This is a genomic window from Exiguobacterium profundum, from assembly GCF_001909285.1.
GTDB lineage: Bacteria > Bacillota > Bacilli > Exiguobacteriales > Exiguobacteriaceae > Exiguobacterium > Exiguobacterium profundum.
This window is the reverse complement of record NZ_MRSV01000001.1, coordinates 1,767,049-1,878,217: the sequence shown is the minus strand read 5'-3', so window position 1 is coordinate 1,878,217 and position 111,169 is coordinate 1,767,049. Positions and strand designations below refer to the sequence as shown.

General features: G+C 47.7%; 114 protein-coding genes, 1 other RNA gene, 2 pseudogenes and 4 riboswitches (1 of these 121 cut by a window edge). Of the genes and pseudogenes, 53 read left to right on the top strand and 64 right to left on the bottom strand.

Annotated features, from left to right (window positions below; genetic code table 11):
* From BBB58_RS15450 to BBB58_RS09710, 3 genes are all read right to left on the bottom strand, one after another.
* On the bottom strand, positions 1-464 hold a 464-nt coding region (locus BBB58_RS15450), incomplete at its 3' end, for an RNA-guided endonuclease InsQ/TnpB family protein (RefSeq protein WP_244150780.1).
* A gap of 346 nt (positions 465-810) precedes the next feature.
* Positions 811-4,197 (bottom strand): dynamin family protein, encoded by a 3,387-nt coding sequence (locus BBB58_RS09715; RefSeq protein WP_074037033.1) that lies wholly within the window; start codon positions 4,195-4,197, stop codon positions 811-813.
* A 16-nt stretch (positions 4,198-4,213) separates the two neighbouring features.
* Positions 4,214-4,834, bottom strand: a complete 621-nt coding sequence (locus tag BBB58_RS09710; protein ID WP_074037032.1) for an NAD(P)-dependent oxidoreductase — start codon at positions 4,832-4,834, stop codon at positions 4,214-4,216.
* A gap of 175 nt (positions 4,835-5,009) precedes the next feature.
* Between BBB58_RS09710 and BBB58_RS09705 the strand changes: the two genes are divergently transcribed.
* The 14 genes from BBB58_RS09705 (at position 5,010) to BBB58_RS09645 (ending at position 17,081) form a co-directional block, all read left to right on the top strand.
* Positions 5,010-6,101 (top strand): FUSC family protein, encoded by a 1,092-nt coding sequence (locus BBB58_RS09705; RefSeq protein ID WP_074037031.1) that lies wholly within the window; start codon positions 5,010-5,012, stop codon positions 6,099-6,101.
* Positions 6,102-6,353: 252 nt separating this feature from the next.
* Complete coding sequence (locus tag BBB58_RS09700; RefSeq protein ID WP_074037030.1) at positions 6,354-6,821, top strand: hypothetical protein; 468 nt, start codon at positions 6,354-6,356, stop codon at positions 6,819-6,821.
* 143 nt (positions 6,822-6,964) lie between these two features.
* Positions 6,965-7,639, top strand: coding sequence for a WGR domain-containing protein (locus tag BBB58_RS09695; protein WP_074037029.1), 675 nt, complete (start codon positions 6,965-6,967; stop codon positions 7,637-7,639).
* 65 nt (positions 7,640-7,704) lie between these two features.
* Positions 7,705-8,232, top strand: coding sequence for a PH domain-containing protein (locus tag BBB58_RS09690; protein WP_074037028.1), 528 nt, complete (start codon positions 7,705-7,707; stop codon positions 8,230-8,232).
* Positions 8,229-9,707 (top strand): PH domain-containing protein, encoded by a 1,479-nt coding sequence (locus tag BBB58_RS09685; protein WP_074037027.1) that lies wholly within the window; start codon positions 8,229-8,231, stop codon positions 9,705-9,707. The genes BBB58_RS09690 and BBB58_RS09685 overlap by 4 nt, the downstream gene beginning before the upstream one ends.
* Positions 9,708-9,920: 213 nt before the next feature.
* Entirely contained in the window at positions 9,921-10,457 is a 537-nt protein-coding gene (locus BBB58_RS09680; RefSeq protein WP_074037026.1) for an Ltp family lipoprotein, read from the top strand.
* Between the two features lie 648 nt (positions 10,458-11,105).
* A complete protein-coding gene (locus BBB58_RS09675; protein WP_074037025.1) occupies positions 11,106-12,368 on the top strand; it encodes an NCS2 family permease in 1,263 nt (420 codons plus the stop codon).
* Positions 12,369-12,474: 106 nt separating this feature from the next.
* A complete protein-coding gene (locus BBB58_RS09670; RefSeq protein ID WP_074037024.1) occupies positions 12,475-12,942 on the top strand; it encodes a DinB family protein in 468 nt (155 codons plus the stop codon).
* Positions 12,939-13,430, top strand: a complete 492-nt coding sequence (locus BBB58_RS09665) for a DUF3916 domain-containing protein (RefSeq protein ID WP_084543078.1) — start codon at positions 12,939-12,941, stop codon at positions 13,428-13,430. The genes BBB58_RS09670 and BBB58_RS09665 overlap by 4 nt, the downstream gene beginning before the upstream one ends.
* Positions 13,431-13,579: 149 nt before the next feature.
* The gene (locus tag BBB58_RS15445) at positions 13,580-13,984 is read left to right on the top strand and encodes a hypothetical protein (RefSeq protein WP_244150725.1); all 405 of its coding nucleotides are present in this window, start codon (positions 13,580-13,582) and stop codon (positions 13,982-13,984) included.
* A gap of 75 nt (positions 13,985-14,059) precedes the next feature.
* A complete protein-coding gene (locus tag BBB58_RS15440) occupies positions 14,060-14,350 on the top strand; it encodes a hypothetical protein (RefSeq protein WP_244150724.1) in 291 nt (96 codons plus the stop codon).
* Positions 14,347-15,270, top strand: coding sequence for an AAA family ATPase (locus BBB58_RS09655; RefSeq protein WP_074037022.1), 924 nt, complete (start codon positions 14,347-14,349; stop codon positions 15,268-15,270). Before BBB58_RS15440 ends, BBB58_RS09655 begins: the two co-directional genes overlap by 4 nt.
* A 2-nt stretch (positions 15,271-15,272) precedes the next feature.
* On the top strand, positions 15,273-16,334 hold the full coding sequence (locus BBB58_RS09650; RefSeq protein WP_074037021.1) for a DUF58 domain-containing protein: 1,062 nt from the start codon (positions 15,273-15,275) through the stop codon (positions 16,332-16,334).
* A 15-nt stretch (positions 16,335-16,349) separates the two neighbouring features.
* Complete coding sequence (locus tag BBB58_RS09645) at positions 16,350-17,081, top strand: hypothetical protein (RefSeq protein ID WP_074037020.1); 732 nt, start codon at positions 16,350-16,352, stop codon at positions 17,079-17,081.
* A gap of 36 nt (positions 17,082-17,117) precedes the next feature.
* On the opposite strand, the gene BBB58_RS09640 is transcribed toward BBB58_RS09645, so the two are convergent.
* Positions 17,118-17,828 (bottom strand): GntR family transcriptional regulator, encoded by a 711-nt coding sequence (locus BBB58_RS09640; RefSeq protein WP_074037019.1) that lies wholly within the window; start codon positions 17,826-17,828, stop codon positions 17,118-17,120.
* 136 nt (positions 17,829-17,964) lie between these two features.
* Between BBB58_RS09640 and bglA the strand changes: the two genes are divergently transcribed.
* The 7 genes and pseudogenes from bglA (at position 17,965) to BBB58_RS09605 (ending at position 23,604) form a co-directional block, all read left to right on the top strand.
* On the top strand, positions 17,965-19,401 hold the full coding sequence (gene bglA / locus BBB58_RS09635) for a 6-phospho-beta-glucosidase BglA (RefSeq protein WP_074037018.1): 1,437 nt from the start codon (positions 17,965-17,967) through the stop codon (positions 19,399-19,401).
* An 89-nt stretch (positions 19,402-19,490) separates the two neighbouring features.
* Positions 19,491-20,300, top strand: a complete 810-nt coding sequence (locus BBB58_RS09630; RefSeq protein WP_244150723.1) for an MBL fold metallo-hydrolase — start codon at positions 19,491-19,493, stop codon at positions 20,298-20,300.
* Between the two features lie 69 nt (positions 20,301-20,369).
* A complete protein-coding gene (locus BBB58_RS09625) occupies positions 20,370-20,693 on the top strand; it encodes an ArsR/SmtB family transcription factor (protein WP_074037016.1) in 324 nt (107 codons plus the stop codon).
* Between the two features lie 87 nt (positions 20,694-20,780).
* Entirely contained in the window at positions 20,781-21,605 is an 825-nt protein-coding gene (locus tag BBB58_RS09620) for an SDR family oxidoreductase (protein WP_074037015.1), read from the top strand.
* Positions 21,606-21,719: 114 nt separating this feature from the next.
* Positions 21,720-21,983: pseudogene (locus tag BBB58_RS09615) on the top strand (excalibur calcium-binding domain-containing protein).
* A 120-nt stretch (positions 21,984-22,103) separates the two neighbouring features.
* A complete protein-coding gene (locus BBB58_RS09610; protein ID WP_031423702.1) occupies positions 22,104-22,658 on the top strand; it encodes a helix-turn-helix domain-containing protein in 555 nt (184 codons plus the stop codon).
* The gene (locus tag BBB58_RS09605) at positions 22,651-23,604 is read left to right on the top strand and encodes an alpha/beta hydrolase (protein WP_074037926.1); all 954 of its coding nucleotides are present in this window, start codon (positions 22,651-22,653) and stop codon (positions 23,602-23,604) included. The genes BBB58_RS09610 and BBB58_RS09605 overlap by 8 nt, the downstream gene beginning before the upstream one ends.
* Before the next feature lie 36 nt (positions 23,605-23,640).
* On the opposite strand, the gene BBB58_RS09600 is transcribed toward BBB58_RS09605, so the two are convergent.
* On the bottom strand, positions 23,641-24,477 hold the full coding sequence (locus tag BBB58_RS09600; RefSeq protein ID WP_074037014.1) for an alpha/beta hydrolase: 837 nt from the start codon (positions 24,475-24,477) through the stop codon (positions 23,641-23,643).
* Positions 24,478-24,662: 185 nt separating this feature from the next.
* Here BBB58_RS09600 and BBB58_RS09595 point away from each other — a divergent pair, with 185 nt between their 5' ends.
* A complete protein-coding gene (locus BBB58_RS09595; protein WP_074037013.1) occupies positions 24,663-25,421 on the top strand; it encodes a glucose 1-dehydrogenase in 759 nt (252 codons plus the stop codon).
* Positions 25,422-25,435: 14 nt separating this feature from the next.
* On the opposite strand, the gene BBB58_RS09590 is transcribed toward BBB58_RS09595, so the two are convergent.
* Both BBB58_RS09590 and BBB58_RS09585 read right to left on the bottom strand, forming a co-directional pair.
* Entirely contained in the window at positions 25,436-26,065 is a 630-nt protein-coding gene (locus BBB58_RS09590) for a helix-turn-helix transcriptional regulator (RefSeq protein WP_074037012.1), read from the bottom strand.
* 317 nt (positions 26,066-26,382) lie between these two features.
* Positions 26,383-26,643, bottom strand: a complete 261-nt coding sequence (locus tag BBB58_RS09585) for a DUF1294 domain-containing protein (RefSeq protein ID WP_074037011.1) — start codon at positions 26,641-26,643, stop codon at positions 26,383-26,385.
* Positions 26,644-26,851: 208 nt separating this feature from the next.
* On the opposite strand from BBB58_RS09585, the pseudogene BBB58_RS15665 reads away from it, so the two are divergent.
* Positions 26,852-27,640, top strand: a pseudogene (locus BBB58_RS15665) (3D domain-containing protein).
* On the opposite strand, the gene BBB58_RS09575 reads toward BBB58_RS15665, so the two are convergent.
* Positions 27,637-28,908, bottom strand: a complete 1,272-nt coding sequence (locus tag BBB58_RS09575; protein WP_074037010.1) for a cation:proton antiporter — start codon at positions 28,906-28,908, stop codon at positions 27,637-27,639. The pseudogene BBB58_RS15665 and the gene BBB58_RS09575 overlap by 4 nt on opposite strands.
* Positions 28,909-29,018: 110 nt before the next feature.
* Between BBB58_RS09575 and cls the strand changes: the two genes are divergently transcribed.
* Positions 29,019-30,485, top strand: a complete 1,467-nt coding sequence (gene cls / locus BBB58_RS09570; RefSeq protein ID WP_074037009.1) for a cardiolipin synthase — start codon at positions 29,019-29,021, stop codon at positions 30,483-30,485.
* A gap of 43 nt (positions 30,486-30,528) precedes the next feature.
* Here cls and BBB58_RS09565 read toward each other — a convergent pair whose 3' ends face one another.
* The 5 genes from BBB58_RS09565 to BBB58_RS09545 form a co-directional block, all read right to left on the bottom strand.
* Positions 30,529-31,506: a hypothetical protein gene (locus BBB58_RS09565; protein ID WP_074037008.1), complete on the bottom strand. Its 978-nt coding sequence runs from the start codon at positions 31,504-31,506 to the stop codon at positions 30,529-30,531.
* Positions 31,503-32,531: a DUF58 domain-containing protein gene (locus BBB58_RS09560; RefSeq protein WP_012726320.1), complete on the bottom strand. Its 1,029-nt coding sequence runs from the start codon at positions 32,529-32,531 to the stop codon at positions 31,503-31,505. The genes BBB58_RS09565 and BBB58_RS09560 overlap by 4 nt, the downstream gene beginning before the upstream one ends.
* Position 32,532: 1 nt before the next feature.
* Positions 32,533-33,441, bottom strand: coding sequence for an AAA family ATPase (locus BBB58_RS09555; protein WP_012726321.1), 909 nt, complete (start codon positions 33,439-33,441; stop codon positions 32,533-32,535).
* Between the two features lie 113 nt (positions 33,442-33,554).
* On the bottom strand, positions 33,555-34,253 hold the full coding sequence (locus BBB58_RS09550; protein WP_074037007.1) for an amino acid ABC transporter permease: 699 nt from the start codon (positions 34,251-34,253) through the stop codon (positions 33,555-33,557).
* A 7-nt stretch (positions 34,254-34,260) separates the two neighbouring features.
* A complete protein-coding gene (locus BBB58_RS09545; RefSeq protein WP_074037006.1) occupies positions 34,261-35,109 on the bottom strand; it encodes a transporter substrate-binding domain-containing protein in 849 nt (282 codons plus the stop codon).
* A gap of 264 nt (positions 35,110-35,373) precedes the next feature.
* On the opposite strand from BBB58_RS09545, the gene BBB58_RS09540 reads away from it, so the two are divergent.
* Positions 35,374-35,913 carry a GNAT family N-acetyltransferase gene (locus BBB58_RS09540; RefSeq protein WP_074037005.1) on the top strand — a complete coding sequence of 180 codons (540 nt, stop codon included), beginning with the start codon at positions 35,374-35,376 and terminating at the stop codon, positions 35,911-35,913.
* A 125-nt stretch (positions 35,914-36,038) separates the two neighbouring features.
* On the opposite strand, the gene BBB58_RS09535 is transcribed toward BBB58_RS09540, so the two are convergent.
* From BBB58_RS09535 to BBB58_RS09525, 3 genes are read right to left on the bottom strand one after another with little or no spacing between them, the layout of a single operon-like run.
* Complete coding sequence (locus tag BBB58_RS09535; protein ID WP_012726325.1) at positions 36,039-36,491, bottom strand: GNAT family N-acetyltransferase; 453 nt, start codon at positions 36,489-36,491, stop codon at positions 36,039-36,041.
* Positions 36,492-36,506: 15 nt separating this feature from the next.
* Positions 36,507-37,220 (bottom strand): MBL fold metallo-hydrolase, encoded by a 714-nt coding sequence (locus BBB58_RS09530; protein ID WP_074037004.1) that lies wholly within the window; start codon positions 37,218-37,220, stop codon positions 36,507-36,509.
* Positions 37,221-37,231: 11 nt separating this feature from the next.
* Entirely contained in the window at positions 37,232-37,849 is a 618-nt protein-coding gene (locus tag BBB58_RS09525) for an NUDIX hydrolase (protein WP_074037003.1), read from the bottom strand.
* 124 nt (positions 37,850-37,973) lie between these two features.
* On the opposite strand from BBB58_RS09525, the gene BBB58_RS09520 reads away from it, so the two are divergent.
* Complete coding sequence (locus tag BBB58_RS09520) at positions 37,974-38,486, top strand: DinB family protein (RefSeq protein WP_047795306.1); 513 nt, start codon at positions 37,974-37,976, stop codon at positions 38,484-38,486.
* A gap of 32 nt (positions 38,487-38,518) precedes the next feature.
* Here the strand turns inward: BBB58_RS09520 and parC are convergent, their stop codons facing one another.
* From parC to BBB58_RS09505, 3 genes are all read right to left on the bottom strand, one after another.
* Entirely contained in the window at positions 38,519-40,924 is a 2,406-nt protein-coding gene (gene parC / locus BBB58_RS09515; protein WP_074037002.1) for a DNA topoisomerase IV subunit A, read from the bottom strand.
* A gap of 2 nt (positions 40,925-40,926) precedes the next feature.
* Positions 40,927-42,894 carry a DNA topoisomerase IV subunit B gene (gene parE, locus BBB58_RS09510; protein ID WP_074037925.1) on the bottom strand — a complete coding sequence of 656 codons (1,968 nt, stop codon included), beginning with the start codon at positions 42,892-42,894 and terminating at the stop codon, positions 40,927-40,929.
* Between the two features lie 126 nt (positions 42,895-43,020).
* On the bottom strand, positions 43,021-43,425 hold the full coding sequence (locus tag BBB58_RS09505; RefSeq protein WP_074037001.1) for a CoA-binding protein: 405 nt from the start codon (positions 43,423-43,425) through the stop codon (positions 43,021-43,023).
* Positions 43,426-43,765: 340 nt separating this feature from the next.
* On the opposite strand from BBB58_RS09505, the gene BBB58_RS09500 reads away from it, so the two are divergent.
* Complete coding sequence (locus BBB58_RS09500) at positions 43,766-44,809, top strand: GGDEF domain-containing protein (protein WP_074037000.1); 1,044 nt, start codon at positions 43,766-43,768, stop codon at positions 44,807-44,809.
* 15 nt (positions 44,810-44,824) lie between these two features.
* Positions 44,825-45,838: a tyrosine-type recombinase/integrase gene (locus BBB58_RS09495; protein ID WP_074036999.1), complete on the top strand. Its 1,014-nt coding sequence runs from the start codon at positions 44,825-44,827 to the stop codon at positions 45,836-45,838.
* A 62-nt stretch (positions 45,839-45,900) separates the two neighbouring features.
* Here the strand turns inward: BBB58_RS09495 and BBB58_RS15435 are convergent, their stop codons facing one another.
* Genes BBB58_RS15435 through BBB58_RS09480 form a run of 4 tightly spaced genes read right to left on the bottom strand, consistent with a single transcriptional unit; the run spans position 45,901 to position 49,476 of the window.
* Complete coding sequence (locus BBB58_RS15435; protein ID WP_244150722.1) at positions 45,901-46,629, bottom strand: hypothetical protein; 729 nt, start codon at positions 46,627-46,629, stop codon at positions 45,901-45,903.
* A 30-nt stretch (positions 46,630-46,659) separates the two neighbouring features.
* Complete coding sequence (locus BBB58_RS15430; protein WP_244150721.1) at positions 46,660-47,040, bottom strand: hypothetical protein; 381 nt, start codon at positions 47,038-47,040, stop codon at positions 46,660-46,662.
* Positions 47,037-48,248 carry a hypothetical protein gene (locus BBB58_RS09485; RefSeq protein WP_074036998.1) on the bottom strand — a complete coding sequence of 404 codons (1,212 nt, stop codon included), beginning with the start codon at positions 48,246-48,248 and terminating at the stop codon, positions 47,037-47,039. Before BBB58_RS09485 ends, BBB58_RS15430 begins: the two co-directional genes overlap by 4 nt.
* Before the next feature lie 55 nt (positions 48,249-48,303).
* Positions 48,304-49,476: a MalY/PatB family protein gene (locus BBB58_RS09480; protein ID WP_074036997.1), complete on the bottom strand. Its 1,173-nt coding sequence runs from the start codon at positions 49,474-49,476 to the stop codon at positions 48,304-48,306.
* Positions 49,477-49,592: 116 nt separating this feature from the next.
* Here BBB58_RS09480 and BBB58_RS09475 point away from each other — a divergent pair, with 116 nt between their 5' ends.
* Entirely contained in the window at positions 49,593-50,246 is a 654-nt protein-coding gene (locus BBB58_RS09475) for a M48 family metallopeptidase (RefSeq protein ID WP_074036996.1), read from the top strand.
* Between the two features lie 21 nt (positions 50,247-50,267).
* Here the strand turns inward: BBB58_RS09475 and BBB58_RS15580 are convergent, their stop codons facing one another.
* The 5 genes from BBB58_RS15580 to BBB58_RS09450 form a co-directional block, all read right to left on the bottom strand.
* A complete protein-coding gene (locus BBB58_RS15580; protein WP_074036995.1) occupies positions 50,268-51,173 on the bottom strand; it encodes a methyl-accepting chemotaxis protein in 906 nt (301 codons plus the stop codon).
* 266 nt (positions 51,174-51,439) lie between these two features.
* Positions 51,440-52,633: a hypothetical protein gene (locus tag BBB58_RS09465; protein WP_074036994.1), complete on the bottom strand. Its 1,194-nt coding sequence runs from the start codon at positions 52,631-52,633 to the stop codon at positions 51,440-51,442.
* Positions 52,630-53,886: a hypothetical protein gene (locus tag BBB58_RS09460; RefSeq protein ID WP_074036993.1), complete on the bottom strand. Its 1,257-nt coding sequence runs from the start codon at positions 53,884-53,886 to the stop codon at positions 52,630-52,632. Before BBB58_RS09460 ends, BBB58_RS09465 begins: the two co-directional genes overlap by 4 nt.
* Positions 53,883-55,181: a hypothetical protein gene (locus BBB58_RS09455; RefSeq protein WP_074036992.1), complete on the bottom strand. Its 1,299-nt coding sequence runs from the start codon at positions 55,179-55,181 to the stop codon at positions 53,883-53,885. Before BBB58_RS09455 ends, BBB58_RS09460 begins: the two co-directional genes overlap by 4 nt.
* Positions 55,182-55,280: 99 nt before the next feature.
* Positions 55,281-55,664, bottom strand: coding sequence for a DUF302 domain-containing protein (locus BBB58_RS09450; RefSeq protein WP_074036991.1), 384 nt, complete (start codon positions 55,662-55,664; stop codon positions 55,281-55,283).
* Positions 55,665-55,825: 161 nt separating this feature from the next.
* Here BBB58_RS09450 and BBB58_RS09445 point away from each other — a divergent pair, with 161 nt between their 5' ends.
* Positions 55,826-56,221 carry a Spx/MgsR family RNA polymerase-binding regulatory protein gene (locus BBB58_RS09445; RefSeq protein ID WP_074036990.1) on the top strand — a complete coding sequence of 132 codons (396 nt, stop codon included), beginning with the start codon at positions 55,826-55,828 and terminating at the stop codon, positions 56,219-56,221.
* Between the two features lie 29 nt (positions 56,222-56,250).
* Here BBB58_RS09445 and BBB58_RS09440 read toward each other — a convergent pair whose 3' ends face one another.
* The 5 genes from BBB58_RS09440 to BBB58_RS09420 form a co-directional block, all read right to left on the bottom strand.
* Complete coding sequence (locus BBB58_RS09440) at positions 56,251-56,913, bottom strand: methionine ABC transporter permease (RefSeq protein WP_012726344.1); 663 nt, start codon at positions 56,911-56,913, stop codon at positions 56,251-56,253.
* A complete protein-coding gene (locus tag BBB58_RS09435; protein WP_074036989.1) occupies positions 56,885-57,919 on the bottom strand; it encodes a methionine ABC transporter ATP-binding protein in 1,035 nt (344 codons plus the stop codon). Before BBB58_RS09435 ends, BBB58_RS09440 begins: the two co-directional genes overlap by 29 nt.
* Positions 57,920-57,930: 11 nt before the next feature.
* Entirely contained in the window at positions 57,931-58,752 is an 822-nt protein-coding gene (locus BBB58_RS09430) for a MetQ/NlpA family ABC transporter substrate-binding protein (protein ID WP_084543076.1), read from the bottom strand.
* A 73-nt stretch (positions 58,753-58,825) separates the two neighbouring features.
* Positions 58,826-58,930, bottom strand: a riboswitch (SAM riboswitch).
* A 41-nt stretch (positions 58,931-58,971) separates the two neighbouring features.
* Entirely contained in the window at positions 58,972-59,988 is a 1,017-nt protein-coding gene (locus BBB58_RS09425) for an iron-containing alcohol dehydrogenase (protein WP_074036988.1), read from the bottom strand.
* Entirely contained in the window at positions 59,985-61,160 is a 1,176-nt protein-coding gene (locus BBB58_RS09420) for an aminotransferase class I/II-fold pyridoxal phosphate-dependent enzyme (protein ID WP_074036987.1), read from the bottom strand. Before BBB58_RS09420 ends, BBB58_RS09425 begins: the two co-directional genes overlap by 4 nt.
* 78 nt (positions 61,161-61,238) lie before the next feature.
* Positions 61,239-61,338: riboswitch (SAM riboswitch) on the bottom strand.
* 158 nt (positions 61,339-61,496) lie between these two features.
* On the opposite strand from BBB58_RS09420, the gene BBB58_RS09415 reads away from it, so the two are divergent.
* From BBB58_RS09415 to BBB58_RS09405, 3 genes are all read left to right on the top strand, one after another.
* On the top strand, positions 61,497-62,597 hold the full coding sequence (locus BBB58_RS09415) for an AI-2E family transporter (protein WP_074036986.1): 1,101 nt from the start codon (positions 61,497-61,499) through the stop codon (positions 62,595-62,597).
* A gap of 268 nt (positions 62,598-62,865) precedes the next feature.
* Positions 62,866-64,110, top strand: a complete 1,245-nt coding sequence (locus tag BBB58_RS09410; RefSeq protein ID WP_031423648.1) for an MDR family MFS transporter — start codon at positions 62,866-62,868, stop codon at positions 64,108-64,110.
* Positions 64,111-64,253: 143 nt separating this feature from the next.
* Positions 64,254-65,747, top strand: a complete 1,494-nt coding sequence (locus BBB58_RS09405) for a peptide MFS transporter (RefSeq protein WP_074036985.1) — start codon at positions 64,254-64,256, stop codon at positions 65,745-65,747.
* Between the two features lie 42 nt (positions 65,748-65,789).
* On the opposite strand, the gene BBB58_RS09400 is transcribed toward BBB58_RS09405, so the two are convergent.
* The gene (locus BBB58_RS09400) at positions 65,790-67,085 is read right to left on the bottom strand and encodes a glutamine synthetase family protein (protein ID WP_074036984.1); all 1,296 of its coding nucleotides are present in this window, start codon (positions 67,083-67,085) and stop codon (positions 65,790-65,792) included.
* Positions 67,086-67,274: 189 nt separating this feature from the next.
* On the opposite strand from BBB58_RS09400, the gene BBB58_RS09395 reads away from it, so the two are divergent.
* The gene (locus tag BBB58_RS09395) at positions 67,275-68,312 is read left to right on the top strand and encodes an SDR family oxidoreductase (protein ID WP_074036983.1); all 1,038 of its coding nucleotides are present in this window, start codon (positions 67,275-67,277) and stop codon (positions 68,310-68,312) included.
* 29 nt (positions 68,313-68,341) lie between these two features.
* Here BBB58_RS09395 and BBB58_RS09390 read toward each other — a convergent pair whose 3' ends face one another.
* Both BBB58_RS09390 and BBB58_RS09385 read right to left on the bottom strand, forming a co-directional pair.
* A complete protein-coding gene (locus BBB58_RS09390; RefSeq protein ID WP_031423645.1) occupies positions 68,342-68,662 on the bottom strand; it encodes a YflT domain-containing protein in 321 nt (106 codons plus the stop codon).
* Positions 68,663-68,741: 79 nt separating this feature from the next.
* A complete protein-coding gene (locus BBB58_RS09385; RefSeq protein WP_074036982.1) occupies positions 68,742-68,966 on the bottom strand; it encodes a hypothetical protein in 225 nt (74 codons plus the stop codon).
* Between the two features lie 96 nt (positions 68,967-69,062).
* Here BBB58_RS09385 and BBB58_RS09380 point away from each other — a divergent pair, with 96 nt between their 5' ends.
* Positions 69,063-70,121, top strand: coding sequence for a GTP pyrophosphokinase (locus BBB58_RS09380; RefSeq protein WP_240499823.1), 1,059 nt, complete (start codon positions 69,063-69,065; stop codon positions 70,119-70,121).
* Positions 70,122-70,209: 88 nt separating this feature from the next.
* Positions 70,210-70,647, top strand: coding sequence for a MarR family winged helix-turn-helix transcriptional regulator (locus BBB58_RS09375; protein ID WP_074036981.1), 438 nt, complete (start codon positions 70,210-70,212; stop codon positions 70,645-70,647).
* Between the two features lie 87 nt (positions 70,648-70,734).
* Here BBB58_RS09375 and BBB58_RS09370 read toward each other — a convergent pair whose 3' ends face one another.
* The 5 genes from BBB58_RS09370 to BBB58_RS09350 form a co-directional block, all read right to left on the bottom strand.
* Complete coding sequence (locus BBB58_RS09370; protein ID WP_244150720.1) at positions 70,735-71,379, bottom strand: class F sortase; 645 nt, start codon at positions 71,377-71,379, stop codon at positions 70,735-70,737.
* Positions 71,324-72,121 (bottom strand): DUF4397 domain-containing protein, encoded by a 798-nt coding sequence (locus BBB58_RS09365; RefSeq protein ID WP_012726359.1) that lies wholly within the window; start codon positions 72,119-72,121, stop codon positions 71,324-71,326. Before BBB58_RS09365 ends, BBB58_RS09370 begins: the two co-directional genes overlap by 56 nt.
* Before the next feature lie 249 nt (positions 72,122-72,370).
* Positions 72,371-73,078 carry a glycerophosphodiester phosphodiesterase gene (locus BBB58_RS09360; RefSeq protein WP_074036980.1) on the bottom strand — a complete coding sequence of 236 codons (708 nt, stop codon included), beginning with the start codon at positions 73,076-73,078 and terminating at the stop codon, positions 72,371-72,373.
* The gene (locus tag BBB58_RS09355; RefSeq protein ID WP_074036979.1) at positions 73,075-74,547 is read right to left on the bottom strand and encodes a carboxypeptidase M32; all 1,473 of its coding nucleotides are present in this window, start codon (positions 74,545-74,547) and stop codon (positions 73,075-73,077) included. Before BBB58_RS09355 ends, BBB58_RS09360 begins: the two co-directional genes overlap by 4 nt.
* A 74-nt stretch (positions 74,548-74,621) precedes the next feature.
* On the bottom strand, positions 74,622-76,154 hold the full coding sequence (locus tag BBB58_RS09350; protein WP_074036978.1) for an FAD-dependent oxidoreductase: 1,533 nt from the start codon (positions 76,152-76,154) through the stop codon (positions 74,622-74,624).
* 199 nt (positions 76,155-76,353) lie between these two features.
* On the opposite strand from BBB58_RS09350, the gene BBB58_RS09345 reads away from it, so the two are divergent.
* Positions 76,354-77,325: a D-alanyl-D-alanine carboxypeptidase family protein gene (locus BBB58_RS09345; protein WP_074036977.1), complete on the top strand. Its 972-nt coding sequence runs from the start codon at positions 76,354-76,356 to the stop codon at positions 77,323-77,325.
* A 345-nt stretch (positions 77,326-77,670) separates the two neighbouring features.
* Complete coding sequence (gene putP, locus BBB58_RS09340; protein ID WP_074036976.1) at positions 77,671-79,152, top strand: sodium/proline symporter PutP; 1,482 nt, start codon at positions 77,671-77,673, stop codon at positions 79,150-79,152.
* Positions 79,153-79,202: 50 nt separating this feature from the next.
* Here the strand turns inward: putP and BBB58_RS09335 are convergent, their stop codons facing one another.
* The 8 genes from BBB58_RS09335 to rnpB all read right to left on the bottom strand — a co-directional run bounded on the left by BBB58_RS09335 (position 79,203) and on the right by rnpB (position 85,478).
* A complete protein-coding gene (locus tag BBB58_RS09335) occupies positions 79,203-79,508 on the bottom strand; it encodes a hypothetical protein (protein WP_074036975.1) in 306 nt (101 codons plus the stop codon).
* 15 nt (positions 79,509-79,523) lie between these two features.
* A complete protein-coding gene (locus BBB58_RS09330; protein WP_074036974.1) occupies positions 79,524-80,078 on the bottom strand; it encodes a hypothetical protein in 555 nt (184 codons plus the stop codon).
* A gap of 79 nt (positions 80,079-80,157) precedes the next feature.
* Positions 80,158-80,979: a YihY/virulence factor BrkB family protein gene (locus BBB58_RS09325; protein WP_074036973.1), complete on the bottom strand. Its 822-nt coding sequence runs from the start codon at positions 80,977-80,979 to the stop codon at positions 80,158-80,160.
* Positions 80,980-81,088: 109 nt separating this feature from the next.
* Positions 81,089-82,507 carry an alanine/glycine:cation symporter family protein gene (locus BBB58_RS09320; RefSeq protein ID WP_208606708.1) on the bottom strand — a complete coding sequence of 473 codons (1,419 nt, stop codon included), beginning with the start codon at positions 82,505-82,507 and terminating at the stop codon, positions 81,089-81,091.
* A 59-nt stretch (positions 82,508-82,566) separates the two neighbouring features.
* Entirely contained in the window at positions 82,567-83,469 is a 903-nt protein-coding gene (locus tag BBB58_RS09315) for a Gfo/Idh/MocA family protein (protein WP_074036972.1), read from the bottom strand.
* 51 nt (positions 83,470-83,520) lie between these two features.
* Positions 83,521-83,703, bottom strand: coding sequence for a hypothetical protein (locus BBB58_RS09310; protein WP_230872813.1), 183 nt, complete (start codon positions 83,701-83,703; stop codon positions 83,521-83,523).
* A 119-nt stretch (positions 83,704-83,822) separates the two neighbouring features.
* Complete coding sequence (locus tag BBB58_RS09305; protein ID WP_074036970.1) at positions 83,823-84,986, bottom strand: THUMP domain-containing class I SAM-dependent RNA methyltransferase; 1,164 nt, start codon at positions 84,984-84,986, stop codon at positions 83,823-83,825.
* A 124-nt stretch (positions 84,987-85,110) separates the two neighbouring features.
* Positions 85,111-85,478, bottom strand: an RNA gene (gene rnpB / locus BBB58_RS09300) — RNase P RNA component class B.
* A gap of 120 nt (positions 85,479-85,598) precedes the next feature.
* Between rnpB and BBB58_RS09295 the strand changes: the two genes are divergently transcribed.
* Positions 85,599-86,003, top strand: a complete 405-nt coding sequence (locus BBB58_RS09295) for a hypothetical protein (protein WP_074036969.1) — start codon at positions 85,599-85,601, stop codon at positions 86,001-86,003.
* Between the two features lie 44 nt (positions 86,004-86,047).
* On the opposite strand, the gene BBB58_RS09290 is transcribed toward BBB58_RS09295, so the two are convergent.
* A complete protein-coding gene (locus BBB58_RS09290) occupies positions 86,048-87,496 on the bottom strand; it encodes a S8 family peptidase (protein ID WP_074036968.1) in 1,449 nt (482 codons plus the stop codon).
* A 94-nt stretch (positions 87,497-87,590) separates the two neighbouring features.
* The gene (locus BBB58_RS09285) at positions 87,591-87,998 is read right to left on the bottom strand and encodes a hypothetical protein (RefSeq protein ID WP_074036967.1); all 408 of its coding nucleotides are present in this window, start codon (positions 87,996-87,998) and stop codon (positions 87,591-87,593) included.
* A gap of 170 nt (positions 87,999-88,168) precedes the next feature.
* On the opposite strand from BBB58_RS09285, the gene BBB58_RS09280 reads away from it, so the two are divergent.
* From BBB58_RS09280 to BBB58_RS09260, 5 genes are all read left to right on the top strand, one after another.
* Positions 88,169-89,056, top strand: a complete 888-nt coding sequence (locus BBB58_RS09280) for a hypothetical protein (RefSeq protein ID WP_074036966.1) — start codon at positions 88,169-88,171, stop codon at positions 89,054-89,056.
* 77 nt (positions 89,057-89,133) lie between these two features.
* On the top strand, positions 89,134-89,799 hold the full coding sequence (locus BBB58_RS09275; protein ID WP_074036965.1) for a response regulator transcription factor: 666 nt from the start codon (positions 89,134-89,136) through the stop codon (positions 89,797-89,799).
* Positions 89,796-91,142 carry a sensor histidine kinase gene (locus tag BBB58_RS09270; protein ID WP_074036964.1) on the top strand — a complete coding sequence of 449 codons (1,347 nt, stop codon included), beginning with the start codon at positions 89,796-89,798 and terminating at the stop codon, positions 91,140-91,142. Before BBB58_RS09275 ends, BBB58_RS09270 begins: the two co-directional genes overlap by 4 nt.
* A gap of 89 nt (positions 91,143-91,231) precedes the next feature.
* Complete coding sequence (locus BBB58_RS09265; RefSeq protein ID WP_074036963.1) at positions 91,232-92,224, top strand: ABC transporter permease; 993 nt, start codon at positions 91,232-91,234, stop codon at positions 92,222-92,224.
* Positions 92,221-92,898 (top strand): ABC transporter ATP-binding protein, encoded by a 678-nt coding sequence (locus BBB58_RS09260; RefSeq protein ID WP_074036962.1) that lies wholly within the window; start codon positions 92,221-92,223, stop codon positions 92,896-92,898. Before BBB58_RS09265 ends, BBB58_RS09260 begins: the two co-directional genes overlap by 4 nt.
* On the opposite strand, the gene BBB58_RS09255 is transcribed toward BBB58_RS09260, so the two are convergent.
* Positions 92,849-93,256, bottom strand: coding sequence for a hypothetical protein (locus BBB58_RS09255; protein WP_074036961.1), 408 nt, complete (start codon positions 93,254-93,256; stop codon positions 92,849-92,851). The two genes, BBB58_RS09260 and BBB58_RS09255, sit on opposite strands and share 50 nt — an antisense overlap.
* A 180-nt stretch (positions 93,257-93,436) precedes the next feature.
* On the opposite strand from BBB58_RS09255, the gene BBB58_RS09250 reads away from it, so the two are divergent.
* On the top strand, positions 93,437-94,360 hold the full coding sequence (locus BBB58_RS09250; protein ID WP_074036960.1) for an alpha/beta hydrolase: 924 nt from the start codon (positions 93,437-93,439) through the stop codon (positions 94,358-94,360).
* On the opposite strand, the gene BBB58_RS09245 is transcribed toward BBB58_RS09250, so the two are convergent.
* Positions 94,293-94,988: a CPBP family intramembrane glutamic endopeptidase gene (locus tag BBB58_RS09245; protein ID WP_074036959.1), complete on the bottom strand. Its 696-nt coding sequence runs from the start codon at positions 94,986-94,988 to the stop codon at positions 94,293-94,295. The genes BBB58_RS09250 and BBB58_RS09245 overlap by 68 nt on opposite strands.
* Positions 94,989-95,074: 86 nt before the next feature.
* Here BBB58_RS09245 and BBB58_RS09240 point away from each other — a divergent pair, with 86 nt between their 5' ends.
* Positions 95,075-95,758, top strand: a complete 684-nt coding sequence (locus tag BBB58_RS09240; protein WP_074037920.1) for a lytic transglycosylase domain-containing protein — start codon at positions 95,075-95,077, stop codon at positions 95,756-95,758.
* 28 nt (positions 95,759-95,786) lie between these two features.
* On the top strand, positions 95,787-96,374 hold the full coding sequence (locus BBB58_RS09235) for a DUF1643 domain-containing protein (RefSeq protein ID WP_012726384.1): 588 nt from the start codon (positions 95,787-95,789) through the stop codon (positions 96,372-96,374).
* A 9-nt stretch (positions 96,375-96,383) separates the two neighbouring features.
* On the opposite strand, the gene BBB58_RS09230 is transcribed toward BBB58_RS09235, so the two are convergent.
* From BBB58_RS09230 to BBB58_RS09200, 7 genes are all read right to left on the bottom strand, one after another.
* A complete protein-coding gene (locus tag BBB58_RS09230; protein ID WP_074036958.1) occupies positions 96,384-97,118 on the bottom strand; it encodes an energy-coupling factor transporter transmembrane component T family protein in 735 nt (244 codons plus the stop codon).
* Complete coding sequence (locus BBB58_RS09225; protein ID WP_084543072.1) at positions 97,100-98,470, bottom strand: ABC transporter ATP-binding protein; 1,371 nt, start codon at positions 98,468-98,470, stop codon at positions 97,100-97,102. Before BBB58_RS09225 ends, BBB58_RS09230 begins: the two co-directional genes overlap by 19 nt.
* Entirely contained in the window at positions 98,436-99,011 is a 576-nt protein-coding gene (locus tag BBB58_RS09220) for an ECF transporter S component (protein WP_074036956.1), read from the bottom strand. The genes BBB58_RS09225 and BBB58_RS09220 overlap by 35 nt, the downstream gene beginning before the upstream one ends.
* Positions 99,004-99,594, bottom strand: a complete 591-nt coding sequence (locus BBB58_RS09215) for a YkoF family thiamine/hydroxymethylpyrimidine-binding protein (RefSeq protein WP_074036955.1) — start codon at positions 99,592-99,594, stop codon at positions 99,004-99,006. Before BBB58_RS09215 ends, BBB58_RS09220 begins: the two co-directional genes overlap by 8 nt.
* A gap of 82 nt (positions 99,595-99,676) precedes the next feature.
* A riboswitch (TPP riboswitch) is annotated at positions 99,677-99,777 on the bottom strand.
* 59 nt (positions 99,778-99,836) lie between these two features.
* A complete protein-coding gene (locus BBB58_RS09210) occupies positions 99,837-101,036 on the bottom strand; it encodes a GTP-binding protein (protein WP_074036954.1) in 1,200 nt (399 codons plus the stop codon).
* A gap of 108 nt (positions 101,037-101,144) precedes the next feature.
* Complete coding sequence (locus BBB58_RS09205) at positions 101,145-101,411, bottom strand: hypothetical protein (RefSeq protein WP_074036953.1); 267 nt, start codon at positions 101,409-101,411, stop codon at positions 101,145-101,147.
* Between the two features lie 12 nt (positions 101,412-101,423).
* Entirely contained in the window at positions 101,424-102,305 is an 882-nt protein-coding gene (locus BBB58_RS09200; protein ID WP_074036952.1) for an SMP-30/gluconolactonase/LRE family protein, read from the bottom strand.
* Between the two features lie 143 nt (positions 102,306-102,448).
* Here BBB58_RS09200 and BBB58_RS09195 point away from each other — a divergent pair, with 143 nt between their 5' ends.
* Entirely contained in the window at positions 102,449-103,048 is a 600-nt protein-coding gene (locus BBB58_RS09195) for a class I SAM-dependent methyltransferase (protein WP_074036951.1), read from the top strand.
* 847 nt (positions 103,049-103,895) lie between these two features.
* Positions 103,896-104,210, top strand: a complete 315-nt coding sequence (locus BBB58_RS09185; RefSeq protein WP_012726394.1) for a hypothetical protein — start codon at positions 103,896-103,898, stop codon at positions 104,208-104,210.
* Positions 104,211-104,662: 452 nt separating this feature from the next.
* Here the strand turns inward: BBB58_RS09185 and rlmN are convergent, their stop codons facing one another.
* Together rlmN and BBB58_RS09175 are read right to left on the bottom strand one after the other, a co-directional pair.
* Positions 104,663-105,748 (bottom strand): dual-specificity RNA methyltransferase RlmN, encoded by a 1,086-nt coding sequence (gene rlmN, locus BBB58_RS09180; protein WP_074036949.1) that lies wholly within the window; start codon positions 105,746-105,748, stop codon positions 104,663-104,665.
* Positions 105,749-105,813: 65 nt separating this feature from the next.
* Positions 105,814-107,220 (bottom strand): amidase family protein, encoded by a 1,407-nt coding sequence (locus BBB58_RS09175; protein WP_074036948.1) that lies wholly within the window; start codon positions 107,218-107,220, stop codon positions 105,814-105,816.
* 113 nt (positions 107,221-107,333) lie between these two features.
* On the opposite strand from BBB58_RS09175, the gene BBB58_RS15185 reads away from it, so the two are divergent.
* The 4 genes from BBB58_RS15185 to BBB58_RS15575 all read left to right on the top strand — a co-directional run bounded on the left by BBB58_RS15185 (position 107,334) and on the right by BBB58_RS15575 (position 109,361).
* Positions 107,334-107,495: a hypothetical protein gene (locus tag BBB58_RS15185; protein WP_167365519.1), complete on the top strand. Its 162-nt coding sequence runs from the start codon at positions 107,334-107,336 to the stop codon at positions 107,493-107,495.
* A 44-nt stretch (positions 107,496-107,539) separates the two neighbouring features.
* Positions 107,540-107,639: riboswitch (SAM riboswitch) on the top strand.
* Between the two features lie 67 nt (positions 107,640-107,706).
* A complete protein-coding gene (gene msrA / locus BBB58_RS09170) occupies positions 107,707-108,231 on the top strand; it encodes a peptide-methionine (S)-S-oxide reductase MsrA (RefSeq protein WP_074036947.1) in 525 nt (174 codons plus the stop codon).
* A gap of 101 nt (positions 108,232-108,332) precedes the next feature.
* Positions 108,333-108,857 carry a DM13 domain-containing protein gene (locus tag BBB58_RS09165; RefSeq protein WP_074036946.1) on the top strand — a complete coding sequence of 175 codons (525 nt, stop codon included), beginning with the start codon at positions 108,333-108,335 and terminating at the stop codon, positions 108,855-108,857.
* Between the two features lie 372 nt (positions 108,858-109,229).
* Positions 109,230-109,361 carry a hypothetical protein gene (locus BBB58_RS15575; RefSeq protein ID WP_276327301.1) on the top strand — a complete coding sequence of 44 codons (132 nt, stop codon included), beginning with the start codon at positions 109,230-109,232 and terminating at the stop codon, positions 109,359-109,361.
* A 469-nt stretch (positions 109,362-109,830) separates the two neighbouring features.
* On the opposite strand, the gene BBB58_RS09160 is transcribed toward BBB58_RS15575, so the two are convergent.
* Both BBB58_RS09160 and BBB58_RS09155 read right to left on the bottom strand, forming a co-directional pair.
* Positions 109,831-110,775: a glycoside hydrolase family 43 protein gene (locus BBB58_RS09160; RefSeq protein WP_074036945.1), complete on the bottom strand. Its 945-nt coding sequence runs from the start codon at positions 110,773-110,775 to the stop codon at positions 109,831-109,833.
* Positions 110,772-111,169: the final stretch of a glycoside hydrolase family 43 protein gene (locus BBB58_RS09155; protein ID WP_074036944.1), read on the bottom strand. It continues 550 nt past the right edge of the window; 398 of the gene's 948 nt are visible here — the last part of the coding sequence; its start codon lies off the right edge, out of view; it ends in the stop codon at positions 110,772-110,774. The genes BBB58_RS09160 and BBB58_RS09155 overlap by 4 nt, the downstream gene beginning before the upstream one ends.

Here is a 111,169-nt window from a genome sequence, read left to right as displayed (position 1 = left end):
GTCCTCGTCATCGAGACCGTCGCCGACTTAATGATTCCCTCGAACGGACGATGTTGGGTGAACCGCACGAACCCGACCTTCGGCAGACGGACCTTGCCCGCCTCGATGCGGATCGTGCCATGCTGGTTGTTCGTCGTGTAGGAGGCGCGCGACCGCCGTTTCGATTTGAACACCGGGAAGCCGCCCGTCCCGGCGAAGAACTTCGCGAACGCCGTGTCGAGGTTCAGCTTCGCGTTCGCGAGCGCGAGGCTGTCCGCCTCGGCGAGGAATGGGAACAGGGGCTTGTAGGAGGCGGGTGTCGCCGGTTTCCGTCTCGTTCCGCTCCCCGCCTTCGCCTCCTCGCGGATGGCGATCCGGTCCTCGAGCAGCTTGTTGTAGATGAACCGGGCGCAGCCGATCATACGGACCAAGAAATCGGCCTGTGCCGGCGTCGGATGGAGCCTATATGTGTAGCCTTTCAGCATGTCCGTCCCTCCTCCCTCCAGCAGATCGTGATGTGTCCTCCTCATCCGATACCCACGGAGGGGGAGGGAGAATCTGACGGAATCCCGAACTTTTGTTCGTAACATCTGTCATAGGGAGAGAAAACTGTTGGACCGGGCGATTCATCTCCCACCTACGCCGGGCTTCGCCCCGAGACGCTTAGAGGAGGGAGAATTCTCGCCTGATTTAGTTAAAACGGTCCTCGATGTCATGTGCGCATCGAGGACCGTTCCCGTTATTCTTTGTTCAAATAGAGATATCTCAGAAACAGCCCCAGAAAAATCGTCATAACGACAGCGGGAATGAGTCCGATGAGCAGTAATGTGTTCATACCGTTTCCTTTCTGAGCGATTCGAGACGTTCATGCATCTCATCAAAGGAATGGTTGTCCGTCAACATGCTGAGCTCTGCATCGGCAAGTTCTTTCAATTGAGTCGACCACTCTCGTTCAATCTCGACTTCAGCTTTACTGATTTCCGTGTTGGCCCGTTCGATTTGCTTCGTATGAATCGTTTCAAGACGCGACCGAATCATATCCCTAAGAAGTGAGGTCAACTCATCCTTCAGTTGCGTCCGTCCGTCTCCCTCGAAAAATTGACTCGCATTCTTATAGCGCTTCAATACCGACTGATAAGGTGATGTCTCGAGATGAATCGGTTCGACAGCCTCTCGTAGCCATGCCACGTCGAGTTCTCGGTCGAATTCAAGCGTCGGAAGGAGAGACGCTTGACGTTCTGTCAACCGTTCGACCAAGGCGACGAACTCGCGTTTAACGTATCGCTCCAACCGATATTGGAACACTTGGAGCTCTTGCTGGATGTCATAGGCATACTTATCGAGTGTCCGTCCGAGGGCACGCTCCAAGCTCTTCCTTGATCCATCGACCTCGACCGGATGGAACGTTTCCTTGACGAAGTCCGAGAGGCGGAGGAGCGAACGCGTCTCGAGGTGGGCGAGGAGTTCTTTCGCTTCCCGGTCAAACAAATCGATGAGTGCTGACACATCGAGTGCCGGTGGGTTCTCGAGTAAAGCGATTAACTGCTGGCGACGATGTTCTTTCGCCGACGCGTCTTCTTTCGCTTCATTCAAAACACGATCAAATGCAGCGAGTAGCGCTGTCGTTTCTTCCTGTATACGCATTGCGTTGGCGAGACGAAGGTCTTTGTCGACATAGCGTTCAAGTGTCGAGACGAATCGATCGAATCCTTCGTCATCCCCATGCATGGCGTTTCGGCTTGAAATGGGGAGAACGCTTGGTCTGCGGACACCGAGCGCGGTCAACTGTTGTGAGACATAGCTTGTGACTGCATCCCGCTCCTCGTCATCTGTCGCAAGATCAGAGGCGTTCACGAGGAAGAACATCTCGTGGTCTCCCGTCCCTTGGACCCGTCCGAGCTGAATGACGAGCTCCCGGTCCGCTTCCGTGAACGCATGATTATAATACGTGACGAACAAGACGGCGTCCGCGTCACGCATGTAGCCGAACTGTACCTCGCTATGACGATTGAACTGCGAATCGGCACCTGGCGTATCGACGAAGACGATGCCACGCCGTGCCCAAGGAGAGTCGAGATATAGTTCGATTTCTTTCACGATACAGCTTTTTTTTTTTTTTGCGACGAACGCGCAGAACGTGTCATAGTCGACGATTTCCGTTTGTCCGAGATAATCGAGCGGTGCCGCTTTTACCGCATTGACGAACGGGTGGTCGACATCGAGCGAGGTGAGGGAAGTCCCATAACCTTGTAACTCTTCTTCGAGTTCATCGTGTGATTTGAAGGTGATCGATGCCCTTCGATTCGTCCGTCCGTTCGGCGGGACGATCTTTGTGATGGATGCCGTCAACGGGTTAGGGGACGTCGGTAATACCGTCTCACCGAATAGCGCATTGAGAGTCGAGGACTTTCCAGCCGAAAATGCTCCGAAGATGGCGAACGTATATTGCTCATGCTTCGCGCGCTCGATTTTCTTACGTAATGTCGAGACACGGGAGCGGAACAATGGATGATTCTCTAATATTTCACATACCGCATTTTCATAAGAAAAATTAAAATCAAACAAGTCCTGATCATCATCTAAAATCGACGTCGATGCAACCTCTGATTCAACAACATTCGACTGTTTTTCAGGAAGGTACGTCGCGTCGACATAGTTTCGAACGGCCAACTGATCTAACTGATTTGAATCAAGTTGCAACGCTTCATATTGACCGATAGCATTCAGACGGTTCGAAAGACGAATCCGTAACGCTTCCGTATCGAGCGCTTCATACAACGCTTCCTCTTCAGTCGTAAATTGTTCCAAGCGCAAATCGACTTCCGCTTTCATGTACGTATCCGTCGAGTGGACCCAAGGTTCAGATACTTTTGTTACCCATGTCGCGAGGGCCGTCTCGATGTCACGACTGAACTGCAACACCGTATCACCACTTAGGGATGCACCGGATTTCACTTGTTCGGTGATGAGTGAGCTTGGTGCAATCGGGAGGACATCGCCTTTCGGCAGGAGAGTCTCTGGAAGTTTCAAATCTCGGATGATGTCTTCCGCGTACTTCACGAGATGTGGACGTAAGTTCATATCAATCAGACGATTGAACTCTTTGACTGCCACTTCCTCACGACGAGCTCGTTCTTGCTTCGTCTTCTCTTTTGAGAATAAGAGACCGACCTTGAAGGACGGGGCACAACTCTCGAGATAGGACCGCAACAACTCACGGAACTCATAAGTCATGATCGGCGCACTTTGAACGATCGGTGTTTGGTGTTTAAAGAACTCACGACGGAATGAGGTCCACCATGCCCGTTTCTTTTTAAGACGATGTAGACGAGATTGCATTTCCTTCGGGCTCTTTTCATAGGTTGGCAATTGGTCCAACATCGATTGAATCGATGTTTCGTTGCGGCGGACTAGCGTATGAATCAATGCATCCGCATGCTCGACTTGTTGCTGTTTTGCCTCGTCGATGACTTGACGTACATATGACCGCAAGCGCTCGACTTCGTTATGCGGATGTTGCCCATCACGAAGTGAAATGTAGAATGTGTCATTTGGGACGATGTCATGATGTCGGAACGCTTTCGTCAATGACGCTTTGAACTCCACGAAAGAGAGTTCACGCTCATCATGCTTGTCGATTTGGTTGATGATGATGGAGTAGGGACGTCCTTCCCGGCTAAATTGTTTCATCAGCCCGATGTTTTGTTCCGATTGCACATGGTTGTAGTCCATCATGAAGAACAGATGATCGGCCAAGAAGAGCGAACGTTCTGTCGCTTGGCGATGACGTTCATCCGTCGAATCAATCCCTGGCGTATCCATCAAGACGACGTGTTCGCCAAACGGGAATCGATCGATGGTATACTCGACTTCCTTGATTTCTTCCACTTTGCAATAGTCACTGATGTTTGATAGGGAAGAAGGATCTAATGAAATCCAATCCGTATCATTGATTGCGACGGCTGCCGCTGATTCGCCACCCCGTAATGTGACGATGTTGGCACTCGTCGGAATCGGACTTGTCGGAAGGAACCCTTCCTCTAGCCAGTCATTGAGCAATGTCGACTTTCCGGCTGAGAAGTGACCACAGACGGCAATCCATACTTCTTCATTTGTTACTTTTTGTAGGGCGGTACGGGCGAGTCGTGCAGCGTCCGTCATCTCCTCTTGTTCAAACGTTAAAGCGAGTCGTGCCAATTGTTCTTGTTGTTCGTGCATGTTTCCCATCCCCTAATTATGATTCCGTCGTGATGCCGACACGGTGTCCGACATAGTCATCGTCCGTTAAACAAGCCATCACCAAATCGGCAACGTCATCTCTCGAAATTGGACCTGAATGTTTCGTCCCCAATACCTCTTTTGACACAATGATTTCACCGGTAGATTGCTCATCGATCAGTTGAGTCGGACAGATGATCGTGAAGGCTAAACCTGAATCCCGTAATAACTCATAAGCGCGGGCATGATCTTCGGCTGCGGTTGTCATCGTACGCTTCGATTCTTTCGTTTCAAAGCGATAGTTGTCGCTATCATGCGCCTGTAAGATGCCGGCGGTCCCGACCGTGATGATGCGTGTTACGTTAAATTGTTTCATCGCTTCGATCACGAGTGGTGTGAATGTAGACAATACGTTTTGTTTGTCCGTCCCTAACGCCGAGATAACGACGTCTGCAGATCGAACCGTTTCTAGTACTGCTGCTTGGTCCGTCGCGTCTCCGATGATTTGGTTGATACCATCCTTAGAATCCATCGAATGTCTTGTTAAAAGTTTGACGTCATGTCCTTGATTCAATAAACGTTCAAGTATCCGTTCCCCTGTACGGCCACTTCCGCCAAATAAAGCAATTGTTGACAAGTAAACCCCTCCCCATCAAGATGAAAGAAATATCCAACGCCATCATAACACGGAAGCGTTCACAAAACTGCCTGAAATGGTTCATTTCCCCTTGAAAAGAATATGGTACGTTTTAGAATTGAAGAAAAAAACAAAAAATACATATGACAGGTGTAAGAGAGGAAGGCACCATTACATGAAATTTGGGGCTAGAACTATTAAGACTGGGCTATCGGTCGCAATCGTCCTACTGATTGCTGAGGCATTTCAATTCCAACAAATCGTCGTTCCGGCACTCGCTGCGTCACTCGCGCTCCTGCCGTCAGTTTATCAGACTGGGCTTCGCTTGATTGAAGAGATGAAAGGGAACTTGATTGGAGCATTGCTTGCGGTCGGTTCCTTGCTACTCACTCCGAATCCGACACCGATTGCGATCGGATTCGTCATCATCATTGCCATCTCCATCCTTCTCTTTTTAAATTTAGAATCGACGACACGGACCGTCATCTTGACGACGATTCTCATCATGGAAGGGGCGAGCCAGTCGGATATGCCGGTGTGGGTGTTTGCAGGCGAGCGTTATCTACTCATCATGATGGGAATTACGGTCGCGTTGATTGTGAATGCGCTCCTGTTCCCCCCGCGATATGAACGGAAACTCGAAGCACAAATCACCGACACATTTCAAATGGTTGTTCGAATCGCGCGGTTATTTGCGGAAACAGAGGGTGGGCGCTCCTCATTCGAATCATTACCTGAGACGAAGAAGTTGCATAGCGACTCAAAACAAACGTACGCCTATTTTGAAGAAGAAATTAAAGCGAATCGATGGCTTGAGAAGAAGACACCGATCTTCCGTCGAGCTGTCCTGAAGTCTAAAATGATTGAGACGAACCGTGCCGCGCTCCACGTCATCGAGAAACTCGATCATGATTTTCATACGATTGAACAACTACCTCCCCAATTGAGCGAAGAGCTGTATCGCCACATTCGTCACTTGTTGCGTCGACATGAACGATTATTTTCAGCCTACGAGCTTGAGAACGAGCATCTCATCGACCGGGAAGAGGATCTCATCCATGAGAACTTTGACTTTGCGAAACTGATGATTGAGCGCATGCGAGAAGAAGAGGAAGAACTCATTCTCATTGTCGTGCCACTCGTGGCGACGATGACTGACTGGGTCAAGGCAATGAATGAACTCGAACGCTATCTTGTCACTGAAATGAAGAAACATGGGGACAACTTAAAAGTGGAACCACGTAAGAAGTGGTTCTTCGAGGATTAAAGAACGAAACCGTCAAGAAAATTAAGACCAACATGTCATTGGGCCATGAATGAGTACACAGAATCGTGTGTGCCTTCATGGTTTTTTTGTAGCGATGTTTAATTGATCATCAGTCGATTACTAAGGATGAGTCCCGATTATAAAGCAATAAATTTCTAACGATACATTTGGTAATAAACGTAAATTATGTTAGTCTAGATAAATCATTGTGAATGTTGACTTTATGATTTGATTTTTGCAGGAGGGATGAACATGAAAAGGATCTTAGTAACATTCATCCTGATGACAATAATAATGATATCGTTGATTGGTTGCGATTCGATATCCTCCACAGAAGAAGTTGATCCTCGACCGGTTATCTCTTTTGATGCAGGAACCATTCTCGCGGATGCTCAGAATCATCAGATAAAAATGCTAATGTTATCAAGTTTACCGATGGATAATGTTGATGTGACCGGGGCAGTCAAAGAGCTAGAAGGATTTAAAGCAGAAAATGATGTTTATCTTGATGAACTGGATGGTTTGAAACATAAAGACGCGACTTCTGAAGACTATAAAATGTTACTTATGGAATATCTTCAAGAAGAAAATAGCTATGTCGACAAAACCATTGAAGCCGTTTACGCCAAAGAACTTTCTCGACCGAGTCGATTTTCACTAGAGACACTCTATGCGAAAGCGAACGAAAAAATCGGACGATTCCGCTACGAGCCGAAGTAAAGTTATCATCTATGATCATACTCGCGAGAAGTTACGAAATGATAAGGGAAACGAACCGCTGAGAAGGTTCGTTTTTTTTTATTCATCCGATCCGAGGTACAATGATCTTACTCCATAAAATTTTGAGACGGGATGGAATCTGAATGATCAAAAGATCGTTTAAGCAGGTTACGAAGTATTGGAACATCATTGTTGAAGGTGATGAGTTTGCTGAAAAATACGGAAAAATTGGGACCATCGGAAAGGTACAAGTAAAGTCTTTTGAATCCGAGTTGGAATGTATGAACGAGGTGGAGAAACTCATTCGAAAAAAATTGAAAAAAGGATATGTTGAATCTCTTTTCGATTGGGACAACCATATTTATGTGAATGACCCGGAAGTAGGACCGAGTTTTCTGACCTCACATCCGGAGTATCAGGCATTTTTCAATGATGACTTTTATGTGGATTGTACGGAAGAATATGCACCGTTCGGAAATGATGCTGGAGCCGATGCGTTGGATATGTATGAAGAGTTGATACGAAAAGACAGCGACCTTTGCTATTTATCTTATGCCTACGCCCTAATCGAAAGTTGGATCAATCGAGATGTATATGCACCAGAAGACTGGGCCACGTATGAGTATGCCTATACATGCGACCAAGTCATCGTCGCTGGTGCCTTCACTTCCATTAAACTAACAGGAAAGTTAACGGATGACTTGAAAGCGGAAGGATTAGAGGCCATTCAACGATTGAAAAAGGCTTTCGAAAAAGAGGATCAGGCAATTTTCGAAGAGGTATATGAGCGATTGTATAAATTCCCGACCGAATCCTGAAACTTTTTGAGAAGAACTGCGTATACAATAAAGACAGATACATATGAACGATAGGGGGATTCACCATGTCAGAAACAACACCGACACCAGAAGAAGGTGTCACACCACAACGAATCAGCGGCACACTTCCAACCGAGGCACGTGCTGTCTTCCGGCTATCAAGTGCGATTTTTTATATCATTGGACTTCTCGTCACGGGAGCGCTTGTTGCTGCCGCATACTGGTTTAACTGGCCGACTTGGCTACAAATTGGCTTTATCGTACTACTCGTAATCGATGTGGTCTATAGCTTGGTTGATATCATCTGGTTCCAAAAGTGGAAACAAGAACGTTTCACATATGATGTCCAGCCGCTCGAGATTCGGATTCATCATGGGATCATCACGACACACGATGTGCTCATCCCAATGACAAAAGTGCAGTATGTCCATGCTGCACAAGGTCCGCTTCTTCGTAAATATGGGTTACAGACCATCACCATCGGAACAGCTGCTGGATCTCATGACATCTATGCAATCGAAGAGTCATTCGCCAAGACACTCCGCGAACAAATCGCCATCTATGCACGTATCGAAGAGGAGGATGTCGTATGACCGAGACCGCGTTAACATGGCATCGACTTCCAAGTCGCGTTTTGGTGCTGCGTATTCTCGAAGTCATCAAGTCGTTCGCCATTCCAATCGTCTTACTCTTCGTGCTCAACAACGACTGGGACTCGACATTCGGTATCATCATCCGAGTCGGGATCTTACTTTTCCTATTGCTCGACATTGTGCAGAAATTCTTTGGGTGGTTAAACTTTCGTTATACAAAGGACGAAAAAACCGTCTATGTCATTGAAGGGAACTGGTTGAAAAAAGAGAAGTCGCTTCCGCTCTATAAGATTCAAAGTGTCCATTCGAACAGCCCGTTCCTTTATCGATTGCTTGGTGTGGTCGAATTGACGTTTGATACGAATGCCAACAGTGACGATGCCTCTTTCAAACTGGCAGGTGTCTTTCCGACCGAAGCCAAACGACTTGAAGAAATCCTTGAGCAAGTCCGTCATCGTAAACAGAATACACAAACCGAAGGCGACACTGAAGAGGAAAAGGTTGCAACCGAACAGACAGAGCCGTTACCAAGCCGTCTGTTATATGCCTTGTCCACGCGTGAAATCGTATTGGCATCCATCACGTCGCTCTCTGTCTTCGCCATCTTCCCGGTCGCCTCGACCATCATCTCATCAATCGATGATTTCATTAACTTGGATGGGGCATTCAACCAGGTCGAAGATTATGTCGTCCATGCGTCCATCATCGCCATCGGTCTTCTTGTCATCGGAGTGTTGATGCTATCGATCGTGATTGGCATGGTCATCAACTTCTTGAAGTATGGGAACTTCCGACTTGAGCGGAGAGGGGAACGCATTCGTGTCGAGAAGGGATTGTTGAATCGAAGCGCGAAAGAAATTCCATATGAGAAGATTCAAGCGATTCGCATCAAAGAGACGTTCATTCGTCGCTGGTTCCACATCGTCGGGGTCGAACTCGTCGCAGCAGGGACGATGGATGAATTGAAAGATGAATCCTCGACGATTCTCCCGTTCGTTCGTCGTGACCGGGCGATGCGGGTGCTCCGTGAACATTTCACGCACTTCACATGGTCGGACGAACTTCATCGATTACCGAGACGTGCCTTAGGAATCAAGCTACTCCGAATCAGCTGGTTCGGGATTATCATATCAGGGATCGTCCTTTACTTCTTCCGAGATTACGCCTGGTGGCTCATGCTCTTGTGGGTCATCATCATCGGGGGACGCGTCCTCAGTTACATCACCACAAAATATGTCCGCACGGATCAATTCATCCAGTTACGCACTGGAGCATTCAACGTCCAATCATTTTTGACAGACAAACCACGGATCGAACAGATTCAAGTGAAGCAATCGCTCTTGCAACGTCGTTTTGGACTATGTACGGTGCAATTCTCGACACGTGGAGGATTCTTATCTGTTGAGACCATCGATGATATTCCGAAAGAAGATGCGGACGCGATGCTCGTCTGGTTCTCACGTTACTCTCATTAACCCGACCATTTGGTCGGGTGTTTTTTGTTTCACTTCCTCCCTAAACTTATATGGTATATTTTATACTTAAACGTTTAAATTTTGGATTTAGTCCGATATAAATATAAATAAATTACATTATTCTTAAAAAATATATTCCCAAAATTATCTTCTTATGTTACGTTTATTACAATAAAGTAAAAAAGAGATTATATTTTTAGGAGATGAAATTATATGTCTAAGGAAAAAGTTAAAAAACCTTTTTATAAGAAATGGTGGGTTTGGGTATTAGCAGTAATTGTATTGATTGGAGTTTCTGGCGGTGAGGAGGAAACACCGACTTCAGAACCGTCTTCTGTTGAAACGACCGAAGAAGAAAATACGGTCGATGAAGCTTCAACTGTTGAAGCGACTACAACAGAAGAACAAACTGAAGAGGTGACAGAACCTGCGGAAGTAGAAGAACCTGCGGAACCTGCACTTTCAGTAGCACAAGAAAATGCGATTCGTAAAGCTGAAAGTTATCTACAATTCACAGCTTTTTCAAAAAGTGGATTAATCGATCAACTAGAGTTTGAAGGATTTTCCACTGAAGAAGCTTCGTTTGCGGTAGAAAATATTAAAGTAGATTGGAAAGAGCAAGCTGCTGATAAAGCTCAAAGCTATTTAGATTTAAGCGGATTCTCAAGAAGTGGTCTAATCGAGCAATTGGAGTTCGAAGGGTTTACGACAGAGGAAGCAACATATGGTGTCGATAAAGTAGGATTATAATTATGGAAAAAGAGGGATTCTTGAACAAGAATCCCTCTTTCTCGATTCAGTTTCTTGTGATTTTCATATCAAATGATGTTTCTCTTACTGAAAACGCGGATAAAGTATGGTATGATGCAAGTAGAAAGAGACCGGTGCTGGACACACCGACCTCTGGCTTACAGGCTACCACTTTAAGAGTGGTCCCAGCCGCCACAATGGTTAGTGAATCAGAAAGTGACCCATCTCATTGCACCGAGGGGGTCATTTTTTTGTGCTTTTAGACGTTGCACGATCGGATGTTCGGTGAATCACCAAGTGAACGATGATCGGAGCGAGGATTGGGATCATGACATAATCCCCAACCCAGGTCCAAAGTTGTTCCATCCGCACCACCGCCTTCCTCCATTGTGGACTTGGCGGCTGACCCCACTATTGCTGCGTTAACCTGCTTCTTCATTATAACAGATTTGTTCGCAAAAATGCGCCGAAAACAAGAACAAACGTTCCTGTTTTATAAAATGAATCTTTTGATGGAATCGGTCTCATGAATGGGTCCAAAGAAGGAATTGAGTCGAATCACTCTTGCTTGTTAGATGTCTGACAGGATATAATCAATCCCGTGTGTATACACGGGTGGGTGAGGGTGCCAATAAAGGATTGATTCCTATGGCAAAACAAACAGAATGGAAAACAGAAACATACGGGGGCGTGCTGAACTTTCTGGCGACAGCATACATCCCGGCCGTGCATGCGGCAATTTTGACACAAGCCGGACTCCCGTTCGAGGGGGCGCTCGTCGGAGCGATTTTGACAAGCATCATCGGGACGTTGATTGCGGGATTCTTCAATCTACCGCTTCTCTTGTTACCGGGAATGGGGATTAATGCGCTCTTCACGTACACGCTCGTCCTACAGATGGGGTTGAGCTGGCAAAGTGCGCTCGCGGTCTCATTCGTCTCAGGTGTACTCGTCGTACTATTGACGGTGACCAAAGTGGCGAGGAAATTGGCGAATGCGTTTCCACCGATCATTCATGACGGATTGACGGTCGGTCTCGGCCTTTTCCTCATCTTGATCGGGCTCGAGGCGGCAGGGATCGTCTCAGGCGGGGGTGGGGCATTGCTTCACATCGGTGATCTCGGGGAGCGTGACGTCCAAGTCGCATTCCTGTCACTCTTCGTCGCCATCTTACTGTTCTTGAAGATGGGGCCGAGCAGCTTCCTTTGGACGATCGGTTTCGGTGTCGGACTAAGTGCCGTGATGGGAACACTCGATTGGACGGGAAGCTTCGCGTTGACACCGTTCTTCGAGTCGTTCGGCACGGTATTTGGAAACATCTCGTTCGCCGATTCGACATCTCCACTCTTCTTCGTCGCGGTCGGTGTGCTGACGCTCGTCTTGTTGATTGAAAACATCAGCTTGATTCAGAATCAGACACGGGCAATCGGCAAAGAAGAAGAGGCGCCGAAAGGTCTCGTCGCGCAAGGTCTCTCGACGATGGCAGGGGCCATGTTCGGGTCCAGCCCGACGGTCTCGACGGTCGAAGTGGCTGCCGGGATATCTGTCGGGGCAAGAGGCGGGATTGCTTCGTTCGTCACGTCTGGATTGTATGTGGTATCGCTCTTATTGCTACCGCTCTTTGCAATCATTCCTGTGACGGCGATCGCACCGGTTCTTATCATCATCGGAATGATGATGTTCCAGAACGTGAAGCATTTGCCGCTCGATAACTGGGAACATGCCTTCCCAGCAATTCTTGTCATCATCATGATTCCGTTCACGTATTCCATCGTCGATGGCATCGGGCTCGGATTCATCGCCTACACGATGATCGTCTTGTTCAAGAAGGGCTATCGGTCGCTCAGTCCGGTCGTCGGTGTCTTGACCGTATTGTTCTTAGTTTTCTTCTCATTACCAGTCTGGTTATAGAGACACGCGCGGCATCGTTCATAACGAACGGTGCCGTTTTTTGATTTTAAAAAGAGTCGTTCGTGCTATAATCGCAGTAATTTGAAAAGAACGGGGAGGGGATTGGATGCAAGTTATTAAAGAATTCGCATCGTACACAGAATGGCTCGATTCGTTAGGAAAGCTGAGTGAATCCGATTGGAATGAACAGATAAACTCGGAGAAGTGGTCCATCAAGCAAATCGTTTTACATGTCGCCCATTGGGACAACCATCTTTTGAATGTCATCATCCCATCGGTGAAGAACGGGGAAGGGATGATCTTTCCTGACTTTGACTCTTTCAACGCGCGAGCGACGAAAAGGGCGGAGAAGTTATCGGGTGAAGTCGTATTGAAGGAATCACTACAAAGTCGACGAGCACTCATCACCATGCTCGAGTCCTTAAGTGAAGAAGCGCTGACTTACAAAACGACAGCGAATGGTGTCTCGCATGATCCGCATCAAGGTGCCCCCTACTCGTTACATGTAATCATCGGGGAGTTTATCGAGCATGACCGACACCATATGAAGCAAGTCGAGTCCATCCTGAAATGAGACATCGGAAAGTGCGTGGTCTAAAACGAAAATTAAGTCGTCTTCAGCGCAATATGCAAGAAAATCATCATGGCCTGCCAACTGAGTTTCATGATGGTTATTGGTATGCCAAGATTCCGGTCGGACAAACCTTTTTACTTGATATTCAACATAGTGCCCGAATCAAACAGACAATCATTCATACTCTGTTCGATGAGGCGACACGTCTAGCGAAACGGCGTGTGGATGAACAAATGCGAATTGTCGTGTTACTGGATTTCCCTACATTGTGGAACTCTGAGATTCTCGTGTTTCAAAATGAAGAGGTGTTACAAATTTTCATGCGGCGTGATAAACCCCACCAAAAATGGATTCCAATCCCTTATGTAAGAACGTTTATAAACCAATGGGGCGTTCGGAGTGACCAGGATATCCGCGTGTATGGATTTGAAGAGTGGATATTCGATGAAGAGGGTGAAGGTAGAGAAGTGTGGATGCTCGTTCAATGAACGGGCATTTTTATTTGTCTAAAAACAACTGAATATTCCGTAAAAGTTCATGGTATAATCCATTTAATCCGATTTCCAAAAAAAGGATTTAGACTATGGGAGGAGCCGTCACTTGAGATGAAACCGAATCTACATAAACGGAAACGCCAATGAAACAAGCCAAAACGATTTTTGTGTCAGGGATCCTATTCTCCTTACTACTTGTCGCCCTTATCTCTTATTCCGGTCAACTGGGATACCGTTACTACCAATCATTAGATATCTCAGGGAGCGAGATTACAAGTTGGGTCACCGACTGTCATGACAAACGAAAATTTTTAGGGATTTTCGAAGTGACGGATGTCGACTTTTGGTGTGGGGATGCGCCATATGAAGAACCAGAAGGGAACGGTCCAGACGGAGCAATGATTGATTCAGAAGAGGGTTCAGGTGGTACACCGAAAGAGCGGATCAAGGACCAATTTCCTTCTTACGGCAATCCCACATCAGAGGAGTCGAACAGTGTTTCCTACCTCCCATACATGATTACCGGACTGCTTATCTTGCTCGGATGATGGCTCTGGAAAAAACGACGCCCCTCGAAGAAACAAAGCGAGGAGGGAGAGTTAGATATCGAGGATCACTCGCTAGTGACTTCTGACAACGCGTCGATGCAGATAAATCGAACGGTTCATCCATTACCAGCATCGGCTATTCGACAACAGTTGATTCAATTCGAAGCAGCGTTACCTCCATATAAACGTCGTCGCCCGTATGAGACGTTGTCGACTTGGGCGAAACGAATCGAACTCGATGCATCCCTACTTACCTATTTACAGACACGTTATGATGATGGAAACATCTCACCACAACGTGAGCGAGCGTTCACCCAACAACTTGATGAATACCTACTACGCACACAAAAGGAGTCGAACTCATGACCATCCGACACGTATTGGACCAATTAGACCGCATTTACCTCGGTAAACCGGAAATCACAAAATTATGTTGCACAGCCCTATTGGCGAACGGCCATATCTTGCTAGAGGATGTGCCTGGGACGGGGAAGACGTTACTTGCGAAAAGCATCGCCAAAAGCTTTGATGCAGACTTCGCCCGAATTCAATTCACAGCCGACCTGCTGCCTTCTGATATCATCGGTTCAGACTTCTTCAATATGCAGACCCAGACGTTCGAGAACCGCACCGGACCGATCTTCACGAATATTTTACTCATTGATGAAGTGAACCGCGCCGTTCCGAGAACGCAATCCGCCTTGCTTGAAGCGATGGAAGAACGCCAAGTTTCTATCGGTGGTGTCACCTATCAACTACCGAAACCATTCTTCGTCATCGCGACGCAAAACCCGATCGAGTCGGCGGGAACGTTCACGCTACCGGACGCCCAACTCGACCGCTTCCTCATGTCCCTTCAAGTCGGATATCCAGGGGCAGACGAAGAGCGGAACTTGATTTTGCAGACGATTTCAAAGACGAGACAGACAGTGCATGCCTTGATGACGAATGAAGCTTTTTTAGAAGCACAAGAAGAAGTCGAGAATATTCGGATTCATGAAGATGTCGTCACGTATTTGCTCGCACTCATCCAAGAGACGAGGCAACATCCGTTAGTCGAAGTCGGGGCGAGTCCACGGGCGACGCTAGCGCTCGTCAAGGCCTCACAAGCTTATGCGTACTTGAACGATCGTCAGTTTGTCACGCCTGAAGATGTTCAAGCCGTTGCGCCACATGTCCTCTCGCACCGATTGACCCTCACCCTTGAAGGGAATATCAAATCGACGAAGCGACAAGTGTTGGTGGACGTACTCGAATCCGTAACTGTCCCCGTCGAAAAGGTGTAACGATGCGACAGGTCGAAATCAGTACACCATCCATCTTACAAGACCAACTTTGGCCGGCTTATGTCAGTCTCGGCCTCCTCACCATGTGGATGCCTTATATATGGCCCATCGCTTATGTATGCGGAGCATTATTAATCGTCATGTTCATCCGGAAACGAATTATTCGAACACTTTCAAACGAAGTCTCATTTTCCATCCGGCAGAAAGAAGACCTCTTGTTCATCGACGATAAGACGACATGTGTCATTCACATTGATGGGTATGAGCGAATCATTGCCCTCGGCGTCCCGCTATCGATTCGATTGGAGGGGGATGAACGGATGTCTTTCGAGAACGGGTCAGGCGCATATGATTCACGGATTGAAGAAGACATTCATCATGTGTCCGTCTCTGTTGTGAAGCGAGGACCCGCTTCGATTCATACATGTGTCATGCGTGTCACCTTACCGTTTCACTTGGGAACCCTCTTCTTCACGGATGAGGGGATAACGCTTCCCTCATGGATCGTGTTGCCCGCCATCACGAAATCGCCGATATCCGAATCGCGCATGATTCGGATGGGTGACCGCATCGTCAAACATTCTCCGCTGAAAGACCCTTTGATGATTCAAAGCGCGAAACGATATGAGAAAGAGCCGGCCAAACAGATTGACTGGGTCGCCACTTCAAAGACCGGCCATGTCCAGGCAAAAGTCTACGAGCGACAAAACCTCGACACGTTCACGATCTCTCTCGATTTGAGCGGGCCGCTCGGCAATGGGCTCCATGCGCAATATGAAGACTTGATTCAACAGACGGCGTATTGGGTCTCATATTTAATCAAAGAAGACTGCAAAGTAGAGCTCTTGATCAACCGACTCGACAAACACAAGCAAATCGACCATATTGTACTTGGAGAAGGACGAAAACAATTACGCCTGATTCTCGTACGACTGGCGATGATCCATGAATCAAATGCATTTGTCGCGTCATCACGATTCACGTCATATGTCAGTCGTCACAAGCAACCGCATGCCGAATTGATTCACATCAATTACGCGATGTTTTTGAAATCTTCAGGATGATGAAAGGAGAAACACATGCAACGAATGACGAGCTTATTCATATGTTGTATCGGACTACTTGCGAGTACGACAACCGTATCAGCCGAGATGACCGAATCTTCGGCGGAACGTTTTGCGGATGAACATTTTTATGACATTGTTGTGGATCATATCCAGGGAGATGACCCGACCTACTATCATATGAACGACAGCGAGAACATCACGTTCGGTCCGTTGTTGGAGACGTATATTCCGTCATCCTCTTGCTACAAAACGGGGGAAACGTGTACGTTCGTCCCAATAAAAGAATTTGTGGCGACCGTCTTTCAAGATGATGAACCGGTCAACGTGATCGGAACGTATGAACAATCCGCAAATACATATGCGTTCTCAACGTTCGGTTCTGACAAAGAAACTCCGAAAGCGTTGATGAACGTTAAAGGCGATCTCGTGAAGTACACAGAAGAATCGGCGTGGTTTGATTATGATGGGGACATGTTGACAGCGTTGACATCTAATTCAAAACAGATGATTAGCGGAGATGCGATTTCAACTGAGGCGTTTCAAACCTTATTGATTGAAGAGCATGAAAGTATTGAAGGGAATGCCGAAGAAGGGATGATGGATGGAGCGGATGGCTATTCGGATGAGGAAGAGTCAAACAAGCCAACATCGAGCACCAATCGATTGATTGGCATTGCGGTGTTAGCGATGTTGCCATTCGGATATTGGACGTATCGACGGACTAAAAAGAGGCATAGTAAATGATTAAACAACCCCTCATGCGCGCATGAGGGGTTGTCTTTACATATAGGGCCCGTTCGCCTGAATGACGAACTGTGAATGTGTGTAATGATAGGTGATGCGGGAATAGTCAAATGGTTTCCCATTCGTGAGATGGAAGATCGTCTCGATGCGAAGTGTCGGATCATTCTCTTGCAATCCGAGGTGTTCCGCTTCACTTTCCGTCAATCGCCCGACCTGTAGATACATGTCAGAAAATCCAATCGTGACGCCGAGCGCGCTTTGGACATAATCGAAAATAGAGTCTGCCACAATTTCGCGATTCAAATAGGGGACGATAGCTTTCACATAATAGGATTCCTCGTGACAGAGCACCTCTCCATCCACATACCTTACCCGTTCGACCCGATATACATCGTCCGACACGTCAATCCCGAGATTCTCTGCAACCGTCGAGTCTGGCTTCACGACAGACACATCAATCACATCAGATGTCAAGACACGGTCTCCGAGATTGCTCTTGAAACCTTGGGTCGAGAAGAGGCTCATATAGCCAGGTCGATTATGTCGTCTGACGAAAATGCCGCTTCCTCGCAGTTGAAAAATGACACCCTTTCGTTCGAGCAGCTCTAAAGCTTTCGTGATAGTGCTCTTGCTCACTCCATATTGATTCATCATCTGCTCAAGGACAGGGAGCTTATCGCCTTGTTTTAAGTTTTGTTCGTGGATGTATTGTTCGATTTCATTCGCGATTTGTTGGTATTTTAGCATGGTCATTCCTCACTTTTTCGTCACTGGTTCTATTATATCATGAATAAAACAAAAGTAATTCAATGTACCGACCTTGTATAATTGTACCGGTACAATTATACTTGACGTGTACGATTCATGTGAAGGAGGACTTACAATGAAGACATTACCGAACGATTTTCTATGGGGAGGCGCACTCGCCGCCCATCAATTCGAGGGCGGCTGGGACGCTGACGGAAAAGGGCCGAGCGTCGTCGATGTCTTGACAGCAGGCGCACACGGCGTCGCTCGCCGCATCACAGACAAGGTCGAGCCGAACGAGTTCTATCCGAACCATGAGGCGATTGATTTCTATCATCGTTACAAAGAAGATGTGGCGCTTTTCGCTGAGATGGGATTGAAATGCTTGCGTACCTCGATTGGGTGGAGTCGCATCTTCCCGAACGGGGATGACGCAGAACCGAACGAAGCAGGTCTTCAATTTTATGACGACTTGTTCGACGAGCTGTTAAAGTACGATATCGAGCCGATCATCACGCTCTCGCATTTCGAGATGCCGCTCCATCTTGCCCGTGAATACGGTGGCTTCCGAAATCGTGCCGTCGTCGACCACTTCGTCCGCTTCGCGGAGGTCTGCTTCGACCGTTACAGAGACAAGGTCAAGTACTGGATGACGTTTAACGAAATCAACAATAAGATGGACGTCAACAATCCACTCTTCTTATGGACGAATTCTGGAGTCCTCTTAGAAGAAGGGGAGAACGCCCGCGAAGTCATGTATCAGACTGGGCACCATGAACTGATTGCGAGCGCTCTCGCCGTCGCTAAAGGGAAAGCCATCAATCCTGACTTCGAGATTGGAGCGATGGTCTCTCACGTACCGATTTATCCGTATTCATCAAACCCAGATGACGTCATGCTCGCCGAAGAGATGATGCGTCAACGCTATTTCTTCCCGGACGTACAAGTACGAGGCTTCTATCCGAGCTACGCATTGAACGAGTTCGAGCGGGAAGGGTATAACATCCCAATCCTTGAAGGGGACGAAGAAATCCTACAGAACGGAAAGGTCGATTATCTCGGTTTCAGCTATTATATGTCGACGACTGTGAAGAGTGACGTCGTCGCGGACAACAGCGGCGATATCGTCAACGGTGGTCTGCCGAATGGGGTCGAGAATCCGTATATCCAGTCGAGTGACTGGGGCTGGGCGATTGACCCGGTCGGACTCCGTTATGTGCTCAACCGACTCTATGATCGATACCAAATCCCGCTCTTCATCGTCGAGAATGGATTTGGTGCCGTCGATGAGATTGTCGACGGGAAGATTCATGACGCGGCAAGAATCGATTATTTGAAGGCACATATCGAACAATTGAAGCAAGCCGTCCTCTATGACGGGGTCGATTTGATCGGGTACACACCTTGGGGCATCATCGACATCGTCTCGTTCACGACGGGAGAAATGAAGAAGCGATACGGGATGATTTATGTCGACCGTGACAATGAAGGGAACGGATCGAAGGAGCGGATGAAAAAGGACTCCTTCGACTGGTATAAGCGAGTCATCGCGACGAACGGAGAGAATCTCTAAATAAGATGAGCAAAGAACTGTGAAATGTCTGCAGGTCTTTGCTCTTTTTCGATATAATGAAGAAAAGTGAAAAATTGGAGGGACGCATGATGCAAATAAAGAACTATGGACCGGTGACGGCTGTTTGTGCCAACGTAAAGAACGGTCCATTCGAGATGTCGATGTATGTGTATTATATCGACGGGATGCTCATCGATACGGGAACACGCACGATGCTACCCGAACTTCAACCGTTTTATGAGTCGGTTCCAATCGATCTTGTCAGCATCACGCACCCCCATGAAGACCATATCGGAACGGCAGCCTGGCTTGAACGGACATACGGTGTCCCAATTTACATACGAGAATCCGCCAGGGACATGTGCCGGACGGGGCTAGACATCCCAGATTATCGGGCACGCTTTTCAGGAGACCCCGAACCGTTTCAGCCGATTGCCTATTATGACAATCAGATCACATCAGAACATCATACTTATCAGGTAATCCATACACCTGGTCATGAACCGAATCACGTCGTCTTATACGACGAGGAGAACGGTCGGCTGTTCTCGGGTGATTTGTTCGTCCATCCTTATCCGAAGGTGATGATTCCGGAGGAGTCGGTACCTGAACAGATTCGTTCTCTCAAACGTGTTCTGAGTCTTAATTTCGAGGAAGTTTATTGCCAACACGCCGGGCATCTCAAACAGGGAAGGGAAAAACTGACCAAAAAGCTCGATTATCTAGAACGTTTGACTGATAACGTGATAACAAAAACTGCAGCGGGCTACAACATTGACGACATCAATGCCCAGCTCTTCCCCGAACCATCGCCGCTCGTCAAAATCTCCAAGCGGGATTATGACTCGAGACACATGATTGCAAGCATTCTACGTGAAGTGTACGAACAACTTCGTTGACAGAAGGCGGATCACCTAGTATTCTTAGTACAGGATTAAACGTTTAAACTTTTAAACGGAGTGATGAATATGAAACAACCAGATGCCACACCCGAAGTCTCGTTATCTTTATTTGAAGATGCGATTCCATTGTTCCAAGTATTAGCCGACGTCAATCGTCAACGCATCATCGTCGAGATCGCCAAACATGAACGCTTAAACGTCAATCAGATTGATGAGAAGATTGAGTTGTCTCGACCGGCCATCTCGCATCATCTCAAACTACTTCGACAAGCGGGCATCGTCTCATCAGAGAAAGTCGGGACAGAGAACTTTTACTTCCTGACGCTCGAGAATGCGGTCGGACTGCTGAAGGCACTGACACGAGCGATAGAAGACGAATGCATCCTTTGACCTTTCTTTTTGGAAACAGGGAGAAAGGCTTCTTTTTCACCAATGAGTTTAAAAGTTTAAACATATAAACATTAAAGGGGAATGAATATGAACCAAAAACAAACGATTGTCATCACAGGAGCATCGAGCGGAATTGGCCGAGCGACGGTCGAACTGTTCAGCAAACGAGGCTGGCATGTCGCCGCTACGATGCGAAGACCTGAAGATCATCAAGAACTGTCTCACCTAAAAGGGGTGTCTCTCTATCAGCTAGATGTGACGAACGAGACGAGTATCCGAGAGGCATTTAAACAAATCGTCTCGGATCACGGAACGATGGATGTGTTGTTGAACAATGCTGGGTATGGAGCGGTAGGGATTTTCGAGGAAGCCTCTCCCGAACAGATTCAACGGCAATTTGATACGAACGTATTCGGGGTCATGAATGTGATCCGGACAGCACTGCCATACTTTCGTAAACAGCGGAGCGGACGGATCGTGACCGTCTCCTCCGTCGGTGGACAGATCACATTCCCAATTTACAGCTTGTATCACAGTTCAAAATGGGCGATTGAAGGATTCATCGAATCGCTCCAGTTCGAGTTGGCACCTTTCAATATCGACATGAAATTGATTGAGCCGGGACCGATTAAGACAGACTTTTACGGTCGTTCCCAAGAACTCGTCCGTGACCAACCGCTCGATGTATATGATGGCTACACAGAGGTTGCGCTCCATAACACGAATGCCGCTGGTGCGAACGCCGAAGGTCCAGACGTTGTCGCTGAGACGATTTGGCGAGCCGCGACCGAACGGAAGAAACGACTCCGTTATCCAGCAGGTAAACAAGCGGGCCTTTTGATTGCCCTCAAGCGTTATCTTCCGAACCGGGTATTCTTCGCGATTGTCCGAGGTGTCGTTGAAAAGAAATAATGAATCATATCCTTTTTGTTTTCTATATAAAATGAGAAGGATTTTTTATGTTGTTTTGAGAATGATTCAACTCACACAAAATTACCCGATATACCATCTAAGAGGAGGGATTTCATGAAAAAAGTCATGCTAGCACTTTCAACATTCATTCTAGTCATCGGATTGTCTTCAACACCGACAAAATCAGTAGATGCAGCGGTCAAGACATTTAAAAACTGTACAGAGTTAAACAAAACGTATAAAGGTGGTGTAGCCAAGTAAAAGACGACGAAAAATAAAGGTGGTAAGACACGTTACACGCCATATGTAAGTAAAGCACTATATGACGCGAACAAAGCACGTGATCGCGACAAAGATGGAATCGCCTGTGAGAGATAAGAACATGTATATAGCCGCCAATGAGGGCGGCTTTTTATATGGACATAGACACATATTCGGACGCATGATATTATCATAAGTAATAATATTATCAAATATGATAATAATGAGGTGAAGATGATGAATCAAGACGTTTTAAAAAGTCTGTTAAACCCGATTCGCATGAAAATTTTTCAGCACGTTCTCATGAACGAGCAAGTGACGACCGGAGAGTTGGCAAAGTTGCTTCCCGATGTGCCCCAAGCGAGCCTCTATCGCCATATCAACAAGATGGTACAAGACGAGATTTTATCTGTCGCAAGTGAGAACAAAGTACGTGGAGTGTATGAAAAAGTGTACGCGATTCAAAACAATCCATTGACCGCTGTCAATCAAGTCGTCGAAGAGGAAGATCGTGAACAACTATATAAAATATGTTACACGTTCGCGATGTCACTGCTCATGGATTTCGGAGACTATTTAAAGCGGGACAAAATCGACCTTCAAGGAGACAAGGTCGGCTTTCGGAGTATCCCACTTTATCTGTCTGATGCCGAGAGTGATCGATTCCTAAGAGGTCTCTACGATCTCTTAGAGGGAGTGCTCGAGCATGAACCATCTGAAGAACGTACGTTGCGGAAATTCTCCTACGCGTTCATGCCGGTAGAAGAAAAGGAGGAGATGGATGATGTATAAACAAGAAAATGTGTTGATTCAAGGGGAAACAACCATTGCTGCCACCATAACGACACCCGATCAGGAACGGTCGTCCTTTCCAGCCATCGTCCTCATCGGAGGGACGGGAGGATTGGACCGTGACGGAAACGGTACCGGCTTCAAGTCAAACTTGTATAAAGACTTAGCAGAATGGCTGACGATCCAAGGATTCATCACATTACGCTATGACAAACGGGGGATTGGCAAGAGTGGTGGCAATCGACATAGCGTCGGTCTGACAGGACTCGTTGATGACGTGTCGGCGGTCGTCCGTTATCTGAAATCTCATGACCATGTCTCACAAGACGTTTTATTGCTCGGCCATAGCGAAGGATGTATCGTCGCGACACTCGCAGCAGAACGTGAATCCGTTTCTGGTCTCATCCTGTTGTCTGGTGCCGGTGTCGCCTTGAAGACGAGCATGCAGGAACAGGCGCATGCCTTACTCGATGAAGTGAAACGTACGAAAGGGATCAAGGGTAAACTGCTTCGCTTTAGCTTGAATGAGAAGTCGGTCGTAAAAAAACAACAAAAACTGTTCGAGCGCGTCACAGCAACGGATCAGGATACGATGCGGATCCAGCTGATGAAGTTCCCTGCCAAATGGTTACGGGAGCATCTTGCACACACAGACGTGTCACTTCGAGAACGATTGGTTCAATTGAACATTCCGACGCTCGCACTGACAGGAGACCGGGACGTTCAAACGGACGTCGAGCATCTAGATGAGCTCGCTGCACTTCACGTAGAGCATATCGAGGTACAAAAGATTAAGGACATGGACCATATGTTGAAACATTTCGATGGTGAGATGAGTATTTTGGACGTGAAAAAACAATATCGTTCACAACTCAGTGAACCGCTCCATCCTGAGCTACAGCATCAACTTCACGAATGGCTAAAGCGCCACGACTGGGCATCATGACGAACAAGACAGCGGAAACCTCTCCGCTGTCTTGTTTTATGTATGTAAGAACCGCTCAACGTTTTCCATCGAGAAATGACGGCTCCATTGAACGAAGTGTCCACCTGGTACGGCAATCAATTGTACAGAAGGATGAAGCAGTCGTTCCGCTCGTTTGACATGATGGAGCGTTCGCTTCGCCTCCTTCAAATCAATTCCCGTGAAATCCGCATAATACAGGTGCGTCGGGACTTGGACGCGTCGTAACAAGTCCTTAAAATCCAATCCATCATAACCAAACAACAAGTGTAAGCCACCGGTCGAAAGACGGGCCGATTGCTCGACAGCTGAACGAATCGATAACGTCGGCTCGACCCCGATTCGTCGACAGAACAGTTGGAACCGCTCTTCAGAAAACGTGGGGTCATTCTTATTCACTTTCGTTTCAATCCAGTTCAAGAGGCGTCGTGGTGAATGGTGATACAGTAGACGTAAAAGCGGTAAGGCGAATCCGAAGATGCCATATTCCCGATATGGTAGCATAGCGTTCGGTTTATGTCCTTGGTCGAGAAGTATCAAATGCCTGACTTGGTCTGGATAATGGACTGCATAAGCCAGGGCGATGGCACCTCCCATCGAATGACCGATTAGTCGAACCGATTCAAGGTGTCGTGAGATTCGATACGTCTCGACCCAGTCCGCGAGTACTTTGGACGTGGCGAATGTATGTAGTCCCTCACTTTCACCAAATCCAGGTAGATCTAACAGGTGAACTTCGAAATCGTTATGTAATGCTTCGGCAAATAATTGGCCTTGTGACCCAGTGAATCCTCCACCGGGAAGGAAAAGTACAGGTTCACCTCGACCATGGACGGTTGCATGGAATTGTCTCACGTCATCTCTCCTTTATATAATGGAGTGCTTTCCATTCAAGTATAAAGATTGCTGGGAGTCAATTGAAGAAAAATCGCCATGTTTCTCAGGAGGCTCGCAACCAAATGTGGGTATAACATAGTGACAGGCAGATTACTGTCATCACACATCGTATACGTTCTGACCTTTCAAAGGAGGAATGAGGAATGAAGCTTTCAGGAAAAACGGCAATTGTCACTGGCGCAGGTTCAGGCATGGGGCGGGCCATCGCCAAACTGTTTGCGGAAGAAGGCGCACGAGTCGTCGCCTTCGACTTGAATGAAGATGCTGTGCAGGCGGTAGTTGATGAAATCAAAGCAGCGGGTGGGGAAGTTCTTGGCATTGCTGGTAACGTGACGAATCAAACGGATATTGACAAACTCGTCGATGCGGCGAAAGAAACGTTCGGCTCGGTCGACATTCTCGTCAATAACGCGGGAATCATGGACAACTTCATGACGGTGGGAGAAGTGACGGATGAATTATGGGACCGTGTCCTTGGCGTCAATTTGACCGGACCGATGAAACTTTCACGTGCCGCCATCCAAGTGATGGAGAAGCAGAACCGGGGTGGCGTCATCATCAACAATGCATCGGTCGGAGGATTATTCGGTACACGAGGTGGTGCAGCGTATGTGGCCTCAAAACATGCGTTAATCGGATTGACGAAGAACATCGCGGCGACACATGGCACGCTCGGTAAGATTCGAGCAAACGCCATCGCACCGGGTGGCGTCAATACGAATATTGGGTCAACCATCACAGCACCGAGCGAACTTGGGATGCGCGCCATTCAAGGGGCGGGGGAAGCCCCGATGGGAGAACCAGAGCAAATCGCGAACGTCGCCCTCTTTTTAGCATCGGATGATTCGAGCTTCGTGAATGGAGATGTTTTGAAAGCCGATGGTGGGTGGACCGCAAGATAAAAGAAAAGAGCCGGTTATTCGGCTCTTTTCTTTTGGTATTGTTTTCGATAGGCGAGCGGGGTGATTGCATGATGTGCTTTGAATGTCTGTACGAAGTGACTGACACTTGAGTAGCTCAGGCGATTGGCGATGTCTGCGATACCTTCCGTCAAATCTTCTAATAAAGTGGCGGCCCGCTCCATTCGCTTCATCTGTACATACGCAATAGGAGATGTGTCTCCAAAGAATAAAAACAAACGAGAGCACTCACTTCGACTCACACTGCCCGCATGAGCGATTTGGGCTAATGTCGGTCTGTCCTCTATATGAGCGTCGACATAAGCAAGCATATGACGAAGACTTTCCCGTTTGTTCTCATTCTTCATCGTTTCAGTCTCTTGCTGAATCCAGTAGCGCCAGATGACTGTACATTGAAGTGTCGCATCCATCAATGCGAGTGGACCGTCCGCAGATAAATGTTGAACGGCCCGTTCAATCGTCTGAATAATAGATTGATGACCTCGTTCCGGTTTTATCATATGTATGGACTTTTCAGTATTTAGATATGGCGTCACATATCGCTTCGCCAACTCGGGATGGAACAAAGCAGTCGGATCAAATTCGAGTAACCTCATTGGTGACGCTTCCTCGATTTTCTCAACCATGACACTTTATCCTCGTGCCAAGAGAACGGCTTCTCTTGGATGAAGGGTGAGGCTTACTCCGTTCACTCGAATCACGGACATAAAAGACTTGCAAAAAAGAACAGTGAAGTGATCAGTCACCTTTAATGTCAATGATCCGTGACGAATCATCTCGATACTCTTCAAAAGAGCCATCCTCCTCGTTTCGGAAATTTCCCGACATTTCATTTCGATTGTTCACGGAGAAACACTTTGAAATGAGCATGAACTGGGACGAATCTGACATTTTTAATCATCGTTCATTAAAAGATACAATCGAGTTTCTTCTATATAAGAGTTTAAAAAATCAGCCAACCGGTAAACGCAGCATGCACGAGAATTGCAACAGGCACTCCGATTCGGAATTTCGGTTTTAGCGTCTTATGACGAAAGACGCGCATCGCCAAATAGGCACCGAACGCTCCACCGATCCATGCCATCGTCAACAATGTCCGCTCAGAAATACGCCAAGCCCCAATGCGAGACCGTCGTTTATCGACAAAATATGACACAAACGCTAGTAAATTAGTCACAATGTAATATAGCAGTAATAGTTCCAAAGACCAAAACCTCCTTTTTTCTCTCTATAGTATATCTTAAATTGGCTCTGTGAAGCCGTTTCAATAGATTGAAACAATTTTCAGAAACCTCTCATCCTCGTGAATTGTTCTGTAAATGAACTGATAACACTCTCATATCGTCCTGTAATCGCTGTGAAATATACAGGTGTTACAGTAAGGGGGCGTTAGAAAAGGGAGGAAAATTCTTATGAAAAAACCACTATTGACACTAACGGCACTCGCTGGCCTTAGTTTAGGAGTCGCTGCTCCAGCTTCGGCAGCATCAACACACACAGTTCAGTCTGGAGATACACTCTATCGTATCGCCGTGAACAACAACGTCTCTGTAAACGACATCAAACAAGCGAACGGCTTAAACTCAAATATGATTTATCCGAACCAAGTCTTGAAACTTGGAAAGGCAGAAGCAAAATCACAAGCTTCTACTGCATCTAAAACGTATACAGTTAAATCAGGTGATACACTTTATCGTATCGCATTGAACCACGGGATCTCTGTCAATCAATTGATGACTTGGAACGGTCTTGATTCAGATCTTATTTTCCCTGGGCAAGAGTTCGCCGTGAAAGGTGCAGCCGCTGCATCTGTAGCGAACGATGCGAAGACAACAGCACCGAAGACATCGACATCAGAACCTGTAACAAAAACTGCATCGTCTACAACGCAAACCCAAGCTCCGGCTTCAGGTCAGACAATGACAGTTGAAGCGACAGCTTATACACCATATTGTGCAGGATGTTCTGGTATCACAGCGACAGGAATCGACGTTCGTTAGAACCCGAACCAAAAAGTCATCGCGGTTGACCCTTCTGTCATTCCGCTCGGCTCTAAAGTATGGGTTGAAGGATACGGAGAAGCCATCGCAGGAGACACTGGTGGTGCCATCAAAGGAAACAAAATCGATATCTTGATGCCGACACAAGAGCAAGCACTTGCTTTCGGTCGCCAATCAATCACAATCAAAGTCTTGAACTAATTCAAGCTGATCAAAGACACTGCCATTGGGCGGTGTCTTTTTTTTGTCTTTACCTTCTCCCAAGGATTCTTCACTTTCGTCAGTCCGAGTCGCTTCGCGAGTGGTTTAATCGTCAATCCATGTAGGGCGACAGACGTTACGACTAAACCGAGTGTGATTGGCAACATCCGTTCCGCATCTTCAATTCCCAGTTCGGCAATCTCTTGTGCAAAGAAACCGGTCACCGTCATCGCAACAATACCTCGAGGGGCAATCCAGCTGATGAGTGCCCGTTCTTGAGCGGATAGTGGAGAACCGAGGAGCGACGTCTGCACCGAGATCGGTCGGACAAAAAATAAGATTCCGAGAATCGACAAGAGGAGAGGCCAATCGAAAATGGCGAGTAAACTATCACGTGTCAAACTTGCCGTCAGAATGATAAAGACTGTCGAAACCAGTAAAATCGAAATGTTCTCTTTAAACTCACGAAGCTGTTTCAGAATATGCATATGTCCATGCTTTGAATTTGCCATCGTCAATCCCATTGCCGTTACAGCCAATAGCCCGACCTCGCTCATGACCCATTCACTGATTGAATATACGAGGAGGACCCCAGAGAACGTGAGGGTTGTTCTTAAATATTCAGGGACTTTCTCATTCCCGAACAAACGAATTAATAGATGTCCAACGGCAATCCCAAAGGCGACCGCGACGAAACAAAAACAAAAAAATGGCAAGTGGCTCGCGAGCCCGTCGTTTTGATAGAAGATGAATCCCACTCGAACGACAAAGAGTCCAATCAAGGCGCCAAGAGGATCGACGATGATCCCTTCCCATTTCAAGACTTTAGCTGGGCGTGCGGACAAGTTAGCTTGTCGAAGTAACGGAATGATGACGGTCGGTCCGGTCACGACAAAGATGGCACCGAGCGTAAATGCTGGCAACCAATGAAAATCTCCAACCATGATGAGCAAAATCGAGGTCAAGATAAAAGAAACGAATACCCCGACCGTGACGAGACGAAAGATTGATCTCCGCAAATCGTCAATCTCCCTGAATTCGAGACTGAGGCTTCCTTCAAACAGGATGAGCGCCACCGCGATGGAGATGAGTGGGCTATAAAGCTCACCGAGTATCCGATCCGGCTCCAACCAACCGAAAATCGGTCCGACTAGAATCCCTGCAACCGTCATAATCAAGATGGCTGGAAAGTCAAATCGCCAAGCGAGTAACTGCGAAAGTGCACCGATGAGGACAAGTAAGCTGAACCCAATCATCATGTCTTCCATAAGCTTCCCCCCGATTCTTCACTTCTTCATTAATGTATACCCAAATCAGGAAAAACATTTGCTAAGATTGTTTGATTTCGGGTAAGAATTGAAAGAAAGGGAGGGATACCATGGAAGTGACTATCGGACTCATTATCGTCATCATGACTTGGCTCATCTTATTGCTTAACCTCACGTTTGCAATCACCATTATCTTTTTTGAAAGGCGTGACATTGGAACGACTTGGGCGTGGTTACTCGTCCTCTTCTTCTTGCCTCTCATCGGATTCTTCGTCTACATCTTCTTCGGTCGATTGATCAAATCTCAAAACTTTTATGAAGTCGAAGAAGAGAAACGTGAAGCGTATCATCATCATGTGGCGGAGCAACTTGACCAATTGGACCAATCCATGGCACCGTTCAATCATCCACTTCTATTGAAGCACCGACGACTCGCACGATTGAATCTCGTATCGACGAATGCGATGATGTCTTTCCAGAACGATATCGACGTACTTCACGACGGAAAAGAGAAGTTTGATCGACTGTTTCGAGATATCGAACAGGCGACGAAAGAAGTGAACATTCAATATTACATCATCCAAAACGATGCGCTGGGTCAATCGTTAATTCGCTTATTGACCGAAAAGGCAAAACAAGGATTACGTGTCCGACTCCTCTACGATGCGGTAGGCTCGAGGGGACTGAGGCACAAACACTTTAAGGACCTGCTGGCCCACGGTGGGGAAGTCAAATCGTTCTTTCCGTCCAAACTCGGTATCAACTTCCGCGTCAATAATCGAAATCACCGAAAGCTCTGCGTCGTTGACGGAGAACTTGGTTATATCGGCGGCTTCAACGTCGGGGATGAGTATCTCGGAAAGGATGAGCATTTCGGTTATTGGCGAGATGTTCACTTACGAATTTCAGGCGACGCCGTTAAGGAATTGCTCGAACGATTCATCCTGGATTGGAATCGCTCTGTCCCGACACGAACGAAGGCACAGAAAGACGACTTTGTTTGGCCAATCGAAGGGATTGCTCGTCATGCGTCCCCGGTTCAAATCGTGACATCGGGTCCAAACTCGTCGACGGAGCATTTAAAGAATATGCTCGTCAAAATGATCACCCAGTCGAAAGAATGTATCTATATCCAGACTCCCTACTTCATCCCGGATGCAAGTTTTCTTGATGCCTGTCGAATCGCCCTGATGGCGGGTACTAAGATCAAACTGATGATCCCGAACAAGCCCGACCATATGTTTGTCTACTGGGCGACCTATGCGAACGCTGCGGAGCTCGTACGTTACGGGGCAGAAGTGTTCACGTATGAGGAAGGATTCCTTCATGCGAAAACACTCGTCATTGACGGAGAAGTCGCATCAATTGGGACGACGAACATCGACGCCCGAAGTTTCCGCCTCAACTTTGAAATTTCAGCGCTCGTCTTCGACAAAGACGTCGCTCAGTCCGTCATCGATGCGTTCGAGCGAGACGAGGCACGCGCTGAGCGGTTAACGATCGAACGATATGAATCGAGGACACGTTGGATTCGCTTCAAAGAGAGCGTGTCCCGCCTTCTCAGTCCAATTTTATAATGAAAAACATCCGGTCAGAAGGAACTCCTCTGCCGGATGTTTTTTAGCGTTTATTCACTTGTTCAACGAGTCGTTCGAATGAATCACTGATTGCTTGTGGCGCTTCCTTGTCACCATACTCTGCGGCCTCTAACCAATCTGCATAAAGCCTGTGGTCCGTGAACTCGATTCGCTGCAACCAATCAGCCACCGTCTCCTCTCGATGACGTGGGTGATGCTGTTCTAACTTTCGTCCCGTCTCAAGAAGGCGAATCTGGCGAGGCGAGCGGACGATCCGCTTATCTGAGAGTGTCGGGTGGTGAATACTCCTAGGAATCATTCCATCTTCCTGGATGTCTTTTCGCTTCTGCAAGTAGAAGAACAATCCTACCCCAAGAAGCAAGATCATTACAAACACTCCAATATAGAACAGCGAGTTATTCGATGCGGACGCGAGCAATGTCTCTTGCGCCACTGTCTCCGCATCTAGGTTCGGGTTATCCGGTACGAGGAAGCGGTTTACGCGATCATTCGGGTCGAGTACGATTCCATCAAACCAGCTACCAATCCACAAAAAGAAAGGAGTGATCCAGGCGACGACATTACCAAACAATAGCTCTTTAATCGTACGAATGATAAGAGAGACAATCAGCCCGATGCCTAGGCCGACGGTCAACATCGTCACCATCCGCTTGTAGTCGCGACGGTAATACAGGTTTCGATGCCAAATCAAAAAGATGAACGGAAAGAGCACCATCGCGAGCGATTGCGATGCCGGGGGGAATAACCAGTCCGCCACCAAAAACAATACGCTCGCCATCGCGTAACGGTCCGTCCAATCCAACGTCCGTATGAAGGCATGAACGTATGTGAATATCAAAAGCATGATGCTCATCTCATAAGAGAAATAAAGGGCACCGACGCTCAGGAACGTCTGTACAATCAGTTGTGTATTCCGAGGGAGACGAAGTGTCAATAAGAAGAGCAATGGAAACACGTGCCCGATGTAAAATGCTGCGAAGACCCACCATAACCTTCTCATTGACCGTCACCCCCCAAGCGGAGAATCGACTGATTCCCACTGTATTTGGCGACCTTTCGTTCAAACAAGGAGCGAGCAAGCGGAAAATCACTCTCGGACAGACAAGCGAACGTCGTCATAATCTTCCGAAAATGTACCTCACCACTTCCCGGTTGAAGGTCATACGTGATTCCATCCTTCGTAAGCGTCGGGACAATCAGACCGTAACTCGCATTTTCTTTCTCGAAATCACGGCATAATGCGGCAGCTTGCGAGATGAGGCGCTCCATCTGATAGGTGAGGGCACGCCCATCCTTCGTCAACAAGTCGAGGACGATGACATATTCATTTGCTTGTACCGGTTGCTCGGTACGGGCCAGCAGTTCGCCCGTCTTCGCATAGGCAGACCAATATAGCTGTCGCATCGGTTGCCCATGATATGGAGTGACCGATTGGAACGTCTCCGGGTCACGATAGGCACTATGACGAACCATCTCCTCACCTGGGAGAGTAGGGGGACGTTTCGGAATCGGATAGGGCGAAAACTCTGGGAAGACATAGCCGATGCGTGGGAGTGAGTCCTCTTTATAGAGCGAGAACATGCGTAACGGATCCCGAATTTCCATCCCGATAGCCTCAAGGCGGATAGGACCTCGCTTCTTCGCATGGAGCGGGATTGTGAAGTCGACAGTCGCATTCGTCTCGACAAAGTTCTCCTGCCGCCAAAACGCATGTCCTTCTGATTCCACGGTGGGATGCAAATAGCCGGATAGGCGGACAACGCCAAGCGGGACTTTTGCCGTCGACACAAGTTTCAAGACATAGACGGCCTCGTCATTCGGAAAGAGTTTCATCTCCTCAGTGAGGTCGACATGGATTTGTTCTGCCAATCGAAACATAAAAGATGGCATGACCAGTGCATAGAGACTGAATCCAATCAATAGACTGGCAATCAAGACGTTCCCATAAAGTGCCGTGAAGACCCCGACGACGAACAGGAGCCACATATAGCCGGACTCGAGATAGCGTGGGCTGACTAACTGCATCTTACACCTCTGAGGGGACCGGGATGGTCTCGAGTACAGATTTGATCAACTTTGACGGCTTCGTCTTCAGCGACGCTTCGACCGTCAAGACGATTCGATGCCCTAAAATCGGAAGCGCGAGTGCCCGAATATCTTCTGGTGAGACATAGTCGCGTCCTTCCATATAGGCATGAGCCCGAGCCGCCATCGTATACGCGAGCGTCGCACGTGGACTTGGTCCAACCTCGATGTCACGATGATGACGAAGTGACTCCATCAAATCCAGTAAGTAATCCTCCATCGCCTCGTGGAATCGGACATCTCGTACCTCTTGTTGCATCTTCAACAATTCGTCCTGTTGCAGAGAGAAAGATTCTGAAGCGAGGTGCTCATTGCGAATCAGTCGTCGTTCGGAATCTCGCGAGAGGGGAGCGAGTGTCAATTTGAATAAGAAACGGTCCAATTGAGCCTGCGGGAGCGGAAACGTCCCTTGTCCATCGAATGGGTTTTGAGTGGCAATCATAAAGAATGGTTCCGGTAGCTTAAGCGACACTTCCCCGAGTGTCACTTGACGTTCCTGCATCGCCTCAAGCAACGCAGATTGTGTACGTGGCGTCGTCCGGTTAATCTCATCGACAAGTAGAATCGATGTGAAAATCGGACCCGTCCGACGTTCGAACGCTCCGGTCGTCGGATTGAATAACTCCATTCCTAAAATATCACTTGGCAATGTATCCGGGGTACACTGTACACGCTGAAATGTCGCTGATATCGAACTTGCCAAACTACGGGCAAGTGTAGTCTTCCCAGTACCGGGACGGTCCTCGAGTAAAACGTGACCTCCTGATAGTAATGCAATCGAAGCGAGCTTGATGGCTTTCGATTGACCAATGACTTGATCATTCAAATGTGAAACCCATGGATGGTTCATTCAAAATCCCCCTATATTTTTCTGATAATTAAGAAAATCATAGCATAATCGGTTCAGGAGATGTATCAAAAATCCATTTCACTAAAAAAGACCGACCGGCATAAGCCAGTCAGTCAACGTTTTGGAGAATCCAAGTATCGTTCAAAATGACGTTCGAGCCATTCTTGGAAAAAGGACATGAACGTACAGATTGCCCAGTAGATCAACGCCACGACGATATACACTGTCATGTAGTCGAACTCTCGTCCACCGACAATCTTGGCCTTGTTAAATATCTCAGGTACCGTGATCATCGCAGCGAGCGAACTCGCTTTAATCAGATCGAGAAAAACGTTCGAGAGCGGCGGAAGGGCAATCCGTGTCGCCTGCGGTAGGACGACTCCCTTCAATGTCAACCATTTCCCCATCCCGAGTGAACGAGCCGCCTCAACCTGTCCGTCATCAACCGCACGAATCGAGGAGCGGATGATCTCAGCGATATAGGCGGCAGAATTCAGACTAAATCCGAGAATGGCTGCCGTCAAAGCGGCGAACTCGATTCCGATGAACGGGAATCCCGAATAGAGGATGAACAGAATGATCAAGATGGGGACTCCACGCATGAACGAGATATAGAAAGTCGACGGATAGCGAAGGAGTCGTGTCGGAGACAACTTCCCGAGCGCCAGCAAAAGACCAAGCAGGAGACCAAAAAACATGCTGATGAACGAGATCCAAAGCGTATTCGGTAACCCGCCCAACAGGTAAGGAAACGATTGGATCGCCAGGTCTACGTCAAAGATGGCGTCCCATTTGACATCTGAGAACGACATGCCAACATTACTTCGTTTCGACGATTGTTGCGTCTACGTCAGGTTCTACCGAAACATCGGCACCATTATAGAATTGCTCAGATAGTTCTTTGACTGTACCATCTTCAAGCATTTCATCTAGTACACGATCGATGTTCTCCTGGAGCTCGTCATTTTCTTTATCCATCAAAAATGCTACTTCTTGCGGGTTATAGGCGATATCCGGATGAATCGTGATATCGAACTCAGGGAAGAATGCAAGTGCCAACGTTTGAAGATAATAGTCGTTCAAGATGACATCGGTCCGTCCCGTTGAAACGTCGCGCAAGTACTGGTCGTTCGTGGCGTTGTCATAGATGACTTCTTCTGCTCCATACTTTCGAGCCACATCCATGAAGACAGTCGTCGCCTCACCAGCGGCTTTCTTGCCTTTCAAATCCTCGAGTGATTCAATTCCAGAGAGGTCGCTCTTGCGAACGATAGCAGTCCCGTAAGTGTATTTATACGGTTTTGAAAAGGCGAACTTCTCTTTACGGTCTTCTGTTACCGAGATATCATTTGCAGCGATGTCGATTTGACCGTTCTGAACACTCGTTAACATGTTGTCAAATGCCATTTCTTTGAACTCGATTTCGAGATCAAGGCGTTTGGCGACTTCTTTCATGAGTTCGACATCGAAACCTGTTAACGTATCGCTCTCTTCTTCACGGAAAGAAGCGGGGTAGAGGGTGCCGGCAGTTCCGACCGTCAATGTGCCTTCTTCTTGAATCTCTTCCCAGCGTGTCGTATCTGCTTGATTCGTGCTATCATCACCACAAGCGGCAAGAGGGATTGCAAAAAATAAAGTTGCTGCCAAACCTTTAGTCGTTCGTTTCACAAGAATTCCTCCTTAAGATGGTTCATCTGTCTAAAAATAGCATGACTTCAGCGGTCTAGCAACTGTGAAACATAGTTTAAACAGGTGAATTTAAAATTTGAAACGTTTATTCATAAAGCGTTATCATTCCGGTGAATGCTAAATTCACAACAATGATACAGAAGTAAAATTAAATTGAGACAGAATCGATGAGCCTTATATTACATTCTGGAAAGTAAAATGAGATGAATGAAGAACTAATACGCGATAGAGGAGGCGGAGCGGATGAGTATGATTCGAATCAGAGCCCTAGATGAGGCGCATGTTCACATTGTGAATGATGCAAATGATCCTTTTCCAATCATCGGACGGATAGTTCCCAGTTACATAAATGGTCAATGGTCTTATGTTGAAGAGCTAGATGTCGTGACGAAAGAAACCTCATTTCCAGAAGACCGGATTGATTGGACGCAGTATATCGAACATGACAATCGAATCGTCTTTATAGCGATGGAAGCTGATGAATGTGTCGGACAAATCCGACTCGTGAAGGATTGGAGTCGCTTTGCATACATTGAAAATATCGCGATCCGTCAAACATATCGTAAGCGTGGAATCGGAAAGCTTTTGCTTGAAACAGCCGAACAGAAGGCAAAAGAAAAACGGCTGATCGGCTTATCGCTTGAAGCGCAGAACGATAACTTGATTGCATGTCGCTTTTATAGAAAAGAGGGATTTCAACTCGGAGGCGTCGACTCGATCAAACAATACGCGAATCCACAAATAGAGTTGACCTTGTACTGGTACAAGATTTTTAAGGAATAGGGAACTTTAAAAAAAAGAAAAAATCGCTCTATTTTTTATTAGTTTACATAACATATATTATCAGTAAAAATAATATCTCATCTCATTATCTTAGTATGCTTATGATAGTGAGATGAGATTTGAATTTAAGACGTATGCGTATACCGGATCAATGTGACGCCATGTTCTGGTTCGAATTCGGCACTCGGTTCAAATCCAAGTTTCGTATACAGACGCTTCGCCGGTCCGTTATGCTTGCCCGTATGCACGTAAATCAACTTTCCTTTGTGAATGCTCAATATGTGTTCGAGTAACGTCGTCGCCAGTCTCGCCCGAAAGTATGTCGGGTCGATACATAGTTTCGTGATTTCAACAGTTTTCTCAGATGCTTCCACCGTTACAAACCCAATCAACCGCTCCTCGATATATAAGCCATAACTCGTGCCTGGTAAGTTTTGAATGACATCAATCGTCTCATAGCGCGCTGGGATTTCGTCAAACCCGAGCAGTTCCGCTTCGACCGCATAAGCGTTACGTTGAATCTCGAGCATCTGTTGGGCTTGCTCAAATTGATGAATGGCAACTTCTTTCAGCTGCATGGTGCAACCCTCCCGTTAACGGATAAACTTTCTCGCCTGCTTCCGTTTCGCCCGTTTCAACGCCAAATAGAGCCGGTGTGTCCCTTTGAGTGGCGGACCATGCCCTACGAAGGTAAGGAGTGGTGACAAGTCCACTAGGCGCTCCGCGCTCTCGACGGCAACGGACCGATTCCATGTCGCGAGTCCTGGTAATGGGAATAACGGCCGAACATCTCCCGCCACCGCTGCCCCTCCCTGAGTTTGAAAAGCGTCACCTGCAAATAATACCCGATTTACCTCGTCATAGTACGCAATCGACCCTGGTGTATGACCCGCTGCATCTAGGACACGTAAACCGAATAACCGCTCACCAATATCTAGTACCGCATCCGGTGTAGAACGAATCGTCGGCAAAGAACCACGAATCTTGTTCTGCTCTTCTTCCTCTAGCGACCAATCTCCCGATAAGAGGCGGGCATCACGTCGGGAGATGAAGAGTTCAGCGAGCGGATGTTCTGCTTTGATCGCGTCTACCCCACCGATATGATCCCCATGAGCATGCGTTAACAATATCGCGAGGAGTGGCTTGTCGAGTTCGGCGATATACGACAGGATATCGGTCGCGTTCCGCTTCAGCGCCGTGTCGATCAAGACGAGTCCGAGCTCATGCTCAAACAGTTGAACGTTGATTGGCAGTACGGGAGCGTAAAAGGTCAGTTGATGGATATGTCCATATCGTCTTACTTGCATCATTGAGCCTCCTAGTCGAATAAAGTGGTCCAGTCTTCTTCTTGCCAATGTGCGTCAAAGCACATATGAATCTGTTCGATCGTATTGCGGGCAAGGGAGAGATCAGGTAAATCGTCTCGTTCAAAGAAACCGACGTCACTCGTCTCCACGCCGGCGCCCCCCTCCCCGTCACCAATCAGTGCACACTCGATGAAAAGTTTGTAATAATGCTCCGAGAGAGGTGGGTGTGGATGTTCATGCATATCGAACAAGGCGAGCAACCGTACTGGAATCACATCCAGGCCAGCCTCTTCCTCTACTTCTTTGATGATATTCGAGGCAGGAGAGCGATTCACTTCACAGAAACCGCCGGGTAAGGTCCACAACCCATCTGACCGCTCCTTCACGAGCAGGATTCGGTCATCTTTGAAGATGACGCCTCGCACATCAAGTTTCGGAGTCGGATAACCGTTTACATGAACGAGTTGTAAGATGGCCTCGTTCGATAAGTCCGAGTGCCGTTCATACATCTCTCTTACGATTTCTTGTAACTCTTCGTACCGTTCTCGATCATATTGATCACGCGTGAACGTCAGACCGGCCTGAGACAGCGCCTGAATCCGTTTCGCCCACGTCAGCCATTGAGACATATAGATCCCCCTATCTTTTGTCCTACATGTCTTTTTCGGCAAATTGATGCATTCTTCCTTTTCATAACTCACATTCTCTGACATCAGTTTTCAATCACGTATACTAAAAGAAAATGGAGGTGAGATGTTGAGGATACGCTATGAATTAATCAGATTCAGAAAAGATCTCGCACGTTATACCATGTCCGACTTGCGATACAAGCATGCCCCGAGCATCTGGTCCATAGGCCAAATGTTTGACCATCTCATTTTGGTCGCAGAGGAGTATTTAGAAGAGGCCGACCGCTGCCTACGTGGTGAGGGTGAACTCGGTGGAGAGAAAACGTCTTTTGGAGAAAAGTTGTTCGAACGGGGAGACTTTCCACCGATAAAAATCGAGCTCCCACCTGAGATGAATCAACCACCGAACAATACTGACTCGAAAGATCGATTGCGAGAACGCATGACCATCTTAATCTCAAAGATGGATACGTTGGAATCCCGTTTGAACGATGCAGATGACAATCGAAAGACGCTTCACGGTGGGTTCGGCTGGCTGAATGCGAGAGAATGGTTCAACCTCATCGAGATGCACACGCGGCACCATCGACGACAACAACACGATCTAGAGACATGGCTACGACAAAAAGACCTGTGAACGGCGAATCAGCCAAATCACAGGTCTTTTGATTAATCGAGATACACGTCCTCGATTTCACCGAACGAGTCTTCGTCAAAGACGAACGAGCCGTTGGCATAGCGATCGAGTAGCGTAAGGGTTTTTGTCTTTACTTGTTTTGCTTTTTCTTTTCCGACGATATGAAGCGTCTCATCCCCATGCACCGGAAGCACACGACGGATTTGGTGCGGTTTTGATTTGACCTCACGAATGAGCATCGTCCCCCGAAGGTTGCGGTTCGTACAGTCGAACTGGTCCTCGAGCTTCATCTTCTTGACCGCTCCCCGTTGCGTCACGAGAACGAATAATGGTGGCGTGAAGAAGGAGAAGGCATCGGCGACGAGGTCACCGTCTTTCAGGTTCATCGCCTTCACACCGGCTGCCCGCTGTCCGACGACAGGGACATCATCCTCTTTGAACCAGAGCCCGTATCCACGCTCTGAAACAAGGAACAACTGCCCTGGACCGTCACTGATCCCGGCGAAGACGACCTCGTCGTCACCTTTCAGCTTCAAGGCCATGAGTGGTTTCGATTTCCGCTGCGCGTCGTAGTCGCGTAACGGTGTACGTTTGACCATCCCGTCTTTCGTCACGAAGAGGCAATGGGCGTCCGTATCAAACGTCGAGACGACGTCTGCCGAGATAACCTGTTCCCCTTCAATCGGAACGAGGTTGGCCACGTGTTGTCCGGCATCCTTCCACTTCGATTCTGGAATCTGATGGATCGGGATGAGGAGGTAGCTGCCCTTGTTCGTCCAGACGAGCAAGTGGTCCGTCGTCATGGCTTGTGTCGTAAGGAGTGGACGATCCTTTTCTTTCATCTCCGGTAAAACGTCACTCGACGCTCCATACGAACGCATCGAGGCACGTTTGACGTACCCGTCACGGCTGACGAATACCATCGTCTCTTCGACAGCAATCATAACTTCCGTCTTCAGTTTTAATTCCTCAACTTCCGACTCGATGACCGAACGACGGTCATCTCCGAACTCGTCACGCAATGCCGTAAGTTCTTTCACGATCAACTTCCGTTTTGTCGCGTCCACGTCGAGGATGTTTGAGAGGCGGGCAATCTCTTTTTGGAGCGCCTTTGCCTCTTTTTGCAACTCGACGATGTCCGTATTCGTGAGTCGATACAATTGGAGCATGACGACGGCTTCGGCTTGTCGTTCCGTGAATGAGAACCGCTCCATCAGTTTCTTCTTCGCGTCCGCCTTGTCTTTGGCGGAACGGATCAATTCAAGTGTCTCATCGAGGACCGAGATGGCTTGTTCTAAGGCATCGACGATTTCAGCGCGTTTCTTCGCCTGCTCGAGCTCGAACGTCGTCCTGCGCGTCACGACCTCTTCGACATGCTTCAAGTAAGCATCGATGATCGGGATGATTCCCATCTGCTTCGGCGTCCGGTTCACGATGGAGACCATATTATAGTTATAGGCGAGTTGCAAGTCCGTATGCTTCAAAAAGAAGTGAAGCACACCTTCTGCGTCGGCCTCTTTCTTCAATTCGATGACGACTCGAAGTCCCGTCCGATCTGTTTCGTCACGGACTTCTGCGACGCCTTCAACCTTTTTATCGAGGCGGAGCTCTTCCATCTTTTTGACGAGGTTCGCCTTATTCACTTCATACGGAAGTTCTGTGATCGTGATCTGTTCACGGCCACCTTTTAATTGCTCAATCTCGGACTTCGCCCGGATGATGACCTTCCCTTTACCGGTCTCGAACGCCTTTAGGATACCGTCTTTACCCATGACCGTCCCCCCGGTCGGGAAGTCAGGACCCGTGACATACTCGAGTGCATCTTTAGCGGTATCGACCTGACCTTTCAAACGTGCGATGGCAAGGTTGAGGACTTCTGTCAAGTTATGCGGTGGGATCTCCGTCGCATAACCGGCTGAAATCCCTGTCGTTCCGTTCATGAGCAGGTTCGGGAGGAGCGACGGCAAGACGAGCGGTTCTTCCGTTGAATCGTCAAAGTTCGGCGTGTAATCGACCGTATTCTTCGCGATTGACGTCAACATGACACCCGCAATCTTCGAGAGACGGGCTTCCGTGTAACGCATGGCCGCCGCCGGGTCACCATCCATCGATCCGTTGTTCCCATGCATGTCGATGAGCGGATACCGGAGTTTCCAATCTTGTGAGAGACGTACCATCGCCTCATAGACGGACGAGTCACCGTGCGGGTGATAGTTCCCGATGACGTTCCCGACCGTCTTCGCAGACTTCCGATAGGGCTTATCGTTCGTATTCCCCTCGTGGTGCATCGCATATAGAATCCTGCGCTGTACAGGCTTGAGTCCGTCACGTGCGTCCGGTAAGGCACGGTCTTGGATGATATATTTTGAGTAACGCCCGAACCGGTCTCCAACGACCTGTTCGAGAGATAGGTTTAAAATGTGTTGAATCGTCGACATCGTTACATCACTTCCTCAATCGCTTTAGTCACATGTTCATTGGCGATGATCGAATCATCTTCTTGGAGTCCGAAGGCGACGTTCTCCTCAATCCATTCACGACGGTGCGTGACATTGTCGCCCATCAGGACAGACACACGCTTATCCGCAACGGCCGCATCGTCGACTGTGACACGGATGAGTGTACGAGTGTCCGGGTTCATCGTCGTCTCCCATAACTGGTCCGCGTTCATCTCGCCAAGACCTTTGTAGCGTTGGAGGATATAGCCTTTCTTATACACTTTGACGAGCTTCTCGAGTGCCTCTTCGTCCCAGGCATAGTCGAACTGTTCGGACTTGCCCTTCCCTTTTGAGATGCGATAGAGCGGTGGCAAGGCAACGAACACGCGGCCTGCCTCGACGAGCGGTCGCATATAACGGAAGAAGAACGTGAGGAGGAGCACCTGGATGTGTGCACCGTCCGTGTCGGCATCCGTCATGATGATGACCTTGTCGAAGTTGCAGTCGTCCAAATCAAAATCGTGACCGACCCCGGCGCCGATTGCATGGATGATCGTGTTGATCTCTTCGTTTTTCATGATGTCCTGGAGTTTCGACTTCTCCGAGTTGATGACCTTCCCGCGCAACGGCAGGATAGCCTGGAACGTACGGTCCCGCCCTTGTTTGGCTGAACCACCGGCCGAGTCACCCTCGACGAGAAAGAGCTCGTTCTTAGCTGCATTCTTTGACGTCGCAGGCGTCAATTTTCCGTTCAAGATGCTCGAACGTTTCTTTTTCTTCCCGTTACGGGCCTCTTCCCGTGCCTTGCGGGCCGCCTCGCGAGCCTGTGCCGCACGAATCGCCTTCTTGATGAGCATCGTTGCCATCTGAGGGTTCTCTTCTAGGAAGATCGTCAACTGTTTCGCCATGACGCTGTCAGCGCTCGCACGTGCCTCCGGTGACCCGAGTTTCGACTTCGTCTGCCCCTCGAACTGGAGGAATTCCTCCGGGATCCGGACCGACACGATGAGCGTGAGTCCCTCACGGACGTCGCCGCCGTCGAGATTTTTATCTTTCTCTTTGAGTAAACCGTTCTTCCGTGCATATTCGTTCATGATTCGGGTCATCGCCGTCTTGGCACCGACCTCGTGCGTTCCACCATCGCGTGTCCGGACGTTGTTGACGAACGAGAGCACATTTTCGGAATAGGCGTCCGTGAACTGAAACGCGAGTTCGATCTCGATCTCATTCTCGACCCCTTCGAAATAGACGATTGGGTGGAGTGTCGCCTTATCGTCGTTCAAGTATTGGACGAACTCGGCAATCCCTTCCTCGTAATGGAACGTCTCTTGCTTCTCCGTACGCTCATCAGTGAGCGTGATCGTCAATCCTTTTAAGAGGAAAGCCGATTCACGGAGGCGTTCGGCGAGCGTGTCATAGTTATACGTCGTCGTTGAGAAGATGGTCGCATCCGGTTTGAAATAGACACTCGTGCCGGTTTGGCGTGTCTTGCCTGTCTCAATCAGTGTCGTTTGAGGCACACCGCCGTCTGCAAAGGTCTGTTCGAACACTTTTCCGTCACGATAAATCGTCACGACGACCTTGCTTGATAGGGCGTTGACGACCGAAGCACCGACGCCGTGGAGTCCACCAGACGTCTTGTATCCGCCTTGTCCGAACTTTCCTCCAGCGTGAAGGACCGTAAAAATGACTTCTGGGGTAGGCTTTCCAGAGGCGTGCATTCCTGTCGGCATCCCGCGGCCGTGGTCACGGACCGTGATGGCATCGTCCTTATGAATCGTCACATCGATTTGACCGCCGAACCCGGCGAGCGCCTCATCGATTGCGTTGTCGACGATCTCATAGACGAGATGGTGAAGTCCGCGATGGTCGGTTGACCCGATGTACATCCCCGGTCGTTTCCGCACGGCCGTGAGTCCTTCGAGCACCTGGATGGCGTCTTCATTGTAATTAAATAGATCTGTTGACATAGCAGTCACCTCAATTTCGAACACACGTTCGTTTTTCTTTTTTATTGTATAGCTGTTCATCGATTCTGGCAAGCCTCCCTTGTCAGCCATCGCTGAAAAAAAGGAGACCTACCAAGGAGGTAGGTCTTATCCGAGTAGACGAGCATGCTCCACGTACAGGCAGCGGTTCTCGATATAATCGAGCCCGGCGTCACGCACGATTTGCTCCGCCTCAGCACTTGAGAGACCGAGCTGGTTGAAGACGAGCCCGACATCCCCATGTCGTACCGCATCTTCCGCGACGCCCGCTAAAAATTCGCTGCGACGGAACACGTCGACGATATCGATTCTACCCGGGATGCTCTCGACGGACGGATACGCCTTACGGCCGTTCCACTCCTCGAGCATCGGGTTGACAGGGATGACGGTATACCCGACACGAAGCAAATACTCCGCAATCTGGTTGGCCGTCTTGTTCGGGTTGTCGGACACACCGACGACCGCGATGGTCTTCGCTTCAGACAAAAGTTGCTTCAAACGCTGATCATCCATCCAAAATCCCCCTTTGGTTTACGTTTACAGTGTAACGTTACCTTCCTTCCTGTTTCAAGTCTTATTTTCATCATAAGGTATAATGACTCAACATTACAATTTCAAGACAAACCAATATGGTTTACATAACAAATTATTGTCTACCATTTATTTTGCTATAAAATCAATCGGTCGATTAACCACTCGATTGAGATACAATCACGCAATTCATGTACATTGCGTGAAATATCTATTTCACGCAATAATACATACGAGATAAGAGCGTTTTTTGAATCCGTTTTTCGGACATTTATATAAATTTGTTCATTGTTTCGTTATACTAAAAGAAAGGAGGTGTGCGATGGGAACAACCTATGAAACTCGTCGAGGAACACTATATAATGAACGTATTACTTTTTACGGCAACGTTATCGCCTGGTTGGTTCACTTCCTATTTTGCATCTTGTTTTATCGTCTGGATTTGACTCTCTTATTCCTATCAAATGGCTTGAGTGTGATCTACTACACGATTTCATTCTATTTTGTACATAAAAGGTGGTACGGAATTTTCTTTGCCGGACTTTTTATCGAAGTCGTTTACAACGCCGTCATCTCGACCGTTATACTCGGCTGGGAGATCAACATGCATTATTTTATCCTCATGATGGCATACGGTGTCTTTTTCATGCCAAGCGTATCAAGAGGCCAACGCATCTTCACCACGGCCATTGCCATGCTGATTTATAGCCTTCTATTCATCTATGTATCTGACGGCATCGAGACCTTACCGATACAGATAGAACAAGCGCTCGGACTCTTTTGTATCCTATCGACCGTGATGATGATTGCAGGGCTCTCCTTTGTCTTTGAGTCAGCCGTTGTCGAAGTGACAGATGAACTCGAACAATCTAATGAGCGGTTGCAAATTCTCGCCTCGACGGATGGATTGACCGGACTATTGAACCGAAAAGTCGGGCATGAACAGGTTTCCAAAGCAATCGACAAAGCCGCTCATGAAGGCATTCCATACGCACTCGTCCTCGGTGACATTGATCGATTCAAATCATTTAACGAGACTTACGGACATGATTGTGGGGACCGGGTGCTACAACAAGTCGCCAGCATCCTATCCGACGTCGACGGCATTGTAGTCCGATGGGGAGGCGAGGAATTCCTGATTTTCTTTTCGAGTCCATGCGATAACTTCCTTACAATCGCCGAACAATTGAGACAGCAAATCGAATCAATCCCTCTCTATTACGCAGGGGAAAGACTTCAGGTCACAATGACATTCGGACTTGCGGTTCGTACTGGTCACGATACGGTAGAAGAGATTATAAAAGAGGCAGATGACTTCCTTCGTGAAGGGAAGCGCAACGGAAAGAATCAAGTGAGAACCACATGAAGAAAGGGGCATTCCATGAGTATTTTCGGTCAACTTGGACAGCGGCAGACACCGACGACGACGAAACGCTTCGAGTTGAACGGGTTGCACCGACTACCCGCATTCATCCAACAGTTTTTTCATTTTTTTGCAGCAAAGCACTACTCCAAACAGACGGCCCAACGCTATGTGTATGATGTTTTAGATTTCTTTCGTTGGGTCGAGCGCGTGAGCGGTACCGAGTTAGAGTCTGAAACGATTGACTTGGCATCATTCACAGAGATTGACCATGCCGGTGCAGAAGCGTATGCGACTTATCTTGCCCTCGATCTCGAAAACGCTCCAAGCGTCATCAATCGGAAGCTCTCAACGTTACAGTCACTCTTCAATTACTTAATCGAGACCAATCAAGCGACGGTGAATCCCTTTCAAACCGTGGAACGTCCGAAGCGCGGCAAACGGAATCCCGTTTATTTGACGGAATCGGAATGGCTCGATTTCTCGACGCTTGTACGTAGCAACGTCGGCATGACGAATCGCGAGTCGAGTTGGTACGAACTGAATCGTGCACGTGATTTTTTAATCATACAGTTACTCGGACTAACAGGTATGCGCGTATCCGAGCTTGTCGGACTCAATTGGTCCGATATCAATCTCGAGACCGGGACGATTCGGGTCATCGGTAAAGGGAACAAGGAACGATTGATCCCAATTGCAAAGCCACTTCTTCCGCTCCTCTCTGAATATCGCCACGCGTCGAGCGAAGGTGCGGTGTTCCAAAATGAGAAGGGAAATCGAATCGCTGTACGAACGGTTCAACATATGTTGAAAGGTCATATTGACCGTTTGAAGCATTACCTTCCGTTCTTGAGCTATAAGCAGGTGACGCCGCATAAGTTGCGTCACACCTTCGCCTCACGTCTCGCGATGGGTGGGGTCGATGTGCTCACGATTCAGCAGCTTCTCGGACATGAATCTGTAGCAACGACACAAGTCTATGCCCATATCGGAGACGAACGGAAAAAACACGCAATATCAGGTTTACAATAATATGTTATGTAAACTATATAACCAAATATAACCACCACCTATATGATGGGTGGTGGTTATATTTATATGCTAGACATTGACAATATCAATATGGCATCATCGATGACCATAAAATAGGCATTGTCATAAGTGAGACGTTCTTCCGATTCTAAATCGAAGATCACGACACCGCTCGTTAGCCCTTCCGAATATTCATGGACGAGATAGCGGTGACCGATGACGCGTTCGAACGGTTCCACGTCGATATAACGCGCACCGGTTGCTAGGTCGATGACTTCTGAGTGCATATCAGTCTCATCGACTTTGATGAAAATCGTCGAACTAATATCATCGTATGTGAAATCAATCGGTTCATAGGCACCCCAATCGACGACCGATACTTCATGCAAGACATCGGGAGCCGTCAAATCATAGATGACTTCCTTATTTAACGAGTCAACAAAAGCGGAGAATCGAAGCGTCCCTTCATTTTCTCCGAGATATTGAACCGTGTCCCCTTCCCCTTGAAGACGAAGGACATCATCGAATGGCAATTCGTCCCGATGATCCCATATCGCCTCGACTGCCTCTTCAAGTGGGCAAATCAATAGTGCCTCGGAATGGTCAATCGGGTCGTCAGGAGAGATGCGCCCATCATCGAGTGCATTATAATAGTCAAACTCATCGAGTCTTGCGTTACAGACGATGTATGGAGCACCAGCGAATGTGGTCGTAAACAAATATAATTCTCGGAATCGTTCCGTCTTACCGACGAGGCGCTCATCTCGAATACGCTCCCGTTGATTGGTCACCCGGTCATAAAGCCATGCTTCATCCGATGATTAAAAAGCCGTCAAAAAGAGGAAGTAACGATGATCCAATACCCAGAACAATGTGCTATTCCCACGCTTCTCAAACGTCGTGACAACTTCTTCGGTGCCTGACTTGTAAGAGAAGGCAATCAATTCTGTCTTGACTACCCCTTCACCGTCTGGAACCTCATTTATAAAGTAGACGATGTCTCCATCGACGAAAAGCTTGGGATAACCATAATCCGCGTACTCCCTTCGGTTCAATTGTGTGATCACACCGTCCTCTTCGTCAAAGCGATAGAGCGAGAATGTCGTTCGATCCATCTTCTCGCGATAGTAGACAGAGGAAGGGGTAATGGCGATCACATCTTCATGATCGATTGGCATGGCTCGTGCATCAACGATTCTCATAAAGCACCTCTCTCTTGTCCGGATTCAGCGGGTTCGACTGTAACAAGCCCAGGTGGTCGTTTCGGGAACGTGATACGAAGATGAGCATATTCAATCACATCCTGATGCGGATGATTCTTGTCGATCCAGCGAATCCGTTGTTGATTCGCGAGAGCATGTCCAATCTTTTCTTCCATTTGGAATTTGGAGATGTCACGAAACGCGACTTCTTGAATGTACGTCTCTTCATCGGTCTCAAACTGTTGCCAGATCCCCATGATCAATTGACCGAGGGCTGAGACACGCCGTTCAGGGAGCGTGATTGTCCCTAGTGTTCGACTCACTTCCTTCAGACACTCGTTCGGGTCGTCCGAGGCGGCAAATAGTCGTTTTGCCGTATTGTTCATGACGCGATAGCGACGTTTCCCACTTTCGAGCCTGAGCACCTGCGCGTACGGTTCAACCGATACACCATGAAAAAAGGTTTCGGTCCCACCCCATGCGAATCCAAACGACGGATCGAACTTCCGGATTGTCTGCATGAAGGACATCATAAAGTCCTCGACTTCTCGCCTTTCGAGTCGAAGCCATTCGGCCAGGGCGAGGGTTCCTTTCTCTTTCGAAATCCGATCCACCGGGAAGAAGAGCTCACCATCCGATAGACGATGAGGTTTCAATTCGACACCGTCCGCACGATAATCGGTCGACGGCCTCCCCCCTCTCCCTGCGTATATAACCCACTCATCCTCTGTGCTTTCGATGGCATAGGCTTGATGTGCCCATGGCGGCGTCACGTATAAGGCTGGATACTCTTCAAAGGTGTCAAGGTGAATGTACGACCGGTCATTCCAAAGGTGGGCGACGAGACGCACGACCTCCCCTGTCTCCGAATCTTTCGGGGCGATGTAATTTCCCGTATCCCCGATAAACGTCAAGATATGAAAACCATATCCGTTATAAAGGTGACGCACAATCCGTTCAAAGACGGCGGTCACCATTCGTTCAAATAACGGATGGTCTTCATTCCGATCGAGCGTTGGCGAATCGACCGTACACATGAGCCAACCCATCCGCTCATATAAACGGACTCGGAGCGGATAAGAGATCAATGGAGAAGAACTCGCAAGAATCTCAGTCAAGCGGATATTGGACATGTTTTCGACTTGCAAGGTGAAGCCGCTACGCCTTAACTGTTCCTCCATCTTTTTCTTCCAGTTGATCGTCTCCATCCCATCCACTCACTTTCTTTCATCATCTCATTGTGAATTTTTCCCGATTCTCGTTTTACACAAACGCTTTTCGCTTCATTTGCGCGCTCAGCCGATGAATCGCCTCGTCCAACAGTTCACGACGAGTCCCGATATTCATCCGTTCGAACGCTTCACCTTGAGGACCGAACGGACCACCCGGTGACAAGAAGATCCGAACCTCATGATGAAGCCATGACTTCCGCTCCTCGGCAGACATCGGTAACTCCGAGAAATCGAGCCAAAGCAGATAACTCGCTTCCGGACGGCTCGTATGGAGCATCGGAAGGTTTGATTCGATGGAATCGATCACGTCATTCATTTGTTGCTCCAATTCTTCTCGCAACTGGTCGAGCCAACGTTCCGCGCGGTTATCGGTATACGCGGCGATGATAGCCGTGTTCGCGAACGGTGTCGGGAGCACATGATGTTTGTTCTGTACTTTCGTGATTTGCTTCCGCCACTCATCGACCGGACAAATGATGTAGGACGCAAATAATCCGGCGATGTTAAATGCTTTTGAGGGCGCACTTACCGTGATGATACGCGAGTCGAGTGTGCCGATTGCGGTATGTTTATGAGACGGGAATGTCAAATCTGCATGAATCTCGTCAGCGACGACAATCACCTCATATTGATCCGCGAGTGCTACGACCTTTTCTAGTTCCGCTCTCGTCCAGACACGCCCAACTGGATTATGTGGGGAACAGAGTAGGAAGAGTTTCGCTTGTTTCATCGCTTCCTCGAGTGCGACAAAATCCATCTCGTAGCGCTCGTCAATTTTTTTCAACGGGGCATCGAACACTTGTCGCTTGGAACCGACAACGAGTTCGTGGAATGGTGGATAGACAGGTGACTGGATGACGACGCCATCTCCGACTTCAGTCAACGCCTCGACGATATGCGTCAAAGCAGGCACGACACCGCTAGAGAATAACACATGGTTCGGGTCAACAATTAAATCGTGACGTCGGCCGTACCAATCGCTCACCGCTGTTTGCGCTTCAGCTGCGAACAATGTATACCCGAATTCCCCTTGAGCGGCTTTTATAGCGAGCGCCTCGGAGATGGACGGTGCAGTACGGATGTCGATATCCGCTACCCATAGCGGTAACATATCTTCTGACAAATGGAACCATCGCTCCAACCCATCCCACTTCACTGAATTCGTACCTTTACGTTCAAGTTGTTGTTGTAAAATTGATTTCATGTTCATCCCTCCTACTCTTACTGTATCAAAGTTGATTCGACTACGTGCCAAAAAAAGCATGGCAGTTTTTTGCCGACTTCGTTATACTCTATCGAGATAAGAAAGGAGGCACATCAATGCGTGTTACCGTCATTCGAAACAAACGAAGAAAAAGAGCTGCCTTTTATGTCACACCGGAAGGAATCGAACTCCGAGTCCCGGCTCGATTACCAAAACGTCTCGTCGACCGCGCACTAGAAGAGCACGACACATGGATTCGTGAGACGTTGCAGAATCTTCCTCAACAGATGTCCGTTCTTGATCGCGGACTTGTGCTTCACGGAGAGCATTACCCGGTCAGAAGAGACAGCGGGCGGACGCTTCGGCATGACGGCACGTCTTTTTGGGTTCCGGAAGCATGGGACGACGCTACACTCTGGAAACAGTATGAGATTTGGCTTCGTGAACGTGCCTTACACTATGCGATCGAGCGGGCACCAATTTATGAAAAGATCTTAGGCGTTAAAGCGAAAAAGATTCGTATCGGTCACCAAAAGACACGCTGGGGATCATGTAGTTCGAATGGAACCATCTCCATTAATGTTCGCCTCATGCTGGCGCCAAAAGAGATGATGGACTACGTCATCGCTCACGAATGGGTGCATCTCGTTCACTTCGATCACTCCCCTTCTTTTTGGAGCACGTTACAAACGATCTATCCGAATACCGCTACAGCGAAAGATTGGTTGAAACGACACGGACATACGTTACGACTCAAAAAAACCGACTGACCCCGTGTAGGGTCAATCGGTTCACAGGTTGGATGTAAATGTGTCGGCCGTATCATGTAACTCGGCTGCTGCCTGCTCGAACGTATGGAATCGCTCCATCGTCTGTTCCATCGTTTTTGCACTTAACTGAATCTCTTGATTGGACGCAGTGACACCTTCTACAATTTTCCGAAGCTCGACGTTCATCCCTTCCGTGTTCGAGTTGACGTCGATGACCGCACGTTCAACCATACGGGAGAGGTTGCGGACCTCAGTCGCAACCACATTAAATCCAAGCCCGTGTTCACCTGCTCGTGCCGCTTCGATGGCAGCATTCAGGGACAATAGATTCGTTTGTGCCGCAATCTCTTTGATCGACGAGGCAATTTTCGCGATGTCATCGGCTTGACGACGCAAGTTCTGAAGGGCATGGAGGTTGTCCGCGGCATCTTTTGCAAGCTTTTCAATCGTTTCATTCAATACTTTCGTGTCTTGCATGCCTGTCTTTGCCCGTTCGTCGAGCACATCGGTCATCGATTTAAAGCGATACGCATAATCCTCAATCACTTGTTGCCGTGCGGTGATGTCCGATGCGATCTTGACGACACCGATGACATCATCTCCTTCAAAAATCGGCATATACGTCGCCTCGAGCCAAATGGTTTCCCCTTTTGCATTCTCACGCTCCACTTTATCCGAGAAACTGAAACCATTCCATAATTTCTCCCAAAATGCCGAATACTCTGGACTATTGACAAAGGAAGAAGGGCAGAACAAGTGATGCTGCATGCCAATCATCTCCTCGCGTCTATATTTCATTGCTTTCGCAAACGTATCGTTCACATCGACGACCCGGCGTTGACGGTCGAATCGAATCATCGCCATATTCGTTACAAAGGATTGAAAAACGTCTGCAGATTGAATTCCTTTTTGGTTCAAAGTACTCATTATAGATAGCAACCTTTCTTATTCTTAGGATGTTCGTACTAAATCGTGAATTTCAGTGTAACGTATCCCATAACATTCCATTACTCTCTTTTTATACAGAAGGTCAATATCTTGGGTTTGAAGTATTTACCAAATAAAAAGACGCCGAGGGGCGCCTTTCACTCATCTAAATCAGGGAAATAGGAGAAAAACGTTTCCGCCCCTGCACTGCTCAGTTTGAACGTTTGGTTTCGTGTTTCATCCGTCACATAGACATCTACTTTTTTTTACCGTTTCTGGAAGCTTAACTGAAATTCTTGCCCTTTCCATCCATCTATGATGGTGAGAAGGGGATAGTCCCCCACTTCTCCAGCTCGATCCACCGGTTCTGCCTCCTTAAATGCGTTCATCAAATCAGACATGTCGATGCCAGCCGCACGCAATGTATCCGGATAATTCAATGTGGCCTCCGCATCTAACGGTTTTTTATGGAGAAAGAAAAACGGACCTCGCGGAACGGAAGGATTTGCAATGAGTCCTGCTTCAGTGGATTCTTTAATGGAATCTTTCGTGGCAAACTCGCCCTTCGTGTACGTCAAGCTGACTTCTTCTTTCACACGCTTCCCATTTTTTTTGTATGAGAATATGTAAAGAGGTGTCTTAACCCCCGGCTCTAATGTATCCGTCTGGAGGACCCGTTCGACTTGTAATCCTTCGAACTGGATGGGGACATGTGCGCCGTCTTTCTCATCCCATACAAGGAAAGGTTGAATAGATGTCGTACCGTTCGTAGTTTCGAAGTAAAAGTGAGCGGCTTTCAATTTGTCATTATATCCGAGTGCAATCTTTGCGGTTCCCATTTGCGCATTATATGGTTCAATGGTCGAGATGGGAAAGATTCCTTCCTGTTCACCTACTGTTAACGCAATCGCGCCATTCAAAGGAGAGGTCAAATGAATCATCGTGTCTTCGAACAGGTTGATGGGCATCCCAAGGTACTCGGATGGGTCACTCTGTTCTGCGACGTGTTCTTCCTCTTTCGTACCCGCTTTCATCTTCGGGACGCTCGGGACTTTGATACCCGCTGATAAATCGAGGAAGTCCGGTAGTTCATCAATCTTCCCTAATTTCATGTTGGAATAGTCTCCATCATAGCAAATGGTGTAGTTTTCTTTTCCTTTCAAGAAAGTCACCAATTTATATGAGCTCGGATCATAATCTGATATCATGACTTTCCGATTCACCGCATATGAATTGAAAACCGTTACATCCCCCTCGATCTGAGTGAGCGGTTCACCCGTACAAGCGCCGAGAATTGCAGTCGACCACGTCTCCGACTCGGCATCCATCTGATTCGAATACAAATCGCCCACGTTCCATTGCTCAGGCATATAGTCCAACTTTACGACATCCATCTGTTCTCCAGCACAACCCGACAAAATCCCGACTGTGCTTAACATCAATAGCATTCGTTTCATCATGACTCTTTCACCTCCGGAAATAGATCCAAGAACCGTTCCGCTCCTTTGCTTGATAATTTGAATGTTTGATCGCGGAGCGGGTCCGTCAGATAGACATCGATTTTTTTGTTTCGTTCCTTGAAACTTAACTGAAATTCTTGAGCACCCCAACCATCGATGATCGTGAGACGCGAATAGTCAGTCACATCTCCAGCACGTTTGACAGGTATTGCGTCATCAATCGCATTCATCAGATCTGATATGTCGTTCTCTTCAGCCATTAGCACGTTTGGGTACTGAATATCGAGCGCACCGTTTAATGGCTTCTCATGAACATAAACGAATGGACCATTTGAATGGCTAGCGTTTTGAACAGGATCATGTGTCGAAAATTCACCATTCAAATAAGTTAAACTGATCTCCTCATTCACACGTTTCCCATCTTCAATGAAGGAGAACGTGTAGAGAGGCGTCTTGACACCAGGTTTAAGAATGTCTTCCCGAAGTACCTGTTCTACTTGTAGCCCTTCGAATTGAATCGACATGTGTTTATGTTCTTTTTCATTCCACACGACTAAAGGAAGTATGGTCGTCAATCCATCTTCTTTCTCATAATAAAAATACGCTTCTTTCGATTGTTCGTCATACCCAAGCGCGATTCCTACTTCTTCCGATTGGGCACTAAATGGCTCTAAATGTGAAATGGGGAACAGTCCTTGTTGATCTCCAATCGTTAAATCGATTTGGCCATATAATGAGGGTGTCACATGAATCATCGTCCCCTCGAGGAGACGGACGGGCATAGGATAGTAATGACCTTGGTCTTTCTGTTCCATTTGTTTCAATTCTTCATGTGTACCCGTGCGAATCGTTGGCGTACTCAAGATGTCGGTCCCTTCTTCCGTATGAACGAAGTAAGGGAATTCATCTATCTCTTCCGCCCTGATTTGTTCAGAAGCACTGTCATAGCAAACAGCGTATGGTTGATTTCCTTCCATATACATCACGATTTTATGTGCATCATCGAATTTTCGATTCAATTCATACGAGCGATAGACGGTGACGTCCTCTTCGATTCGTGAAATTGCATTCCCGGAACACGTATCGAGTAAATCAGGAGTCCACTTCACCGACTTGGCATCCATATGACCTGATTGAAGATCTTTCACATTCCAATGCTCCGATATGTAATCTAGCTTTACGACATCCATCTGTTCATCATCACAACCTGTCATCAAACCAATACAGCAAATGAATATAAGGATTCGCTTCATAATGTTTCCCTTAGGCGCGGAAATATGTCTAAGAACGATTCCGCTCCTTCGCTCGATAATTTAAATGTTTGATCGCGGAGCGGGTCCGTTAAATAGATATCAATTTTTTTCGAACGTTTTTGATAGCTGATTTCGAACTCTTGACCCTTCCAACCGTCTGTTAAAGTCAAATATCGATATTCTGAATCTTCTCCGCGGCGATCGACGGGGTCTGCCTCATTGATGATGTCGAACAATTCTTTCGCTTCCTCTTTCGTGGCCTCACTATACTCTGCGAATTCCATCGCCCCTCCATCGTATGGTTTGCGATGGACGATGACCTTTGGCCCGGCTTCTTCAACAGGCAACCAATCCTCAAACATCGGATCTGGTTCTTCTCCTTCTTTTAGAAACAAGCCAGGTGCGAATCGAATCGTCATCGTTTCGGTCACATGTTTCCCGTTTTTCAGATACGAGAAAGTATAGAACGGAGTTTCCTCTTCTTCGTTCAGTTCACGAGCTGTCGCGACAGTCTTGATCTCTAACTCGGAAAAGACCGTATTCTCTTTTGACTCCGGGTCCTCTAACTCATCGAACTCAATCGGAAGAGGCATGAAAAATTGACCGTCAAACGAGTAGAGAATATATGGACGAAACGTCTTTTTATCATATCCGATGGCAATCTGTTGATTCGGCATCTCAAATCCTCGCGGCTCGAACTGCGCAATCGGATAACGAATCACCTTGCCACCGAGTTTCATTTCAAGTTCGCCGTAGAGCGCCGGTTCGATTTCCAGTAACGTATGCGGGAACGAGGTGATGGAATTCCCGTCAAAATCCAATCCTTCTGCTTCCACCAACTTGTCTTGTAACGCAGAAGATGTCTGATGAATACGAGGGAGTCGTGGAAGTCGAATTCCGTCACTTGTATTCACAAAGTCTGGAAACGAGTCAATCGCTTCCGCCATCAGTTGATTGGTGTAGCTTTCACGACATACGGCATACCGTTCGTCACCTTCTAAGTACGTCACGACTTTCATCGTATATGGGGTCATTGCTGAAACAGGCTCGGTTCTCTCTGCAATCGCCGTTTGATATACCGTGATGTCACCCTTTAATTCGGTTGCACGCTCCCCTTCGCATGCAGCCAATACTTCTTTTGACTCATGAACTTTAATCATCTCTCCTTCTTTTGAATAGCTTTCCACGTTCCATTGATCCTCTATGTAATCTAGTTGAATGACTTCTATATTAGATGCCCCACAAGCGCTTAAAAATGAAGCACTAAGTAACATCATGATTCCTCTTTTGTACAAAATATCCCCTCCTATAATCTCATCATCCAATTTTACCATTATCTAACTATCCTATACGAAAAAAATCCGCTCACGTTTCATGAGCGGATGGTAGAACAATCATTTACTTTGGTCGATGGCACGTTGCAATCGGGACTCGACGTCTAACGCGACGGCTTGTAACGATTCGTCATCGATGAGGCGAATTAATTCAGTCGGTCTCGGCATACCAATTTGGGTATGGTCTTCTTTTTTGAACACCGCGATTTTACATGGAAGGAAATAGCCCCCTTCTAACTGTTTCGACAGCACTTCTTTTGCCGCCTTCGGATTGCATACTTCTAAGATGCGATACTTCCCATCAATCCCCTGTCCCTTTTTCTCAAGCGTCTCACTCAAATCAAAGTCCCACAGCACCCCGAATGATTCTTCTTTCAATGCTTCTCCGAGACGAACGACAACATCATCCACGGTACGGTCGGATTGTACGGTATAGTCAAACATCTTCATTCCTCCTTATGTGGTTACTCATGGAATCTGTACCCGAACGAAGTGATCCTCAATCAAAAAGAAACTGTATGTGATTTGAAACATAATCACGAACTCGAACGTATAAAAGGAGATAATAGTTAGAACCAAACTGATGTAAAGGAGAAGTGGTTGTCGTGACGGTCACGGTATTCACGCATACAAGCTGCAGTTCTTCCAGAAAAACGATTGATTGGAAACGGGAACAAAAAATTCCCTTCATCGAAAAGAAATTGACAGACCAAGGTTTATCCTTCGGAGAATTCAAAGAGATGTTGAGCCTGACGGAAAATGGGACGACCGATTTGTTGTCGGTCCAAAAGAGTGTCTATAAACAAGCGGCAGAGAAACTTGACGAGATGTCGATTCGTGAGCTATATAGCTTCGTCGCCTCGAATCCTCAAATCCTGAAAAGTCCGATCGTCTTCGATCATCATCGCATCCAGGTCGGTTTCAGTGAGAAAGAGATTCGGACGTTCATCCCGAGACATGACCGCATCGCCGAACTGAAACGTCTGCTCCATAACGCATAAATCGTGTCGCTTTCGCGACACGATTCTTTTTATGCCTTTTTTAATTTTGCCGCCAGTCGATTCCCGAAGGATTGGATGGATTGAACGAGGAGGATGAGGACGAAAATGGTCACGTACATGACTTCCGGTTCGAAACGGAGATGTCCGTATTGATAGGCGATATCACCTAGCCCACCTGCTCCGACGAGTCCGGCCATGGCCGTCGCTCCAATCAACCCAATCGTCGCAATCGTCAATCCGAGAACGATGGAAGACCGAGCTTCTCGAATGAGGACATACCAGATGATTTTTCTCGTCGAGATTCCCATTGCCTCATACGCCTCGATGACCCCGCGGTCGACTTCGAGTAGTGCAGACTCCATGAGTCGAGCGATATACGGAGCGGTGAAGACGATCAAGGGGAGCAAGACGCCCTGCACGCCGATTGTCGTCCCCATGATGAACCGTGTGAACGGTAAGATGAAGAACAACAGAATGATGAACGGGATGGAACGGATGACGTTGATAACGCTCGACAAGCCACCATAGACGAATCGGTTTGCGAGTCTGCCATTCGGTCTCGTCAAAACGAGCAACGTCCCGAGCGGCAATCCGATCAAGGTCGAGATCAAAAGCGCGATGCTCGTCATCGTCAACGTTTGAACCGTTCCCGTCCATATTAAATCACCCCAGTCTGTCCAAAACTGTTGCATGGTTTGACACCTCCCTCACATGTACGCCGCTCGTCTTCAAATAACGGACGGCTAGTTCCGTTTGATCATGATCTCCATCGAGATGAACGAGCAAGTTTCCGACAAGACCCGCCTTTAACTTTTTAATCCCGCCTCCAATGATGTTCGGTAGGATGCCGAACCGCTTGGTCAATTGTGCCAGGACTGCTTGTTCCGTCTGACTGCCGATGAACGACAAGTGGACGAGCGTTCCCCGGGTCTGGAGTTCTGAGACGACTTCTTCCGGCACGTCGAGGTTTGTCTTAAGAAACTTCTGGGTCGTCTCGTGTGACGGATTGGAGAAGACGTCTAGTACGTGTCCTTGTTCAACGATTTGGCCACGATCGATGACGGCGACCCGGTCACAGATTCGTTCGATGACTTCCATCTCATGTGTGATCAAGAAAATCGTCAATCCGAGCTCGCGATTGATTTCGAGCAGCAACTCTAAAATCGACTCGGTCGTCTCAGGGTCGAGTGCACTTGTCGCTTCATCACTGAGTAGAATATCAGGCTCGTGGGCGAGCGCTCGCGCAATGGCGACACGTTGTTTCTGTCCACCCGACAATTGTTCAGGGTAATGGTTCCGATGTTCGCTCAGTCCGACGATTTGGAGATAGCGGTCGACCCGTTCGCGGATGACCTGTTTTTCCAGACCTTCGAGACGAAGCGGGATGGCGACATTCTCTTCGACGGTCGCGGTTTTCAGCAAGTTGTAGTGCTGAAAGATCATACCGATTCGCTGACGTAACGTCGACAACCCTTTTTTTTTTTTTAGTGTAATATCTTGTCCTTCAATCTCGACTACGCCTGATGTGGGACGCTCCAAAAGATTGATCATCCGGATGAGCGTACTCTTACCGGCACCACTTCGCCCGATGATTCCGAAGATTTCCCCTCTCTCAATCGTGAGGGAGACATCATCGAGTGCCGTGATCGTGTCTCCGTTGACCTTGAACTCCTTGGTGATTTGTTTCAGTTCAATCATAAGACCCCTCCTTAGAATGCCGGCACGACCGAACCATTGAATTCTTCTTCGATGAAGGCACGTACTTCATCTGAATGATAGTAAGACTTCAGTGTCTTTACGACTTCATCTTCTTTATTGGCCGAACGGACGACGACGTAGTTCGGATATGGGTTGTCGACCGTATCTTCATGGAAGAGGGCATCTTCATTAATGGATAGACCCGCTCCCATCGCGAAGTTCGTGTTGATGGCCGCGAGTGCCACTTCCGGGAGTTGCGTCGGCAGTTGGGATGCTTCAAGTTCAATGAATTCGAGGTTGAGCGGATTCTCAGCAATGTCGCGCTTCGTCGCTTTATCCGTCAATCCTTCTTTTAACGTGATGAGTCCGGCCGTTTCGTATAATCGTAGCGCACGGAGCTCGTTCGCCGGGTCATTCGGGACGGCTACTTTATCGCCTTCCTTTAAGTCCTTGATATCCGTCAACTTCTCTGAATAGAGCCCCATCGGGAAAGCGACCGTCTTGAAGACGTCGTCAATCTTATATCCCTTGTCCGATTTTTGTTGTTCGAGGAACGAGAGCGTCTGATAGCTGTTCACGTCGAGACTTCCTTCGTCGAGAGCGGTGTTCGGGGTGTTGTAATCATTAAATACTTTGATATCGATTTCGAGCCCATCTTCTTTTGCGAGCTCCTGTACTTTCTCGGCGATTTGCTCGTGTGGTCCACCAGTCACGCCGATCGTTAGCTCTTTCGTGCTTAGCGTCTCGCTCGCCTCGGATTGTCCGCACGCTGAGAGTGCGATGGCCGCAAGGATAGATGTACCTGCCAAAATTGTTTTTTGTTTAATGTTCATGAATGATTCCTCCTCCAAATGAAAAACCCGCTACTCAAAAAGAGCGGCGGGCACGACACGTGAAAGTCGGACACGCTCATCTCCCAGACGTCTCGTCTGTTGGAATTAGCACCATGATCATTTCTGATCTGGTTGCCGGGTTTCATCGGGCCAGTCCCTCCACCACTCTTGATAAGCAATCGGTTCTATTATTTTGTTATTATATTACTGATAAAAGAATTATTTGTAAACCGTTTCTTGAAGATTTCTGAAAAAATCTTTTAATCGTTCAGCATCTTCGATTTTGCGTATGCCTTGAATCGACATTTCTTCGATGACATAGTCGACCAATTCATCGACTTGATCAAAGCGAATGCCAAGTTGTTCGAGTGACGTTGGAGCAGCGATGGCGTGTAGCCAATTCTCGAGGAATGAGGCGTCTTTGGATGAAGCCAATTGTTCTTGAACGATCAGCCCAAAGCCTACTTTATCCCCGTGCAACCAGTGATGCGTCGAATCAAAACGACTGAGCGCATTATGCACTGCATGGGCGACGGCGACACGAGTGCCGGCATCGCCGAACCCACCGACGGCACCTCCGATGGCGAGGACATGATCAACGATATATCGGATGTCCGTGTCATAACGGCGGAAGTCATCTTCACGAATGGACAAATCCATCAACGCTCCACACTGTGCCGCAAGCGAAAGCCCCGACTGAATCCCTGCGTCCCTTGATGTTGTTCCGCTAATATATCGGGCTTCGAACCACTTCGCGACCGTATCAATCACACCGGCTCTGAAATAGTCATAAGGTGAGTCACGTAACAATCGTGTGTCCACGATGACGCGCTCGATGACGACGGGGAACGTATCATATCGTAAATATGTACCGTCTTCTCCATAGATCACGCTGAGCGGGGTGAAGGCGGCACAGTTTGACACAAGTGTTGGAACGACGATGAGCGGGACCGACTGGGTAAATGCAATCCGCTTCGCCGTATCAATCAATTTACCGCCACCGACGGCAATCCATACGTCAGGTCGATACGCTTTTAATCGTTTGAGTTCTTCGTCTGAACATTCCCCGTTGAATCGTACATTCGGAACTTCTGCTAGACGAGGGGACACGCGAACCGCTTCATCGTATCCGTTAATTCCTTTCAAAACGAGTGCCTCCCGATTCCCAATCAAAGAATAAAGTTTATTGAGTGCATCGTTCGAATGGTCGTATTCCAGCACCGCTTGTCGAATCATTGATGGACCTCCTCGTAGGCTGCAAACAGTCTTTCAATCCGTTCTACCGCTTCATCAATCTTCTGTTCAGATGATACGAGGCCAAACCGGATGTGGTGCTCCCCCTCCGTTCCAAAGAAGTAGCCCGGTGTGACGGCGACGCCAGCCTCTTGAAGTAACTTCGTCGAGAATGATTTTGCATCGCCTTCAGGTACTCTCGCCCATACAAAGAAAGAACCTTTCGGTGCCTCAATCTCCCACCCTGCCCGGCGTAACCCGTCAATCAATCGGTTTCGTCTTGTTTCGTAAAGTGAGGCTAGATTGTCACGTAAGTCACGCGGCGATTCTAACGCCACGATGGCCGCCTCTTGAATGGCAGAAAACACGGATACGTGGACATGATCTTGGTACGTATTGATCGCCTCGATGATATCTGCGTTCCCGACTGCGAACGCGACACGCCATCCCGACATGTTGAACGCCTTCGACATCGTATATACCTCAATCCCAATTTCTTTCGCCCCTTCGGCTTGGAGAAAACTTGGCGGGACATGCCCATCAAAGCCAATACTTCCATAGGCGAAGTCATGTACGACCATCAGATTATGGTTTGTGGCGAATTCAACCGTCTCCTCAAAGAAGGCTGGCGTCGCGACAGCGCCGGTCGGATTGCTCGGGTAGTTCAAATACATAAGTCGTGCATGAAGCGGATCGAGCGTGGCGTAATCCGGGAGATAGCCGTGCTCTTCCTTCAACGTCAAATCGATGATGTCCGCTCCGGCGAGACGCGCTCCCGAGATATAATCGGGATAGCCAGGGTTCGGGAGCAAGATGCCTTCACCCGGCTCAAGAAGACACTGAGGCAAAGTGATGAGACCCGATTTGCTGCCAATCAAAATCGCAACTTCTTTTGCTGGGTCGAGGTCGACTCCGTATTCACGTTGATAGAATGCGGCCACGGCTTCTTTTAGTCGAGTCTGTCCTCGGAACGGTCCGTATTGATGGGTCGTCGGGTCTGTCAATGCTCGTTCAAGCGCTTCACAAATTGGAGCTGGTGTCGGTAAGTCGGGTGTGCCTTGTCCGAGTCGGATGACGGTCTTGCCACTCGCCTCGACTGCCGCGACTTCTTCTGCTAATCCGACAAAGTGTTGTGTCGGTAACGATTTTAATAACTTGGAACGTCTGTCTGACATGATGGATCAAACTAATACGAAAAAACACCCCTTTCTGAGGAAAGGGGTGCTCGATACAGACGTATGTAGTCAACCACCTTTCCATCTCTCAAGGTCACCTTGCTGGAATTAGCACAGTATTTTGCAATCTGTTGCTGAAGCTTCATCGGGCCAGTCCCTCCGCTTCTCTTGATAGAAAGTGTCATTCGTTATGTAATTTTTGTATGTCCCTAAGTTAACCAGACATTCCCAACGGTGTCAAACTTTTTTTTCAAGGTGAACATCTATTGAATCCTTTTCAAAAAACATTCATAGTAAAAGAGTAGAAAAATTATATTTGTATGAGGGGATAGAGCATTGGAGCTTAATCGTCAACTTATTTGGAAACTGAGTGTAATCGGACTGATTTTACTCGTCTTATGGCGTGTCATCAGTGAACCAGATACCATCTCACGTGTCTTACAATACACGTTTCAGTTACTGACCCCCGTCATTATGGGGATCGCCATCGCCTTGTTACTCAATACCGTACTCTCTTACATTGAAGAACGGTTCCATTTGAAACGGTATCAAGGATTACTCATCGTCTATATCACGTTCATCGGCCTCTTGGCGATTTCGGTCGTTACGTTGTTCCCGCGGATTTACTCAAGTCTCGCATCGTTGATTGAAGAACTACCGGTCTACATTCGACAAATTGATGCATTTCTTGGAGAAGTGAACAATTATTTGAAAGATTATAATGCGACCATCGCCAAAGCAATTGATTTTGCTCAATTCGAAGCACGATACTCAGGTTGGGTCGAGACGGCTGTACTTTCATCCGTCAGTTACGTCTCCAGCTTCACGATGACCCTGATTAACTTCTTGATCGGAATTGTGATCTCCATCTATCTCTTAAAGGACAAAGAAGTCTTTGCCCGTATGTTCAAGCGTCTTCTCTATGCGCTTTTACCTGTCGGCACTGCAAAGACGACAATCGACATTTTTCAAGAGATGGATTATATCTTCAAACGATATATTATCGGAAAGTCACTCGACTGTCTGATCATTGGAGTGCTAGCAGTCATTGGACTCTTGATCATCGGGGCCCCATATGCCCTACTTCTCGGAGTCATCGTCGGCGTCTTAAACTTCATCCCCTACGTCGGACCGCTACTCGGGATGATCCCAGCGTTTATCATCACCTATTTCTATGATCCGTTCACCGCCGTATTGGTACTCTTGTTCATCTTCTTGTTACAGCAGTTTGACGGATTGTGGCTCGGACCGAAGATTCTCGGAGATAGTGTCGGCATCACACCATTTTGGGTCATCACATCGATTATCATCGGAGGAAGCCTGTTCGGCCTCATCGGGATGTTCGTGAGCGTGCCGATCACGGCCATGATTCAAGTCGTCTTGTCTCGCCTCATCGATTATAGAATGAACCGAAAAAATCTAAACGAATTACTTTGATTCACCTCATAAATTTGTTGACACATTGAGGAAATGTGTCATACAGTTGAGGAGAAGAACACAATTAACAGAAAGGAGAGGTTCCCATGTCAGTAGTATCTTCGAAACCATTCACTCAAGTTCATACTGATTGGCAGGCACCTCTTCGATTGATTCATATCTAAGACGCCTGCCTATCGAGGCATGCATAAACAACGTGGGACGTCGTATGCCTTCATGCATATGACGTCCCTTTTGTGTCTAAAATTAAATAAAGCAGGTGACCTGTATGTTTCAATCACTCAAGCGGCTCGACCGCAACATTTGGATTCGTTTTTTAGGGGAAACGATTACGGGAATTATGATGTTCATGATTGCCCCATTCCTTGTTCTCTACTATAGTGACCAGTTAGATAGCTACCTTCAAGTCGGAATCATCATGGCGACTGGCCCAATCATGGCGCTCCTCGGTTCGATGATCGGAGGACGTCTAGCAGACCTGTATGGTCGAAAACCAATCATGATGATCGCAATCATTGGGGACGCACTTGCCCTCATCGGATTTGCGTTCGCCGACTCGTTCTGGCCGCTTCTTTTATTGAACGCGATGCTCGGACTGACGAACTCGCTCTTCCACCCTGCCGCAAGCGCGATGGTCGCCGATGTCACGGAGCCAGAGCATATGAACGAAGCGTTCGGACTTTTACGGATGGGACATAACATCGGCGCTGCATTCGGTCCACTTCTTGGTAGTGCGGTGCTGTTCATCGACCGCGAGCTCATCTTCTTTGCGGCGGCATTCGTCTTTGGACTATATGCGATTGCGCTCGGCACGTTCATACATGAGTCGTTGCCCGAGTTTACGGAAGATGAGACTCCAAGCAACCGGGAAGTGTTGCGCGTCTTTTATAACGATCGCGTGTTTCTCGTCTTCATCTTTGCGGGTATATTCATATCAATGGGATTCTCCGTCGTCGAGAGCATGCTACCACTCTTTTTAAAAGAATCGCTCCCGACGTATACCGCACAACAGAACCCATTTCCGTATCTGTTAGCACTGAATGGAATCATGGTAGTTCTTTTCCAGTTCCCGATTGCTTCAAAACTCGGGAACAAGCCGTTCGGTAAGGTCATGTTAGCAGGAGCGACCGTATTTGGTATCGGTATGATCTTGCTTGCGATTGTGCCTAGAGCCTTGTTCGCACTCGATACCCCTTACGTGCCACTCGTCGGGATCTTACTCGCCGTATATGCGTTTTATACGTTAGGTGAGATGATCATGTCCCCTGTTCAGCAGACATTCATCGCCTTGATCGCACCGGAGAATATGCGTGGTGCCTATAACGGCGCAGCGAGTATCCAATGGCTGATCGGCGGTGTCACGGCACCAATCATCGCAAGTGTCTTTTTTGACAATCGTGCCGGACACATCGCTTTGATCCTCATCGGTGGAGCGAGTTGTTTATCAGGCATCATCTATTGGCAGCTCGGACGTCATGTCCAAGCGACGGAAGCAAAGCAAAAGACGGCTTAACCGCTCATTGACCACACTCTCTGATTTCGGAAGTGTGGTCTTTTCATTCTTTTCATCTTTATTAAAATTTGAAATTATCATTCAATTCACTTTACAATCATAATAATCCTTTTTATGATAAAACGGTTAAGGAGGGATCTTTCATGGAAAGGATCGATAAACAGACAATCGTGGACAGTGTTCCACAAAAAGGCTTCTTCGGACAACCGAAAGGGTTGTTCACTTTATTCTTCACTGAGTTTTGGGAACGTTTCTCGTACTATGGCATGCGGGCCATCCTCGTATTCTATATGTACTATGAAGTCTCTGAGGGAGGACTCGGTCTAGACCGAAACGTCGCACTCTCAATCATGTCCGTCTATGGCGCGCTCGTTTATATGTCTGGGGTCATTGGGGGATGGCTTGCAGACCGGATTTTCGGGACGTCTCGCGCGGTATTCTACGGTGGTGTGTTCATCATGCTCGGACACATCGTCCTCTCGATTCCAGGTAGTGTCGTCTTCTTGTTCATCTCCATGGCGTTGATCGTCATTGGTACCGGATTATTGAAACCAAACGTATCAAGTATCGTCGGAGACATGTACAGCGAGACGGATCGCCGTCGTGACGCTGGATTCAGTATCTTCTACATGGGTATCAACTTAGGGGCATTCATTTCACCACTCATCGTAGGTCAAGTGCAAAAAGACTATGGATTCCACTGGGGCTTTGCGCTCGCGGCAATCGGGATGTTCGTTGGACTCGTCGTCTTCGTATTGACACGAAAAACGAACCTCGGCTTAGCTGGTTCGTATGTACCGAATCCGTTGAAGCCTGATGAGAAAAAGAAAACGATAAAAATCGTCAGCATTGTTACCATCGGAATTGCCATTTTGCTTGCGATTTTGATTCCACTCGGATGGTTCACGATCAATACGTTCATCTCACTCGTCGGGGTGTTCGGTATCGCGATTCCGACGATTTACTTCATCATCATGTATCGTAGTCCGAAAACGACTGAGGTCGAGCGCTCGCGAATCATCGCCTACATTCCGCTCTTCATCGCCTCCGTCATGTTCTGGGCGATCCAAGAGCAGGGTGCAACGATTTTGGCGAGCTATGCTGATACACGGACTGACTTAGAGTTCTTTGGATTCACGTTGTCACCAGCATGGTTCCAATCACTGAACCCACTGTTCATCATCTTACTGGCACCGGTCTTCGCTTGGTTATGGGTCCGACTTGGTGACCGCGAACCGAGCATTCCGACGAAGTTTGCTTTCGGGATCTTATTTGCCGGAATCAGTTTCTTGGTCATCCTGCTCCCAGCATACTTCAGTGGTCCGGATGCCCTCGTCAGCCCACTCTGGCTCGTCTTAAGTTATTTCATCGTCGTTCTGGGAGAACTAAGTTTGTCACCGGTCGGGTTGTCGGCAACGACTAAACTCGCACCAGCTGCCTTCTCCGCTCAAACGATGTCGCTCTGGTTCTTATCGAACGCTGCGGCGCAAGGGATCAACGCACAGCTGGTCAAGTTCTACACACCTGAGAACGAGATGCTCTACTTCGGCGTGATTGGTGGCGTCGCCATCATCTTAAGCTTGATTCTGTTCGCACTTGCACCGAAAATCAAAGTGTATATGCGTGGTATCCATTAATCATCAAAAAACGTCAGCCGATTTAATCGGCTGGCGTCATTTTTATTTTCGCACTTGAATGAGTGACAAGTAGCGATCAATCATATTGTGGTTAAAGTAGTCATGGAAGTTGTCTTGTTTCAGTGACTGAATCGATTCATGGAATGTCGCAGGCAGTGATGCGATGCCTTGGCTCTCGATTTGCTTCGCTGAATACTCGAACAAGTCGTCCTCGTTCGGAGAAGACGGAACGAGCTGTTGCTCGATTCCTTCAAGTCCGGCATAAATGAGCGCGGCAAGTGCCAAATATGGGTTCGCACTCGGATCAGGGTTTCGGACCTCTACACGAGTCGCACTTCCACGGGAAGCCGGAATTCGAATCATCGAACTGCGGTTCGATGGGCTCCAGCATATATTGACAGGTGCCTCGAATCCAGGAACGAGACGCTCGTATGATTCAGGTAGTGGATTCGTGAAGATTGCTGTGGCACGGGCATGCTTCAAGATTCCCTCGATGAAATGACGCGCCGTTTTCGACAATCCGTAATCCGCATCGACTTCGTCGAACGCGTTGGTCGTCGGATTTCCGGACTCATCATTCTTCCAGACAGAGATGTTCAAGTGCATTCCAGAACCGTTCACATCACGCAACGGTTTTGGCAAGAATGAGACGGATGCCCCTTTCTCCTTCGCCGCAATCTTGACGATTTCTTTAAAAAACTGAATGTTATCCGCTGTATGGAGTGCGTCATCGTACTTGATGCCAATCTCATGTTGCGCAGGAGCGACTTCATGGTGAACAGCCTCAATGTTGAACCCGACACCACTTAGACGGTTCGCGATGTGCTGTCGCACTTCATATCCTTTATCCTCTGAACGTGTCGAGAAATATCCGGCCTCGTCATAAAATTCTCCGTTCTCGTCAAAGATGAAGAATTCCGGCTCTGCCCCGACGAATACCGAGTAGCCATCACGTGCTGCACGTTCGAGTGCATCCTTCAATACATTACGTGGGTCGTATTCATATCGCTCTCCCTCCGGAGTGCATACGTCACAGAAGAATGCCAAAATATTTTCCTCGCCGTCTTTCTCATACCGTGGACGATCTAAATCCGGTCTCAAGAATAAGTCTGAGTTTTTGATGGAAGAGAACCCGTTGATTGAAGAACCATCAAACATCGTTTTTCCCTCAAAGACTTCAGGCAACAATTTTGCCGAAAGCGTCAAGAGTTTTAAATCACCGAGAACATCTGAGAAATATAGATGGATTTGGGTGATATTTTTCTCTTGTACCGTTTTCTCAATATCTTGTTGCTTCTTTTTTGCGTCATCCTTGTCTGTTCCGAATAGATTTGCCATGATTCGTTAAAACCTCACTTCAATGGATTTGACAGGCAAGCTGTCTTTACGCACCGTTCGTACGCTTCTCTATAGTTCATAACCGAGTTCGATTTTTTCTAAACATGGAATTTCAGGAAAGGCAAAGTGGCTACATGCGACAAGAGTTGATATGATGGGTAAAGAATGTCACAGAGAGGGAGAACGCGATTGTATATTTTTATGACTGGTGGAACCGGATTTTTAGGAGGGCGACTCGCCAAAGAATTGATTCAACGGGGGCATCGCGTCTGTATGTTGGCGCGAACACCGGAGAAGGTACAGGCACAATTCACCGCTGAAGAACAAAAGTCGATTGAAGTGTTACCAGGCGACTTGACGTCACATGCGCTCGGGGCCAATGAAGAGTTCATCGAGACACATAAAGGGAAAATTGATTTATTTCTACACATGGCTGCACTCGTCAAATTCGATGAAGAATTACGTGATGAATTGTTCGAGACCAATTTAACCGGAACGAAAGAGGCCCTTCGATTAACTAAGTTAATTGACTGCCATCGCTTTTTCTTTTTGAGTACGGCTTACACGCTCGGCGCTAAAGAAGTTGGCGGGGAAACACTGTACGATGTGTCTCAGTCTTTTTTAAATCCTTATGAAGAGAGCAAGGCACACGCCGAGCAGGCGGTCTGGGAGTCACGGGATGAGCTTGACGTCTCAATCTTCCGACCGGCCATCATCGTCGGAGACTCGAAGACGGGAGAGGCCGACTCGAAGTTTACGATGTATGGATACATGCGCGCGCTCGAGCTATTTAAACGGAAACTGGAACGTCGTGGCCATGACTTCGAATCGATTCGATTGATCGGCTCTGCGACGGGCACTTCTAACCTTGTCCCTGTCGATTATGTAGCGGATGTACTACTCGCTGCCATCGAGCACGCGAAGGCGGGTACAATCTATAACGTGACGAACGAAAAACCTCCAAAAAATGAAACAATGCTCGACTATATGAAAGAGTCCCTAGCATTCCCGCATTTAACGATCACGGAAACGCCCACATCGACACTAAGCTCAGTCGAACAGACGTTCAATGATATGGTAAAAGTATTTAATCCGTATTTGAATCGGGACATTAGATTCCGTGACGACAACACGAAACAATTGCTTCAGGATGCCGGATTCGCTCCGCTCCGTCTCGATCATCAATCGTTACGTCGCATCGTGAATGCCTATTACAAAGCAAAATAAAAAATGGACCGATTTTTCCGGTCCATTTTTTATTTATCGCAAACAAGTACGATTTTACCGCCTTTGATTTCACGTTCGAGTGAATCTACCATCTCTTTTGTGAGTCCAAGACTCTCCATCTGTTCCATGCGATCTTCTGAATTGCTCGTGAATTTCGAAAGCAACGACTCGAACATCCCTTTCTCTGGGATTCGGTATGGTTGTACACCAGCCTCTGCTGCCAATCGAACGGTCAATTCCTCATCTTTGGCGAACAAGTAGATGTGCTCGTTCACACATCCGCCTGACACCATCTCATTCACTTCATGGTCCACCGTCGTCATATCATTCACTACTCTTGTCTCTAACATGCCCCATCCTCCTAAACGTTCACAGTCATATAATTCACTGTTTTTGTTATTCCCGAAAAATGAGGTGATAAACATACAATCAATCCATTTCTTCGTTCGTGATCCATTCTTCGATGTCGAAATGTTGCACGATTCCCTCGATTCGATCGTACTCCCCTTCCCTTTGAGTCCTACCCTCTAATCGAGCGGTCACTACGAACTGGGAATCGACAGTGTGGATACGAGATATGCGATATCCGGCTTGTTGTAATAATCCAGCGATAATTTCGACTTTCTCTCTCTCACCTGAACGGAATGTATGCATCCATCCCACCTCTTTCTATTTCATTCCCTATACATGCTATCATATCGTTTCTGACGTGTGATGCTATACTATGGATAGAGAAAAGGAGTGAGTTCTGTGCCAAAACAAGACTTAAATACAATCATGCTTGAATATTTGAACGAGAAAGAAGATTATGAAGCGTTTGCCACAAAGCTGAAAGCGCTCCTCAGTGAATTGTTGACAGAAGCCGGCATCCAGTTCCATTCAATCGTCGCCCGTGCCAAAGAAGCGGACAGTCTATATGCCAAACTCTCACGCAAGCCTTATCAATATCGTTCCTTACGTGACGTACAAGACTTGGCCGGGATACGGATCGTGACATACTTTCATGACGACGTACGCGCCGTTGCGCAAATTTTAGAAGATGAATTCACCATCGACCGTGAACAGTCCATCGATAAGTCGACGTTGCTCGACTCCAATGAGTTCGGATATCTGTCTGTCCATTATGTCGTGGAATTAAGTGAAAAGCGACTTGCTCTCGGTGAATATCGCCGTTTTGCAGAAAAAGAGGCGGAAATTCAAGTCCGCTCGATCCTACAACACGCCTGGGCCGAGATTGAACACGACCTCGGTTACAAAAATCCGAATGCCGTTCCTCCTGAAATCAAAAGAAGTTTCAGCCGGGTCGCTGGTCTATTGGAGATTGCCGACTCCGAGTTCGTGAACATTCGAAAACAGTTGCGAACATTCGAACAAGAAACAGTCGAACAGATTCTTGACTCTCCTGAAAAAGTGGCCATTACCCGAGATAATCTCAACTATTATATTGCGAATGATCAAACGGTCGAGAAACTAGACAACGCGATCTTCCAGAGCGAATGGCTACTCGAGACGGATCTCTCTGCCATCGTCGAGTTGACGAGAATGTTCCATTACGCCGATATCCGTACGTTCAAAGATTTGAATGACACACTTTCGACTTACTATACTCAAGCCGTCCAATGCGCAACCTTGTTGCCATCTTCTCTGTTACCGAGACAAGGCATGGGTGTCGTCTATGCCGTTCTCGCTAAACTGTTAGCGGAAGGCGACGATCCGCAGATTGAATTTTTCTTTAGACGGTTCTATCCTGACTTGAAACATTATGAAGACATCATTCAGCAAATTCGAGCAAAAGACGAGCCCCTATAACTTTACAGACAACATGTTTTTAATGTAGAATGTTTCTATGTTCTGAAGTATATATGAATAATATTATCGCTAGGAGGTAGTTTCGAGGATGACAACACCCGTACAGACCGCTTCACGTCGACAGCTCGTCGCAGACGCTGAACGTGGAATCCGGATGAACTATCGTGGAGTGAAAAAAAATCTCCGTTCGATGTTCTCACAGTATTTAACCCGCAATGAATTCTTCATTCTACGTTCTCTTTGTCAACAGAGTCCTCAAATCGCCTCTGCTCTGTCAAATGAGTTTCAATTTTCAGCTTCTATGATCACTGCGCTTGCCGAAGAGTTGACGAAAAAAGGGTTGATTTCTCGCGAACGCAGCGAGCGTGACCGCCGTGTCGTTGAACTTCAGGCAACGGATGAAGGTCGTGAGTTGTTTGAGACATTAGAGAGCATGAAGATTGAATATTTGATGGATGTCTTCACTGATTTTTCAGATGACGAACTTATTTTACTTTCAAAATTATTAGATCGTATGGATGCTTAATCCGACTATAGCCCTTCACCGTAAAGGTGAAGGGCTATTTTTTGCGAAAAAAAGAGATGCGACCCATCGGTCAGCATCTCTTCATCTTTACGTTTCAATCAGGTGTGCCGTGACCACGATCCGGTCCCGATACCCTAGATTCTCGTCATACGGTCCTGCACAAGTGATCAATTGAATCCGCTTTGAAAGAGTCGCCGCAAAAATGGAAGCGAGCGGCACTTGATCGAGGCGATACTGTTTCACACTGACCACTTCATACGTTGCGACTTGGTCTTTCCGTTGGAGCGTCACCAGTTCTCCGATCGGAAGTTGATCCAGATTCGCAAAGATAGCTGGACCATTCAGGTCATCGAGATGACCCGATAGGACGACATTCCCCGTTGCGCCTGCTTTGGCTCCGTATTGATACCAACCGACTTGATTCACGTCAGACGGTGTGTCCATTCTTCCGGCCTCATCCTTCCCGACCGCTTCAATCGATGTATCAACATCGATTGAAGGAATGATCAGCCGGGCAGGGACGAAACTGTTCGAATGAAACGTTTGTCGATCTACCTGCTTCGAGGTCAAGACCTGCGGTTCGGCAAATTCAGCAGTTGGCATCACGAACGGTTTGTCAGGAGCTTCCGCTTGAGCGCTCCATACGAGAAATGTGATTGTTCCTAAGAAAATCAGTTTAAGCGTCTTGCTTCTGACGACGAAAGACGTAGAATCCAGCTGCTGCCGCTCCAACCACTGCTGCTGCGAGCAACCAGTTCATTGAAGCTGTTTGAGCAAGACCACCTTGTCCTGTTTCAGGAGCCATTGCCATTTCCCCACCATCAGCGGCGAGAAGGACTTCAAACGCTGGTTCTCCTTCAAGGAGTCCGATTGCGAATGCTGTATAGTTTTTGCCACCTTCGAGTGCGACACCGTCAAGTGCTTTGACGACGTCAGTCGCTCCAGCCGGGCGTACTTCAAGGTCATACGTTCCAGCATCGAGTGTGCCGTAATCACTTACTGCTTTGAACTCGAGGTTTGAGAAGAGTGGGTCGCCACCTTTAGGTGCGACATCAACCGCTGGTGCATCTGGTGCGAAGTGAGCGACACGAACTTTCGATTTACCATCTTCAAAGTTTGCATCGTCTTCCATTGCAGCGATTTCGATGTTTTCAAGTTGACCGATCGCAGCGGCTGTATAGAACTTGCCTGCCTCGATTGAGAGGTCTGCTGCGACGACGACTGTTTCAGCGTCACCTGCCGGCTTGATTTCAACGTTGTAATCCCCTGCAGGAAGTGTCAAGTAGTCTGTGAGATCCTTGAATTCTGCTCCCTCGACCGCGACTTCCCCATCCACGTACACGTCAACTGCCGGTGCATCAGGTGAAGCATGTAGCACACGGACCATCGCATTTTCATGTCCATCCGCGCTAACCGGTAAGACGAAAGCGAAAGCCAGTGCTAGAGTACCCAGTAAAGACATCAACTTCTTCATGTGAAATTTCCTCCTTTTGGTCTTTGGTAACCCACGACTTGCATACAACAAATGTGATGCAGTGCTACATGGTGTGCTACATCTGATTGCTATGTAGCTCGGTGACATCTTAAACTTAAGACAATCCGACAATGACGTAAAGGGGACACTATGCCCTGAATGTGCTCCAATATGCTAACGGACGAAAGCGCTACCTTTACATAAAATGTAGTTCCCTTCCACCCAAATATAAAACCACTCAGTCTGCGACTAAGTGGTTTTGTTTGCCCATTCGATATCATTGACAAAGACGGCATCGACTTGAAGCGCTAAACAACGCTCCAGTTGGTGTTGTGTTTTAATCGTATATGGTCTGATTGGAATCCCTCGATGTTGCAAGGAGCGTACTTCTTCGTCTGTGATGCGATCGATGTGCGGATGGACCGAATCCGCTCCGACTAATCGAAGATATCCTGAAATGTCATAAAGCGGCTGTGCAAGCAGAATAGCCGCCTCGATATCCGGTCGCATCTGTTTCAATCGGTGAATGGTTTCGTGATTGAATGAGGAAAAGAGGATGCGGGACGCATGAATCCCGGCGGACTCGATCGTATCGATGATGCGAGATTCAATTCCTTCATATCGTAGGACATCCGTCTTCACCTCTAAGTTCAAAATGACCGATTCATCATTCACAAGGTCGAACAGCTCCTCGAGCGTAGGGATGTATTCTTCTAGACCATGACGTACTCCAGCATTAAACTGTCTGAGCTCATCATAGGTATAGAGTGAAACTTGTCCTCTTCCGTCAGTCGTCCGCTCGAGCGTCTCGTCATGGATGAGAACGAGGACACCGTCCTTTGTCATGTGAACATCCGTCTCGATTCCGTCTGCCCCGGCCTCGAGTGCGAGCTTGAATGCCGACATCGTATTCTCCGGTCGATGTGCCATCACGCCACGATGTGCAAATCGTTTCATTTGGCAACTGTCTGATATTTTTTGGTCAAATATCGAACGAGTGGTTGGACCGAAATGGCTTGACCTGTCACTTGTTGAATGAGTTCGTTCGGTGTGAGACGTTTTCCATATTGATGAACGTTCTCCTGTAGCCACACTTTGATTGGTTCGATTTCACCTTCTGCAATCAACGTCTCAAATTCCGGAAGGGCTGATTTCAACGTTTCCGTCAACTGGGCCGCATAAATCAACCCGAGGGCATAGCTTGGGAAGTATCCGAATGAACCGCCTGCCCAATGGACGTCTTGAAGGACTCCTTTGGCATTTGACGGAACATCGAGTCCGAGATATTCTTTATACTTTTCATTCCATGCCGCAGGAAGCTCATCGACGGACAACGTCCCTTGGATAAGTGCCTTCTCGAGCTCATAGCGGATGATGATGTGTAGACTGTATGTCAATTCGTCAGCCTCGATCCGAATAAGAGATGGTTTCGCTTCATTCACACCTCGATAGAAAGTGTCGAAGTCGATCGCAGCGTATGCAGGATGAAGCGATTGTAGTTTCGGATAGACGCGATGCAAGAACGCTTCGCTTCGTCCGATGAAGTTCTCAAAGAAGAGCGACTGGGACTCATGAATCCCCATCGAAGCACCGCCACCTAGTCCGAGTTCATCGAGCATCGGGTCGATTTGCTGCTCATACGTCGCGTGCCCCGCTTCATGCATCGTACCGAACAGTGCATTTCTGAAATCTGCTTCATCATACTTCGTCGTAATCCGGACGTCGCGGCGATTGATGGTGATTTCGAACGGATGCACTGTCGCATCCAATCGACCACGTGATAAGTCGTAAGCGACGACATTCATCCAGTCATGACAAATGGTTTCTTGAACATCCGCCGGCATCGACCAGTCCATAGAGAGTGATTCTTTTGGTAGCTGCTGAATAAGAGGAACTAGTTCGTCTCGGAGCGAGGCGAACAATTCGTCTAAGAGCTCGACCGTCATGCCCGGTTCGAAATCATAGAGCAATGCATCGTACGGATGTTTCTCATAACCGAAATATTCCGCAAATTTTTGCTGGAATCCGATAATCTTTTTAAGGTATGGAGCGAAAGCTTCCCAATCATCCTGATCTTTCGCTTTTTCCCACGCCGTCTCAGCTTCTGAGACGAGCGTTACGTAAGCTTGATACTCATCATGCGGAATCTTGGCATTTCGTTCGTATTGCGTCTTCGCGACTTCAAGTGACCGCGCCTCGACGTCAGATAGACCCTCTTCATCCGCCATCCGTTCCAGTAATGAAGCGAACGAATCGCTCGTCTGTCGTTTGAATGCCTCGGTCGACAAATAACCGATTGTCTCTGCCCGGAGCGGTGCCGACTGTTCCGGCATTTGTGTACGCATGTCCCAATATAAGAGAGAGATTGCTTCATCGAAGGCACGCAGTTGTTTAAAATGTTCACGCCATTCTTTTGTTACTTCCATCTGTCTTTCACCCCTATGTGTTATTCTGTTCTCTTTCTACTTTATTATAGCTGTCAACCTTTGCCTACACCAGTTTACAAATCTTCTCGCTTACTGTAGGAAAGTGGTTTTGTGGCAGGACCCTCTAATACAGCCCCTTTTGCATCGAAACGAGAGCCGTGGCATGGACAATCCCATGACCGCTCGGCATTGTTCCATTTCACTGTACAACCGAGGTGCGTACAGGTCAGGTTGACGACATGGCACTGGTTATCCAAATCTCGATAAACGCCCTTGGTCTTCCCATCAATTTGTACGACCCCTCCCTCATCTAGCTGCAGGTCTTGTACATCTTTTCGTTCAAGCATCCGATTTACTGTCCCTTTCGTGAATTGAGCGGCAGTATCTAAGTTTGTTTTGAGAAATGCACTGATATCACTAGGTTTAACCGTTTGACGGAGCGGTGAGACCAGCTCAACGAATCGGTTCGCATGACCTGTGAGTTGGTCCGCGAGCAAGGTGCCGGCAGCGATTCCGTTCGTCATCCCCCATTTCGAAAATCCAGTCGCCACAAAGAGATCTGGTTCTCTCTTGAACATTTGCCCTACGTAAGGAAGTCCATCTAAGGTGATAAGATCTTGGGACGACCACCTATGAGATGCCCGATGCGTTCCAAAATGTGCCTGTGCGTCATTCTCCAATCGATCATATCGTAGACGCGTATCTGTGACTTGCCCAGCGGTATGCCCCTCACCTCCAACTAGTAAATAGCTTTTTTTGTTTTCACTATAGGATCGAAACGAGCGATTTTGCTGTCCAACCTCTAAATACATCCCTCTGAGTGGTCGACTCTCCACTTCGCAGGCAACGATATACGATTTTTTTATTGAAAACTTCGACACGTACAACCCGCGCAGGTCATTGAATGGATAGTGGGTCGCAATCACGACTTGATTTCCCTGTACCCTTCTACCGTTAGATGTAGTGACTACTGGACGTGGTCCCTGACTCACTTCCATCGCTCTAGAATTTTCATAAATCTTTCCTCCGAGACGAACAAAACGTTCCGCTAATTCACGTAAGTATTTCACGGGATGGAATTGAGCTTGGTCATGGATCACCAACGCCTGCTCGATCGAGAACGGGAGAGCCTTTCTCACTTCTTCCGTCGCTTCTCCTCCGTCAATCTTCAAACGACGATACGCATCCAGTTCTTTAGTAAGTTCTTCGTTCGGTTCCCTAGAGTAAAGAAACGATTGTTCATTCGCGTAATCGCAGTCAAACCCTTCTTCAATTTGTTTTTTTTGATAGATGAGCGCTTCTGAGTTGAACTCGTAATATAAACGAGCGATGGACTCATCAAAATGACGAATCAACTTTTGATAAATCGTCCCATGTTGAACCGAACATTTTGCCGTCGTATGTCCCGTCGTCCCATGTCCAATCTCTAACGCTTCTAGAAGCGTCACTTGTTTCCCTCGCTTTTGGAGTTCATAGGCGCAGACGAGTCCCGCAATCCCTGCCCCGATGACGACGACTTCGGTCGATTCCGAAACGGAAAGGGATGGGTACGGCGTCCCAGTATCATGTTGACGCCAAATGGAGTTCGTGAACGGATAACGATGCATGATGCATCCTCCTCTCTAAAAGTGACATCTTTACTCTTATACCCGAAACGCAGTTCTTTCATCGCCGATCAATCATTGACCTAGTTCTTTATTATATTAGCGAAAAAAAAGAGCGTTTTCTATTATGTTTAAAGAGTAACCAAAAAAGGAGGGACTTTTGTTGACCCGTAGAAGGAGACACCGAAGAAGAACGTACATCATGCGAAGAATGATTGCCGCGGTCGTTTTACTCGGAATCATCGCACTGATCCCGACGTTGGTCGGATTTAAACAAGATAAAGAAGCACCGACATTAGCAGAAGCGTCCACACCAAAAGCTGAACCGCTGAAGACAGGTCCGCTTTTCCCGGATATCGACATGGGTTCATGGAGTCCGAGTGAGACGAAGATGATTTCGGATGAGGAAATCTCTGTTGGTGCACTAACTTTCGTCAATGTGACCAAACAAGAGATATTAATCGATAAAAACGCCAATGATCGTGTGTTTCCAGCCAGTACGACCAAATTGATGACGGCACTGCTTGCTTATGAGAAGGCATCTGCAGCGAATGAACTCGACCAACCAATCATTACGATTCAACAGTCGACACTCGATATTCCATGGGACAGCCATATCGCGCATCTTGCCATCGGGGATACATTGACAGTTCGTCAAGCACTTTACGCCACGCTACTTGAATCCGGAAACGATGCTGCGAACAGCCTTGCGGAATACACGAGCGGGTCGACCGAGGCCTTCGTTCAATTGATGAATGATCGAGCAAAGGTTTTAGGATTGACTGGAACGCATTTCGTAAATGCGCATGGCTACTCGGATCCGAATCATTATACGACGGCGAACGACATGGCTAAAATCGCCTTCGCATTCAGTACATACCCGGAGTTGATTGAAATTGCCGGGACTTATGAATTTAAAGCCGAATTTAAAGATAAAGACGGTAACGGCAAACGTCGTTGGTGGTATCACCTCGGTTCATCGGTTAATGAACGAAGTGTCAACTACTCCAAGTTTGTGACCGCCACGAAGACGGGTTATACGGACGAATCCGGATATACCATGGTATTCATCATGAAACATAATACCGAAACTTATATCTTGGTTACGATGCAGGCGAAGTCTGGACAAACATTCCCGACGATGCGACTCGTTGAAGAAATAGCATTCAAATAAAGAAGTAAAGAGCATTCAAAGATGCTCTTTTTCTTATGATTAAAAATATGTTTTCTGAAAATTTTCCCATAAATATTACATTCATGTTACACAGGAAAGTCCTCAGCATTTCAAATATTCAGAATATTTAAACTTTTTATCTGAAAATTTTAGCCTCCATCCGTTGGTATAATGGGCTTTAGAGAAGTTTTTATGAAAAAGTGTCAGTTTGCAATCATTTCAAAGGTTCTGTAAGGTAAAGCACAAGTTCGCATTTTCAACTTTTGTTTTTAACTGTGTGATGTCTTCACACAATCGCGAACGAGTTGATTAAATAGATCTTTTAACTTAATAGGAGGTAATTCAATGCTATGGCAAGAATGGGTATCAATCGCGCTTTATCTCGTGATGATGCTTCTTATCGGATATGTTGCGTATAAACGAACGACCGATTCATCAGATTATATGTTAGGTGGCCGTAAAATGGGGCCAGGCGTTACAGCCATGTCAGCCGGAGCTTCGGATATGAGTGGTTGGATGTTAATGGGACTACCGGGTGCAATGTATGCAACTGGACTATCAGCAATTTGGTTAGCCGTTGGATTGGTCATCGGAGCTTACTTGAACTACTTGTTAGTTGCTCCACGACTTCGCGTCTTCACAGAGATGGCGAACGATTCGATTACGATTCCAGACTTCTTAGAGAATCGGTTCCGAGATCACTCGAACTGGCTACGGATCCTTTCTGCATCCGTCATCATCATCTTCTTCACGTTCTACACGTCAGCTGGACTTGTATCCGGCGGGAAGTTGTTTGAAAGCTCATTCGGATTAAATTATCAGACAGGTGTCATTGTCACAATTAGTGTCGTCATCTTATACACCCTCTTCGGTGGATTCACGGCAGTTAGTTGGACGGACTTCGCACAAGGTGTCATCATGTTCTTGGCGCTCGTGCTCGTACCATTCGTCGCTTTAACAGATATCGGTGGAGTAGACACTGCTGTCAACTCTGCAACGACAATCAATGCCGATTTGTTCGACCTCTTTAAAGGGACGACGACACTCGGGATTATCGGTCTCCTCGCTTGGGGACTTGGTTACTTCGGTCAGCCACACATCATTGTTCGCTTTATGGCAATCCGTGATGTGAAATCATTGAAAACGGCTCGTCGTATCGGGATGAGCTGGATGACAGTATCTATCATCGGTGCCGTCATGACAGGGTTCGTCGGAATCGCTTATTTCCGAGGACAAGGAAATCCACTCGGGGACCCGGAAACAGTCTTCATTCAATTTTCTGAAGTCTTGTTCCACCCGTTCATCACTGGTTTCTTATTGGCAGCTATCCTTGCTGCGGTCATGTCGACGGTATCGTCGCAATTGCTCGTCACATCATCTGCATTGACAGAAGACTTCTATCGTAAATTCTTCAACAAAGATGCAAGTGAGAAGACGATGGTCCTTGCCGGACGTGTTGGTGTCTTGCTAGTAGGAGTTGTAGCGACGCTCATGTCACTCAACCCATCAAGTACAATCCTCACACTCGTCGGATATGCATGGGCTGGATTCGGTTCTGCATTTGGACCAGCAATCCTCTTGTCACTTTACTGGAGCAAGATGACGCGTCAAGGTGCCCTCGCTGGTATCCTCGTCGGTGCCATTACCGTCATTCTCTGGATCGTCACTGGACTTTCGACAGTCCTTTATGAAATGGTACCTGGCTTCTTCTTAAGTATGTTGGCAATCGTGCTTGTCAGTAACTTTACTAGAAAGAAAGAACAAAAACGCATCAACCGTGAATTCGGTGAAATGGAAGCTGAATTGGCAGCTGCGAAGAAAGAGTAACGATTCACACAAAAACTCGGTTCCCTATAAAGGGACCGAGTTTTTGTGTTTTACATCGATGCTGCGATTAACCAGACACGAATCACAAACGGTACGAGAACCAATACGAACATTGCGTTTCGCATCCACCGATTTCGGTTCCAATAGTACGCCATTAGTACGAAGGGATGCAATGCAACCAATTCGTATGGATTGAACCAAAACCATGTGATAATCAATACGATTAAAAAGTACAATACTGATTTTTCTTTCGACGTTCGGTATTCACGCCACATATCATAGGCGCCTTTAAAGAAAGCAATGAATGTTGCAATCCAGAATACGATGACAATCACATTATCAAATCCACTAAACAACTGAGTAACCACCTTTTAGGAAGGATTTTCTACATAAAAACCGCCCCAGTAAATATGACGGTACGTAAACTCTTTTCCACTTTCTACAGTAATCACAATTTCATCTTCCGTCAACACGAGGACATGAACCGGTACCTCACCCTGGCGAAGCATCGGGCTAAATAATTGAAACTGTTTGTTTAACCATTTGCGCTCTGAAAAGTTTTGATAGTGATGTAGAGAAAGCATCGGATGGCTCAAGTATGCAGCTCCAACTATTGCGACAGCGATCGGTGGCGCGCCGATTTCCATCATGAACGAGAAGACGAGAACAAGTGATAGCACCCCATACGCGAACTCTACTAATTCCATGAGAGAAGCTCGGCTAGCTATCACATATTGAATCACACGAAACATGAGATACAAGATGATACTGACAATCAAGTACTCAGAGAATGGCGAATGTCGGAACGATACGTCTAAATAGAACAAGACAGGTAACAGGAGGATCCATTTCCATAGATGTAAGGCGAGGTAAAACAATGATTGATCGATGAAACGACGATTGTGTACGAGCCGTTGCATATCCATGTTTCCCACCTCCGCTTTGATGATGTGACCTTACGATACCATTCCCTATTCTTTCGAATGATAACTAGCAATTACACGTCTAACGAAGTTTTTCTTTCCTCTCGATTAACGTCGCATTCAACAGCCCACCAAGCAAGATGACAGAGGCAGCGAGATAGAACCAAATCAATAAGACGATGAACGCACCGAGTTGACCATAAAACTGCTCGTAGTTTGCGAATTGTGAATAGTAACTAAACACGTTCGAGACAAGCAGAATCCCTACTGTTGCAAAAGCGGCTCCGGCCCAACTATTTTTAAATGTTCCGGACACACTTGGCAACCACTTATATACAAATACGAATACAGTGAATAGAAGACCTGTTCCGATGATCCATCTGAAGTAAAACCAAATCTGCGCATATGTCGTGACAATCTCATCGATGAACAACACGTATGAAGAGATTTCTCGAAGTGCCGTCTCAATCACAGGGACGAGCAATGAAAATGGCAACACAAACATGAGCGCCAAGGTGATGGCGATATCCTGTAAGACGCCCCTCCAAAAGGCTTTATTACGAACAGCCCGGTAGGCATCGTTCAATGCCCGCACGAGAGATTGTACGGCCATCGATGAGATCCAGAGTGCTGGTAAGATACTGAATGATGCCAATTTCAATTTGGAGTTGTCGAATACGGCTTCAATGTTCCCTTCTAATAGCTTGTAACTGGCTTCAGGCATGATGAGTGATAACGCTTGAATCACATCGCCACTCGTAAACGGTAAAAATCCAACAATACCTAATACGAATAATAAGAACGGGAACGTAGATAAAATGAAATAATAGGCTAACATGGACGCTTGATCAAAAAAACGTTCTGTAAAAAATCGCTTGACGATTGTCAAAAATACTTGTTTCATCGATACTCTCTACTTTCTTTTTATAATATAATGCGGTATTTGAAATAATAAGTTCAAAATGAAGAGGAAGCCCCTGTTTGCCAGGGACGTCCCATTGATTGATGATCCTTCAACTAATTTCTTCTTTCTTTGTTTCCCACGCTTCAATATGTTCTTTACCAGGAAGTTCGACACCATCTTTAAAGAATTCCGGGTCTCTTCCTTCTTTCTTTTGGACCATATAGTCGTCGAGGAGCGTCTTGGCAACTTTACTCAATCGGAAAATCGCATACATGTTGACGAGTGCCATCAAGCCCATAAAGATGTCGGCAATCGACCAGACGAGTCCCGCAGATCGCACCGACCCGAACATGACCATCCCGACAACAGCAATCCGATAGATTATCAAATATCGCTTCTTCTCAGATATGAACTCGATGTTCGTCTCTCCATAATAATAATTGGCCAAAATCGAACAAAAAGCAAAAAGTAAGATGGCGACAGTCATGAGAGTCGTCGCAATCGGTCCGATTTCAACGAGAAGCGCCTCTTGGGCAAGCTCAATCCCTTGGAAAGCTTCAGAGCCTTCCACTCCTGAAATGAGGACAATCATCGCCGTTGCGGTACAGATGAACAAGGTGTCGACGAATACGCTAAGCGATTGAATCAATCCTTGCTTGACCGGGTGACTCACCTCAGCGGTAGCTGCGGCGTTCGGGGCAGACCCCATACCTGCCTCGTTCGAGAAGAGACCACGTCGAATTCCTTGGAGGACGGCTGCACCGACCGCACCACCGAACAACTGTTGGAAACCGAGGACACCTTCAGAGAAGATGGCGGAGAACACCTGTGGCACGACATCAAGATTCGTAAGGACGACCCAAATGGCGAGTAAGATATAACCGCCCGCCATGATTGGTACAATGATTCCCGATAAGGTCGAGATGGAACGAATCCCACCGAAGATGACGATAGCGGTGACAACGGACAAGATGATGCCGACCCAGACCGTATCGATCTCAAATACGTTATTCACGGAGAGTGCGATTGTATTCGCCTGGACGGAGTTAAACGCAAAACCGAACGCGAACGTAATCAAAATGGCAAATACGATGCCTAACCAGCGTGCACCGAGAGCCCGCTCAATATAGTACGCCGGACCACCGCGCCACGCCTTGCCGTCATGCACTTTATACACCTGGGCGAGCGTACTTTCAACAAACGCCGAAGCTGCTCCGATCAAGGCGATGAGCCACATCCAAAATACTGCCCCGGGACCTCCTAAGGCAATGGCCGTCGATACGCCGGCGATGTTCCCCGTACCGACACGGGCAGCCGTTCCGATGGCGAACGCTTGGAAAGATGAGACCTGTCCTTTCTCATGCTTGATTCCTTTCACGAATAAGAGTTTAAACATTTCCGGTAACATTCGAAATTGAACGAACCCCATCCGAATCGTAAAATAAAGACCTCCTGCAATCAATACGAAGATGAGAAGGTACGACCATAAATAGTCATTGATTTGCATAATCAGTTCACGAATATCCAACGAAATCGCCTCCTTTTATCGGGTTTTTACCCGGTCTGAATATGACGGAAACAGTATGTTCACCGCACTTCCTTTAGAATCTCTTCACAGAGACGATGTGTCTCGAGACTGTCTTCCGCGACAACGGAGGCGTTCGGTTCCCCACGAAGTAAACGTAAGAAGTCTTCCACAAGGTCGATAAACCCTCGACGTTTCAAATTCGACTCCCATGGGTCGAGTGACCATTCCTTCACACCGTCTCGTCCATAGTCTGTAATCCGCTCCACATCACGCGTGACCCGCTTCACGGTCGGTGACATGACTTCCATCACTTCTTCGGTGCAACCGTTGTCTCGGTTCATCCAACCGATTGCCTCGATTCCCCCTGCCTTGAAATGAATCATCACTTGTTTCAGCACATCCCCTTCAAATCGAGGTGTGACACGTAAACGTTCGACAGGCTGAAGGTCGGTCAAATAACGGAGCGTATCGACGACATGCACGAAATCCTCGATCACAAATTCACGAAGCGATGCCGGTTTATACGTTCTGTTCTTTTGAATGAAGACCATATTTTTTTCTTTTACTTGTTTAAGTGCCTTTGTAGCCGTGGCAAATCGGCGATTGAAGCCTGTGACGAGATGGACGCCTTTCTCTTTAGCAAGCGCGACGAGTCGTTCCGTCTCTCCAAGAGTGAACGTGATCGGTTTGTCGATGAAGACATGCTTTCCTTGCCGTAGACAATACTCGGCTTGCTCATAATGAACAGCTGTCGTCGAATGAATCATGACCGCATCGATTTCTGTCATCGGCACGGCGTGTAGGTCTGAGTACCCTCCTTTGAAACGAAAGGTCGAGATGATATCGTGTAACTTCTGTTCATTCCTTGAGACGAGATACACATCAACGTCCTTTAATCCGGCATATACAGGTAGATATGCTTTTTTGGCGACATCCCCGATGCCCACTACTAAAATATTCATTTGCTCACTCCTCCAATATTATGTAGAAAGCCCGAAGCGATTGCCTCGGGCTCACGTAATAGATACAATCTCAAAACTTGTGATCGGTTCACGAATCGCGTCAGATACAATCTGGTAAGCCGCATGTAATTCTTCTTGATTATTTAAGTCCGGCACACGGTCCATTTCTACCTCGACCGTCCGAGTGTTTTGTTCTTTCACATGTAACTGATATTCGACGGTATACTTTTCCATCATCTGTCCCCCTCTAATTATACATATGTTATGTATAACCTGTTAGACGGATGATGAAACAAGTGCGTTTGCTCTAATAAAACAGAAAATGACCGCTCAGTTGAACGGTCATCGATTCATTATTCTGATTTCGGTTTCGCGTCACGGTCCGGACGTGGACGGCGCTTTCCGAAGTATTGGTAATATTGCGTCTCGATATTTCCGTTGTACAGCTTCCGACGCTTCGTCGCCGGGCGCCCGTATGCCTTCTCGAAGTCTTCATAACTCGTCAACATGTAGACGCTGTAACCAGGGTATTTCGCATATTGCTCTCCGATTCGCTCGTACAAGTCGATAATTTCTTCTTCTGACTGAAGTCGTTCCCCATAAGGTGGGTTTCCGATGATGACCCCGTACTCTTCTTTCGGCTTCAGTGCGGCTGCGTCACTATGGACGAACGTGATTGCATCACGAACATCAGCGAGTTCCGCATTGTCTTTTGCAAGTTTCACCATCCGCGGATCGAGGTCGATTCCATAGATTTTTAACGGTTTATCCCACTCCGCCTTCTCATTCGCTTCATTGATTGCCGCATACCAGGCTTTTTTCGGGATGCATGTCCAATCCTGTGCGAAGTATTCACGGTTGATACCCGGCGCGATATTTCGTCCAATCATCGCCGCTTCGATGGCGAGCGTCCCTGAACCTGTAAATACGTCATAAAACGGCATGTCCGGACGCCAGTTTGTCAATTGAATCATCGCCGCTGCCATCGTCTCTTTGAGTGGAGCTTGCGAATGAAGCTCACGGTAGCCTCGACGGTGAAGTGGACCGGACGTATCGATCGTGATGGTCGCCACATCTTTCAAAAGAGCGACTTCGATTGGGAATTTCGCGCCTGACTTCGGCAACCATTCTCCCTCTTTACGATAGCCGCGTTGCATCGCTTCAACGATCGCCTTCTCCGTGATTTTCTGACAGTCACGAATCGAGAACAGCTTTGATTTGACCGAGCGTCCGTCGACCGTGAACGCCGCGTCCCACGGCATGAGGTCGGTCCATGGTAACGCTACGACCCCGTCAAACAATTCTGTAAACGTTGTCGCCTTGAACTCGGCAACGACGAGTTTGACCCGGTCTGCTGTCCGCAACCACATGTTCAGACGTGGGATGTCTTCCATTTCCGCATCGATATAAATCCGTCCGTTCTCGACTTCGCACGTGTATCCTAAATCCCTTACTTCTTTTGCCACAAGTGCCTCGATTCCCATCGCTGCCGTCGCAATCAGTTTGCGTTTTGCCATCTAAATCGCCTTCCTTCTACATAAATATCTTTCAGTCATTTTGTAAGTTGTAAAAAAATCAAGAAAAAAGGAGCTCAAGTATATGTGCTTGAACTCCTTGTCGTTGTCAGTTGAGACTATGTTGTCCTGTAAGCCATGTTCTGTACTCCGGTGCTCATAGCGGTCTCCCTGGCACGATGGAGTGACAATCATCTATCTGCGCACATCGGCGCCCTCCGTCCCGTTCGATTCCGGTCTGGAAGTTCCCCTACCATAGTTTGGGTTTCTCGCTCGTGGGGTTTACCTCGTTCCACTCTGAACGTTTCCGATCAGACTCCGTCACTGTGGCACTTTCAAGAAGCGGACACCATATCCGAGGACTTAGGTGTTTCTTCTGCCGTCAACTTGCGTTGCCTACACTTATCGTTTCGTGTAGCACGATCACTACAGCCATCACAGGCTGTGCGAGCATGGACTTTCCTCAAGACTTGTGTCCCGCGATTGTCCAGACTTCATAGTCACTTCAACCATTGTAGCTGAAATTTGAACGGTTGACAACTTAAATTCGAAACTTGATTTTACGTTCAGTCAGCGCTAAAATAAGGCGTGTTCATTGAATAAGGAGGGATTTTGATGAAAAAGAAAACAAAAAACGGTTGGATTCAACGTCTGACTTATGTAATAGAAATCGATGACATTAAAGTGCTCCACCCGAACAACGGCGTGTTCGCCTTCTACCGAAATAATCGTCTCGTCCGAGGGTTTGAACCGTTCGACATCAAGGCACCGAACGAACTCTCGAAACGACCTTATCATTTTGACCATCACAATTTAGCACATCTCGAGGAGCGCTTCCCGGACGCCATTCCAGTGTTCGATGAAACGAATGAGACGCGTCGCGCTTGGAGCGACCGTGTCCGAGTCGGTCTTTGCGAAATCATCCGAGATGGGAAACTCAGTTTCGAGCATATTGATGACCAAGGGAACGTATTAGAAGCGAGTATCCGTTGGTGTGGAGAAGCCATCACCATCGATTAAATAGAAAAAGCCGTCTCTCCGTTAGGAGTAGGCGGCTTTTTATCTTACAAGGTCTCTGTGACCGGAGGCTCGTCTTCGATGATTGGTGGCTCAAAAGATGTCGTCACCACTTTTTCGCGAAGGTCCGTCGGTTTAAGGATGACCGTCAGCTTCTGTGTCGTATTCCCTCTTACCGGGAATGTCCCGGCGATGTGGAGGGCTTCGTACAAGACCTTCCCATTTGAATCAAGTACCGTGACCGTGCCTTTTCGTGTCGTGTGAATCGAGAACGTCCCTTCTTCCGATACCTTTACAGACACTGCCGTCTTCAACGTGTTGACATAATCAATCGTTCGGCTCGTGTATCGCTTATGTTTTCCATCCGTGACTTGACCGACGATGCGATATTGTCCGCTCGGTAACCAATCCCCGCTCGAATACATCGTGAACGACCGATTTGGTGTGAGCGTCTTGACTTTCTTGTTCCCTTGATACAGTGTGAACGAGGACTTTAAGTTCGAATGGTTCATGACACTCAACTTAACATCATTCACGTATCGACTCTTCCACACCGAAGGGGCAGAGATGTGAATAGGGCGAGCCGTTGCCTCTAGCAGTTTCATCGCATTCAATTCCGTATAAGACTTTCTGGAGGCTTTTGGCATCTTCGCAATCAACTGGTCGATCTCACCAGGTGTCAAATAAGGATTGATCGATTTGACGAGCGCGAGGCTCGCCGTGACCATCGGTGCCGCCATCGAGGTCCCGTCCATAAAGACAAAGCGGTTGTTGATTCCTAGAGAGAGGATGTTCACACCTGGCGCCACGATTTTGACGCGATCGTCCATATTGCTAAAGCTCGCGAGACGATGTCTAGAATCGATTGCACCGACCGCGATTACCTCTTTCATGTTTGCAGGAAAATTGATCGTCTGTTTTCGATCATTTCCAGATGATGCGACGATAATGACCCCTTTCGCCCTTGCCCGTTTAATCGATGTGGCCAAACGACTATCATAATCATCCCCTCCAAGCGAGAGGTTGATGATGTTCGCCCCTTTCGCTACAGCCGTATCCACTGCATTGGCGACCGTCCAAGAGTCTGTTTTATCTGAATTCACCCCGTAGAACACATTATAAAAGTGATAGCGGACGTTCGGCGCGAGTCCGGCGATCCCAAAACGGTTATGTTTCCCGGCCATAATCCCAGCGGTATGTGTGCCATGAATATCCGCAGTGTATGGACCTTTCATGGAATTGACGACACGAGGAACGTTCTTCAAATCCGTATGGTTACGGTCAGCTGACGAGTCAATCAGCGCCACAACGATATCAGTTGCGCCTCTCGTCTTATTCCAGGCCAAATCCATACCGATTTGCTTCACATAATATTGGCTCGTGACTTGTGGTTCTGAGACGACGTAACCATGTTTCTTAAGGATGACCGGCTGTGCTGCATCTACTCCGACCGGCAGTAAAAGGGCAATCGCTGTCAAAAGGGCAATCTTTTTCATTCCTTCCGCTCCATTCCAAACTGATAAAGTGACTCCATTATCTCAAACTTTGGATTAGATTTCCCTTTTTTTGAATAAAAAGTTGTCGCTAAGTTTACCAATAGCTCGGCTCATCCGGGTGCAGCATATCAAACTCGACAATTCGTCCAATCGTCAAGTACGTATAGTAGCGCGCCAGTTCCACCCGGCTTGGGTCGGGACGGAATCCTTCGAGGTCCTCTCCAAGTGGAGACCCGTCAATGGTCTCAAACTGCTGGCAAAAAAAAGACTCCGTTTCAGCGTCCCAGACGATGCGATCTCCGATATATCCGCTTCCGAAGCGAATGTAATCGATGATCGACGGAACGATGACTTCTGCTGGCAAGCGTTCGCTCATCCGACCAACGAGTTCATATCGCAGACGATCTGCCTGATCGGCTTCCTCAAGGGATGCACATTTGAGTACTTCTTTATTGATTTCAATCAATACGACATAATCCCCAGATTCGATGGAGAGCTTCATTGCCTCACCTCACTTTTTCATTCCTACATCCGATTCTCTACAAGTCATTATTCGAGATAAATGGTGGGAATCCTGTCCATTCCTCATTTTTTTCCAAATCGCAGTTGAGTTCACAACATTCTAACTGTTTTTGTTATACTAATCATATGAATTAAGAGAGGAAGTGCACCATGGCCAAACGACCGCTGACCCCTCGAGAAAGTGAGTTGATTGCGACCGCGTTATTTGTTGTCGGAAGCGTTCCCTATTCAGGACATATCGATCGTCTCGAATCCCTCACCTTACGTGATATCGCTGATGACTATTTGAATGGAACTGCCACTTCCGCAGACGCGATCGACGCACTCGACCAATACATCTACGTCCGGCGTCATCGTTTTAAAAACGTGACCCCTCACAACCTTTGGACATTGGATGATCGGACTGAACAAGAAGCATTGCGTCATATTTCCAAGCGACACGAATTGAAAAAGGGTCAGACGTTGAATAAACGGAATCAACCGTTTCAAGCAGGACAAGAAATCGAGTTCAAGGTGGACAAACATGTCGACCGTGGACAATTCCGCATCTACATCGGAAAACTTCAAGGGTATACGTGTAAAGCCCAGTCAAAAGAACGTGAAAAGCTGAAGTCAGTGTCAGGATGGATCACACATATTGACCCGAAAGACCGATTGGTATTTGTCAACGTGACAGACTTCGGACGGATGCCAATCGAACCTGCAATGAAACAAGAACTTGAATCGATGAGCGCTTCGATGCTCGGTTGGTTCGCCACGGCAACAATCCCTTCTGAAGAAGAATCGCTCCTTGCCAAACGGATGATTGCCACGTTGCAGCGACGCGATCAACCGTATTGGTTCACGCTGACGACCGCGTTGAACCACCCTCGTCCAGAACATGTGAAACGCTGGGGAACAGTCGTGAATCTTCTCGTCAAAGCGAGTAACGGTGACCAAAAGGCCATCCAAACATTAGAGACACAAGAAGACAAATACTTTAAGGATGCGTTCATCCGCGCCCTCCGTGCCCTTCATCAAGAGATGACGAAGCAATAAAGCTGATACGATTCGAGGTGACTCCGCATGGGTCACCTCGTTTCGTGTCGAACCTATTTAGGAAAGGAACGACCGCTATGCGTATACTCATCGTAGAAGACGACCCCTCCATTTTACGCCTTGTGAAAGAAACGTTCGAGGATGCGGGTCATGAGGTGTTGACAGCGACCGACGGGAACACAGGCGAAGAACGTTTCACGATGCAACCAATCGATGCCGCGATTGTCGACATCATGCTCCCAGGGCTTGACGGTCGTGAATTGTGTCGACGAATCAAGGCGACTCTCGATATTCCCGTCATTTTACTAACCGCTCTCGATGAATGGGAGGATAAGCGTCAAGGATTCGTTCATGGGGCAGACGACTATGTGACCAAACCGTTCATCCCTGAGGAGTTACTCTTTCGATTGCAAGCCGTCTCGCGACGTTATCAACGTTCTGCCGCTTCACAAATTCAAGCCGGTCCTCTTCGACTCGATTTAAGAGAATACGAGGTGACGCTTGAGGGTCAGCTGTTCTATCTCCCTAAAAAAGAGTTTGAACTATTATTTCAACTCGCCTCTTTTCCGGGAAGAGTGTATCGTCGTGAGGAGTTAATTGATTTGGTATGGGGATTTGATTTCGAGGGGGATGAGCGAACAGTTGATGTTCATATCAAGCGACTTCGTAATCGGTTCGATCACCCTGCTCTGACAATTCGAACCGTACGAGGTGTCGGATATTCGCTCGAGGTGAACGGATGAAGACACTCTACACGCGAATCATCGTCACGATGTTCTTGATTTTACTTCTATCCGGAGCCATCTCCCTGTTGATCAGCAATGTAGCTTATTACAAGTGGTGGCAACCTTCCTATAGCGAGAAGACGGAACGGGTCGCCAAAATAGCGGAGTCGTATGTCGAGAACCATACCGATTTAGACTATGATGCCTTCTATACTTTCTTAGCTGCGACCGGATATCAACTGGTCGTCGTGGATGCGACTGACGAACGTCGACGTTTTGGCGGTGCCTTTCGGGATGAGACTATCTCTGACACAGTGATTCAATCCGTTCGGAACGGGGCTCCATATCAGGGAATGCGTGACTTTCCGTTTCATCTCTTCTTGCTCGGATTGTTCGATAACGAACTGACGAACACATATGGATTTACACTTGAAAACGGGGACGTCATCTTTATTCGTCCGGATTTGAGTGCCCAAATCCGCGAGTTACATCTGTTCGTCGGTCTATTTTTCGCACTCGTTACCCTCTTGGCATTTGGCTTGATTGCCATCTCGACAAGGTCCCTGGTCCGCCCGTTACAGACGCTCACGAATGCGACCACATCCGTCGCCATGCGTAAAGCTCCGGAACATCTCCCCGTCGAGCGTCAAGATGAAATCGGAACATTGGCACGACAATTTCAAAACATGTCAAATGAGATCGATCGTACCGAAGCGAGACAGCGACGATTCGTTTCGAATGTCTCCCATGAATTTCAATCTCCTTTGACCTCCCTAGGTGGCTATGCAGAAAAATTAGCTGACGGTACGGAAGGTGAATCAAGAGAATATGCGCGTGTCATCGAACAGGAGACGAAGCGTCTATCCCAATTGACGAAGCAACTGCTGCTTTTATCACGATTGGATGAAAATCCCCCGATTCTCGAGACAAACGTGAATGTGCTTCAATCGGTATCCGAAGTCATTCAAACGAACGCTTTAAATCTTGATCAAAAAGGGATCGCCGTCGTTACCGACATCCCACAAGACGTAGTCTTGAAGAGTGACCCGGTTCTACTCGCACAAGTTTGGAACAATGTATTGATGAACGCCGTTCATGCTTCACATGATGGAGGCACAATCCACATCACCTGTACCGTCGACCCAGGTATCGTCATCTCGGTTACGGATGAAGGGGTTGGGATGGACGACGAGACAAAAGAGCACCTGTTCGACCGCTTCTATCGCGGGGACACGGCTCGAACGACTCAAGGGACAGGTCTCGGTCTTGCCATCACCTCAGATATCATCGACCTACATGGCGGAAACATCACAGTCGAGTCAAACCTCGGAACCGGCACCACGGTTCATTTACATTTTTGATGTCGTTCATATTCTGTTCATATTGATTACGTACACTTCCTTCATCAGCACTTGAAGGAGGTTTTTTTTTTTAGTTAGGTTGGAAAGAGATGTGGAGACAGAAAAGAAAGTTTTCCATGTTGTTCGTGATCACATTATTGATTGTCATGTTGACGACACTCATCACAGGGCTAGCAGACGGTCTCGCATATGATAACGGTTCTGCCTTGCACGAATTGAATGCTACTACGTATCAACTTGATCCGGACTCAGAAGGTCAATTGACACGATCGTTTATAGACGTCACAGCGGATACTTCAAACGAAACGATGAGCGTCCGACAGCTCACGGTCACAATTGATGGAAAAAAAGAAGAGGTCACGCTATTCGCCCTTCCAAGTGGAAGTAATATTGGCCCAGGTACTTATCTAGAAACAGGTGAAGTCTTGTTTGACCCAAGTCTTTCAGAACAGCTTGGAACAGGTGACACGTTGACCGACTTTGCGTCCGAATATCGTTTTACGATCGCCGGTGAGGCGCCTGGACGCTACAGTCATGGACCGGTGATTTACACGACGAACGAGACGTGGTTCGATTATTTGGATTACTCCGAACAACGTCCATATGTATCGGCTGAGATTGGAACGGAATCCACGATGTCCAATCCGCTCGTCATGAGTCAACAAGATTTGATTGAGTCGGTTCCTGGATATAGTGCCGAGCAAAGCACATTCACGATGATGCGTGCTTTTCTACTCGTGATCGGAACATTTATTTTGACCGCATTCTTTTATTTGTTCACGCTTCAAAAGTTACCTGAACTCGGAATTCTGAAGGCAATCGGTCTCTCTCCTCGAATCATCGGACGGGCACTGCTCTTTCAGGTCATCGTCATCGTATCTGCCGCAGTCGCCACATCGATCGGGTTCATGTACGTCGTCGATGCGTTGATTCCATCATCGTTACCGTTTCTCGTCGACTTCGGTCATGTCGCGCTATTCGGGTCCATGTTCATTTTCTTATCTGTTCTTGGCGCGTTGTTACCGTTATGGAAACTACGTCAAGTCGACGCAATTGAAATCATAGGAGGAAAAGCATCATGAGGTTAAGCCATGTATCACATCAGTTTGACGGTCAGCTCGTATTGAATGACATCGAGTTACATGTATCGCCAGGGGAATGCGTTGCCATCGTCGGTCCGAGTGGTAGCGGGAAGAGTACATTGTTATACATCCTCGGTCTATTGCGAAAACCAGATCAAGGAGCATTTTTGATGAACGAACGGGACGTATTCGAATTAGATGAGGAACAACGTCGTCTGTTACGTCTACATGAAGTCGGGTTCGTGTTTCAGCAGGCCCACCTGATTCCCTACTTGACAGTGCTCGAGCAACTTGAGCTGATTCAGGAGAAGAGACAGATGGATGCGAAACAACTATTGACCGACCTCGGCTTAGGACACCGCCTGCATCATCTCCCGTCGACATTGTCGGGAGGTGAAAAGCAACGTGTCGCCGTCGCACGTGCCTTGATCAACTCCCCGCAACTCATTTTGGCAGATGAACCGACGGCGAGTCTTGATTATGAGAATGGACGACGTGTGATGGAGTTATTGGCCAAACAAGCACATGAAGAAGGGAGACGTGTCGTCGTCATCACACATGATGAACGCATGCTCGATGTGTGTGATCGCGTCCTTCGTGTGATTGACGGTACCTTGACCGAGCTCAACAAGGAAGAAGGGCATCACGACCAATTTGATGCAATTGATGAGTGAGCCATCCTCCAAGGCGAATGGCAACAAGGATTGATCCGTTCTCTGAAATGGTCGCCTCTTCGATACTCATCAATCGTTCGATGATATGATTCGATTCGAGTCGAATCCCCGAAAGACAGGAGAGTGCGCGAACGATTTCCTCTGGTCGACATTCGACTAGACGCGCAATCTCTTGTACCTCGGTGAGGAGGCTTGTTTGGTTATATAGAAAATAACCGTCGAGAATAACATCAAATACGAGTCCGATGATTCGTTCATCTCCTTCAATCGTCCACGAGAACGTTACTCCCCGTTCAAGCATCCCCTTTCTGTCGCTCAACACCATTTGTATCATTCGATAGATCTCTGACCTCTCCATATAGATATCCCCACCCTCCTGCTGTTGTCACTCCATCGTATCGTTCAAAATCATGTCTTTCCATGTGCCTTGATTCCTGATATTCACATGATTATGTTCTGTATGCCCTCTCCTTATGTAAGAAAACAGGACCGTATCGATTCGTTTCGGGTACAATAACGTTGAAAGGAGTCGGTATTAATGCAACGAAAATGGAAAATTGGATTGGCATCACTTTTCACAGGCTACTACGCGGTCAGCTACTATGCCTTCAAACGAATGACGCGGGGCAAACGAAAGACTCCGGAGATGTTACTCGCTCCATATACGGACGAAGATCGCAACTTTTATCATGACGTACCGTTCGAGCATGTCTCGATTCAATCTCGTGATGAGTACCGCCTCTACGGGCGTATCTATCGGAATGAGGGGTCAACAAAATGGATTGTGTTCGTACATGGATATACCGCATCACATAGTTTCATGGCCCCTCACCTCGCCATGTTCCACCGTCTTGGCTTTAACCTGCTTGCCGTCGATTTACGTTCACATGGGGAGTCCGAAGGAATTTATGCCTCATATGGTTTCCATGAAAAAGTCGATATGATCGACTGGGTGGACTGGTTGAAGACAGAGGAAACAGTCGATCAAGTCGGGCTTCACGGCGTCTCGATGGGAGCGGCCACCGTCTTGCAGACGACTCCGCTCACGAAAGTCGACTTCGTCATCGCAGAATGTCCATTTGACGATATGAAACAATTGATGCGTTATCAATTGAAAGAGTTACACCATATCCCAGCCGAGCTCATTTTACCGGGAATCGACTATTTCCTTTGGTCTCGTGCCGGGTTCACGATGAGACAAGTCCAACCGAAAAAGGCCGTCACGGAAACGACGACCCCAATCCTATTCGTACATGGTTCAAAAGATGATTTCGTCCCGACGTGGATGTCGGTCGAAATGAATGCATTGAACCGGAAGAACGACTTGGTATTGATTGATGGCGCAGAACATACCGATTGCATGATCAAGGACGCTCCTGCGTATGAGGAGGCGGTCACTCGCTTTTTGCATCGACATGGATTGGACCGGCAATCAAATCAAGTAGCACATGTAACACCATGACCGGCCAAAGGACACCCATCCCTAAATATAGGATACCTAGTCCGAATCCAACGATCCCTGTCGTGAAGACTCCCTTTATCCCTTGATAGGCATGGGCCACACCGAAAAGGGCGCCCCCGATTAAGGCGAGAGTCACATCCGGGACCTCTATATAGAGGGAGATCGTGTATAGCAGGACTCCTCTGAAAATGAATTCCTCGGTCACGCCTGCAGTGACCGAGACGGCACCCCACGCTTGTTCCTCAGGTTTTGTCCGAGGGAGGAGCAGCTTCTCTAAATCGAGCTCATAGTAAGGGCGTAACACATTTCGGAGACGTGCTGAAGTTTTTACCAACAGATAAAAGACGAGCGCCACGGTGACCAGGATGCATGACAAGTAAAAGACTTGCCATGCCTGTTCGTTCCCCGCTTCTGGTCCGAACGTCAATCCGACTTTTGATGGCGGTACTTGAAATAAAAAGATGAGGGCAACAATCAACAAGGTCAGCCCCCATGCCGATTTCACGGTTTGTTCATATACCCATGCCCGTCCTCTCGTTTCAATCAAGGGACGAATCAATTTGGCATTGAAGATTTGAACGATCAGCATGTAGCCGATAATGGCTGTAAAAATCAAACGTTCAAGCATCCATATCCACTCCTGTCCTTCCTCTTAGCTATATGCTACACTATTCGGGTATTGTCTAAAAGCTAGGAGGCGGTATCTTGAAACGTATGATGCTGCGACTGACCGGTTTCATTATTGTGCTCGTGCTTTTGCTCGGGGCAGTCGGCTGGCTCGGTCAACATGATAAAGTGAACAATGGATTGTATCGAACCTATTATGGAGAGAACGGTGTTCCGAACACGCATCTGGCCGTCTATCAAGACGCTGCTGAAACATATGACGTGGACTGGCGCCTACTGGCTGCCGTTCACCGTGTAGAGACCATCTTCTCACACAGTTCGTCGATGCGTTCGTCTGTCGGCGCGATCGGACCTTTTCAATTCATGCCCCGTACTTGGCTCGGTTGGGAATATGATACCGATGACCAAAAAGGCGATGTCCCAGAAGACGAAGTGGATTTGACGGACCTTGCCTTGATTGAACAGTATGGCGGACTCGGTCGCGACGGGAACGGCGATGGAAAAGCTGACCCACACAGTCTAGTTGATTCTGCGCACACGGCGGCGTATTATTTAAGTGAAAAAAATAGAAAAAAGACAGATTCAGTCACATCCGTCCGAAACGCTATCTTCGAATACAATCGAAGTGAGCAATATGTCAATGATGTCATGACGTACTTCGAGAACTATGAATCAAGCGTGACGTTCATGCCTGATGAGCGTGATACGCTTAGTCAACGAGTTGCTTATTACACGATTCGATATGTCGAGTGGTTTAAATCGCTCGGCTGATGCTTACATGAAAAAGTGAGGAATGGAAATGAACACGCATGTAGAAGAAGTAACCATCCGCGTCAAATCAATCTTCAATGAAGATAAAACGAAACGCTATATGCGAACGTATGAGTTCACCGATGTGGAGGATGGCGTCATCTGTGCCGTCATCATTTACTCGCCGCGGATGAGCGATGCCTTTTTGTCCGGCACGACGACACAGCGTGCTTATATGTTGATGCAAAATCATTTGTCACAACCGATTCGAGAAATGCGGGTCATCAGTCTCGTCCCGACACTCGCCATCAATGACAACCTTCCATACGTGGAGTCTCAACTCGATGAGACGAACTACCATTACGTCGAAGAGACGTTACAAGAGGTAGAAGCAAGCGGCGGGATGATCATCGTCGGTTGGGGGTCTCCAGGTCGCTTGATGCACCACGCGACATCTTACAAATCGCTCTTTGCGGATTATGAAGCGAACATGTATTGCATCGGTACGACAGCAAAAGGCGAGCCACAACAGATTCGAATGGCAAACGAGAATACCGTTCTCGAGGCGTTCAACAACGAATCGGTCAAACCGAAGTTTCGCATCGTGAAAGAAACGAAAAAAGACGACTCTCCGTGAGTCGTCTTTTCATATGCCAATCCAAATGGAAAGACCGAACAGTATGAAGAATATACCGGACCACATGTAATCCGACGGTTTGATGTCAATCCGCTCATAGACGGTCCGTTTTCCACTTGTGAAACCTCTCGCCTCCATGGAGAAGGCGACCCGTTCCGCCCGTCGGATTGAACCTGCCAACAGTGGAAGAAGGAGTTTCGGTACATGTCGAATCCGTTCCCATTTCGTATCGAGCGGAACGCCGCGAAGACGATGCGCGTATTGAAGCTGATACATCTCCCGTTGCATCAACGGAAGGAAGCGGAATCCAACGAGCGCGCTATAGGCAATCGTCGGCGAAAGCCTCGCCTGTTGCATCAAACTCATGACGAAACGTTTCGAATCGGTCGTCAACATAAAGAGGAGCGACAGTACGGTGAATGCCAACACACGTAGACTAAGAGACATGGCGATACGTGCCTCTTCTTTTGAAATGTCTTGACCGAGAAGGGTTACCCACGTCTCTCCCCCCAGCTCCTTCCCAAACACGAGCGTCGTCCAAAACGTCCCGAGTGCCGTGACGAGAAAAGGAATCAAAAACAGGCTCCACTTCTTCCATGAAACGTCCGTCGCCAGTAATTGAATCGTCAACGTACCGACAATGATGACGAGCGGGGTCCACGGGTTATAAAACAAGGCCAGCCCGAACATGATGATCGTCATCGTCCCAAACTTGATCGTCGGATTCATATCATGGAGTGACATCGTTGCCGTCCTCCCGCTAGTCGATAATGACGAAGTCTCTCCGTGTCCCCCCAAAGCTCATCCCCGAATGGTCCTGAGAGTTCCCCATCCTTCATCAAATAGAACGTATGGGCGATATTGGCGAACGATAAGTCATGGGTCACGAACAAGATCGTCTGTCCCTTTGCCGCATGTCGCTTCATCAAAATCTCTAGTGCATGGAGTGACGGCTCATCCTGACCTGCCGTCGGTTCATCGAAGGCAAGCAACTGTTTGTTTGAGAGTAACTGAATCCCGACGGCGAGTCGTCGCTTCTGTCCATGACTGAGTGACAATGGATGGAGGACTCGTTTGTCCTCGAGGGTTAGCTCATACAATACGACATCAATCGATTCCTCATGACCAAACTGTAGCTCTTGCTCGACCGAGTTCATGAAAAATAAGTGTTCCGGAGATTGGGGGACGAGTCCGACCCGGCGATCAGACTCCGTCAAACTTCGTAAAAACATCGACTTTCCACTCCCATTTGGTCCTAATATGGCAATCACTTCCCCGATCCGAGCTTTTAGGGTCACCCCTTTTAATCGAAATGAGTCACGCTCCACCTCGTCGACCACGTAATGCTCGACTGCTTGTCGTGGCGCAGGCGACGGGTTGAATGTAAAATCATCGACTGCTTGAAACGGTTCGTTCCGTACAATCCGTCCTTGGTCGAGTTCGAAAAAAAAAACAAAAAAGTCTCCCCACAAGTGCGCGCGATGTTCGACAACGATGACGTTCACGTTGTCCAAGTGATCGAGCCAGTCGACAAATCGATTCGCGGTCACTGGATCAAGGTGTGTCAACGGCTCATCGAGAAGCAACCATTCCGGTTGTCCGACCATGGCGCAAGCGACGGCGATCCGCTGTTTCTCCCCTCCTGACAAGGAATCGATGTGACGATTTCGGTAATCGGTCAGTTGGAGTGACTCGAGAATCTCCGTCACGCGCTGATCGATGACCTCGACCGGCGTCTGCAAATTTTCGAGTGTGAAGACGAGTTCCTCTTCCACCCGTTCCATCACGAACTGCGTGTCCGGGTCTTGGAATACCGTCCCGACCCGCTGATTGATCTCGCCTGGTGCGTAGTCGTCGTGTGAGCGTCCCAGTAGTTCGAGTCTGCCTTCCAGGATCCCATCACAATTCTCTGGATAGAGACGATTTAACAGCGCGAGCAGGGTCGACTTCCCGCTTCCGCTCGCTCCTGTCAAAATCGTGCGTCCAGGTTTTATGGATAGTGACACATCTTTTAAGATGGTGTCCAGACTTTCGGGGAATCGGAATGAAAGCGATTCTGTCTCAACCATGGACGTTCCCACTCCGAGCGATCGCATAGCCACGAAGCGACCCCGTCTTGAGCAACAGGTCACTGAGCAACTTCCCACCGATTCCTGCGATGACCATGCCGCTGACCGCGCGCAGCCCGAACATCGTCGCCACATATCCTGGTTCAAGCATCGCAAATCCGCTCATGAAGTAGGTATACACGAAACTCGTAACGGCCGAGCCAAATCCAGCTAGCATGAGAACCCATAGCTCATATCGACGATAGCCTGTCATCGCAAAGACAGCTTCAGCCCCAAGACCTTGGACGATGCCGACCAAGATGATACGTGGTCCGATCGCATTTCCAATCAACATCTCAATCGTCGCTGCCATCACTTCCGAGATGAAGGCAACACCCGGCTTCCGGATGATGTACGCCGAGATGATCGACACGATGAACCAGATACCGAAAATCCATTCATAGGCGATCGGCCCGATCAATCCCGCCCATAAGTTCCCTATATGGACGAACAGTAAGTAGACGACGGCAAAGACGACAGACAATACGGAGACGAGAACGACCTCTTTCAATTTCCACGATTTAAGCATGTCGTCCTCCATGTGACGGACTGTTCACACTGAACGTCACCGTCATAACGACGTGTCGATTCTTCTCGCGTGTCCGATTGAACGCCGCCTCATAATACGAAAACACATCATCCAAGTTCCCATGAATGCCTGACGCGTAGTGCATGGAGTCATTATAGACACCCGCCTGTTTCGCTTGCTCGATTTCATCATAGATGAGATCCATATAGTTCTCCGCCCCCATCGGATAAAGCGCGAACTGTGACGAGACATACTGTTCTCTTGAAATTCCATTCAGTGGTTGTGGTGGTGCCTCGAGCACCTCATCCCCTGCCGAATCTCCCGGACATCCGACAGAGAAGGTTCCGCTCATCGAGACATGGCGTCCTTCCTCCGAAGCCAGGCTTAAGACGGTCCGTGCGACGTCGAACACGTGCTCGGCGCGACCTCGGATCACGGTCGACACGTCATCCGTATGTCGCCACACACCCGTCATATTCGTTCCTTTCAATGCCCCTTTGATCGTCCCGACAAAGTCATCTGTCATCGGGCTAAGCGTGAAGCGAAATCCGACAATCGGACTCGTGCCACATGATTCATTCATCTTGTCTCCCCCTCTATATGAATTTGCATAAAAAAAGCCGCATTCATGAGAATGCAGCAACAAAATCTATACAAACTTGCATAGAGAAAGTGCCGCACTTCCTCACGCCAGTATTACCTGGATCGAGTTATAAGGGATCGGAGCCATGCTCACATCTCAGCCGAAGCACCCCTAGTGCAGTCATTGATATGCGGTTACTTATGCAGTCACAGTATAGCGATGTTTCGTCAGTTTGTAAACGGTCAATCTGAATAGGTGACGAGTTGGCCAGTACCAGGAAGTGGGTCATGGAACGAATCCCACTCCGCTACCATCTCCTCATCCGTCAACAAACAGGCGTCAAGTGATTGCTCGACCGCATCCCGGTCCATCCGTTGACCGATAAGGACCAATTCGTTCTGTCGGTCTCCGTACGGCTCGATGTAGTCCTCGCGCAGTTCCGGTTCTGAGGAGAACATGGCCTCTCGTTCACTCTCGGGAAGGGTCGCTAACCAACGACCGGCATGTTCGAGCGTCGATGCGTATCCGGCCTGGGAGAAGAGACAGGCAAGGTCGTTCCGTGACGCGATCCACAAGAAGCCTTTGGCGCGGACGATTTCTTCAGGGTAATGCTCCATCCAATTCATCAAACGCTCAGGGTGGAACGGTCGACGACGACGGTAGACGAACGAGCTGATGCCATACTCTTCCGTTTCCGGCGTATGTTCTTCTGCCTCAAGTTCTTGAATCCATCCCGCCGCACGCATCGCCTGATCGAAATCGAACAACTGGACATCGAGTAGATCGTCTAACGCAACGTCGGAGTACGTTGAAGTCAATAATCGGGCGCTCGGGTTGAGTGTCTTAAGTAGCCCTTTCATCTCCTGCAGTTCCGCTTCAGACACCCGGTCTGCCTTATTCAACACGATGATATCCGCAAATTCGACTTGATCGACGAGTAGGTCGACGACTTCACGGACATCTCCTGTATCGACGGCTTGTTGACGTTCCATGAGCGATTCACCAGAATTGAAATCTTTGAAGAAACGATACGCATCGACGACAGTGACCATCGCATCGATATAGACACGGCTCGTCAAATCGATTCCGAGCGTATCATCGGCATACGTGAATGTCTGCGCAACGGGAATCGGTTCAGAGATACCAGAAGACTCGATGATGATGCCATCGAGGTCGCGATCCTTTGTCAACTCATAGACCGCTGTCAGCAAATCCTCGCGGAGGGTACAACAGATGCACCCGTTCGAGAGTTCGACTAATTTTTCATCGGTACGGGAGAAACCACCCTGTTCAATCAATTTCTCATCGATATTCAACTCACTCATATCGTTCACGATGACCGCATATTTTTTATTTTCCCGGTTATGTAAGATGTGGTTGAGCAGTGTCGTCTTACCGCTACCAAGATAACCCGAGAGTACTGTAATTGGAATTCGTTTCATGATAATCCTCCATTAAATCGTAATGATTACTTTTTATATATTGAAACGACTTATCTTTTTTAACAACAAAAAAACACGCCATATGGACGTGTTTTGAAAAACATACTCTTATTCTTCCAACGCTTTTCGTTCTGCTTCCGAGCGAGGATAGGCGTTCGCTTGCCACTCCGCTCGATAGATGGAGTCGAGTTGCGTCAACCCGACCTCATCCTCGTCCTTGTCAGAATCGACACTCGGCACCTCGTCCCATTTCGGGTCGAGATAAGAATGATCTTCTTCCCGCGATCGATTTTCTTGCAACTTTTGAATCCCCATCTTGACCGCTGCCGCAACTGCCAACCCAATACCCGCTCGAACTAACAGTCGTTTCACCATTGCATGTCCTCCTCAACGCCCAAAGCGATAAAGCGGCATCCCTTTCACCTCTGTATCGATGATAAATACCGATCCAGCATCCGGATATTCGGCTAACGCTTCCTCATCCATCCCCTCACGAGCCGTCGTGATGGCCAATCGATTGAGTCCATCCCCGATAAAGGCGCATGATGTAACATTCGGTGCCGGAACGTGAACTTCTAACAGTTTTTCACCGGTTGATGGATTCCAGCGAGATACTTTACCTCCAGCGTAATGCGCGATCCATAAACACCCTTCCGTATCTGATGTCATACCATCTGGGAAGCCATCCTCGTCTGCGAAATCGATGACGACCTTTCCATTTGATAACGTACCCGCCTTCAAATCAAAATCATATTGGCGAATCGTTTCAGTCGGTGTATCGATATGATAAAAAACGGAATGGTCAGGAGACCACGTCAACCCGTTCGAAAGTGTGAGCTCATTCATGAGTGTCGTCGTCGTACCATCCCGATCGATACGATACAATGTCGCTTGATTCTCTTTGTCTTCGAGATGAAGCGTTCCGGCGAAGATTCGACCGTATGGATCGGCTTTTCCGTCATTAAACCGCAATTGACCGTCCGGATCATCCAACTCGACAATCTTCTTCAAGTCCCGATTGATCTCATCCCATTCATAAATGCCGTCCTTCAAGCCGAGGACAACCCCATCCGTCACTTTTGGAATAACGAAACCGACCTGTTTTCCGACTTCAAAGGACGAGATTTCATCTTCACGTTCGTCATACCACCATAACGTATGACCTTCGATATCCACCCAATAGAATCGCTTCAGCTCGGCATCCCAACACGGACCTTCACCAAGCGTATTCCGTACACGAATCCACAACGACGCATCTACTTTCTCCATCACTTAGCCTCCACTCTATCCATTAGTTCAGAAATCTATTCCCCTCTCGCATCGGGACTATGCATGAATCCAGAAAATCGTGACGGATTTTGATTGTCGTCCGTTCAGTTTGCTATAGTCAAAGCAGAGAGGATGTGAAAGGCTTGTCTAAATGGGATGAACGATTTAGTTCGGAAGATTATGTGTATGGGACAGAGCCAAACGAGTTCTTACGGAAATGGGTCACGTCTCATCAACCTGAAAGAAAACGTGTATTGGCCATCGCGGAGGGCGAAGGTCGAAACGCGGTGTGGCTCGCCACGCTCGGCTTTGAAGTCGAGATATGGGACGTTTCTATAGCAGGGATCGACAAAGCGAAACGCTTGGCGACGTCACGAAACGTATCCATTCAGACGAAACAGATCGACTTGAATGAAGCCGATTGGCCAAACGAGGCGTATGACATGGTCATCTGTATCTTTGGCCACTTTCCTCCACATGTCAGAGAAAAGGTGTTCACGGGTATCCAACAAACGCTTCAACCTGAAGGTTTGTTCCTGAGTGAAGTCTACTCTACACATCAACTCGCTTACGGGACAGGTGGACCAAACGACGCCTCACTTCTTTACACCGAAGAGATGTTCCACCAACTAGAGGACGATTTCGTACCGCTCGTCTTACATGAGACGGTCGTCTGGCGAGAAGAAGGCACGCTTCATCACGGCGAATCTGCTGTGATTCAATATGTCGGGCAAAAACGGTAAACGAACGGCCTTTTCGTTTAAACGAGCCCAGTTTTATGGACTGAGTAACTCGAATTCTATTCGGCAATCAGATGGCTCCGGTATTGCTCCGGGGTCATCTCTTTTATATTCCGCTGTTTGTGTTCGTTGCTGAAAACAATTCTGTATAGGAGTGTCACAAAGCAAAGAAGGCTAGTCATTTATCACGTATCCTTCGCAGTCATATAGATTGATGTTTTACGACAATGGTGAATCTTCGGCGCTCTGAACCGCTCACAATACCAATTGAAAATTATCTACTTACAAGAAAATATCTAGTTTCTCATTTTATAAATTGAATAGGAATGAATGTTATCTTTCTTAACCAAAATACAGAGATAAACACTTATTCTTCATAAATTACTGATTGTCTAATGAAAGTGCCATTGAGATGAATTAGATCATCATTATGGAAAATTGTTAGTGATTATACAAAAGGTTTTTCATAATATTTGGCATTGGTAAAATTACAACTATGGTGTAAAATTACACTAAAGCAGTACATACTGAAATGAGAAGGGGTATTTCCATGAAAATGATTAAAACATTTAGTTTTTTTTTTTTGTTAGTCTCTATATTTGTTTGTTATTTGAATTTTACCGACCAGGATGATAAAGGCCTATTATTCTTTTTCTTCGGATTAGATCCAATCCTATATCATATGGTTTACAGTGAAACATTTCGAAGTTTTATATTTGATGAATCAGCTGACGAAATTTTGTGGGGAGGCTATCTTCTTCGAGTGACAATCGGCTTGTTTTACGGTCTAACTCTAGATTTCATACTGTATCGGGTAAAAAATAGGAAGAAACATAAAGGAGGAAAGTGAATGAAGAAGCCTTACTTGTTATTGGTTATCAGCCTTCTAACAGCAACAATATTGTGTGTTTTTGGTCAAGGGATCGCCTACTTTTTAAGTGATCACGTTGTTGATACCTATCCGATTTACTATCTTACAGGGTTGACCATCTTAGGATGGATATTATATTTGTTAAGTTTCATCATGTTCTTGATGTTTCGTATAGTTTTTAAGATAAAAGACTCTAACTATATACAGTATCAGGGATTTATCATGATTGGATTTATTTCGGCACCGTTTGCTGTTAGTTGGTCATTCTTTGTCGTTGCCATGTGGTGGGGTTAGGTTTTACTTATGATGAATTATAAAATTAAGTGCAACACTCAAAAAAAAACACAAAAAACCTTGACGCTTTCCTTTTGTCGAATGAAGTTATCACACAAATATTCAGACGTAGGAAATCTCATGAGCCACACCACCTTACCACAATAAAACGTGTGAAGTAGAGACCTATCTGGAGCTCGGAATGTCCATCCGGTCCATCTCAAGACGGGGCCGCTACGAGAAGTCGAAGGCCAATTGTGACGCAACGACGAAGCTCGACGACAAGACGCGCCGGGCGAACATCGGGAAGCTGCGAGCGAGCTAGTCGCCGGAACAAATTGTCTTCTCCACCATCTATCGTTAGATCAATTCGAAACGAATCGACTTGCCACGACCGTGCTCCACCAAAAAGGGAAACGTCAAAAACCCTGAATGAGCACTTTTTATCAAGTGTCTATCATTCAGGGTTCAGTTCAATTTCCCGGAGAGGCCATTTTTTTCTTCGCGCCTTCGACGTTCATATGCTTACTGCGGAGTTGTCCACATGCCGCATCGATGTCTGTCCCGTGCTCGAGACGGACACCAGTGTTGACGCCACGTTTTTTCAAGATATCGTAGAACGCCATGATGTCCTCAGGCGTGCTTCGCTCATATTGGATGTGCTCGTTGACCGGGTTATATGGAATCAAGTTGACGTACGACTTGTCTTTGATGTCTTCGATCAAGTCGGCGAGTTCTTCCGCATGTTCCGGCAAATCGTTCACTTTCGAGAGCAGGATATACTCGAATGTGATTCGTTTATTCGTCTTCTCGACGTAATAGCGAATCGACGGCATGAGTTTATCAAGCGGGAACGCCCGGTTGATTTTCATGATGCGAGTACGTAATTCATCGTTTGGCGCATGTAGAGAGAGCGCCAAGTTGATGCGTAAGTCGAGGTCTGCGAACTTGTAGATCTTATCCGCGAGACCACTCGTCGACACGTTGATTTTACGCGGAGCAATCGCAAGTCCACGCTCATCTTTGACGACAAGCAAGAAGTCGACCAAGTTGTCGAAGTTATCGAACGGTTCACCGATTCCCATAACGACGATATGGCTGACGCGGTCCCCTTCACCCTCTTCATCGAGGAAGTGTTGGACGGTCATGATCTGCTCGACGACCTCACCCGCCGTCAAGTCACGTGTCTTTTTCAACAAGCCGCTCGCACAGAAGCTACAGCCGATGTTACAACCGACCTGAGTCGTCACACAGACCGAACGTCCGTATTTGTGACGCATGAGCACCGTCTCGATGTAGTGCCCGTCATGTAATTTAAGTAAGAATTTGACCGTCCCGTCGCCCGCTTCTTGTTTGACGAACAGTTCTTGTGTTGAGATGACATATTTCTCTGTTAAGTAATCACGCACCTCATCACGTACATTGAGGTCGTCCATCGATTTGACCCGGTCGATGTAGAGCGAGTCCCAAACTTGACGTGCGTGGAAAGCACCGTATCCCGCTTCCGTACACTCGTTTGTGAGTTGATCGAACGTCAACCCGTATATAGATGATTTCATTGTAATCTGTCCTTTCTCTAATCCGCATACGTACCATTGTAGCGGACGTGAGAGACGGGTGCAACTTACGAATAATCTGGAGGCGTCGGTCGTGTGACGAACTGTTCGAACGCATATGCGACTCGGATCAAATCACGCTCCGCATAGCTCGTCCCCGTGAACGAGAGACCGAATGGGGCACCGCTCTCTTTTCGTTTATAGGGTATTGTAATCGTCGGATGACCCGCTTTTGCAGCCATGTCATAGTTCATGTCATGTGGCAAGACGAGTGCGTCCAGTTTATGCGACGCAAGCAATGCATCAATCCCTTCCGTTTTCGCGAGTCGGACATCCTCGATGCGACGGTTGAGATAGTTCGATTCAGTCAGTTTTCCAGATTTAGCGTTCGCTTCTTCAAAGATGGTCTGGCCGTGCGGAATCGATTCAGGATGTTCCGCGTTCCACTCGATCAAGTCGGAAAGTGTCTTAAACGGCACGGTCGTATTGGCAAGATACGCCTCGACCCCGAGCTTGAATTCGTCGAACAGGATGTCCGCCTGCTCTAGCGCCTCATGCTTCGGCAGCGTGACCTCGACGAGTTCGACCTCGGCTTGCCGTAGCAATCGGAGCGCCCCTTCATACAATCCGACTTCTTCTTCTGAAATGTCTGGTTTGACGAACCCGACACGCATCCCGACCGCTTGCCTCACATCGAGACATGTCACGTATGGGGGACCGACCGGTGTCTCGAGAGTTGCCGGATCCGATTCATCTTCCCCGCACATCGATTGTAAGGCGATAACCGCATCACGAAGCGTACGCGCCATCGGTCCCGCCGTATCTTGAGAACGTGAGATCGGGATGATACCGGAGCGACTGATCAATCCGACGGTCGGCTTGATCCCGACGATGCTGTTATGGACACTCGGATGGACGATTGAACCGCTCGTCTCAGACCCGACTGCGAGAAGCGTGAGGTTTGCCGCGACCGCTGAAGCCGACCCTGAGCTTGATCCCCCTACATCTAACTTGTCGCCGTATGGGTTCATCGTCTGTCCACCGACGGCACTCCAGCCGTTCGGCATATCTTCCGTTAAAAAGTTCGCCCACTCGGACAGGTTCGCTTTCCCCAAGATGATGGCCCCGTCAACCCGCAAGCGTTTGACGAGCTCGGCATCTCGAGCGGCGAAATGATGTCGCATCGCGGCAGCGCCCGCTGTCGTTCGCATCAGACCGTTCGTCTCGATATTGTCTTTGATTAAGACGGGAATGCCGAGTAGCGGTTTGCGTACTCCTTTTCGGTAGGCCCTGTCTGCTGCCTCTGCCTCGAACAGGGCGTCCGGATTGACTTGAATGACGGCGTGAAGCCGTTCATTATACGTCGCAATCCGTCCTAAATAGTAGGCGGTCACGTCTCTCGCCGTGAATTCTCCTTCTTTATACCCACGATGCGCACGCTCAATCGTCAGTTCATGTAATTGGATTTGTTCCATCATGCATTCCTCCTTTACCTCTCTCCCTTTATTCGTGCTCTACGTCTGATTTCCTTTTCGTATCGCCAAGTCGATGTGTTCTTGAAAAAAAAAAGAAAAAACTGGAGGTCCCAATGACTCGCTCCTATGTCTTTGTGTTGCTTGCCGTATTCGGTCTATTTTTCCTACAGATATACGGGGAGAATGTGCCGTATGGTCCACTCATTTCCATCGGGTTGATCGGGTTCATCATCGTCTTGACGGTTTTTCAGTTGAAACGAAAACCGAATCATTGACGAATGTATTTTGAGGGTGGTATGATGCTCTCACCAACTACATATCGATATCAAGAGTGAACGAGAGATCTGGCTCCGCGACTTCACAGCAACCTGCCTTAGGCAAGGTGCTACGACCAGCAAGGGAAACCTTGGACGATATGACGAAAGCGCTCATGTCATCCGACGTGAGCGCTTTTTTGTTGAATGACGATTTGGAGGGAACGACAGTATGGAAAAAGCAACATTCGCAGGCGGCTGTTTTTGGTGCATGGTGACACCATTTGAAGAATTACCAGGGATCGAAGGCATCGTATCCGGCTATATGGGCGGACAGGTCGACAATCCGACGTATGAACAAGTGAAAACCGGGACGACGGGGCACTTCGAGGTCGTTCAAATCACATATGATCCAGCATTATTCTCGTATGAACGTCTTCTTGAGCTGTATTGGATTCAGACAGACCCGACGGACGATGGTGGTCAATTCCAAGACCGGGGACCTCAGTATGCCCCAGCCATCTTCTATCACACGGAAGAACAACGAATCGCGGCTGAGGCGAGTCGCGATGTGTTGGCGGCAAGTGGTCGTTTCACGGCTCCGATTGTCACGAAAATCATTCCGGCGACGACGTTCTTCGCTGCAGAAGACTACCATCAGGATTATCATAAAAAGAATCCGAAGCATTATAAGGAAGACCGGGCCATCTCGGGACGCGACGAGTTCATCGAGGAAAACTGGACGGAAACTGTATAACGGTCATCAGACGCGAATGCTAGCATTCGCGTCTTTTAATTAGCACATTAATCGGGAAATGGGAAATAACGGTTCATACATCCGAAAAGGAGGACTCATATATGAAAACAAGCACGAAACTCATCATCGGTGTGATTGGCGTAGCCGTAATCGCTGTTGCCTGGTGGCTCATCTCCCCACTATTCTTAACCGAGACGGTCGATGAAGGATTGCCGCCGACAGCAGTCGAATCACCAGCTCCAGAGGAAGAGGAATCAGATCAAGAGACGTCCGACACACCGGAAGCACAACCGAGTCCAACCGAAGTAGCGGGTGTGTTCATGGACGGGGAGAAAAATTATAAGACGACCGGCACAATCCGCTCGGTCGAGGCAGAAGACGGGACGTACCTCCGATTTGAAGAATTTGAGACGACAAACGGTCCTGATTTATTCGTCTATTTGACGAAACCAGGACAGGAGACGACCGAAGGCGTCAGTCTAGGGGCCTTAAAAGGAAACATCGGGAATCAAAACTATTTGATCCCTAAGGATGTGAATCTAGAAGAGTACAACACCGTCGTCATCTGGTGCCGTGCGTTCAGCGCGACGTTCGGGACGGGAGAACTGACTGGATCAAGTGAATGAACAGACTGAAGGGTGGCTGAATGAATCGGCCACCCTCTTTTCATTTGAAATCGGCTGAAATAATATAAAGCAATCATCAATCTTCAATTGCGTATATGCAAAGCGTTTCGCCGTCCGCGACACCTTCAAGTTTGCGCAAGAGAATCAGAATATCCTCCGCTGGACGTCAACTCGTTCGGCAACGTTATACTCTTTTAGATGCGTAAACTGGCGAAAGAGCAACAGATGAATGAGAAGAGTGAATCCATCAAAAATTCGGTCCGACGCTCAATCAGTACACAAATTTCCCATCATGTCGATGACTTAATCAATAAGCAAGTGTCGTGCGGGAACCCATTGAGTACCAAAAGCAATAGAAGGACACACTAACTTATGAGAGCAGATGAATCTTATGTGACCACTCGTCCGTCCGTTGACGATGGGACAACTGCTGACGCTTCAGCCGAAAACCGTCACGGTTCTTATCTATGGAAAACTGTACAACATCCGGATATCCGTATCTGACCATCATCTATTAAATGATATTTCGTATTGCGAGATAGTCTTGCTTCCCATCAATTTCGAACGGACATGGCTGTTACTCGACATCCCAGAATCATCGCCACAACTCGAATGTGAACTGAACTAATTTACGGATACTACAAGTCTGTCACTGACTTGCTAAATGAAGGAATCTGATGCGATGGCCAAGATGAAGACGAACGAAGAACGGAGAGCCAATCTCGAAACACTATCGGACTAAATAGGACAAGAGCTCGACAGCTACCTTGAGAGTCCGGAAAAAATCTGGGAACATCTCCAATTTCTCCTCAAACAAGTAAGTAAAATTGTCGACAAATGTATCTATTGGCCGGCAATCACACTTACTTAAACATCATTTATATTGGTTAAAAATTATGTTTATCAACCTGCTTTGTGCATATATTCTCTGAATGATAAGATATGGCATCAATCACTTAAATGGTTTTATTTCTCATTGAGGAGACCCAAACTCCGGGCGCCCTTCTTCATTCCACGTGAACACTTGTGCGCGCGCATGACGGTTCGGGTCGTAGAGGGGATCCCCTTCAATTTCTGTATACGTCCGAGCATGATAGATCAGGACATCTTCTCCCTTCTCATTCACGGTAAAGCTATTGTGACCCGGCCCGAATTGATTCACGTCGGCATTCGTCTGGAACACAGGCCGGAACGATTTCGACCACGATGCCGGGTTCAACAAGTCAGCGTCATCCGAGGCGCACAACATGCCCATGCAGTAGTTCTCATCGGTCGCACTCGCCGAATACGTGATGAAGATGTGGCCGTTCCGCTTCAACACGGCGGCCCCCTCATTGACGAGGAAACCACGAGTCTCCCAGTCATACTCAGGCTTCGTCAACATGACTTGTGGCAATTTAATCGTCCATGGGTTTTCGAGCTCGGCGATGTATACATTTGAGTTTCCGTCGATAGACGGGTCTTTTTGGGCCCACACCAAATAGTGAGTCCCTTTATGCTCAAACACGGTCGCGTCAAGGGCAAACGAATCCCATTCGGTCTGGACCTGCCCTTTTTTGATCCACTCTCCTTCGAGCGGATTCGTTGATTCGTTCTCTAACACGAACATGCGATGATCGAACAGACCGTTGACGATGTCCCGCGATTTCGCGGCCGCAAAATAGAGATACCACTTGCCATGAATGTGGTGCAGTTCAGGCGCCCAAATCAAGTCGCTCATCGGACCCGTCTCGTGTTTCACCCATGCGGTCACCGGATCGGCCGTCCGAAGCGCTTGAAGCGACTTGGCGCGGCGTAGCTCAATCAAGTCATACTCAGGCACCGAGGCCGTGAAGTAGTAGTAGCCATCCGTATGCAAATATACCCACGGGTCGGCCCGCTGTTCTACTATCAAATGTCGATCTTCTACTTGCTTCATCGTACAGCCTCCTCGTCACGAATCGGTCGGCCGAACACTGGGCCGACTTCATCCCACATGAACGGTTGGACACGCGTATGTCGGTTCGGGTCCCAGAGCGGGTCCCCGACAATTTCTTTATAGTTACGGGCATGATAGACGAGCATGTCCGTCCCGTCATCTAGCATCGTAAAACTGTTGTGACCCGGTCCGAATTGACTGGCCGCTTCATCGGTTCCGAAGACCGGTTCCGGATGTTTCGTCCAACTCGCCGCGTCCAATAGATTGCTCGTCCCCTCAGCGCGCAGGAGGCCCATGCAGTAGTGATGGTCCGTCGCACTCGCAGAGAACGTGATATAGATGTGACCATTTCGCTTCAATACGGCCGGGCCTTCGTTCACGAGGAAACCGACCT

Coding starts and splice junctions, on each gene's coding strand:
- BBB58_RS09715 (WP_074037033.1), bottom strand. CDS start 4,197: ATGCACGAACAACAAGAACAATTGGCACGACTCGCTTTAACGTTTGAA.
- BBB58_RS09705 (WP_074037031.1), top strand. CDS start 5,010: ATGAAATTTGGGGCTAGAACTATTAAGACTGGGCTATCGGTCGCAATC.
- BBB58_RS09700 (WP_074037030.1), top strand. CDS start 6,354: ATGAAAAGGATCTTAGTAACATTCATCCTGATGACAATAATAATGATA.
- BBB58_RS09695 (WP_074037029.1), top strand. CDS start 6,965: ATGATCAAAAGATCGTTTAAGCAGGTTACGAAGTATTGGAACATCATT.
- BBB58_RS09690 (WP_074037028.1), top strand. CDS start 7,705: ATGTCAGAAACAACACCGACACCAGAAGAAGGTGTCACACCACAACGA.
- BBB58_RS09685 (WP_074037027.1), top strand. CDS start 8,229: ATGACCGAGACCGCGTTAACATGGCATCGACTTCCAAGTCGCGTTTTG.
- BBB58_RS09680 (WP_074037026.1), top strand. CDS start 9,921: ATGTCTAAGGAAAAAGTTAAAAAACCTTTTTATAAGAAATGGTGGGTT.
- BBB58_RS09675 (WP_074037025.1), top strand. CDS start 11,106: ATGGCAAAACAAACAGAATGGAAAACAGAAACATACGGGGGCGTGCTG.
- BBB58_RS09670 (WP_074037024.1), top strand. CDS start 12,475: ATGCAAGTTATTAAAGAATTCGCATCGTACACAGAATGGCTCGATTCG.
- BBB58_RS09665 (WP_084543078.1), top strand. CDS start 12,939: ATGAGACATCGGAAAGTGCGTGGTCTAAAACGAAAATTAAGTCGTCTT.
- BBB58_RS15445 (WP_244150725.1), top strand. CDS start 13,580: ATGAAACAAGCCAAAACGATTTTTGTGTCAGGGATCCTATTCTCCTTA.
- BBB58_RS09655 (WP_074037022.1), top strand. CDS start 14,347: ATGACCATCCGACACGTATTGGACCAATTAGACCGCATTTACCTCGGT.
- BBB58_RS09650 (WP_074037021.1), top strand. CDS start 15,273: ATGCGACAGGTCGAAATCAGTACACCATCCATCTTACAAGACCAACTT.
- BBB58_RS09645 (WP_074037020.1), top strand. CDS start 16,350: ATGCAACGAATGACGAGCTTATTCATATGTTGTATCGGACTACTTGCG.
- BBB58_RS09640 (WP_074037019.1), bottom strand. CDS start 17,828: ATGCTAAAATACCAACAAATCGCGAATGAAATCGAACAATACATCCAC.
- bglA (WP_074037018.1), top strand. CDS start 17,965: ATGAAGACATTACCGAACGATTTTCTATGGGGAGGCGCACTCGCCGCC.
- BBB58_RS09630 (WP_244150723.1), top strand. CDS start 19,491: ATGCAAATAAAGAACTATGGACCGGTGACGGCTGTTTGTGCCAACGTA.
- BBB58_RS09625 (WP_074037016.1), top strand. CDS start 20,370: ATGAAACAACCAGATGCCACACCCGAAGTCTCGTTATCTTTATTTGAA.
- BBB58_RS09620 (WP_074037015.1), top strand. CDS start 20,781: ATGAACCAAAAACAAACGATTGTCATCACAGGAGCATCGAGCGGAATT.
- BBB58_RS09610 (WP_031423702.1), top strand. CDS start 22,104: ATGAATCAAGACGTTTTAAAAAGTCTGTTAAACCCGATTCGCATGAAA.
- BBB58_RS09605 (WP_074037926.1), top strand. CDS start 22,651: ATGTATAAACAAGAAAATGTGTTGATTCAAGGGGAAACAACCATTGCT.
- BBB58_RS09595 (WP_074037013.1), top strand. CDS start 24,663: ATGAAGCTTTCAGGAAAAACGGCAATTGTCACTGGCGCAGGTTCAGGC.
- BBB58_RS09590 (WP_074037012.1), bottom strand. CDS start 26,065: ATGGTTGAGAAAATCGAGGAAGCGTCACCAATGAGGTTACTCGAATTT.
- BBB58_RS09575 (WP_074037010.1), bottom strand. CDS start 28,908: ATGGAAGACATGATGATTGGGTTCAGCTTACTTGTCCTCATCGGTGCA.
- cls (WP_074037009.1), top strand. CDS start 29,019: ATGGAAGTGACTATCGGACTCATTATCGTCATCATGACTTGGCTCATC.
- BBB58_RS09565 (WP_074037008.1), bottom strand. CDS start 31,506: ATGAGAAGGTTATGGTGGGTCTTCGCAGCATTTTACATCGGGCACGTG.
- BBB58_RS09560 (WP_012726320.1), bottom strand. CDS start 32,531: ATGCAGTTAGTCAGCCCACGCTATCTCGAGTCCGGCTATATGTGGCTC.
- BBB58_RS09555 (WP_012726321.1), bottom strand. CDS start 33,441: ATGAACCATCCATGGGTTTCACATTTGAATGATCAAGTCATTGGTCAA.
- BBB58_RS09550 (WP_074037007.1), bottom strand. CDS start 34,253: ATGTCGTTCTCAGATGTCAAATGGGACGCCATCTTTGACGTAGACCTG.
- BBB58_RS09540 (WP_074037005.1), top strand. CDS start 35,374: ATGAGTATGATTCGAATCAGAGCCCTAGATGAGGCGCATGTTCACATT.
- BBB58_RS09535 (WP_012726325.1), bottom strand. CDS start 36,491: ATGCAGCTGAAAGAAGTTGCCATTCATCAATTTGAGCAAGCCCAACAG.
- BBB58_RS09530 (WP_074037004.1), bottom strand. CDS start 37,220: ATGCAAGTAAGACGATATGGACATATCCATCAACTGACCTTTTACGCT.
- BBB58_RS09525 (WP_074037003.1), bottom strand. CDS start 37,849: ATGTCTCAATGGCTGACGTGGGCGAAACGGATTCAGGCGCTGTCTCAG.
- BBB58_RS09520 (WP_047795306.1), top strand. CDS start 37,974: ATGTTGAGGATACGCTATGAATTAATCAGATTCAGAAAAGATCTCGCA.
- parC (WP_074037002.1), bottom strand. CDS start 40,924: ATGTCGACGATTCAACACATTTTAAACCTATCTCTCGAACAGGTCGTT.
- parE (WP_074037925.1), bottom strand. CDS start 42,894: ATGTCAACAGATCTATTTAATTACAATGAAGACGCCATCCAGGTGCTC.
- BBB58_RS09505 (WP_074037001.1), bottom strand. CDS start 43,425: ATGGATGATCAGCGTTTGAAGCAACTTTTGTCTGAAGCGAAGACCATC.
- BBB58_RS09500 (WP_074037000.1), top strand. CDS start 43,766: ATGGGAACAACCTATGAAACTCGTCGAGGAACACTATATAATGAACGT.
- BBB58_RS09495 (WP_074036999.1), top strand. CDS start 44,825: ATGAGTATTTTCGGTCAACTTGGACAGCGGCAGACACCGACGACGACG.
- BBB58_RS15430 (WP_244150721.1), bottom strand. CDS start 47,040: ATGAGAATCGTTGATGCACGAGCCATGCCAATCGATCATGAAGATGTG.
- BBB58_RS09485 (WP_074036998.1), bottom strand. CDS start 48,248: ATGGAGACGATCAACTGGAAGAAAAAGATGGAGGAACAGTTAAGGCGT.
- BBB58_RS09480 (WP_074036997.1), bottom strand. CDS start 49,476: ATGAAATCAATTTTACAACAACAACTTGAACGTAAAGGTACGAATTCA.
- BBB58_RS09475 (WP_074036996.1), top strand. CDS start 49,593: ATGCGTGTTACCGTCATTCGAAACAAACGAAGAAAAAGAGCTGCCTTT.
- BBB58_RS15580 (WP_074036995.1), bottom strand. CDS start 51,173: ATGAGTACTTTGAACCAAAAAGGAATTCAATCTGCAGACGTTTTTCAA.
- BBB58_RS09465 (WP_074036994.1), bottom strand. CDS start 52,633: ATGATGAAACGAATGCTATTGATGTTAAGCACAGTCGGGATTTTGTCG.
- BBB58_RS09460 (WP_074036993.1), bottom strand. CDS start 53,886: ATGAAGCGAATCCTTATATTCATTTGCTGTATTGGTTTGATGACAGGT.
- BBB58_RS09450 (WP_074036991.1), bottom strand. CDS start 55,664: ATGTTTGACTATACCGTACAATCCGACCGTACCGTGGATGATGTTGTC.
- BBB58_RS09440 (WP_012726344.1), bottom strand. CDS start 56,913: ATGCAACAGTTTTGGACAGACTGGGGTGATTTAATATGGACGGGAACG.
- BBB58_RS09435 (WP_074036989.1), bottom strand. CDS start 57,919: ATGATTGAACTGAAACAAATCACCAAGGAGTTCAAGGTCAACGGAGAC.
- BBB58_RS09430 (WP_084543076.1), bottom strand. CDS start 58,752: ATGAACATTAAACAAAAAACAATTTTGGCAGGTACATCTATCCTTGCG.
- BBB58_RS09425 (WP_074036988.1), bottom strand. CDS start 59,988: ATGATTCGACAAGCGGTGCTGGAATACGACCATTCGAACGATGCACTC.
- BBB58_RS09420 (WP_074036987.1), bottom strand. CDS start 61,160: ATGTCAGACAGACGTTCCAAGTTATTAAAATCGTTACCGACACAACAC.
- BBB58_RS09410 (WP_031423648.1), top strand. CDS start 62,866: ATGTTTCAATCACTCAAGCGGCTCGACCGCAACATTTGGATTCGTTTT.
- BBB58_RS09405 (WP_074036985.1), top strand. CDS start 64,254: ATGGAAAGGATCGATAAACAGACAATCGTGGACAGTGTTCCACAAAAA.
- BBB58_RS09400 (WP_074036984.1), bottom strand. CDS start 67,085: ATGGCAAATCTATTCGGAACAGACAAGGATGACGCAAAAAAGAAGCAA.
- BBB58_RS09390 (WP_031423645.1), bottom strand. CDS start 68,662: ATGTTAGAGACAAGAGTAGTGAATGATATGACGACGGTGGACCATGAA.
- BBB58_RS09385 (WP_074036982.1), bottom strand. CDS start 68,966: ATGCATACATTCCGTTCAGGTGAGAGAGAGAAAGTCGAAATTATCGCT.
- BBB58_RS09375 (WP_074036981.1), top strand. CDS start 70,210: ATGACAACACCCGTACAGACCGCTTCACGTCGACAGCTCGTCGCAGAC.
- BBB58_RS09365 (WP_012726359.1), bottom strand. CDS start 72,121: ATGAAGAAGTTGATGTCTTTACTGGGTACTCTAGCACTGGCTTTCGCT.
- BBB58_RS09360 (WP_074036980.1), bottom strand. CDS start 73,078: ATGAAACGATTTGCACATCGTGGCGTGATGGCACATCGACCGGAGAAT.
- BBB58_RS09355 (WP_074036979.1), bottom strand. CDS start 74,547: ATGGAAGTAACAAAAGAATGGCGTGAACATTTTAAACAACTGCGTGCC.
- BBB58_RS09350 (WP_074036978.1), bottom strand. CDS start 76,154: ATGCATCGTTATCCGTTCACGAACTCCATTTGGCGTCAACATGATACT.
- BBB58_RS09345 (WP_074036977.1), top strand. CDS start 76,354: ATGCGAAGAATGATTGCCGCGGTCGTTTTACTCGGAATCATCGCACTG.
- putP (WP_074036976.1), top strand. CDS start 77,671: ATGCTATGGCAAGAATGGGTATCAATCGCGCTTTATCTCGTGATGATG.
- BBB58_RS09330 (WP_074036974.1), bottom strand. CDS start 80,078: ATGGATATGCAACGGCTCGTACACAATCGTCGTTTCATCGATCAATCA.
- BBB58_RS09325 (WP_074036973.1), bottom strand. CDS start 80,979: ATGAAACAAGTATTTTTGACAATCGTCAAGCGATTTTTTACAGAACGT.
- BBB58_RS09315 (WP_074036972.1), bottom strand. CDS start 83,469: ATGAATATTTTAGTAGTGGGCATCGGGGATGTCGCCAAAAAAGCATAT.
- BBB58_RS09310 (WP_230872813.1), bottom strand. CDS start 83,703: ATGGAAAAGTATACCGTCGAATATCAGTTACATGTGAAAGAACAAAAC.
- BBB58_RS09305 (WP_074036970.1), bottom strand. CDS start 84,986: ATGGCAAAACGCAAACTGATTGCGACGGCAGCGATGGGAATCGAGGCA.
- BBB58_RS09295 (WP_074036969.1), top strand. CDS start 85,599: ATGAAAAAGAAAACAAAAAACGGTTGGATTCAACGTCTGACTTATGTA.
- BBB58_RS09290 (WP_074036968.1), bottom strand. CDS start 87,496: ATGAAAAAGATTGCCCTTTTGACAGCGATTGCCCTTTTACTGCCGGTC.
- BBB58_RS09285 (WP_074036967.1), bottom strand. CDS start 87,998: ATGAAGCTCTCCATCGAATCTGGGGATTATGTCGTATTGATTGAAATC.
- BBB58_RS09280 (WP_074036966.1), top strand. CDS start 88,169: ATGGCCAAACGACCGCTGACCCCTCGAGAAAGTGAGTTGATTGCGACC.
- BBB58_RS09275 (WP_074036965.1), top strand. CDS start 89,134: ATGCGTATACTCATCGTAGAAGACGACCCCTCCATTTTACGCCTTGTG.
- BBB58_RS09270 (WP_074036964.1), top strand. CDS start 89,796: ATGAAGACACTCTACACGCGAATCATCGTCACGATGTTCTTGATTTTA.
- BBB58_RS09265 (WP_074036963.1), top strand. CDS start 91,232: ATGTGGAGACAGAAAAGAAAGTTTTCCATGTTGTTCGTGATCACATTA.
- BBB58_RS09260 (WP_074036962.1), top strand. CDS start 92,221: ATGAGGTTAAGCCATGTATCACATCAGTTTGACGGTCAGCTCGTATTG.
- BBB58_RS09255 (WP_074036961.1), bottom strand. CDS start 93,256: ATGGAGAGGTCAGAGATCTATCGAATGATACAAATGGTGTTGAGCGAC.
- BBB58_RS09250 (WP_074036960.1), top strand. CDS start 93,437: ATGCAACGAAAATGGAAAATTGGATTGGCATCACTTTTCACAGGCTAC.
- BBB58_RS09245 (WP_074036959.1), bottom strand. CDS start 94,988: ATGCTTGAACGTTTGATTTTTACAGCCATTATCGGCTACATGCTGATC.
- BBB58_RS09240 (WP_074037920.1), top strand. CDS start 95,075: ATGATGCTGCGACTGACCGGTTTCATTATTGTGCTCGTGCTTTTGCTC.
- BBB58_RS09235 (WP_012726384.1), top strand. CDS start 95,787: ATGAACACGCATGTAGAAGAAGTAACCATCCGCGTCAAATCAATCTTC.
- BBB58_RS09230 (WP_074036958.1), bottom strand. CDS start 97,118: ATGTCACTCCATGATATGAATCCGACGATCAAGTTTGGGACGATGACG.
- BBB58_RS09225 (WP_084543072.1), bottom strand. CDS start 98,470: ATGCGATCGCTCGGAGTGGGAACGTCCATGGTTGAGACAGAATCGCTT.
- BBB58_RS09220 (WP_074036956.1), bottom strand. CDS start 99,011: ATGCTTAAATCGTGGAAATTGAAAGAGGTCGTTCTCGTCTCCGTATTG.
- BBB58_RS09215 (WP_074036955.1), bottom strand. CDS start 99,594: ATGAATGAATCATGTGGCACGAGTCCGATTGTCGGATTTCGCTTCACG.
- BBB58_RS09210 (WP_074036954.1), bottom strand. CDS start 101,036: ATGAAACGAATTCCAATTACAGTACTCTCGGGTTATCTTGGTAGCGGT.
- BBB58_RS09205 (WP_074036953.1), bottom strand. CDS start 101,411: ATGGTGAAACGACTGTTAGTTCGAGCGGGTATTGGGTTGGCAGTTGCG.
- BBB58_RS09200 (WP_074036952.1), bottom strand. CDS start 102,305: ATGGAGAAAGTAGATGCGTCGTTGTGGATTCGTGTACGGAATACGCTT.
- BBB58_RS09185 (WP_012726394.1), top strand. CDS start 103,896: ATGAAGAAGCCTTACTTGTTATTGGTTATCAGCCTTCTAACAGCAACA.
- rlmN (WP_074036949.1), bottom strand. CDS start 105,748: ATGAAATCATCTATATACGGGTTGACGTTCGATCAACTCACAAACGAG.
- BBB58_RS09175 (WP_074036948.1), bottom strand. CDS start 107,220: ATGGAACAAATCCAATTACATGAACTGACGATTGAGCGTGCGCATCGT.
- BBB58_RS15185 (WP_167365519.1), top strand. CDS start 107,334: ATGACTCGCTCCTATGTCTTTGTGTTGCTTGCCGTATTCGGTCTATTT.
- msrA (WP_074036947.1), top strand. CDS start 107,707: ATGGAAAAAGCAACATTCGCAGGCGGCTGTTTTTGGTGCATGGTGACA.
- BBB58_RS09165 (WP_074036946.1), top strand. CDS start 108,333: ATGAAAACAAGCACGAAACTCATCATCGGTGTGATTGGCGTAGCCGTA.
- BBB58_RS15575 (WP_276327301.1), top strand. CDS start 109,230: ATGAGAGCAGATGAATCTTATGTGACCACTCGTCCGTCCGTTGACGAT.
- BBB58_RS09160 (WP_074036945.1), bottom strand. CDS start 110,775: ATGAAGCAAGTAGAAGATCGACATTTGATAGTAGAACAGCGGGCCGAC.